This is a genomic window from Pseudarthrobacter sp. ATCC 49987, from assembly GCF_009928425.1.
GTDB lineage: Bacteria > Actinomycetota > Actinomycetes > Actinomycetales > Micrococcaceae > Arthrobacter.
Genome location: NZ_JAABNS010000001.1, coordinates 57672 through 169229 on the forward strand (window position 1 = coordinate 57672; position 111558 = coordinate 169229).

The 111558-nt window shown below is 67.3% G+C and carries 108 protein-coding genes, 2 pseudogenes and 1 riboswitch (2 of these 111 running past the window's edge); of the genes and pseudogenes, 50 read left to right on the forward strand and 60 right to left on the reverse strand.

Annotated features, from left to right (window positions below; genetic code table 11):
- On the reverse strand, positions 1 to 201 hold the beginning of the coding sequence (locus GXK59_RS00255; protein ID WP_160668903.1) for a DUF1206 domain-containing protein. The gene continues 606 nt to the left of window position 1, outside the view; the window shows 201 of its 807 coding nt (coding positions 1-201); the start codon lies at positions 199 to 201; its stop codon lies off the left edge, out of view.
- 128 nt (positions 202 to 329) lie between these two features.
- Complete coding sequence (gene trmB / locus GXK59_RS00260; RefSeq protein WP_160663389.1) at positions 330 to 1253, reverse strand: tRNA (guanosine(46)-N7)-methyltransferase TrmB; 924 nt, start codon at positions 1251 to 1253, stop codon at positions 330 to 332.
- Between the two features lie 96 nt (positions 1254 to 1349).
- Here trmB and GXK59_RS00265 point away from each other — a divergent pair, with 96 nt between their 5' ends.
- Positions 1350 to 2657, forward strand: a complete 1308-nt coding sequence (locus GXK59_RS00265) for an MFS transporter (RefSeq protein WP_237393711.1) — start codon at positions 1350 to 1352, stop codon at positions 2655 to 2657.
- Between the two features lie 21 nt (positions 2658 to 2678).
- Here the strand turns inward: GXK59_RS00265 and lhgO are convergent, their stop codons facing one another.
- The gene (gene lhgO / locus GXK59_RS00270) at positions 2679 to 3884 is read right to left on the reverse strand and encodes an L-2-hydroxyglutarate oxidase (protein ID WP_202129034.1); all 1206 of its coding nucleotides are present in this window, start codon (positions 3882 to 3884) and stop codon (positions 2679 to 2681) included.
- Between the two features lie 198 nt (positions 3885 to 4082).
- Between lhgO and GXK59_RS00275 the strand changes: the two genes are divergently transcribed.
- Positions 4083 to 5522: an MFS transporter gene (locus GXK59_RS00275; protein WP_237393712.1), complete on the forward strand. Its 1440-nt coding sequence runs from the start codon at positions 4083 to 4085 to the stop codon at positions 5520 to 5522.
- 83 nt (positions 5523 to 5605) lie between these two features.
- On the opposite strand, the gene GXK59_RS00280 is transcribed toward GXK59_RS00275, so the two are convergent.
- Positions 5606 to 7087, reverse strand: coding sequence for an amino acid permease (locus GXK59_RS00280; protein WP_160663395.1), 1482 nt, complete (start codon positions 7085 to 7087; stop codon positions 5606 to 5608).
- A 478-nt stretch (positions 7088 to 7565) separates the two neighbouring features.
- A complete protein-coding gene (locus tag GXK59_RS00285) occupies positions 7566 to 8231 on the reverse strand; it encodes an SAM-dependent methyltransferase (protein WP_160663397.1) in 666 nt (221 codons plus the stop codon).
- A 200-nt stretch (positions 8232 to 8431) separates the two neighbouring features.
- Between GXK59_RS00285 and GXK59_RS00290 the strand changes: the two genes are divergently transcribed.
- The 3 genes from GXK59_RS00290 (at position 8432) to GXK59_RS00300 (ending at position 12825) form a co-directional block, all read left to right on the forward strand.
- Positions 8432 to 8746 carry a hypothetical protein gene (locus GXK59_RS00290; protein WP_160663399.1) on the forward strand — a complete coding sequence of 105 codons (315 nt, stop codon included), beginning with the start codon at positions 8432 to 8434 and terminating at the stop codon, positions 8744 to 8746.
- Between the two features lie 207 nt (positions 8747 to 8953).
- Complete coding sequence (locus GXK59_RS00295; protein ID WP_160663401.1) at positions 8954 to 10357, forward strand: glycosyltransferase family 39 protein; 1404 nt, start codon at positions 8954 to 8956, stop codon at positions 10355 to 10357.
- A 569-nt stretch (positions 10358 to 10926) separates the two neighbouring features.
- Entirely contained in the window at positions 10927 to 12825 is a 1899-nt protein-coding gene (locus GXK59_RS00300) for a DEAD/DEAH box helicase (RefSeq protein ID WP_160663403.1), read from the forward strand.
- A 172-nt stretch (positions 12826 to 12997) separates the two neighbouring features.
- Here the strand turns inward: GXK59_RS00300 and GXK59_RS00305 are convergent, their stop codons facing one another.
- The 6 genes from GXK59_RS00305 to GXK59_RS00330 form a co-directional block, all read right to left on the reverse strand.
- A complete protein-coding gene (locus GXK59_RS00305) occupies positions 12998 to 13648 on the reverse strand; it encodes an MBL fold metallo-hydrolase (RefSeq protein ID WP_160663405.1) in 651 nt (216 codons plus the stop codon).
- Positions 13649 to 13669: 21 nt separating this feature from the next.
- Positions 13670 to 14680, reverse strand: coding sequence for an aldo/keto reductase (locus tag GXK59_RS00310; protein WP_237393713.1), 1011 nt, complete (start codon positions 14678 to 14680; stop codon positions 13670 to 13672).
- 134 nt (positions 14681 to 14814) lie between these two features.
- A complete protein-coding gene (locus GXK59_RS00315) occupies positions 14815 to 15219 on the reverse strand; it encodes a DMT family transporter (RefSeq protein WP_160668905.1) in 405 nt (134 codons plus the stop codon).
- Positions 15220 to 15221: 2 nt separating this feature from the next.
- Positions 15222 to 15545 (reverse strand): DMT family transporter, encoded by a 324-nt coding sequence (locus GXK59_RS00320; RefSeq protein WP_160663409.1) that lies wholly within the window; start codon positions 15543 to 15545, stop codon positions 15222 to 15224.
- A 9-nt stretch (positions 15546 to 15554) separates the two neighbouring features.
- A riboswitch (guanidine-III (ykkC-III) riboswitch) is annotated at positions 15555 to 15622 on the reverse strand.
- 158 nt (positions 15623 to 15780) lie between these two features.
- Positions 15781 to 16494 carry a cache domain-containing protein gene (locus GXK59_RS00325; protein ID WP_160663411.1) on the reverse strand — a complete coding sequence of 238 codons (714 nt, stop codon included), beginning with the start codon at positions 16492 to 16494 and terminating at the stop codon, positions 15781 to 15783.
- A gap of 37 nt (positions 16495 to 16531) precedes the next feature.
- Positions 16532 to 17272 (reverse strand): FadR/GntR family transcriptional regulator, encoded by a 741-nt coding sequence (locus tag GXK59_RS00330; protein WP_160663413.1) that lies wholly within the window; start codon positions 17270 to 17272, stop codon positions 16532 to 16534.
- Positions 17273 to 17489: 217 nt separating this feature from the next.
- Here GXK59_RS00330 and GXK59_RS00335 point away from each other — a divergent pair, with 217 nt between their 5' ends.
- Genes GXK59_RS00335 through GXK59_RS00350 form a run of 4 tightly spaced genes read left to right on the forward strand, consistent with a single transcriptional unit; the run spans position 17490 to position 21592 of the window.
- The gene (locus GXK59_RS00335; protein WP_160663414.1) at positions 17490 to 18563 is read left to right on the forward strand and encodes an ABC transporter ATP-binding protein; all 1074 of its coding nucleotides are present in this window, start codon (positions 17490 to 17492) and stop codon (positions 18561 to 18563) included.
- Positions 18564 to 18623: 60 nt separating this feature from the next.
- Positions 18624 to 19811 carry an ABC transporter substrate-binding protein gene (locus GXK59_RS00340; protein ID WP_024365356.1) on the forward strand — a complete coding sequence of 396 codons (1188 nt, stop codon included), beginning with the start codon at positions 18624 to 18626 and terminating at the stop codon, positions 19809 to 19811.
- Positions 19812 to 19866: 55 nt separating this feature from the next.
- Positions 19867 to 20742, forward strand: coding sequence for an ABC transporter permease (locus GXK59_RS00345; RefSeq protein WP_237393714.1), 876 nt, complete (start codon positions 19867 to 19869; stop codon positions 20740 to 20742).
- Between the two features lie 22 nt (positions 20743 to 20764).
- On the forward strand, positions 20765 to 21592 hold the full coding sequence (locus tag GXK59_RS00350; protein WP_160663418.1) for an ABC transporter permease: 828 nt from the start codon (positions 20765 to 20767) through the stop codon (positions 21590 to 21592).
- Here GXK59_RS00350 and GXK59_RS00355 read toward each other — a convergent pair.
- Positions 21589 to 22239: a HutD/Ves family protein gene (locus GXK59_RS00355; RefSeq protein ID WP_160663420.1), complete on the reverse strand. Its 651-nt coding sequence runs from the start codon at positions 22237 to 22239 to the stop codon at positions 21589 to 21591. The genes GXK59_RS00350 and GXK59_RS00355 overlap by 4 nt on opposite strands.
- A 218-nt stretch (positions 22240 to 22457) precedes the next feature.
- On the opposite strand from GXK59_RS00355, the gene GXK59_RS00360 reads away from it, so the two are divergent.
- From GXK59_RS00360 to GXK59_RS00370, 3 genes are all read left to right on the forward strand, one after another.
- A complete protein-coding gene (locus GXK59_RS00360; protein ID WP_160663422.1) occupies positions 22458 to 23069 on the forward strand; it encodes a phosphoribosylanthranilate isomerase in 612 nt (203 codons plus the stop codon).
- 46 nt (positions 23070 to 23115) lie between these two features.
- Positions 23116 to 24153 (forward strand): LLM class flavin-dependent oxidoreductase, encoded by a 1038-nt coding sequence (locus GXK59_RS00365; protein WP_160663424.1) that lies wholly within the window; start codon positions 23116 to 23118, stop codon positions 24151 to 24153.
- A gap of 149 nt (positions 24154 to 24302) precedes the next feature.
- Positions 24303 to 24848 (forward strand): YceI family protein, encoded by a 546-nt coding sequence (locus GXK59_RS00370; protein ID WP_160663426.1) that lies wholly within the window; start codon positions 24303 to 24305, stop codon positions 24846 to 24848.
- Here the strand turns inward: GXK59_RS00370 and GXK59_RS00375 are convergent.
- A complete protein-coding gene (locus tag GXK59_RS00375; protein ID WP_160663428.1) occupies positions 24845 to 25240 on the reverse strand; it encodes a hypothetical protein in 396 nt (131 codons plus the stop codon). The two genes, GXK59_RS00370 and GXK59_RS00375, sit on opposite strands and share 4 nt — an antisense overlap.
- 176 nt (positions 25241 to 25416) lie before the next feature.
- On the opposite strand from GXK59_RS00375, the gene GXK59_RS00380 reads away from it, so the two are divergent.
- Both GXK59_RS00380 and GXK59_RS00385 read left to right on the forward strand, forming a co-directional pair.
- Complete coding sequence (locus GXK59_RS00380; RefSeq protein WP_024365363.1) at positions 25417 to 25830, forward strand: YccF domain-containing protein; 414 nt, start codon at positions 25417 to 25419, stop codon at positions 25828 to 25830.
- 24 nt (positions 25831 to 25854) lie between these two features.
- Positions 25855 to 26367, forward strand: coding sequence for an SRPBCC family protein (locus tag GXK59_RS00385; protein WP_160663430.1), 513 nt, complete (start codon positions 25855 to 25857; stop codon positions 26365 to 26367).
- A gap of 25 nt (positions 26368 to 26392) precedes the next feature.
- On the opposite strand, the gene GXK59_RS00390 is transcribed toward GXK59_RS00385, so the two are convergent.
- The 4 genes and pseudogenes from GXK59_RS00390 to GXK59_RS20535 form a co-directional block, all read right to left on the reverse strand.
- A complete protein-coding gene (locus GXK59_RS00390) occupies positions 26393 to 27262 on the reverse strand; it encodes a DUF4031 domain-containing protein (protein ID WP_160663432.1) in 870 nt (289 codons plus the stop codon).
- 25 nt (positions 27263 to 27287) lie between these two features.
- A complete protein-coding gene (locus GXK59_RS00395) occupies positions 27288 to 28481 on the reverse strand; it encodes an AI-2E family transporter (protein ID WP_160663434.1) in 1194 nt (397 codons plus the stop codon).
- A gap of 90 nt (positions 28482 to 28571) precedes the next feature.
- Positions 28572 to 29261 (reverse strand): BBE domain-containing protein, encoded by a 690-nt coding sequence (locus GXK59_RS00400; RefSeq protein WP_237393715.1) that lies wholly within the window; start codon positions 29259 to 29261, stop codon positions 28572 to 28574.
- Positions 29262 to 29289: 28 nt separating this feature from the next.
- Positions 29290 to 29508 (reverse strand): annotated as a pseudogene (locus GXK59_RS20535) (FAD-binding oxidoreductase); the annotation flags it as partial.
- A 232-nt stretch (positions 29509 to 29740) separates the two neighbouring features.
- Between GXK59_RS20535 and GXK59_RS00405 the strand changes: the two are divergent.
- From GXK59_RS00405 to GXK59_RS00420, 4 genes are read left to right on the forward strand one after another with little or no spacing between them, the layout of a single operon-like run.
- On the forward strand, positions 29741 to 30151 hold the full coding sequence (locus tag GXK59_RS00405; RefSeq protein WP_160663436.1) for a TOBE domain-containing protein: 411 nt from the start codon (positions 29741 to 29743) through the stop codon (positions 30149 to 30151).
- Entirely contained in the window at positions 30148 to 30918 is a 771-nt protein-coding gene (gene modA / locus GXK59_RS00410) for a molybdate ABC transporter substrate-binding protein (RefSeq protein WP_160663438.1), read from the forward strand. Before GXK59_RS00405 ends, modA begins: the two co-directional genes overlap by 4 nt.
- 6 nt (positions 30919 to 30924) lie before the next feature.
- Positions 30925 to 31776 (forward strand): ABC transporter permease, encoded by an 852-nt coding sequence (locus tag GXK59_RS00415; protein ID WP_160663440.1) that lies wholly within the window; start codon positions 30925 to 30927, stop codon positions 31774 to 31776.
- The gene (locus GXK59_RS00420; RefSeq protein WP_160663442.1) at positions 31773 to 32822 is read left to right on the forward strand and encodes a sulfate/molybdate ABC transporter ATP-binding protein; all 1050 of its coding nucleotides are present in this window, start codon (positions 31773 to 31775) and stop codon (positions 32820 to 32822) included. Before GXK59_RS00415 ends, GXK59_RS00420 begins: the two co-directional genes overlap by 4 nt.
- A 177-nt stretch (positions 32823 to 32999) precedes the next feature.
- Here the strand turns inward: GXK59_RS00420 and GXK59_RS00425 are convergent, their stop codons facing one another.
- From GXK59_RS00425 to GXK59_RS00450, 6 genes are all read right to left on the reverse strand, one after another.
- Positions 33000 to 33488: a carboxymuconolactone decarboxylase family protein gene (locus GXK59_RS00425; RefSeq protein WP_160663444.1), complete on the reverse strand. Its 489-nt coding sequence runs from the start codon at positions 33486 to 33488 to the stop codon at positions 33000 to 33002.
- Positions 33489 to 33772: 284 nt separating this feature from the next.
- Positions 33773 to 34762, reverse strand: coding sequence for a glycerate kinase family protein (locus GXK59_RS00430; RefSeq protein ID WP_160663446.1), 990 nt, complete (start codon positions 34760 to 34762; stop codon positions 33773 to 33775).
- 4 nt (positions 34763 to 34766) lie between these two features.
- On the reverse strand, positions 34767 to 35699 hold the full coding sequence (locus tag GXK59_RS00435; protein WP_160663448.1) for a 3-keto-5-aminohexanoate cleavage protein: 933 nt from the start codon (positions 35697 to 35699) through the stop codon (positions 34767 to 34769).
- A 44-nt stretch (positions 35700 to 35743) separates the two neighbouring features.
- Complete coding sequence (locus GXK59_RS00440) at positions 35744 to 36508, reverse strand: SDR family oxidoreductase (RefSeq protein ID WP_160663450.1); 765 nt, start codon at positions 36506 to 36508, stop codon at positions 35744 to 35746.
- 85 nt (positions 36509 to 36593) lie between these two features.
- Positions 36594 to 37841 (reverse strand): MFS transporter, encoded by a 1248-nt coding sequence (locus GXK59_RS00445; RefSeq protein ID WP_237393716.1) that lies wholly within the window; start codon positions 37839 to 37841, stop codon positions 36594 to 36596.
- A 190-nt stretch (positions 37842 to 38031) separates the two neighbouring features.
- Positions 38032 to 39090 (reverse strand): LacI family DNA-binding transcriptional regulator, encoded by a 1059-nt coding sequence (locus GXK59_RS00450; RefSeq protein ID WP_160663452.1) that lies wholly within the window; start codon positions 39088 to 39090, stop codon positions 38032 to 38034.
- Positions 39091 to 39655: 565 nt separating this feature from the next.
- Here GXK59_RS00450 and clpB point away from each other — a divergent pair.
- A complete protein-coding gene (gene clpB, locus GXK59_RS00455; RefSeq protein WP_160663454.1) occupies positions 39656 to 42325 on the forward strand; it encodes an ATP-dependent chaperone ClpB in 2670 nt (889 codons plus the stop codon).
- A 98-nt stretch (positions 42326 to 42423) separates the two neighbouring features.
- Here the strand turns inward: clpB and GXK59_RS00460 are convergent, their stop codons facing one another.
- On the reverse strand, positions 42424 to 42981 hold the full coding sequence (locus GXK59_RS00460) for a septum formation family protein (protein ID WP_160663456.1): 558 nt from the start codon (positions 42979 to 42981) through the stop codon (positions 42424 to 42426).
- Positions 42982 to 43604: 623 nt separating this feature from the next.
- Here GXK59_RS00460 and GXK59_RS00465 point away from each other — a divergent pair.
- Together GXK59_RS00465 and GXK59_RS00470 are read left to right on the forward strand one after the other, a co-directional pair.
- A complete protein-coding gene (locus GXK59_RS00465; protein ID WP_024364970.1) occupies positions 43605 to 43838 on the forward strand; it encodes a DUF3073 domain-containing protein in 234 nt (77 codons plus the stop codon).
- Between the two features lie 230 nt (positions 43839 to 44068).
- A complete protein-coding gene (locus GXK59_RS00470; RefSeq protein WP_160663458.1) occupies positions 44069 to 44851 on the forward strand; it encodes a VOC family protein in 783 nt (260 codons plus the stop codon).
- 81 nt (positions 44852 to 44932) lie between these two features.
- On the opposite strand, the gene purM is transcribed toward GXK59_RS00470, so the two are convergent.
- The 3 genes from purM to GXK59_RS00485 form a co-directional block, all read right to left on the reverse strand.
- Positions 44933 to 46096 (reverse strand): phosphoribosylformylglycinamidine cyclo-ligase, encoded by a 1164-nt coding sequence (gene purM / locus GXK59_RS00475; RefSeq protein WP_160663460.1) that lies wholly within the window; start codon positions 46094 to 46096, stop codon positions 44933 to 44935.
- Entirely contained in the window at positions 46093 to 47775 is a 1683-nt protein-coding gene (gene purF, locus GXK59_RS00480) for an amidophosphoribosyltransferase (RefSeq protein ID WP_160663462.1), read from the reverse strand. Before purF ends, purM begins: the two co-directional genes overlap by 4 nt.
- A gap of 65 nt (positions 47776 to 47840) precedes the next feature.
- Positions 47841 to 48185, reverse strand: a complete 345-nt coding sequence (locus GXK59_RS00485) for a hypothetical protein (RefSeq protein ID WP_160663464.1) — start codon at positions 48183 to 48185, stop codon at positions 47841 to 47843.
- A 98-nt stretch (positions 48186 to 48283) separates the two neighbouring features.
- Between GXK59_RS00485 and GXK59_RS00490 the strand changes: the two genes are divergently transcribed.
- The gene (locus GXK59_RS00490; RefSeq protein WP_160663466.1) at positions 48284 to 49132 is read left to right on the forward strand and encodes a class I SAM-dependent methyltransferase; all 849 of its coding nucleotides are present in this window, start codon (positions 48284 to 48286) and stop codon (positions 49130 to 49132) included.
- A gap of 10 nt (positions 49133 to 49142) precedes the next feature.
- Here the strand turns inward: GXK59_RS00490 and bcp are convergent, their stop codons facing one another.
- The 8 genes from bcp to pucL form a co-directional block, all read right to left on the reverse strand.
- Positions 49143 to 49622 (reverse strand): thioredoxin-dependent thiol peroxidase, encoded by a 480-nt coding sequence (gene bcp, locus GXK59_RS00495; RefSeq protein WP_160663468.1) that lies wholly within the window; start codon positions 49620 to 49622, stop codon positions 49143 to 49145.
- Between the two features lie 84 nt (positions 49623 to 49706).
- The gene (gene allB, locus GXK59_RS00500; protein ID WP_160663470.1) at positions 49707 to 51050 is read right to left on the reverse strand and encodes an allantoinase AllB; all 1344 of its coding nucleotides are present in this window, start codon (positions 51048 to 51050) and stop codon (positions 49707 to 49709) included.
- Positions 51043 to 51834 (reverse strand): hydroxypyruvate isomerase family protein, encoded by a 792-nt coding sequence (locus GXK59_RS00505; protein WP_160663472.1) that lies wholly within the window; start codon positions 51832 to 51834, stop codon positions 51043 to 51045. The genes allB and GXK59_RS00505 overlap by 8 nt, the downstream gene beginning before the upstream one ends.
- 39 nt (positions 51835 to 51873) lie before the next feature.
- Complete coding sequence (locus GXK59_RS00510) at positions 51874 to 52035, reverse strand: glycine zipper domain-containing protein (RefSeq protein WP_160663474.1); 162 nt, start codon at positions 52033 to 52035, stop codon at positions 51874 to 51876.
- 23 nt (positions 52036 to 52058) lie between these two features.
- The gene (locus GXK59_RS00515) at positions 52059 to 52874 is read right to left on the reverse strand and encodes a bifunctional allantoicase/(S)-ureidoglycine aminohydrolase (RefSeq protein WP_160663476.1); all 816 of its coding nucleotides are present in this window, start codon (positions 52872 to 52874) and stop codon (positions 52059 to 52061) included.
- A gap of 36 nt (positions 52875 to 52910) precedes the next feature.
- Positions 52911 to 54197, reverse strand: a complete 1287-nt coding sequence (locus GXK59_RS00520) for a DUF6986 family protein (RefSeq protein ID WP_160663478.1) — start codon at positions 54195 to 54197, stop codon at positions 52911 to 52913.
- 3 nt (positions 54198 to 54200) lie between these two features.
- Positions 54201 to 55799: a malate synthase A gene (gene aceB / locus GXK59_RS00525; RefSeq protein WP_160663480.1), complete on the reverse strand. Its 1599-nt coding sequence runs from the start codon at positions 55797 to 55799 to the stop codon at positions 54201 to 54203.
- Positions 55800 to 55943: 144 nt separating this feature from the next.
- Entirely contained in the window at positions 55944 to 56852 is a 909-nt protein-coding gene (gene pucL, locus GXK59_RS00530; protein WP_160663482.1) for a factor-independent urate hydroxylase, read from the reverse strand.
- Positions 56853 to 57340: 488 nt separating this feature from the next.
- On the opposite strand from pucL, the gene GXK59_RS00535 reads away from it, so the two are divergent.
- From GXK59_RS00535 to GXK59_RS00555, 5 genes are all read left to right on the forward strand, one after another.
- Entirely contained in the window at positions 57341 to 57835 is a 495-nt protein-coding gene (locus GXK59_RS00535) for a nucleoside deaminase (protein ID WP_160663484.1), read from the forward strand.
- A gap of 108 nt (positions 57836 to 57943) precedes the next feature.
- Positions 57944 to 58894 (forward strand): FAD binding domain-containing protein, encoded by a 951-nt coding sequence (locus GXK59_RS00540; protein WP_160663486.1) that lies wholly within the window; start codon positions 57944 to 57946, stop codon positions 58892 to 58894.
- A 2-nt stretch (positions 58895 to 58896) separates the two neighbouring features.
- The gene (locus GXK59_RS00545; protein ID WP_160663488.1) at positions 58897 to 61797 is read left to right on the forward strand and encodes a molybdopterin-dependent oxidoreductase; all 2901 of its coding nucleotides are present in this window, start codon (positions 58897 to 58899) and stop codon (positions 61795 to 61797) included.
- A 7-nt stretch (positions 61798 to 61804) separates the two neighbouring features.
- Positions 61805 to 62788 (forward strand): aldo/keto reductase, encoded by a 984-nt coding sequence (locus GXK59_RS00550; protein WP_160663490.1) that lies wholly within the window; start codon positions 61805 to 61807, stop codon positions 62786 to 62788.
- A 51-nt stretch (positions 62789 to 62839) separates the two neighbouring features.
- A complete protein-coding gene (locus GXK59_RS00555; RefSeq protein ID WP_160663492.1) occupies positions 62840 to 63580 on the forward strand; it encodes a HEAT repeat domain-containing protein in 741 nt (246 codons plus the stop codon).
- A 110-nt stretch (positions 63581 to 63690) separates the two neighbouring features.
- Here GXK59_RS00555 and nboR read toward each other — a convergent pair whose 3' ends face one another.
- The 3 genes from nboR to uraD are packed head-to-tail and all read right to left on the reverse strand — an operon-like array spanning position 63691 to position 65140.
- Positions 63691 to 64299 (reverse strand): nicotine blue oxidoreductase, encoded by a 609-nt coding sequence (gene nboR / locus GXK59_RS00560; protein ID WP_237393717.1) that lies wholly within the window; start codon positions 64297 to 64299, stop codon positions 63691 to 63693.
- 5 nt (positions 64300 to 64304) lie between these two features.
- Entirely contained in the window at positions 64305 to 64646 is a 342-nt protein-coding gene (uraH, locus tag GXK59_RS00565; protein ID WP_160663494.1) for a hydroxyisourate hydrolase, read from the reverse strand.
- Positions 64643 to 65140, reverse strand: a complete 498-nt coding sequence (gene uraD / locus GXK59_RS00570) for a 2-oxo-4-hydroxy-4-carboxy-5-ureidoimidazoline decarboxylase (protein ID WP_160663496.1) — start codon at positions 65138 to 65140, stop codon at positions 64643 to 64645. Before uraD ends, uraH begins: the two co-directional genes overlap by 4 nt.
- A 130-nt stretch (positions 65141 to 65270) precedes the next feature.
- Between uraD and GXK59_RS00575 the strand changes: the two genes are divergently transcribed.
- Complete coding sequence (locus tag GXK59_RS00575) at positions 65271 to 66263, forward strand: serine hydrolase (protein ID WP_237393718.1); 993 nt, start codon at positions 65271 to 65273, stop codon at positions 66261 to 66263.
- A gap of 142 nt (positions 66264 to 66405) precedes the next feature.
- Here the strand turns inward: GXK59_RS00575 and GXK59_RS00580 are convergent, their stop codons facing one another.
- Positions 66406 to 67242 carry an alpha/beta fold hydrolase gene (locus GXK59_RS00580; protein ID WP_160663498.1) on the reverse strand — a complete coding sequence of 279 codons (837 nt, stop codon included), beginning with the start codon at positions 67240 to 67242 and terminating at the stop codon, positions 66406 to 66408.
- A 182-nt stretch (positions 67243 to 67424) separates the two neighbouring features.
- Here GXK59_RS00580 and GXK59_RS20380 point away from each other — a divergent pair, with 182 nt between their 5' ends.
- Positions 67425 to 67592, forward strand: coding sequence for a hypothetical protein (locus GXK59_RS20380; protein ID WP_192815714.1), 168 nt, complete (start codon positions 67425 to 67427; stop codon positions 67590 to 67592).
- An 83-nt stretch (positions 67593 to 67675) separates the two neighbouring features.
- On the opposite strand, the gene GXK59_RS00585 is transcribed toward GXK59_RS20380, so the two are convergent.
- Positions 67676 to 68599, reverse strand: a complete 924-nt coding sequence (locus GXK59_RS00585; protein WP_160663500.1) for a serine hydrolase — start codon at positions 68597 to 68599, stop codon at positions 67676 to 67678.
- Between the two features lie 181 nt (positions 68600 to 68780).
- On the opposite strand from GXK59_RS00585, the gene GXK59_RS00590 reads away from it, so the two are divergent.
- Positions 68781 to 69701 (forward strand): 2-hydroxyacid dehydrogenase, encoded by a 921-nt coding sequence (locus GXK59_RS00590; protein WP_160663502.1) that lies wholly within the window; start codon positions 68781 to 68783, stop codon positions 69699 to 69701.
- 116 nt (positions 69702 to 69817) lie between these two features.
- Here the strand turns inward: GXK59_RS00590 and GXK59_RS00595 are convergent, their stop codons facing one another.
- Positions 69818 to 70255 (reverse strand): VOC family protein, encoded by a 438-nt coding sequence (locus GXK59_RS00595; RefSeq protein ID WP_160663504.1) that lies wholly within the window; start codon positions 70253 to 70255, stop codon positions 69818 to 69820.
- Positions 70256 to 70398: 143 nt separating this feature from the next.
- On the opposite strand from GXK59_RS00595, the gene GXK59_RS00600 reads away from it, so the two are divergent.
- The 8 genes and pseudogenes from GXK59_RS00600 (at position 70399) to GXK59_RS00635 (ending at position 82110) form a co-directional block, all read left to right on the forward strand.
- Positions 70399 to 71385, forward strand: coding sequence for a DUF808 domain-containing protein (locus tag GXK59_RS00600; RefSeq protein ID WP_160663506.1), 987 nt, complete (start codon positions 70399 to 70401; stop codon positions 71383 to 71385).
- Positions 71386 to 71487: 102 nt separating this feature from the next.
- Positions 71488 to 73227: an ABC transporter ATP-binding protein gene (locus GXK59_RS00605; RefSeq protein WP_160663508.1), complete on the forward strand. Its 1740-nt coding sequence runs from the start codon at positions 71488 to 71490 to the stop codon at positions 73225 to 73227.
- Positions 73224 to 75254, forward strand: coding sequence for an ABC transporter ATP-binding protein (locus GXK59_RS00610; RefSeq protein ID WP_160663510.1), 2031 nt, complete (start codon positions 73224 to 73226; stop codon positions 75252 to 75254). The genes GXK59_RS00605 and GXK59_RS00610 overlap by 4 nt, the downstream gene beginning before the upstream one ends.
- A 137-nt stretch (positions 75255 to 75391) precedes the next feature.
- The gene (locus GXK59_RS00615; RefSeq protein ID WP_237393719.1) at positions 75392 to 76600 is read left to right on the forward strand and encodes an MFS transporter; all 1209 of its coding nucleotides are present in this window, start codon (positions 75392 to 75394) and stop codon (positions 76598 to 76600) included.
- A gap of 69 nt (positions 76601 to 76669) precedes the next feature.
- Positions 76670 to 77134: a GNAT family N-acetyltransferase gene (locus GXK59_RS00620; RefSeq protein WP_160668910.1), complete on the forward strand. Its 465-nt coding sequence runs from the start codon at positions 76670 to 76672 to the stop codon at positions 77132 to 77134.
- Positions 77135 to 77261: 127 nt separating this feature from the next.
- Positions 77262 to 77438: a CsbD family protein gene (locus tag GXK59_RS00625; protein WP_144671585.1), complete on the forward strand. Its 177-nt coding sequence runs from the start codon at positions 77262 to 77264 to the stop codon at positions 77436 to 77438.
- A 57-nt stretch (positions 77439 to 77495) separates the two neighbouring features.
- Positions 77496 to 78146, forward strand: a pseudogene (locus GXK59_RS00630) (ATP-binding cassette domain-containing protein); the annotation flags it as partial.
- Positions 78147 to 78567: 421 nt separating this feature from the next.
- Positions 78568 to 82110 carry a tetratricopeptide repeat protein gene (locus GXK59_RS00635; RefSeq protein WP_160663512.1) on the forward strand — a complete coding sequence of 1181 codons (3543 nt, stop codon included), beginning with the start codon at positions 78568 to 78570 and terminating at the stop codon, positions 82108 to 82110.
- A gap of 68 nt (positions 82111 to 82178) precedes the next feature.
- Here GXK59_RS00635 and GXK59_RS00640 read toward each other — a convergent pair whose 3' ends face one another.
- The 3 genes from GXK59_RS00640 to GXK59_RS00650 all read right to left on the reverse strand — a co-directional run bounded on the left by GXK59_RS00640 (position 82179) and on the right by GXK59_RS00650 (position 84098).
- On the reverse strand, positions 82179 to 82505 hold the full coding sequence (locus GXK59_RS00640) for a hypothetical protein (protein WP_160663514.1): 327 nt from the start codon (positions 82503 to 82505) through the stop codon (positions 82179 to 82181).
- A 200-nt stretch (positions 82506 to 82705) separates the two neighbouring features.
- Positions 82706 to 83407, reverse strand: a complete 702-nt coding sequence (locus tag GXK59_RS00645; protein WP_160663516.1) for an SCO1664 family protein — start codon at positions 83405 to 83407, stop codon at positions 82706 to 82708.
- A gap of 25 nt (positions 83408 to 83432) precedes the next feature.
- Positions 83433 to 84098 (reverse strand): MSMEG_4193 family putative phosphomutase, encoded by a 666-nt coding sequence (locus GXK59_RS00650; RefSeq protein WP_160663518.1) that lies wholly within the window; start codon positions 84096 to 84098, stop codon positions 83433 to 83435.
- Positions 84099 to 84190: 92 nt separating this feature from the next.
- Between GXK59_RS00650 and GXK59_RS00655 the strand changes: the two genes are divergently transcribed.
- From GXK59_RS00655 to GXK59_RS00675, 5 genes are all read left to right on the forward strand, one after another.
- On the forward strand, positions 84191 to 85579 hold the full coding sequence (locus GXK59_RS00655) for a sigma 54-interacting transcriptional regulator (protein WP_160663520.1): 1389 nt from the start codon (positions 84191 to 84193) through the stop codon (positions 85577 to 85579).
- Between the two features lie 25 nt (positions 85580 to 85604).
- Positions 85605 to 87608: a vWA domain-containing protein gene (locus GXK59_RS00660; RefSeq protein WP_160663522.1), complete on the forward strand. Its 2004-nt coding sequence runs from the start codon at positions 85605 to 85607 to the stop codon at positions 87606 to 87608.
- 9 nt (positions 87609 to 87617) lie between these two features.
- Positions 87618 to 87956, forward strand: coding sequence for a hypothetical protein (locus GXK59_RS00665; RefSeq protein ID WP_160663524.1), 339 nt, complete (start codon positions 87618 to 87620; stop codon positions 87954 to 87956).
- 122 nt (positions 87957 to 88078) lie between these two features.
- A complete protein-coding gene (locus GXK59_RS00670; RefSeq protein ID WP_160663526.1) occupies positions 88079 to 88402 on the forward strand; it encodes a YciI family protein in 324 nt (107 codons plus the stop codon).
- The gene (locus GXK59_RS00675; RefSeq protein WP_160663528.1) at positions 88399 to 89628 is read left to right on the forward strand and encodes an RNA polymerase sigma factor; all 1230 of its coding nucleotides are present in this window, start codon (positions 88399 to 88401) and stop codon (positions 89626 to 89628) included. The genes GXK59_RS00670 and GXK59_RS00675 overlap by 4 nt, the downstream gene beginning before the upstream one ends.
- 25 nt (positions 89629 to 89653) lie before the next feature.
- On the opposite strand, the gene GXK59_RS00680 is transcribed toward GXK59_RS00675, so the two are convergent.
- Positions 89654 to 90226: an MOSC domain-containing protein gene (locus tag GXK59_RS00680; RefSeq protein ID WP_160663530.1), complete on the reverse strand. Its 573-nt coding sequence runs from the start codon at positions 90224 to 90226 to the stop codon at positions 89654 to 89656.
- A 70-nt stretch (positions 90227 to 90296) separates the two neighbouring features.
- Complete coding sequence (locus GXK59_RS00685; protein WP_160663532.1) at positions 90297 to 91028, reverse strand: SDR family NAD(P)-dependent oxidoreductase; 732 nt, start codon at positions 91026 to 91028, stop codon at positions 90297 to 90299.
- Between the two features lie 38 nt (positions 91029 to 91066).
- Between GXK59_RS00685 and GXK59_RS00690 the strand changes: the two genes are divergently transcribed.
- Complete coding sequence (locus GXK59_RS00690) at positions 91067 to 91555, forward strand: GNAT family N-acetyltransferase (RefSeq protein ID WP_160663534.1); 489 nt, start codon at positions 91067 to 91069, stop codon at positions 91553 to 91555.
- Between the two features lie 196 nt (positions 91556 to 91751).
- On the opposite strand, the gene GXK59_RS00695 is transcribed toward GXK59_RS00690, so the two are convergent.
- From GXK59_RS00695 to GXK59_RS00715, 5 genes are all read right to left on the reverse strand, one after another.
- A complete protein-coding gene (locus GXK59_RS00695; RefSeq protein WP_160663536.1) occupies positions 91752 to 93194 on the reverse strand; it encodes an SLC13 family permease in 1443 nt (480 codons plus the stop codon).
- A gap of 152 nt (positions 93195 to 93346) precedes the next feature.
- Positions 93347 to 94465, reverse strand: coding sequence for an ABC transporter substrate-binding protein (locus GXK59_RS00700; protein ID WP_160663538.1), 1119 nt, complete (start codon positions 94463 to 94465; stop codon positions 93347 to 93349).
- Entirely contained in the window at positions 94462 to 96141 is a 1680-nt protein-coding gene (locus GXK59_RS00705) for an ABC transporter permease (protein WP_160663540.1), read from the reverse strand. Before GXK59_RS00705 ends, GXK59_RS00700 begins: the two co-directional genes overlap by 4 nt.
- A gap of 128 nt (positions 96142 to 96269) precedes the next feature.
- Entirely contained in the window at positions 96270 to 97355 is a 1086-nt protein-coding gene (locus GXK59_RS00710; protein ID WP_160663542.1) for an ABC transporter ATP-binding protein, read from the reverse strand.
- Positions 97356 to 97391: 36 nt separating this feature from the next.
- Positions 97392 to 98534: a PrpF domain-containing protein gene (locus GXK59_RS00715; protein WP_160663544.1), complete on the reverse strand. Its 1143-nt coding sequence runs from the start codon at positions 98532 to 98534 to the stop codon at positions 97392 to 97394.
- Between the two features lie 141 nt (positions 98535 to 98675).
- Here GXK59_RS00715 and GXK59_RS00720 point away from each other — a divergent pair, with 141 nt between their 5' ends.
- Positions 98676 to 99629, forward strand: coding sequence for a LysR family transcriptional regulator (locus GXK59_RS00720; protein ID WP_160663546.1), 954 nt, complete (start codon positions 98676 to 98678; stop codon positions 99627 to 99629).
- A 219-nt stretch (positions 99630 to 99848) separates the two neighbouring features.
- Positions 99849 to 100607, forward strand: a complete 759-nt coding sequence (locus GXK59_RS00725; protein ID WP_160663548.1) for a VOC family protein — start codon at positions 99849 to 99851, stop codon at positions 100605 to 100607.
- A gap of 46 nt (positions 100608 to 100653) precedes the next feature.
- Here GXK59_RS00725 and GXK59_RS00730 read toward each other — a convergent pair whose 3' ends face one another.
- From GXK59_RS00730 to GXK59_RS00765, 8 genes are all read right to left on the reverse strand, one after another.
- Complete coding sequence (locus GXK59_RS00730; RefSeq protein ID WP_160663549.1) at positions 100654 to 100914, reverse strand: hypothetical protein; 261 nt, start codon at positions 100912 to 100914, stop codon at positions 100654 to 100656.
- Between the two features lie 213 nt (positions 100915 to 101127).
- Positions 101128 to 101457 (reverse strand): hypothetical protein, encoded by a 330-nt coding sequence (locus GXK59_RS00735; RefSeq protein ID WP_160663551.1) that lies wholly within the window; start codon positions 101455 to 101457, stop codon positions 101128 to 101130.
- 109 nt (positions 101458 to 101566) lie between these two features.
- Positions 101567 to 102460, reverse strand: a complete 894-nt coding sequence (locus GXK59_RS00740; RefSeq protein ID WP_160663553.1) for an alpha/beta fold hydrolase — start codon at positions 102458 to 102460, stop codon at positions 101567 to 101569.
- 34 nt (positions 102461 to 102494) lie between these two features.
- Positions 102495 to 103523, reverse strand: coding sequence for a cytochrome b/b6 domain-containing protein (locus GXK59_RS20540; RefSeq protein WP_237393720.1), 1029 nt, complete (start codon positions 103521 to 103523; stop codon positions 102495 to 102497).
- 626 nt (positions 103524 to 104149) lie between these two features.
- A complete protein-coding gene (locus tag GXK59_RS00750) occupies positions 104150 to 105136 on the reverse strand; it encodes an electron transfer flavoprotein subunit alpha/FixB family protein (protein WP_160663557.1) in 987 nt (328 codons plus the stop codon).
- Positions 105137 to 105147: 11 nt separating this feature from the next.
- On the reverse strand, positions 105148 to 105924 hold the full coding sequence (locus tag GXK59_RS00755; protein WP_160663559.1) for an electron transfer flavoprotein subunit beta/FixA family protein: 777 nt from the start codon (positions 105922 to 105924) through the stop codon (positions 105148 to 105150).
- A gap of 208 nt (positions 105925 to 106132) precedes the next feature.
- Positions 106133 to 106474: a YciI family protein gene (locus GXK59_RS00760; RefSeq protein WP_160663561.1), complete on the reverse strand. Its 342-nt coding sequence runs from the start codon at positions 106472 to 106474 to the stop codon at positions 106133 to 106135.
- A gap of 101 nt (positions 106475 to 106575) precedes the next feature.
- Positions 106576 to 106851: a hypothetical protein gene (locus GXK59_RS00765; protein WP_160663563.1), complete on the reverse strand. Its 276-nt coding sequence runs from the start codon at positions 106849 to 106851 to the stop codon at positions 106576 to 106578.
- A 24-nt stretch (positions 106852 to 106875) separates the two neighbouring features.
- On the opposite strand from GXK59_RS00765, the gene GXK59_RS00770 reads away from it, so the two are divergent.
- Positions 106876 to 107619, forward strand: a complete 744-nt coding sequence (locus GXK59_RS00770) for a GntR family transcriptional regulator (protein ID WP_160663565.1) — start codon at positions 106876 to 106878, stop codon at positions 107617 to 107619.
- A 42-nt stretch (positions 107620 to 107661) separates the two neighbouring features.
- Here the strand turns inward: GXK59_RS00770 and GXK59_RS00775 are convergent, their stop codons facing one another.
- Complete coding sequence (locus GXK59_RS00775) at positions 107662 to 108246, reverse strand: histidine phosphatase family protein (protein WP_160663567.1); 585 nt, start codon at positions 108244 to 108246, stop codon at positions 107662 to 107664.
- A 347-nt stretch (positions 108247 to 108593) separates the two neighbouring features.
- Between GXK59_RS00775 and GXK59_RS00780 the strand changes: the two genes are divergently transcribed.
- From GXK59_RS00780 to GXK59_RS00790, 3 genes are all read left to right on the forward strand, one after another.
- Positions 108594 to 109424, forward strand: a complete 831-nt coding sequence (locus tag GXK59_RS00780) for a C2 family cysteine protease (RefSeq protein ID WP_160663569.1) — start codon at positions 108594 to 108596, stop codon at positions 109422 to 109424.
- Positions 109425 to 109647: 223 nt separating this feature from the next.
- A complete protein-coding gene (locus GXK59_RS00785) occupies positions 109648 to 110589 on the forward strand; it encodes an alkaline phosphatase family protein (RefSeq protein ID WP_237393721.1) in 942 nt (313 codons plus the stop codon).
- 18 nt (positions 110590 to 110607) lie between these two features.
- Positions 110608 to 111558: the 5' portion of an alkaline phosphatase family protein gene (locus GXK59_RS00790; RefSeq protein WP_160668911.1), read on the forward strand. The gene runs 723 nt beyond the window's last position; only the first 951 of its 1674 coding nucleotides appear in the window; it begins with the start codon at positions 110608 to 110610; its stop codon lies off the right edge, out of view.

Genomic DNA, 111558 nt, shown 5'->3' on the forward strand with positions numbered 1-111558 from the left:
CAGTGGACCGGCCGGCTGGCTCCCAAGCTGCTCCACTGCACCACTGACGTCAGCCTCGCCTTCGCCGCCCATGGCGAGCCGGATCGCGACGAGTCCGATGAGGAAGTGCAGGATGCCGCTCACGGCAAAACCGGCGCGGGCCACCAGCTCCAGCGGGCGGGAATTGGTGATGTCTTCGGCCGCGTCGGCGGCGTCCTTCAGTTCTCTCTTGATGGCGGTCCCTCAACTGGCTCGGTGGTTCTGCCGGACGTGAGTTCCGCCCGGTTCATGCATCTTCGGTAATCGTGCCACGCGGAGGCCGCCGGGAACAGCACGGTCGAGTGACCGGCCTAGCGGCGCAGGTAGCTGAGGTCGAAGATGAGCCGGCCCGCCTCGTGCGCCTTGTTCTCGAAACTCGTCAGGATCCGGCCGTCGAACCGCGGGGCCCAGCCGCCTGTCTCATCGATGCCCTCGTTGGGTCCGGTGTGTTCCGTGCTCACGGGTGCGCGGCCCTCCTTGACGGGGGCCCCGCCCACGAGGGACTCGACGCCGGATTCCCACACTTGGGTGAGCGGGCTCTCCGCGCCGCTGCGCTCGCCGTCGTGCAGGTTCTCGAAGTCGGGGGAGCCGGCCATGACCTCGCGCACGTGGACGGCGTAGTTGGACCAGTCCGTCGCGATCCGCCAAAGGCCGCCAGGCTTGAGCGCCCGCGCGGCGAGCTCGGCGAACGCCGGCTGGATGAGGCGGCGCTTGTGGTGCCGGGACTTGTGCCACGGGTCCGGGAAGAAGACCCACAGTTCCGTGACGGAAGCCGCTGGCAGCATGGTGGCCAGCACCTCGGGGGCGTTCGCCTCCACAACGCGGACGTTGCTGAGGCCGCGGCTGTTGATTTTGATCAGCGTGTTGGCCAGTCCCGGCGTATAGACCTCCACGGCAAGGAAGTCCTTGTCCGGGTTCTCCTCGGCCGCGTGGCACACGGCATCGCCGAGCCCCGAGCCGATCTCCACGATCAGGGGGGCCTTGCGGCCGAATTCGGCTTCGGCGTCGAAGACGTAGTCCGGGTGTACGGAGGTGTTGGCGATGTGGCGGGGGACGTCGACGGCCCATCGGTCAGAATGTTCCTCCCACGCCACCTGCCGGCGCCCCTGCAGGCGGGTGCCGCGGCGCACAAAGCTGACCGGCCGGCCGCCATAGGTGCCGAAGGAGGCCTGGCTGCCGGGGGTCACCGGGCGCGGTGTCTGCGGCGACTCGGGGGATTCTGGGGATTCACTCATCCCTTCCAGAATAGTGGAGTTCCGGTGTAGGCCCGGGTCGGCAGGATTGGCCGGAAGCGCTCTGTTGACACCGCGGGCGGCACCGAGCCTGCCAGAATGGGGTCCGTGACTGTACCGAAAAGCCCCCAGGACTCCACCGTCAGCGGCCTCAAGACCGGGGACCGTCGGGTCTTGCTGGTGGACGCCGAGATCGACGACGTACCCGCGGCGGACCCCACCCGGGTCGGCAGCCGCCGCACCCTGGCCTACCTGGGCGTGTGCCTGGTCCTGATCGGCCTGAACCTCCGTACTGTCTTCTCCAGCTTCGCCGCGGTACTGCCGGAAGTGACGGCCGACGCCGGGCTGCCGGGCTGGGCCGTCGTCGTCCTGACCACCGTGCCCGTGACGCTGCTGGGGGTCTTCGCCCCGCTGGCTCCCGTTCTGGCCCGCCGCTTCGGGGCCGAGCGGGTGCTGCTGGGCGCCATGGCGGTGCTCACCGCCGGGCTGCTGCTGCGGCCCCTGGAGGCCGGAGCCGCCGGGCACCTTCCCGCTCTGCTGGCCGGGACGGCGGCCTGCGGCGCCGCAATCTCGCTGTGCAACGTGCTGCTGCCCGGCCTGGTGAAGCGTGACTTCCCGCACCGGCTCGGGCTGATGGGCGGCCTCTACACCACGGCGATCTGCGCCTCAGCGGCCCTTGGCGCCGGTTTCACCTACCCCGTCTTCAGCGCGACGGGGGAGTGGACCGCAGCGCTGTGGTTCTGGGCGCTGCCCGCCGGCGTCGTACTTCTGCTGTTCCTGCCGCTGGCCATCAGGCAGCGCCACGGCCGGCACCAGAGCGCGCACGGCGGCGTGAATGTGTGGCGCTCGGCGGTCGCGTGGCAGGTGACCATCTTTATGGTGCTGCAGGCGATGATGTCCTTCAGCGTTTTCGCCTGGCTGGCTCCGATCCTGCGCGAACGCGGGGTGGACGGCGGCACGGCCGGAGTGATCGTCTCCGTCTCGATCGTGCTGCAGATGCTGGGGTCCTTGTTCGCCCCGGCGCTTGCCACCCGGTTCCGGGACCAGCGCGCGATCAACACCGTGGTGGCGCTCATGACCGGTGGCGGCTTCGCACTGAGCATCTTCGGCCCGCTCGAGTTGATCTGGTTGTGGACCGGGCTGCTGGGATTGGGTCAAGGCAGCCTGACCGCCGTCGCGCTCACCATGATCATGGTCCGCACCCGTGACGGCCACACCGCGGCGCACCTGTCAGGCATGATGCAGGGAGTGGGCTATGGGGTGGGCTCCACCGGCACCCTGATGGTCGGCCAACTGCACCAGGCGACGGGGTCCTTCGCGGCGGCGGGTGTGCTGTTCCTCGCCGTCGGATCGCTGGCCGCCGTGTTTGGCTACCGGGCCGGTCGGAGCCGCTTCATCGGCGGTTGACGAGATTAGTGGGGCAACGGCTCAGGAACGCCGGCGCTGGAGGTATTGCTCGACGAGGTAGTCCGCGATGGCCAGGCACGAGGTGGCCGCGGGCGACGGGGCATTCCGCAGCAGCGTCACCGGCCCCACCTGGTCCACGGCGAAGTCGTCCAGCAGCGCCCCGTCGCGCCCCCAGGCCTGGGCCCGCACCCCGGAAGCCGTTTTCGCCGTCAGATCCGACATGGTGAGTTCCGGAATGAACCGCCGCGCCTTGCGGTAGTAGAGCGACTTCACGAGGGAGGCGCTGATCTCATCCACACCCATCCGCCAGTGTTTTTTCGCCAGCGGACCTGCCCCCGGCCACCGCAGGGATTCCCAGGTGTCCTTCGCCGAGGCGGAGAGCCAGCCGTAGCCCTCCCGGGCGAGCGCCGGGACGGCGTTGGGACCCACATGCACGCCGTCGTACACGCCGCGGGTGAAGTGCACGCCGAGGAAGGGGAACCGCGGGTCGGGCACCGGGTAGATCATCCCCTGCACCAGGTGGTTCCGTTCCGGGTTGAGCGACCAGTATTCGCCCCGGAAGGGGAGGATTTTCGGCGAGGGGTCGGCGCCCACCAGGCGGGCAACGACGTCGGACTGCAGGCCGGCGCAGGCGATCACACGGTCGAAGCGGTGCTCCGAGCCGGGTGTGCTGACCCGCACGGTGGCGCCCTCGACCTCCATTGTCACCACTTCCCGTCCGAGCAGAACGGTGCCGCCGGCCGTGCGGACGTCCTGCGCCATCGCCTCGGTAATCGCCGCGAAATCGACGACGGCGGTGTGCGGCGAATGGACCGCGGCCACGCCGGCGACGTGCGGTTCGAGCTCGTGCAGCCGCGCGACGTCGTTGATCCGGGCGAGGCCAGGCACACCGTTCGCCCGGGACCGCTTTTCGATTTCGGCCAGGGCAGGAAGCTCGGACGCGTCGACGGCCACCACCAGCTTGCCGACTTCCCGGTAGGGGAGATTCTTCTGCAGGCAGTAGTCCCGCAGGGCGGTCCGTCCCGCGGTGCACAACTGAGCTTTCAGCGATCCCGCAGCGTAGTAGAGGCCGGCGTGCACGACGCCCGAGTTGTGGCCGGTCTGGTGCGAGGCCAGCCGGTCCTCCTTCTCGAAGACGGTGACCTCGCCCAGGCCGCGCTGCACAATGGCGCGTGCCAGCGCGATGCCCACGATCCCGCCACCAATGATTCCAATGCGTTCACTCACGTCAGGGGGTCCTTTTCGCCGCGGTCTTCCCGCGAGTATAGAACCCCGCCGATGCCCGGGGGCTGCGTCCCGCCGCCTGCTGTGGCATGCTTCCCCTTTAGCCAACATCCCGGATCCGCCAGGAACCGCCGCCCGGTCCCTGCTATCGACGTCGGTGGGGTCTCGCGGTCCGTCCATCACTATCGATCAGGCCGCCACTTGCCCCGCACCGCCCCCGCTCCGAGCCTGGAATCAGCCGGCATCTTCCACCGGGATTACCTGCTGGTCACCCTGGGCGCCTGTGCTCTCGTGTTCCTGGTCGCCTTCGAATCGCTCGCGGTCACCACCATCATGCCGCTGGTCAGCCGCGAGTTGGAGGGGGCATCCCTCTACGCCCTGGCGTTCGCCGGACCGCTCGCCACGGGCGTCATCGGGATGGTGGCCGCCGGCAACTGGTCCGACCGGCGCGGCCCCGTGGGGCCGCTGTATGCATCCGTGGCCATGTTTGTGCTGGGCCTGCTCATCGCCGGGACGTCCGTGACCATGCCCGCTCTCGTGGCCGGCCGGCTGGTCCAGGGCCTGGGCGGCGGCGCCATGACAGTGGCACTGTACGTGGTGATCGCCCGGGTCTATCCGCCCGCGCTGCATCCGAAGATCTTCGCCGCGTTTTCCGCAGCCTGGGTGATTCCCTCGCTGGTGGGCCCCTTCGCTGCCGGCATTGTGGCGCAGCTGGCCAGCTGGCACTGGGTGTTCCTTGGGGTGGTGGGGCTGGTGGTGCCGGCCCTGCTGATGATCGTGCCGGCCCTGCGCGGGTTGCGCGGCACGCCCGACGGCGGAACCCCGGCTGGTGCCGCACCGGGGGACATGCCCACTCCTGCTCCGCGGAAGTCCGCGGGCTCCGGCAGGCTGGCGTGGGCCGCCCTCGCGGCGCTCGCCGTGCTCGGCCTCAACCTGTCCTCCCGGCTACCGGTGGCCGGCGGAATGGTGGCCGTGGCGGCGGTCGTTATAGCCCTCATCGCCGTCCGCCCGCTGGTGCCGCGGGGAACCCTGACCGCCCGCCGCGGCCTCCCGAGCGTCATTCTCACCCGCGGGCTGGCCTCGGCCGCCTTCTTCGGCGCCGAGGTCTACCTCCCGTACCTGCTGGTGGAGCGCTACGTTTTCTCACCCACTCTCGCCGGGCTGACCCTGACCGGCGGCGCCGTCGCCTGGGCCGTGGGCTCCGCGGTCCAGGGCCGGCTCGGGTCGCGCCTGGATCACCGCCGAGCGGTTCAAATCGGTGCGGCCCTCGTGCTCGGCGCCGTCGCCCTGGTGCTGGTGACCACGGTCCTCAGCTGGCCGGCCGCCGTCGTAATCACCGCATGGGTGTTCGCCGGCGGCGGCATGGGGCTGATGTATGCGCGGCTGAGCGTGATGACCCTGGCCCTGTCCAGCAAGGAAGACGAGGGCTTCAACAGTTCGGCGATGTCCATTTCCGACTCGCTCGGCGGGGCGCTGTCCCTCGCCACAACGGGCATCATTTTTGCCGCGTTCCCGACGACTGCGGCGTCCTTCGGCGGGGTCTTCGCCCTGACTACGGTGATCGGCGTCGCGGCGGTTGTGGTCGCCCCGCGGGTGGCCGGACGCCCGTCGGGCCGGTCCGCCGCCGCTGCCGCCCGATAAGACAAACGAGCTCCGGCCGGTGGATCCGGACGGAGCTCGTTTGTACAGGACACCCTCCCGGGTTTCCGGGAGACGGGAGGTGCCTAGCCCGCTGCCGGTACCTCCTCGGCGCGGCGGACGGCCTTCCATTCCGCAATCCGGGCCTGCTGCAGCGGCGACTGGCGGTTGAAGTACCAGGCGCCGCCGAGGAACAGGAACCAGGCCGGGGTCACCAGCAGGGCCAGCCGCGTGTCGTCGGCCTGGCCGAGTGCCACCAGCATGAAGCCAAAGAAGGCGAGCACGACGTAGGGCATGAAGCCTGAGCCCGGCATCTTGAACTTCGACGCGGCGTGCAGGGCGGGCCTGCGGCGGCGGAACACGATGTAGCTGATGAGGATCATCGACCAGACGAACATGGTCAGCACGGACGCCACTGAGGTGACGATGGTGAAGGCGCCGATGACGGAGTCGCCGGCGTAGAGCAGGACCAGCCCGGCCAGCAGGAAGATGCAGGAGAACAGCAGCGCGTTCTGCGGGACCTTGCGGGGGCTCAGCTTCCCGAAGGCCTTCGGGGCGTTGCCGTCCTGGGCGAGGCCGTAGACCATGCGGGAGGTGGAGTAAATGCCGGAGTTGGCACTGGAGGCGGCGGAGGTCAGCACCACCAGGTTGATGACCACCGCGGCGATGCCCAGCCCGGCGAGTGTGAACATGCCGATGAACGGGCTGCTGGTCGGGTCGATGCTGTGCCAGGGGTTGACGGCCATGATGACCACCAGGGCGCCAACGTAGAAGAGCAGGACGCGGACGGGGATGGAGTTGATGGCGCGTGGCAGGTTCTTCTCGGGATCCTTCGTTTCAGCGGCTGCCGTGCCGACAAGCTCGATGCCGGCGAAAGCGAAGATGGCGATCTGGAAGCCGAGGACGAAGCCAAACATGCCGTGCGGGAACATGCCGCCGTCGTTCCAGAGGTTGGACAGGCTGGCCACCGCACCGTTGGGGGAGGTGAAGTGGGTGGCGATCATGACGATGCCGGTGATGATGAGGGCGAGGATGGCCACCACCTTGATGATGGCGAACCAGAATTCCGCTTCGCCGAACGCCTTGACGCTGGGGAGGTTCAGCACAATCAGCACCACCGGCGTGATCAGGGCCGGGACCCACAGCGGTGTGCCGGGTGCCAGCTTGTCCACGTATCCGGCGATCGCGACGATGTCGGCCACACCGGTCACCACCCAGAAGAACCAGTAGGACCAGCCCGTGAAGAAGCCGGCCCAGGGGCCCAGGAGGTCGCCGGCGAAGTCGCTGAAGGACTTGTAGTTCAGGTTGGAGAGCAGGATCTCGCCCATGGCCCTCATGACGAAGAACAGCATGGAGCCGATGATCATGTAGACGAAAATGACGGACGGCCCGGCCAGGGAAATGGTTTTGCCGGAACCCATGAACAGGCCGGTTCCGATGGCGCCGCCGATGGCCAGCAGCTGGATGTGGCGGTTGCCGAGGGCGCGGGCGAGATGCGGTTCCTGCCCGTGGCTGCTGGGGGACTCTGGTGCAAGGGTCGGGGCAGCCGTGGTGGTGCGTTCAGACATGAGGCTTCTTCCTTGTTACAGGCGGGCCATGGCGGAGGGCATTCCGCGGGAGGCCCGCACGGGTCCATCGGGAGTGTGATGGAGGTAACACTTTGTCGTGTGGATTAAGCGTAGGGGCGGGTTTCGGGGGCCGCCGCGGCGCTGCAGCACGCCGGGCCGGCGCCGTCGGGGGTCGTCCGGAGGCTCGCCGGGGGTGCTGAAGGAGGGTCGTGCCAGGCAGGAGGAAGGCCCGCTCCGCCGCGACGACGGGAATTTTCGCCACCGGTCCCGGCCGGCCGCTGCCAGCCCTGCCCGGGCCGCGCGATTGCCCGCCCCGCAGCCTCACGGTCGACATTTGTCGAGAAATCTTGCCTCAGCTGTCGCCCCGTGTCCCCTGTCACCTCTGGGGGTGCCCGGCCCGGAAACTCTCGAGGTCGCCGCTAAGGTGCGGGATCGCCGGGGGTTTCTTCGGGCTGCCGGCCCGCTGCCGGCGCCGGACTCAGTGCGCGGTGAGGCGGGTGGCGCGCAGCACGGCGTCCGTCAGGGCGGCGGCCTCGCCGTCGGGCCCGGTGGCGCTCCGGTGCCGGGTGTCGACGACGTCGAGCCGCCACTCAGGCTCCTCAATGCCCAGCTCGGCGGCCAGCTGTTCGGCCGTGTAGAACCTCTCCGCCGCGTGATTGTGATGCTGGCCCCACGGCGGCAGCCCGTCGGGGTGGTGGCCGACAATCAGCAGCGTTCCTCCGGTCCGCACCGCTGCGGCCGCCAACTGCAGGGCCTGCTGCCATGGCATCACGGTGGAATGCAGGAACTGGGCCGTGACCAGATCGAAGAGTTCCCCGGGCACCCAGGTGGCGAGATCCTGCCGCACCCACGTGATGTTCCCGCCCTGGCCCCGTTCCTGTGCGTGCGCTTCGGCCCGTTCCAATGCGACGGCGGAGACGTCGACGGCGGTCACTTTCCAGCCGCGGCTGGCGAGCCAGATGGCGTCCGCGCCCTCGCCGCAGCCCAGGTCCAGGGCCGTCCCGGGAGGCAGGGGGGCGGCCTCGGCGATCAGCTGCGGATTCGGCTCGCCGCTCCAGACCCTGGCCCGGCTGCGGTACTTTTCGTCCCAGATGTGGGCTGCGCTGGCGTTGCTGTTGGGCTCGGGGTGGTCGTGCGCTGTCATCGTTGTCCTCGCCGGTCGTGGGGTCCTCTCCCACATCATGGCAGGGGAAGGCAGCCGGGGACACAGGTGGATTGAGTCGGCGGAAATTTGACACACGAAGATCACGGCACGGAAACGCCCCCGAAACCTCGGTGGTGGAGTCTGGATCCGGAGAGCGGAATGACACTGGGGTGAATCCGGATCCGGGGAAGGATCAGGCCATGACTGCAGAAGATGCGCGGCAGGTTCAATCGTGTGAGGAGCTGTCGGTGGGGGATCAGATCGAGGCATGGCATAACGGCAAACTCTTCCACCGGGGCGAGGTGATCCGGACCGTCGCGGCCACGGACCTGTTCTGGATCCTGGATGACCGGACCGGAACCCGGCGGCTGATCGACACCCAGGCGCTGCTCATCCTGCGCGCGGAGGCCCCGAGCGGTTCGGCAGCGACGCACGGTTCGGCGCCGCTGGCTGCGGAGCCCGGGCGGCCGGCGTCGCACGTCCCGCTGTTCCAGGCACCCAGCCTGGTGCGCTGACGGGAGACCTGGCCACGGTAGCGAATCCGGCGGGGCCCGGCGCCGTGATCATCCCGGCAACGAAGCAACCACGCTGCCGGCGGCCGTCCGTGCTCCCGTCTGCAAAGTTTCTTCCTTAGCCCGTGCCATTTCCTTGCATTGGGTTTGTCCAGCACGCAATACTTGGCCAGACTGTTGCATGCCGCCCAACTTACGAAGGCTGGACCCATGGTTAGACGACTCATTTCCGGTGCGGCTGGCCAAGCTCTCACAGTTGGACTTGTCTCCTTCGTCCTGGCGCTGATAGGAATCGGCGGCTCTGACATCGGGGGTGATGAGGCTGTCAGTTGGTGGTCCTCTCAGCTGGAATGGACGTCACTGGCCCGGGTCCTGGGCCATCAGGACATGAACTTCGGTCCGTACTATGCGTTTCAACATGTGTGGACGCTGGTCTCGACCGATGTCTGGTGGATGCGCCTGCCTTCGGCGACCGGTGCCGCGGTGGCTGCCGCGGGGACGGCCGGGCTGGCCCGCTATCTCTTCAACGCCAAGGCTGGATGGCTGGCGGGGTTGCTTCTGGTCGTCTCCCTTTCCTGGGTTGCTTTCGCCCAGGAAATCCGTCCGTATTCGTGGGCCTTGGCGCTCGCCACGCTTGCTACCTGGGCTTTTGTGAGGCTCTGTGACCGGCCGGCCGGCCGGCTGACGGCTGTCTACCTCCTCCTCATGTTGTTGCTCCCGCTGGCGCACCTTTTTGCCGGCATGGTCGCAGGAGTCCATCTGCTCTACGCGCTCTCGCGCAGGGAATTCCGGTTGGCCGGCCTGGCGGCACTGGGCGTCCTGCCGAGCCTTGCTGTTGCAGTCATCGTTTCCGCACAGGTCAAGCAGGTTGCACAACTGGGCGTGCCGACGCCGCTGGCCGCTGTCCGCGAGTGGGTCGGACTGAACAGCGCGTGGTGGTATGTGCCGGTGGCACTACTTGCCGCGGCGTCGCTACTCCTGCATCGCCGACTGTCTGTTGGAACGGGGCGCAGCCGGGCTGATGTCATCCTTTTCGCAAGCTGGTGGATATTGCCGCCCTTGCTCCTGTGGGTCGCGACGGCGCTAATCACCCCTGTCTATGCGGCGCGTTACCTGCTGTGGACCTTGCCGGCCATCGTCATCCCGGCAGCAGGCCTATTGTCCGGGCTTATGGTCCGCGCGACGGGCCGCGTGGCCGTGGCGGTCGTGGTGTCCGGGCTGATTGTTGCCATGATTCCGGCTCAGGTCCAAGTGCGCAGTGGGTCCGGCCATTTCTGGGAACCTCAGTCGCTGGCAAACACCATCAAGTCAATGCGCGGTCCTTCCGACGCTTTGGTGGCACCTGACTACGGCGTGCGCTTCCCGGTTATGTACTATCTCCAGGACGTGGGCCTCCCTGAGCCTCTGGTGACGGTCCCGGCGCAGGAGGTCGGTACCTTCGATCCGAAAGTTGTCGCTGTCCAGAACGAGCCAGCACAGCTTGCTTCGTTTTCCCGGGTGTGGCTCCTGTCCAGGCCCGGGGAAATCCACAGGCTGCCTTCCGGTTTCTGCGCACAGGAATCGTGGACGTCTCGGTTCAACGTTGCAGCGCTCACCCTCGCTAACCGCTGCTGAAACTGCCGTCTGCCGGCTCAATCCCGCGCTACCCCCGCGCCGCTTCGCTGCACCTCCGGCTATCGCGGTAACGAACCCGGCGGGGGTCAGTGCCGCCGGGTCTTCTCCCCGGAAATCGGTGGGCACAGACCCGCATCCCGCCGTCCTCATCCCGAACCCTCCCGTCCAGGCTCCTGCGGCCAGGCTCCTCCGGGGCGGATCGGCGGTCCGTAGGACTCCGGCCCGGAGCCGTCGACGGGCGCGCAGGGGTGTGTACCGGGCCCCGGCCCCGCCGGATGATAGACTAAGGGAACTTGATGTGCAGTGATGCCCACTTTGGTCTTGAATGATCGGTCCGGTTCATCAACCGGTTCCCCTGCTGGATTCCTTCCGGATTCCGTTCAGGGAGTGGGATTTTTTCATGTGAGAGGCACATCCTGCGTCGATGAACGCGTTCTATTTGGTCCTGGCCGCCGGCTATTCCAGCAGCTGGCCGGTTGATCACCTGACTTTTCTTCGGCGAACCCCTGAGCCAACCGGCGCCGGGGGCCGATATCCGCACGGATACCGCCTGAAAGACCTTGAAACTTATGACTACTTTTGCTGCCCTTGGCACGCCCAAGGCCCTCGCTGACACCCTCACCGCACAGGGGATCGTGGAACCGTTCCCCATCCAGGTCAAGACCCTGCCTGACACCCTGGCCGGACGCGACGTCCTGGGCCGCGGCCGCACCGGCTCCGGCAAGACCATTGCCTTCGCCATCCCGCTTGTAGCACGACTCGCTGAGCGGGAAGCCAAGCATTTCCGCAAGCCCGGCCGCCCGATGGGCCTGGTCCTCGCGCCGACCCGTGAGCTGGCCACCCAGCTGAACGCGACCATCGAGCCGATGGCCACGGCCATGGGCCTGAACACGACCGTGATCTATGGCGGCATTTCCCAGGCCCGCCAGGAAAAGGCGCTGCGCGCCGGCGTCGACATCGTCATCGCCTGCCCGGGCCGCCTTGAGGACCTGATCCGCCAGCGCGTCCTGACCCTCGAAGGTGTCGAGATCACCGTCCTGGACGAGGCCGACCACATGGCCGACCTCGGCTTCCTCCCCGTGGTCAAGAAGCTCATGGACATGACCCCCAGCCAGGGCCAGCGCATGCTGTTCTCCGCCACCCTGGACAACGGCGTGGACAAGATCGTCCAGCGTTACCTGTCCAACCCGCTGACCCACGCTGTGGACGAATCACAGGCCGCGGTCACCACGATGGAGCACCACGTGCTCGTCGTCAACGACCAGACCGTCAAGAAGCAGCTGATCGTTGAGCTCGCTTCGGGTGCCGGCCGCCGGGTGCTCTTCCTGCGCACCAAGCACCACGCCCGCAAGCTTGCCAAGACCCTGACGGACGCCGGCATCCCCGCCGTCGACCTTCACGGCAACCTCTCGCAGAACGCCCGTGACCGCAACCTGGCCGAGTTCTCCTCCGGCGAGGTCCGCGTCCTGGTCGCGACCGACGTCGCCGCCCGCGGCGTCCACGTCGACGACGTCGAGCTGGTCATCCACGTGGATCCGCCCACGGAGCACAAGGCTTACCTGCACCGCTCGGGCCGCACCGCCCGCGCCGGTTCCGACGGCACCGTGGTCACGCTGACCCTGCCGGAGCAGCAGTCCGACGTCAAGAAGCTCATGAAGGCTGCCGGCGTCGACGTCAACTTCGAGCGCGTCACTGCCAACTCACCGCTGGTTGCCAAACTGGTGGGCGAAATGGCCGACAAGATCGATCCGCGCACCCGCGCCGCACTGCTGGCCGCCAAGTCCAACCAGGGCGGCGGCAGCTCCACCGGTGCCAACGCCGAGCGCAAGCGCGCCCGCCGCACCACCCAGGCTGCACCCACCGCGGGTGGCCGGGGCGGCCGTGGCGGACGTGGACGCGTCGGAGCTGAAGCTCCCCGCACCGATCTTCCCCGCGCCGAGCGCCGTGCTGTGGCCTACGAAGGCCAGGCGGCCGCGCGCAACGCCGCAGACCGCGTCATCGAGCGCAACGAGGACCGGCAGGATGCCGAGCGCGCCGAGCGCCGCAGCGTCCGCGCACGCTCAACCTCGTATGGCACTCACCGCAACGATGTTCCGGCTGCAGGCGGCCGCGCCTCGGCCGGCCGTGGTTCAGACGGACGCGCCTCAGAAGGGCGCAGCGACGCCCGGGGCGCTTCGGCTCCCCGCAGCGGCGCACCCCGCACCGGTGGCGCACCCCGTACGGGTGGCGCAACCGGTGGCCAGCGCGGCGGTCGCCCGGCAACGGGCCAGCGTGCAGCTGCCGGTGCCAAGACCGGCGGCGCCAAGACCGGCGCGAACTCGGCGGTGTGGTCCTCCAACACCGGCGGCACCTCGGGCGGATCCTACGCAGGCGGCGGCAATGGCCGCTCCAGCGAAGGCCGGCCGGCACGCAGTGGCGGCCCCCGCCGCGCGTCCGCACCGGCGTCGAACGAACGCCGCAGCCGCTAAGCCTTCGGGTTCTCGCTACGCAAAATAGCTCGCGCTACGCGAAGGGCCGGTCGCTACGGGTATACCCGCAGCGACCGGCCTTGGGCGCAGCGTAAGGCAGGAAGCGCAGCGCGAATCGCAAACTGCAGCGCAAAGCAGGAAGCGCAGCGCGAATCGCAAACCGCAGCGCCGGTTACCAGCCGCGGGCGCGCCACTCCTCAAGGTGCGGGCGTTCCGCGCCAAGGGTGGTCGGCTTCCCGTGGCCCGGGTGCACCACGGTGTCGTCCGGATATACCTCGAACAGCCGCTCGCTGACATCGCTGAGCAGCTGGGCGAACCGTTCGGGATCCTTCTGGGTGTTGCCCACGCCGCCGGGGAACAGCGAGTCCCCCGAGAAGATGTGCGCCGGGCCTTCAGGGTCCTGGTACACCAGCGCGATCGAGCCGGGGGTATGGCCGCGCAGGTGTACCGCCGTCACATCGAAGCCGTCGAAGTTGCCGACGTCCCCGTGATCCAGCAGCAAATCCACCGGCACGGGCAGCTCGGGGGCGTCATCCGTCCCGGCTGCCGTCTGCACCCCGGTGGCCGCCACCAGGGCCGGCAGCGCACGGACGTGGTCCCAGTGCTGGTGGGTGGTGGCAACCAGCGCCAGCTTCGGCGTCGCGGAGGTATCCGCGGCGGCGTCGGCAAGCAGCCCCTGGATGGCGGCCAGATCATCGGCCGCATCGATCAGGAGCTGCGCGCCGGAGGCCTTGGCCGTGAGCAGATACACGTTGTTGTCCATCTCGCTGACCGAAATCCGGCGGATGGTGATGTCACGTAACGAGTGAATGAGCGAGTCCATGGGCTTCAGTCTACGGATCCGCTATTCACGGCCCTGGGACACCCAGTTGGGGTTGGCAGAGCGGGAGCCGACTACCGCGTCCGCAGCGGCGTTGAGTTTCGACAGTTGCGCTGCGGTGAAGTCGAGTGCCAGCGCGCCAAGGTTTTCGTCGATCCGGTCCGCACGGCGGGTGCCGGGGATGGGGACCACGGGCAGTCCCAGCTTGCGGCCCTGCGCGAACAGCCAGGCCAGAGCCACCTGGGCAGGAGTTGCAGCCTGCCCGGCAGTAGACAGTTCAGCCGCGACTCCCTGCACAGCGGCGACCACGCCCTGGTTGGCGTCCATCGCCGCCTCGGCGAAACGCGGGATGTTGCGGCGGAAGTCGTTGCTGCCCAGCGTCGACGCGTCCACGGTGCCGGTGAGGAATCCCCGGCCCAGCGGCGAATACGGCACAAATCCCACCCCGAGCTCGGCCGCGGCTGGAACAACGTTGCGTTCCACATCGCGGCTCCAGATGGACCACTCGCTCTGGACTGCGGCGATCGGGTGGATGCTGCTGGCTTCACGCAGCTCCTCGGCCGTCACCTCAGACAGGCCAAGGTGCCGCACCTTGCCGGCCTGCACAAGCTCTGCCATGGCCTCCACGGTTTCCAGTATCGGAACGCGGAGGTCACGGCGGTGCATGTAGTACAGGTCGATGGTGTCGGTGCCCAGCCGCTGCAGGCTGCGGTCCACGGCCTGCCGCACATAAGCGGCGTCGCCGCGGATATCGGAGTAGCCGCTGGCCGGGCTGCCCACGAGCCCGAACTTGGTGGCCAGCTGCACTTCGCCGCGGCGTTCCTTGAGCAGCTGGGCAATCAATTCCTCGTTGCTGCCCCCGCCGTAGATGTCCGCCGTGTCGATGAAGCTGACGCCGGCATCCACCGCGTGGTGCAGCGTCCGCAGGGCCTCGGCCGGATCCACTTCCCCGTATACCGGGGTCAGGGCCATGCCGCCGAACCCCAGGGGGCTGACCGCGAGGCCGTCGCCGAGTTGGACTGTTGCTGCCGTCATCTGGGTCTCCATTCGTTGTTTCCTACCCGCAACCCGTGTCCGCTCCGGTGTATTCCAACGCTCCCGCCCAGTTGCTGCCAGCGGACAGGCCTGAGCCACGGCGTGTCGCCCCGGATTACCCCTCGGGGCACGCATTAACTGGGCGGGAGCGTCCGGGATGCCGCGGGTTCACCGGCCGGCAGCAGCTTTAGCCCGGCCGCGCAGCCCACAATGCCGGCGATCAACAGCAGTTTCAGGGGGCTGGCAGGTTCGACGCCGGTCGCCATCGCCCAGCCGACCGTCAGAGCCGCGCCGATCCCCACCCAGACGGCGTAGGCGGTGCCGAGCGGAATGCTCTTCACGGCCAGGCCCAGCCCCACCATGCTCAGGGACGCGGTCAGCGCGAACACGAGCGTGGGCAGCGGCCGGGTGAAGCCATCGGACAGCCCCAGGGCCGTGGCCCAGACCGCCTCCAGCACGGCGGAGACAAGCAGGATGAGCCATGCCAGCGTGGTTGCGGGCGCCTTCGCTGCTAATTTTGGCGTGCGGTTCGCTGCCATGCTCATGCCACCAGCTTCAGGCCGGCCACACAGGCCACGATCCCGCCAAGCAGCAGGATCCGTCCGGCGGTCGCGGGCTCAACCTTGGTGATCATGGCGTAGGCGGAGGTCAGCACCACGCCCACGCCCACCCAGACGGCGTAGGCGGTACCGGTCGGGATGGACTGCATGGCGACAGCGAGGCCGCCCGTACTCGCCAGTACGGAGACGAGGAAGACGGCTGCCGGCGCAATCCGGCGGCGGCCCGTGGCCTGCGAGGTCCGGTGCAGGGCGGCGGCCCACACGGCCTCCAGCGACCCGGACACGATGAGAATTAACCACGACATGACTGCTCCTGTGGCCAGTCTTGTCGCGTGCCGGGTACTGAACCGTCGTCCGGAGGCCGCGAAGAAGGCGGCCTTCATCCCAGCCTAGCAACGCCCCCGCAGGGAGGCGAACCTCCGCCGTGGGGTAGGCGGCGCACCACCCACCCGCCGCCTACCCACCATCGACTGCTCCGTAACGGCCGTTTTGAGGGTTCATAAGGGCAGTTACGGAGCAGTCGATGAGGGTTCGGCGGGGTCAGAGCGCCTCAGCCCCGCTCCAGATCCGGAACTTCCGGCCCACGGGAAACACGCTGCAGCCCTCCTCGGCGGCAGCGAGGTCTCCTGCGGCGATGTCCGGCGCCGCTGAAACGATGGCGCGGCCGTCGGCGTTAACCAGCGTGGCCCGGTCCCCGATCCGGCGCAGGGTCGGCAGGGCACCGCGCTCCAGCCGTTGCACGGTGACGTCCATCCCCACAATCCCGGAAACGGGGCCGTCCGCGCGGCAGAAGACCGGGTGCGTGAAGGTCAGGACGTATTCGTCGGTGCACAGGAAATCCACATACGGCCCGGTCACGTGGGCCTGTCCGGTGTCCACCGGGACGCGGAACCACTCGGATTTCACGTAGCGGCTGATGGAGTTGGGGCTGAAGTTCGCGAGGGCGTCCACATGCTCCAGCTCCTCACCCTGCCACCAAGCGATGTAGCTGCGTTCCGGCCTGAGCAGCCCGGCGTTGGCAAGGAAGCCTGCGCCGGCTATGTATCCGCCGGGAGTCCGGACCAGTTCTTCGACCGCCGGCCGGATGAGCTTGTCCACGGCGGTGCCGGTGACCTTGGTGGAGAGGGCCGCCAGGGCGGTGCCCGTTTCCGCCGCCCACGCCGCGAGCCTGTGCTCGATGCCGGTGATAGCGGCGTCGAGGTCCGCGGCTGCTTGCACGGTGGAGGTGTCCGGGGAAGCGGTGGCTTTAATCATCGGGGTCGCTGCCTTAGCTCGAAGGAACAGGGAATACTCAGTAGAGCTTGGACTGCTCGTTCAGCAGCCAGTCCGTCGTGGCGGCGACCAGCGCCTTCACTGCCGCTTCGGCGGCGGCCGGTTGGTGGGCCTCGACGGCGGCCGCGACGTCCTCGAGGAGTCCGGCGGTCGTCAGCCGGTAGCCGGAGTCGGCGCAGGGCAGCAGGGTGAGGGTGCCGAGGTCTGCCTGCAGGCGGATCAGCTCCCGCGCCAGCCGGGCCGAGCGGGCGATGGCGGCCACCTCAAGCAGGAACTCGGAGAGGGCCAGCCGCCAGTGCAACGGGTCCGCTTCCGCCGTCAGGATGAAGGACCGCAAGGTGGCCATGTCCGCGGCATCTGACCGCCGGGCCGCGACGCTGGCGCAGGCCGCGGCGATGGTCTGGTAGTGCAGCCCCAGGTCGCTGATCTGGAGCCTGGTCAGCTCCCGCAGCTGGTCCAGGGCGCGTTCCCGGGACGGCAGGACGTCGTCGGCGATGAAGCTGCCGCCGCTGCGGCCCCGGGCCGTGCGGATGATGCCCGACGTCCGCAGCTGCGACAGGGCCTCGCGGGCCGTCACCGCGGAGACGCCCAGCGCGGCGGCGAGCTCCGTCTCGTTGGGCAGCCGCTGCCCGCTCGTGAGCAGCCCGGTTTCCACTGCCTGTTCGATCCGGCCGCACACCTCGTCCACCAGGCCGCGGGACTTGATCGGCGTGAACACGGCCGCCAGGCTCCGGGAGGCGCCCTGCGGTGTCAGCAGCATCGGGCCTCCTGTCACTTTCCGGTGTCGATCCAGCATCCGGGGGAGGGCGCGGAGGGCTGCCCGCGCCCGGTAGCAGCCATCCTAATCCGGGCTTCTGCAGGGGTCTATACACAAAACCTATGGAGTAATAGTATTTGGCCCAGCAGCCTGTTGTGGCGCGGATCACACCCTGCTGTGTCGCATCTAAGACGATCCGGCAACGGAGTTAGGCGCACCCATGACCGAGACGCTCGCGGCCGGCCGGCCGACGGAAAAGGACGCGGTTCCGGCGATCCGCCTGCGCAAACTCACCAAGGTCTTCGGGGACACCGTCGCCGTCAACGCCGTGGACCTCGACATCCGCCAGGGCGAATTCTTCTCCATGCTTGGCCCGTCAGGATCCGGGAAAACCACGGTCCTGCGCCTGATCGCGGGCTTCGAGCTGCCCACCTCGGGAAGCGTCGAACTGGAGGGCAAGGACGTCACCGGCATGGCGCCGTTCGAACGTGACCTCAACACCGTCTTCCAGGACTATGCACTGTTCCCGCACATGTCCCTCATCGACAACGTTGCGTACGGGCTACGCGTGCGGGGGATGCCCCGGAAGGAACGCCACGAGCGGGCCCGCGAAGCACTGGAACGCGTGCAGCTGGGAAAGTTTGTCGGCCGCAAACCGGCCCAGCTCTCCGGCGGCCAGCGCCAGCGGGTGGCCCTGGCCCGGGCGCTGGTGGTGCAGCCCAAGGTCCTGCTGCTGGACGAGCCACTCGGCGCGCTGGACCTCAAGCTCCGGCAGCAGATGCAGGTGGAACTGAAGGAACTGCAGCGCTCGCTCGGCATCACCTTCATCTTCGTCACCCACGACCAGGAGGAAGCCCTGACCATGAGCGACCGGATCGGCGTGTTCAACAACGGCAGCCTGGAACAGATCGGCACCGCGCACGAGATCTACGAGCGCCCCGGCGGCGCGTTTGTGGCCAACTTCGTCGGGACCTCCAACATCTTCGACGCCGTCCACACCCAGAAGCTCTACGGCCGCGCGGAGCAGGTCTGCATCCGGCCCGAACGGCTGCGCCTGTCCTGGACGGCGGCCCCGGAACCGCGCGCCGGCGTCACCTCCTGCCCCGGAACCGTCACCTCGCTCGTCTACGTGGGGCACGCCACCCAGGTGCGGGTACAGCTCGACGACGGTCCCGCCGTCGTCGTCCTGGCGCCGGAGTCGCTTCCCGGCGGCGACGCGGAACTGCTGGACCGGCGCGTCACGGTGAGCTGGGACGACGACGCCGCCGTCTGGCTGCCGTCGCACGGTTCCTGAAACGCACGTTCGCGTACAAAGACTGGATCTGATTCACCCCTGCAACGAAAGGTAAGGATCATGGCATCAAGGAACAGGGCCTCCCTCGTAGTCGGGGTGGCCGCGGCGGCAGCCCTCGCACTGGCGGGCTGCGGCACCACCGGCGGGGGATCGGCCACGCCGTCCGCGCAGCCGGTCAAGTCCGAAATCGGCCCGGGCGAAGGGCAGCTCTCCATCCTCGCCTGGCCCGGCTACGTCGAGGACGGAAGCAACGACCCCGCCGTCGACTGGGTGACCCCCTTCGAAACCGAGACCAAATGCAAGGTCAGCTTCAAGCCCTTTGGCACCTCGGACGAAGCCGTGACCTTGATGCGCACCGGCCAGTATGACGTCGTTTCGGCCTCCGGCGACGCCTCCCTGCGGCTGATTGCCGGCAACAACGTGGAGCCCGTCAACATGAGCCTGCTGAAAAACTACGCCGACGTGTACCCCTTCCTGAAGGACAAGGCCTGGAATACGGTGGACGGCAAGAACTACGGGATGCCGCACGGCTGGGGCGCCAATCTGCTGATGTACTCCGTGGATGCCGTCACCCCGGCACCCACTTCCTGGGGCGCCGTGTTCGACGACGCCGCCAAGCACAGCGGCAAGGTCACGGCCTACGATTCGCCGATCTACATTGCCGACGCCGCCGTGTATCTGATGGCCCACAAGCCGGAGCTTGGCATCAAGAACCCCTATGCGCTGGACAAGGACCAGCTCGCCGCCTCGGTTAACCTGTTGAAAGAGCAGCGCAAGCACATCGGCGAGTACTGGAGCGACGTCGTCAAGGAGGTCCAGGCCTTCGCCAGCGGCAGCACGGTGGTCGGCACCACCTGGCAGGTGGGCGCGAACATCGCCGTCGCGGACGGGGCCAACGTGAAGACCCTGCTCCCCGAAGAGGGCGCCACGGGCTGGTCGGACACCTGGATGATCAATTCGGAGTCCAAGAACAAGAACTGCGCCTACATGTGGCTCGACTACATCGCCAGCCCCAAGGCCAATGCTGCCGTGGCGGAGTACTTCGGCGAATCGCCGGCCAACCCCAAGGCCTGCGACCTCACCGCGGACAAGTCGCACTGCGAGACCTACCATTCCGGTGATGAGGCCTACGCGAAGCAGATCTGGTACTGGACTACGCCGGTGGCCGGATGCCTGGACGGCCGCAAGGACGTCAAGTGCACGGATTACTCGGAGTGGACGAAGGCCTGGACCGAAATTAAGGGCTGAGATGGCGCTCCGGACGCAGCACCCGGCCCCAGGGCCACCCCCGGCCGCTTCCACCGTGCCCCGGCCCAAAGCCAACAAGGTCTCGGCGCTGCTTCACCGCTCGCCCAGGCTGCGGCTGGCGGGGCTCATCACTGCCCCCGCCGGCTGGCTGGTGCTCGTCTACATTGCCGCCCTGGCGGCGCTGCTGATCACCGCGTTCTGGACCGTGGACACCTTCACCGGGAAGGTCTCCACGGACTGGACCACCGAAAACGTGGTGACGGTCCTGACTGACCCGGTCTACCAGCGGATCACCCTGCGGACGCTGTGGATCGCGATCGCGGTGACCCTGATCGACCTGGTCCTCGCGCTGCCCATGGCGTTCTTCATCGCCAAGGTGGCCAGTGCCCGGTGGCAGAAGCTGCTGGTCGTGGCCGTCCTCATGCCGTTGTGGGCGAGCTACCTGGTCAAGGCGTACGCGTGGCGGAACGTGCTCGCCGACGGCGGGCTGCTGGAGTGGTTGGGGGCGCCGATCGGGCTGGAGTCCCCGGGATACGGCGAAACGGCCGTGATCCTGACGCTGTCCTACATCTGGCTGCCGTTTATGATCCTGCCGATCTACGCAGGGTTCGACCGGGTCCCCGATTCGCTGCTGGAAGCCTCCAGCGACCTGGGCGCGAAGCCCCTGACCACCGTGCGCCTGGTGGTGTTCCCGCTGCTGGTCCCCTCCATCATTGCCGGGACGATCTTCACGTTCTCGCTCTCACTCGGGGACTACATCACCGCCCAGATCGTTGGGGGCACCACCCAGATGCTCGGCACCGTGGTCTACGCGAACGTCGGAGCCGCGAACAACCTGCCGTTCGCCGCCGCCGTCTCGCTGGTCCCGATCGCGATCATCACGCTCTATCTCTTCATCGTCCGCCGCACCGGCGCACTCAACAGCCTGTGAACCCCGGACAGTCAGGAGCACCATGAGACTTTCCCGAAGCGCCAAAGCCATCCTCGGCGTCGTCACCGCACTGGTGTTCCTCTTCATCTATACGCCGCTGCTGCTGGTCGTAGTCAACTCCTTCAACGCGGACCGGACCTTCGGCTGGCCACCGCGGGGGCTGACCCTGGAGTGGTGGGCGCGGGCGCTCGACTCCACCGGCGTCCGCGAGGCCCTGGTGTCCTCGCTCTGGGTGGCGGCGGTCTCGACGATCATTTCGCTGGCGCTGGGGACGCTCCTGGCGCTGGCACTGCTGCGCTACCAATTCTTCGGCCGGGACGTCATCAGCCTGCTCGTGATCCTGCCGATCGCGCTGCCCGGGATCGTCACCGGCATCGCCCTGAACAACATGTTCACCACCATCCTGGGTGTTTCGCTGAGCCTGTGGACGGTCGTGATCGCGCACGCCACCTTCTGCATGGTGACGGTCTTCAACAACGTCATTGCCCGGCTGCGCCGGATGCAGGGCGGTCTGGAGGAGGCCTCCGCCGATCTGGGGGCCGGCGTGTTCACCACGTTCCGGCTGGTCACGTTCCCGCAGCTCCGCTCGGCGCTGCTGGCCGGCGGCCTGCTGGCCTTCGCCCTCAGTTTCGATGAGATCATCGTGACCACATTCACTATCGGCGCCGGGGACACCACCCTGCCGATCTGGATCCTGCAGAACCTCTTCCGGCCCAACCAGGCCCCGGTGGTCAACGTGGTGGCCGTCGTCCTGATCGTCGTCTCGATTGTGCCGATCTGGCTCGCGCAGCGGCTGTCGGAGGACTCGGTGGGGATCGGCGCGGCGCGAGTGAAGGCTAAGGAGGGCTAGTCCGCGACGGGGTCGATCGACACGACGGCCAGGAAGCCGCGGCCCAGGATCTCGGGGGAGGCAGTGTCGGAACCGACGACGGCGTCATAGCGGTCCAGCGCCTGCGGCTCGGCGCCAGGCCCGGCGCTTGGCCCGCCGCTTGGCCTGGCGCCGGCGGCGCCCCCGGGGCTGACCGCCGCCTGGCCCTGCAGCAGGATCCCTAGCTGGTCCTCGAACACGGGGTGCGCCCGCTTCTTCGAGAGTTCGATGATGGAGGTGTAGCCCTTAAACGCTCCGCGGCGGGTGATGACATTCAGGTCGCGGATGTCGCCCGTCGGCAGTGCCCCGGCCGCGGCAGCGTCGCCGGAGAACCGGAACGGGCGGTACTTCTCCACCGGGTGCTCGGCGCCGTCGACGCTCAGCAGTAACAGCTCGCCTTCAACCACGGTGAGCACGCGGTCCATGCCGGGAAACGCCGAAAACTCGCCCGCTTTGGACATCTCGGCGATGCTCACCCGCCAGTCCCAGCCGCTCGCCGAAGCGGTGCTGTCCGTACTGGTGCCGTCCTGACGGGCGGTTGCCGCGGGATGGCTGGCCACTTCGCGGGTCACCCCGCCGCCGTTGCGCCAGGGTTGGGCTTTCAGCTCGGCATAGCGGATGATCTCCATCCCTCCACCCTATCCGCCGGCCGGGAACCTAGTCGCGGGGCCGCGCCCCTGCCCATAGCGCCGAGGTCCGACTTCGCGCCGAGGTCCGACTTGGCGCCCATGTTCCGGACAAACATGGGCGCCAAATCTCACCTCGGGGGCAGGTGAGGCGCCGGGGTACCACTGTCCTTGCTAACGTCGGAGGCAGAAAACACAGGAACAACTGCAAAAGGAGCCGAATGTTCGTCAAGGTATGCGGGCTCAGCACACCGGAGTCGGTCCGGACCGCCGCGGAGTCCGGGGCGGACGCCGTCGGCTTTGTCCTGACCCGCAGCCCCCGCGAAGTGACTCCCGCGCAGGCCCGGGGACTCCTGGCCCACGTCCCGGCCTGGCTCCCCGCCGTCGGGGTCTTCCGGCACGAAGCCGCGGCGGACGCCGTCGCCGTGGCCCGCGACGCCGGGCTGGAATGGGTCCAGCTCCACGGCGACCGCACCCAGGAAGACGTGCGCACCGTGCACGACGCCGGACTGAAGCTGATCCGGGCCGTCACCATGTCCGCCGCACCCGGGGCGTTCGCGGACTGGGGCGAGGACCTGCTCCTGATCGACGCCGCCGTCCCCGGCTCCGGCGAGGCCTGGGACTACGCCTCGGTCCGCGCCAAGGGGCTGGACGGGCGCAACTGGCTCCTGGCCGGCGGGCTGGATCCGGCCAACGTCGCCGGTGCGGCCTCCGAGGCAGGCGCCTGGGGTGTGGACGTCTCCTCCGGCGTCGAATCCTCCCGCGGGGTGAAGGACCTGGCCAAAATCCGGGACTTCGTGACGGCGGCCAAGTCCCCGGCAACCAAGCCCTGAGCGCGGCCGCAGGAATGCCGCCGGACCGCACCGTGTTGCCCCTGACATGAAGCGCATCGGATTTTTGTCCTTTGGACACTGGGGGCCCGGGGAGGGCTCCCGCACCCGGACCGCCCGCGACGCCCTGCTGCAGGGCATCGAACTGGCCGTCGCCGCCGAGGAGCTCGGCGTGGACGGCGCGTACTTCCGCGTGCACCACTTTGCCCGGCAGCAGGCCTCCCCGTTCCCGCTGCTGGCCGCCGTCGCCGCCCGGACCAGCCGGATCGAAACGGGGACCGGCGTGATCGACATGCGCTACGAGAACCCGCTGTACATGGCCGAGGAAGCGGCCGCGACGGACCTGATCAGCGGCGGGCGGCTGCAGCTGGGGATCAGCCGCGGTTCACCCGAACCCGCCCGCGACGGCGCCGCGGCCTTTGGCCATGTGCCCGCTGACGGCGAGACCGATGCGGACATGGCCCGGAGGCACACGGCGGTGTTCCGCCGCGCCATATCGGGTGCCGGGATGGCGGAGGCCGAGCCGCGCTACGCCGGCGGCGGATCCGGGATGCTGCCCGTCCAGCCCCATTCCGCTGGCCTCGGCCGGCGGATCTGGTGGGGCGCCGGGTCGCGCGCTACCGCCGTCTGGACCGCGGAGCAGGGCATGAACCTGATGAGCTCCACGCTGCTCACCGAGGACACTGGGGTGCCGTTCGACCAGCTCCAGGCCGAACAGATCAGCATGTTCCGCCAGGCTTGGGCCGACGCCGGCCATCAACACGAGCCGCGCGTATCGGTCAGCCGCAGCGTCCTGCCGATCGTCGACGATGAGGACCGGCGGTACTTCGGCCTCAGCGCCCTGCGGGAAAAGCGCGACCAGGTCGGCGTGATCGACGGCCTGGTGGCCCGCTTCGGACGGAGCTACGTCGGCGCCCCCGACGCCATTGCCGGGGAGCTCGCCGCCGACGCCGCCGTCCAGGCCGCCGACACCCTGCTGCTCACCGTCCCCAACCAGCTCGGCGTGGACTTCAACGCCAAGCTGCTGGGCACCGTCGTCCGGCACATCGCACCGGCGATCGGCTGGGCGCCGCAGCCGGCGGCCTAACCCCGGGGGTTGTAGCCATCGCGCGGTGCGTAGCCGGCCGGGTTCCGAAAGAGGCTAGCCGCGCCGCGGCGGCGTGGCTAGCATGGCTCCTTGGGGGAGTACCCCGATGACCCGGCGGGCCCGGCCCGCCACCCGCGAAGGAGATCGTTGTGACACTGCCCCAAGGTTTGACCCCCGGCGTCTGGACACTGGACATGTCCCACAGCGAAGTCGGCTTCAGCGTCCGCCATGCCGGCATCAGCAAGGTCCGGGGCCGCTTCAATGAAGCCGCGGCGGAGGCGCGTGTCGGCGACTCCCTCGCGGACGCCAGCCTGCATGCCAGCATCAAAACGGCCAGCTTTGACTCCGGCGACGCCAACCGGGACGCGCACGTCCGCGGCGCTGACTTCTTCGACGTCGAAAAGTACCCGGAGATGACCTTCCGTGCCACCGGGATCAGGGGCGACGGCGAGGACTACGTCCTGACCGGCGACCTCACCATCCGCGACGTCACCAAGCCGGTGGACCTGGAAGTCGAGTTCACCGGCATCGCGGTGGACCCGTTCGGCGCCACCCGCGCGGGGTTCAGCGCGGAGACGGACATCAGCCGCAAGGAATTCGGCCTGACCTGGAACGCCGCGCTCGAGGCCGGCGGGCTGCTGGTCAGCGACAAGGTCAAGATCAGTGTCGAAGCGGCCATGGTGAAGCAGGCCTAGAAGAGCAGCAGCACGAAGCCGCCGACCGTCGACAGGATCCCCACCCCGGTGAGGATCCAGCCAAGAGTCCAGGCCGCATTATCGTGCTTTGGCGGGGTAACCCCCCATCGCGACGGGTGGCACACGTCGTAGAAGAGCTCGACGTCGGTGCCCACCACCAGGCCGCCCGACTCGGCCGCCGGCAGCAGGGACCGGTGGTCGGCGTCGTGGTGGTCCGTCCAGCTGTAGCCGGTGAACCCGCCGGCGCTGATCACCTTGCCGGTGGTCCCGGCCCACTGGCACCGGCGCCGCCGGGCGATCCAGCCCCACACCAGCAGCGGCAGGCCCAGAACGAAACCCACCCACGTCATGACTTCGAGAATGGGGCCGAGCAGGTCCCCGATAGTTGTCATCTGCGTCTCCCAGCGATCAGGGCAAGCTTCAGGAGTGCAGGCATGGTCCAAGTATTATGCCCTTCCGTGCGTTCGCAAAGCTATGCGCTGTCCGTCCGGGTCACCGGACGAATTTCAGGAATTGTTCAGGGTGAACCCCTAGGCCGGATCGGTCTCCGGCGGGGGAGAATGGTCCCATGAAGACACTGCTTAATATCATCTGGCTGCTCTTTGGCGGACTCTGGCTCGCGCTCGGCTACTTCGTGGCCGGGATCATCTGCTGTCTGCTGGTCGTCACCATCCCGTGGGGGCTCGCGTCGTTCCGGATCGCGAACTATGCGCTGTGGCCCTTCGGGCGCACCGTGGTGGACCGCCCGGGCGGCACGGGCGTGTTCGCGCTGCTGGGAAACGTCATCTGGCTGCTCGTTGCCGGCATCTGGATCGCGATCGGCCACGTGGTCACCGCGTTCGCGATGGCCATCACCATCGTCGGCATCCCGCTGGCCATCGCCAACCTCAAGCTCATCCCGGTCTCGCTCATGCCGCTCGGCAAACAGATCGTCCCGAGTGACAAGCCCTTTGTGACGACCTACAACAAGTCCTACCGCTAGCCCGTCTTAGAGGAGGAGTCCGAAATGTCCGAGGACGTCACCGCCGTTCCAGCCCCGTCCGGCCAGGGAGAAACCCCCACTCCGCCCGAAGACCTCATGCTGGTCATTACGCGCGAATTCCAGGCACCCATTACCCGGGTGTGGTCCGCCCTGACGGACCCCGACCAGGCCCCGGCGTGGTGGGGGCCCCGCGGTTTCCACACTCCCCGGGAAAGCATCGACGCGGACCTGGAAATCGGCGGCCTCTACCGGGCCTGCATGGTCCAGGACAGCACCGGCAAGGAACACTGGTGGAGCGGCGTCCACACGGACATCGAACCGCCCAACCTCTTCGTCTTCACCCATGCCTGGGACAAACCGGACGGCACCCGGGGCTTCGAGACCGAGGTGACCTTCCAGCTGGAAGCGATCGACGGCGGCACCCGGATGACGTTCTTCCAGGGCCCCTTCGACACGATCGACAACCGCGACGGCCAGGGCGTCGGCTGGCGCGAGTCCTTCGACCGCCTCGCCGACCACCTCCGCCGGGGCGCCTGACTTTCTGTGGACTGAGGCGTCCCGCTTATCCGAGCTCGCCCTGCAGGTTCCGCCGCGCCGCCTCCAGCCAGAGGTCCCGGCCCCGCGGGGTGTGGAAGAGCGGGTCCAGCTGCAGGAGCTGGCGGACGACGGCGGCGCGCCCGGCGGCGAAGTCGTCGTCGCCGATGTGCGCAAAATCCTGCCGGACGGCGGCCAGATACCGGGAGTAGGCTGCCGGTTCGCCGCCCAGCACGGAGAGGTCGGCGTCGCTGAGCAACGCGGCGGCCCCGTCGCCCGGCACCGGCCGGTGGTCGGCCGTCATCCGCACCAGGCGGGCCACCTCGTCCACCTCGGCCGCGGGGAGGCCGGCATGGGCCAGCCGGTCCTCGGCGAGCCGGGCCGACTCTTCCTCGTCCTGGCCCGCGATCCCGCGGTAGACGGCGTCGTGGAACCAGGCGGCGAGCAGCACGGTGCGGGGCGGGTCGGCAGGTCCGGTGAGGAGGTCCAGGGCCTCCAGGACCGCCAGCAGATGGGTGCGGCCGTGGTACTTCCGGTGCTCCTCGCCCCAGCGGTCCAGCAGGTCCAGGAAGAGTGCGTCGTGGCCCGGGAGGACGTCGTTCCAGCGGGTCAGCAGGGGGAGCTTGAGTGAACTGCTGCGCCGCCGGGCCGGGATCCGCAGCCCGCTGGCGATCAGTTTGCGGACCAGGATCCGGCCCTCCACCGGGACGGCCCCGGCCGCCACGAGGGTACTGTACCGGGCTTCGGCGACGTCGTAGTGGTCGCCGTCGAACGCTCTATCCGGGATGCCGGCCGCCGCCGCGAAGGCGTGCAGCTCCGCCAGCGAGGTGTCCGAGATCAGGTGCGAGAAGTGAGTTCCATGCGCCGGCCAGAGCGGGGGATCAAGGTAGATGGCCATGCAGGAAGTCTAATCCGGCGGCGCATCAGCCCTGGCTGGCGTCAACGGCCGCGGTGTCGGACTGCTCTTCCTTCCAGGTCCGTGCACGCTGTGGCTTGGAGCGCACCCCTTCGCCCCTTTCGTTCAACCGGGTCTCATGCTCGGCCTCCGCGATGGCCTCCGGGGTGATGTCATCCCCGGAGTTCCAGGCCTTGATCGCGGCCCAGCCCACCGCCACGAGGGGAACGGCCAGGATCGCACCGATGATGCCGGCGAGGATGGTGCCAGCGGTGAGGGCCAGCAGGATGACGAGGGCATGCACGTTGAGCGCCTGGCCCATCACCACCGGCTGCAGGAAGTTGCCCTCCAGCTGGTTGACGACGATCACGACGATGATGACGATCAGGGCCGCGAACGGGCCGTTGGCGACAAGGGCGACAAGCGCGGCGAGGATGCCGGCCAGGGTGGCGCCGATCAGTGGGATGAAGGCTCCGATGAAGGTCAGTGCGGCGAGCGGCAGTGCGAGCGGAACGCCCATGACAACCAGCGCGAGGCCGATGAAAAACGCGTCCACCAGGGCCACGATGGAGGTTCCGCGCACGTAGCCGCCGAGCACGTTGAGGCTTCGCTCCCCCGCGCGGCGTGCCTTCACCAGGTTCCTGCCTTTGAACGCCCGCAGCACAAAGGCCCAGATGCTCTCGCCGTCCTTCAGGAAGAAGAACAGGATCACCGCCATCAGGAGGGCGCCGGTGATGAAGTTGCCGGCCGCGCTGAGCCCGGAGATGGCGCCCGCGCCAACGGTGCTGCTGGTGGCGAAGTCAACGACGGCGTCGCGCGCCTGCTGGATCTGCTGGTCATCGACGGGGATGGGGCCCGTGCGGATGAAGGCGTAGACCCGGTCGAAGCCCTCCGTGGCCTTGCTGGCCAGCTGGTCGGCCTGACTCATGACGGCGAAGACGATTCCGGTGATGACCGCACCGAACGCGAGCAGGAGCACGAGGAAGGACACTGTGGTGGCGGCGGTGCTGGGCCAGCCCCGGCGGCGCAGCCAGTGGACGAAGGGTGCGATCGCGGCGGCGAGGATGAGGGCCAGCAGTGCGGGAATCACCACGAGGCGCACCTGGATCAGGGCGTAGACCACCACCACTGACAGGACCAGCAGCAGGAGGACCTGAGCGGTCCTGATGCTGGCGCGGCCCAGGCTGTCGCCCCAGGGTGTTGTCTTTTCCGGACTGCCCATGCTGTGTTTCTCTCCCACTGTCGGATGGTCATGCTACTTACCAACCGTCTCACAGCCGGAGGGTGCAAGCCCGGGGGACTGGCCCGGTTATCAGGAAGCGGCGGGCCGGATATTCTGGTTGCCGCGGAACGTGTTCTCCGGATCGAAGTCCCGTTTCACCCGGGCCAGCCGGTTGTAGTTCTCCTCGCCGAAGGCCGCCCGGACCCGGTCCTGGCCTTCGTCGCCGACGAAGTTCAGCCAGACGCCGCCCGTGGCATAGGGGGAGATGTCCTGGCGGAACTTTTTCACCCAGGCCTTCGCCACCTGGCCGCCTTCCGGTGTTTCCTCCAGCCCGAACGGGTGCGAGACCCACTTGGCGTTGCGGTTCTGCAAAGGTGTCTGGGCGGCCGCCGGCCCCGCCACCGCCCCGCCCCAGCTGGCAACCAGAAGTTGGGAGTGGGGGCCCGGCAGGTTCTGCGCTGACTCCACGAGCACGTCCAGGGCGGGGTCCGGCAACTCGTCGTGATAGTCGGCGCTCCAGTAGTTGTACAGGTTTGGCGGGTCGTCGATCATGCACTGGAAATCGGCATAGTTCATTTCGCTGACGAGATCCACGGCCGGGCCCAGGTCCCGGAACGGCGCAGCGTGTTCCGCAGCGTCGTCGGGGTCTCCCGCGTGGAGATACGCGAGCCCCACTGCTTGTTTCCCCACCATCCCGGCTGGAACGAACGGCTCGGGCGGTGCCGTCAGGAAGACCAGGGCGGTGCCCACGGCATGCGAGGCCGTGTTCCTGCGTGGCACGGTCGAACTCGCCCCACGTCACGCCGACTCCCACCGTCACGGTCTTGTTGTCCCGGTCCACCGAGATTGACTTCATTGGCCGGACGTCAACTACCAAACCATCGTCATTGGTCGACATACCGGCAACGGAATGCCCGCCCGCGCGGACGGCAACGGCCAGGCTGTTGTCCTTGGCATGCTGCAGGGCCTCGGCCACCTCGCCCGGGTCCGCACATTGGGCGATGACGGCCGGGCGCCGGTCGATCATCGCGTTGAAAAGTTTGCGTGTTTCGTCGCAGTCCGGGTTCTCCGGCCTGACCCATTTGATGGCGCTGCTCCTTGGGCGACCGAGGCTCCACCCCTCGCAAAGATTTTAGGTCCAATGGCGGCGACCAAGCTACGGGAATCGGTATGGAGAAGCTGCCGGGTGGGCTTCTGCGGTTTCGAGTTTGCGCCCAAATACCAGCTCCAGATCCGTAGATGCGGGTTAGAGTGTCCCTATGCCTAATATTCGCGTTTCCGAGGCGGCCCGGCTGCTGGGCGTCAGTGATGACACCATCCGGCGCTGGACCGAGAACGGAAGCCTGACCCCGCACAAGGACGACGCCGGGCGCCTCGCCGTGGACGGGCTGGAACTCGCGCGGCTCGCCCGGGAGCAGGCCCAGCTTCCCGATGACCCGGCCAGGGCGGGCAGCTCGGCCCGCAACCGTTTCGTCGGCCTCGTCACCGCGATCACCGCCGACACCGTCATGGCCCAGGTGGAACTGCAGTGCGGGCCGTTCCGGGTGGTGTCCCTGATGAGCAGCGAGGCCGTGCGGGACCTCGGCCTGGAGCTCGGCTCGGTCGCCACCGCCGTCGTCAAGGCCACGACGGTGATCATTGAGACCCCCAAAGGCAAGGGCGTCATATGATCCCCGCGTTCAGGGCGGCCGCCCTGCTGGCGGCGGGAATCGTTGCCGCCGGTCTGGCGGGCTGCGCCGCGCCTGCCGGAAACGGCGGCGCCGGCAAGACCCTCACCGTCTTCGCCGCGGCGTCCCTCAAGGCACCCTTCACGGCGCTCGCCGAGCAGTTCGAGACCAGGAACCCGGGAACCACGGTGACGCTCAGCTTCGCCGGGTCCTCCGATTTGGCCACCCAGATCAGCCAGGGCGCACCGGTGGACGTGTTTGCCTCCGCCGACACCAGGAACATGGCCAAGCTCTCCGACGCCGCGCTTGTGGAAGGATCGTCCCGGGACTTCGCCACCAACGTGCTGACCATCGCCGTGCCCCGGGCCAATCCGGCGTCGATCGGCTCTTTCGCCGACCTCGCCGGGCCCGGGGTGAAGGTTGTGATGTGCGCCGCCCAGGTTCCCTGCGGCGCCGCCGCGACGACGGTCGAGAAGGAAACCGGCATCACCCTGACGCCGGTGAGTGAGGAATCGTCTGTCACCGATGTCCTGGGCAAAGTCATTTCGGGAGAGGCCGACGCCGGGCTGGTCTACGTCACGGACGTCCGGACAGCCGGGGGCAAGGTGAAGGAAGTCCCGTTCGCCGAGGCGGCCAAGGCCGTCAACACCTACCCGATCGCCGCGGTACGGACGGCCAGGAACAAGGACCTGGCGGCCGCCTTCATTGCAACGGTCACGGGCCCCGAGGGCCAGAAACTCCTCAGTGCCGCCGGCTTCGGAACCCCGTAGCGCCGCATGAGACGCCGACGGGACAGCGCCTACACCGGGATCCCACGCTGGGTCATGGCCATCGCCGCCGCCGGGGCGCTGTTTGTGCTGCTGCCGCTCGCGGCCATGGTTGCCCGGGTCAACTGGCCACAGTTCATCCCCCTGGTCACCTCCGAATCGTCCCTCACGGCCCTGGGCCTGAGCCTCCGCACCGCCGCCGCGAGCACAGTCCTGTGCGTGCTCTTCGGGGTGCCGCTGGCGCTGGTGCTGGCCCGCGGCGACTTCCCGGGCCAGCGGCTGCTGCGTTCGTTCGTCCTGCTGCCGCTCGTCCTTCCCCCGGTCGTGGGTGGCATCGCGCTGCTCTACGCCTTCGGCCGCCAGGGCCTCCTGGGCCGGAGCCTCGAAATCGCCGGCATCCAGATCGCGTTCTCGACGACGGCGGTGGTCCTCGCCCAGACGTTCGTGGCCCTGCCGTTCCTCGTGGTCAGCCTCGAAGGCGCCCTCCGTTCGGCCGGAAGCCGCTACGAGGCCGTCGCCGCAACCCTCGGCGCGCGCCCCACCACCGTGCTGCGCCGCGTCACCCTGCCGCTGGTCCTGCCGGGGCTCGCCTCCGGGGCCGTGCTGTCCTTCGCCAGGAGCCTGGGTGAATTCGGCGCCACGCTCACGTTCGCCGGGAGCCTGCAGGGAGTCACCCGCACGCTTCCGCTGGAAATCTACCTGCAGCGCGAGACCGACGCCGACTCCGCCGTCGCGCTGTCCCTGCTGCTGGTCGTGGTGGCGGTCGTCGTCGTCGGGCTCTCCTACCGCGGCCCGGGGCCTGCCGGGTCCGGCAGCAAGGCGGCCATCGGTGCGGGCACACCGGGGCAGGTCTCGGCATGACGTTCACGCTCGACGCCGCCGTCGCCGCCCGCCGCTTTGAGGTCTCGCTGAGCCTGGCGCCGGGCGAGACCGTTGCCGTGCTCGGCCCGAACGGGGCCGGAAAATCCACCCTGCTCGGTGTGATCGCGGGGCTGCTCCGCCCGGACACCGGCCGGGCCGAGGTGAACGGCCGGGTGCTGTTCGACCTTGCCGGGGAAGTGCACACCTGGACTCCGCCGCACCGCCGCGGAACCGCCCTGCTGTCCCAAGACCCCCTGCTGTTTCCGCACCTGAGCGCGCTCGAGAACGTGGCCTTCGGGCCCCGGAGCGCGGGGGTACCCAAGCGTGAGGCCCGGGAGACCGCCCGGCGCTGGCTGGCCGAGGTCGATGCCGCCGACCTCGCCGACCGGCGGCCGGGGGACATGTCCGGCGGTCAGGCGCAGCGCGTGGCGGCGGCACGGGCCCTGGCCGTGAATCCGGAGGTACTGCTGCTGGACGAGCCCCTGTCCGCCCTGGACATCCATGCGGCTCCGCTGCTGCGGCGGCTGCTCAAGCGGGTGCTGGCCGGGCGGCGTGCCATCATCGTCACCCACGACGTCCTGGATGCCTACATGCTCGCGGACCGGGTGATCGTGATGGAGGAGGGCCGGATCACCGAGGACGGCCCCACCCGTGAGGTCCTCCGGCGGCCGCGCAGCCGCTTCGCCGCGGGGCTGGCCGGGCTGAACCTCGTCTCGGGAACCGTGACGTCCGCCGGGATCCGGACGGCCGAGGGCCTGGAGCTTGTCGGTCAGCACGACGCGCCGCTGGTTGCCGGGCAGGCCGGCGTGGCTGCGTTCCCGCCGTCGGCCGTGTCAGTGTTCCTGAGCGAGGCGCACGGCAGTCCGCGGAACTCGTTCCGCGTCACAGTCACGGACCTTGAGCCGCACGGCGACCAGATCCGGGTTCGCGCCGGCGAGCTGTCCGCGGACGTGACCCCGGCCGCCTCCGCGGACCTGGGTCTCGCGCCGGGCCTGGGCGTCTACTTCGTGGTCAAGGCTGCGGCGGTGTCGATCTACCCGGCGTGACGGCGTCAAAAAGGTATCCGGCCATTCCCGCGGCGCCAATTTTTCCATGACGCGCGAAAGGGCTGGCGCACCGGGTATTCCCCTGTCGGTAGCGTTCGAGCGCGTCACGGACGCGAAACCGCGTCGCAGGTAGGAATGCGCGTCACGGACGCGAAGCCGCGTACCGGGCCGGGCAGGCTAGCCGCGGTCCTTGCGGACCGGGTGCTGGCTGACGATCGAGACCCGGTTGAACGCGTTCATGGTGATCACCAGCCAGCTGACGGCGGAGAACTCCCCGTCCGTGAGGTGTTTCCTGGCGGCGGCGCCCTCGTGCTCGCGGGCGGTGGCGTCCGAGATGTTGGTGATGGCCTCGGCCAGGGTCAGGGCAGCGCGTTCCTTCTCGGTGAAGAGGCCGGTGTCCCGCCAGGCCGGGAGGACGGCAAGGCGCTGGGCGGATTCACCGTTCTTTACGGCGTCGCCCACGTGCAGGTCCAGGCAGTACGCGCAGCCGTTGATCTGCGAGATGCGGACATTCAGCAGCTCGATCAAGGTCCGGTCAATGCCGGCCTCTTCCGCGGCCTCCTTGGCTTTCAGGCCGAGTCCGTTCAGGGCCCGCCACGCGGCCGGGTGCTCCTTGTCCAGGAAGACGGATCGGGTGGTGTGCTGCGTAGGCGCTGTCTCATCCATGGTCAAAAGACTACCCACGAGAAACACCAGAACAACTACGTGATAATTTTGTCACATGTGTGACAAGATGCAGATATAGCGAAATACCCTGCAGGAGCGGTTCCTTCGACCGCTCCACGGAGTTGGTCCGCCGACATCGGACCAGCCCCCATCATTCGACGGTCGGCTCCTTGGGGGAGCCGACCGTCGAGATGGTTTAACGGGTTGGCGGGCCCGCCAGGGAGGACATGCCCAGTCCTGGGCCTCGCGACTGGGCATGTTGGGACTATGTCCAGTGTCCGCGGCTAGTGGAGGGCATGTCCCGTGGGACGGACCAGGCTGGCCCCGGCGGCCACCAGCGCGGCCGCGTCGCTGGCCACAATGACGTCGTCGAAGTTGCCGCCGTAGTCTCCCAGGTCGGAGCCAACGGAGCCGACGACGGCGTGAATGCGCGTCGTGCCGCACCGGGCGAGAATTGCCGCAATGATCTTTCCCTGGCCGGTTTGCGAATCCAAGCGACCCTCTCCGACCACGACGGCGCTGCAGGCGGCGAGGTGCAGGTCGAAGTCGAGGAGATCCAGCACGTAGTCCGCGCCGGAGACCAGCGCCGCCCCGTAGCGGGCCCACAGGCCGCCGGAGAATCCCCCGGCGGCTCCGGTCCGGTCGACGGTGCGCGGGTCGCGGCCATGTTCGCGGCGGAAGGTCTCGGCCAGCCGCTCCAGTCGGGCGGTGAGCATTTCCACGGTGGCGGGGTCAGCGCCTTTCTGCGGTCCGAAGACGCGCGCGGCATCGCCGAACCGGGTGGTGACGTCGCTCAGCACGACCACCTCCGCGCCGCGCAGTCCGCCGAGTTCCTCGATCGCAGCGATGGCGCCGGCGCCGCCGTCGGTTGTGGCAGAACCACCGGACGCCACAAGGAGCCGGGATGCCCCCAGCCGGGCGGCCTCCGCCATCAGCACGCCGGTGCCGTAGGTGCTGGCCGTCACCGGGTCCCTCTCCCCGCGGGAGGGGAGATTGAGCCCGCTGGCCACGGCAAGCTCGACGACGGCTGTCCCGTCGGCCGTCAGGCCGATCTCCGCTGTCAGAGCGTCACCCCACGGGCCGACGGTGCTGACCCGGACCGGCCGGGCGTCGAGGCCCCGGACCAGCACGCCGAAGGTTCCCTCTCCGCCGTCGGCCACCGGCAGCTCGATCGCATTGCCTCCGGCGGAGCGGATCCCGGCCGAAATGTGCCGGGAAACCTCGACGGCGGTGAAGGTCCCCTTGAAGCTGTCCGGGGCAACCAGGATGTTCATCGGTTCAGAAACCGACCTTGTCGCGGCCCTTGAGCTGCAGCATTTCCCGGGCCTCGTCCGGGGTGGCGATCTCGAAGTTGAGGGCCTCAAGGATGGTGCGGATCCGGGAGACCTGCTGGGCGTTGGAGGTTGCCAGCTGTCCCGGTCCAATCCAGAGCGAGTCCTCGAGGCCGACCCTGACGTGGGAGCCCATGGCTGTACCAATCGTGGCCAGCGGCATCTGGTTTTTCCCGGCGCCCAGGATCGACCAGGCGTAATCCTCGCCGAGGAGCCGGTCCGCGGTGCGGCGCATGTGCATGAGGTCCTCCGGGTGGGCGCCGATCCCGCCGAGCAGGCCGAAGACCGACTGCACGAACAACGGTCCCTTGGCGAGGCCGCGGGCGTGGAAGTGCGCGAGATTGTTCAGGTGCGAGATGTCATAGCACTCGAATTCGAAGCGTGTGCCGTTTTCGTTGCCAATGCCCAGAATGGTCTCGATGTCCTGGAATGTGTTCTTGAAGACGAGGTCGCGGCTCTTTTCGAGTCCTTCCCGCTCCCACTCGTGGCCGAACTCAGTGAAGCGGTCGAGCATCGGGTAGAGGCCGAAGTTCATGGACCCCATGTTGAGGGACGCCAGCTCGGGCTTGAACAGGGCCGCGGGCTGCATGCGCTCTTCCACGGTCATGTGCGGGGAGCCGCCGGTGGTGATGTTGATGACGGCATCGGTGTTGCGCTTGAGCTTGTCCAGGATAGGAGCGAAGTGCTCCGGGTCCTGTGAGGGCCGCCCGTCCCGGGGATCGCGGGCGTGGATGTGCACGATCGCGGCGCCCGCCTCGGCGGCGCCGATGGCGGCGTCGGCGATCTCATCGGGGGAGACGGGCAGGTACTTGGACATGGACGGGGTGTGGATGGCGCCTGTGACGGCGCTGGTGATGATGACTTTGCGAGCAGCAGCCATGTGAAGTCTCCTAAATTGAGTCGAAATTCTTCCGGTGGGCTGGATCAGTAGAGTTTCTCGGTGTTGCCGTCAACAGCCAGGGCCTGGCCGTTGACGTTGCGGGCCATGTCGCTGGCGGCGAAGGCGGCCATGTTGGCGATGTCCTCCGCTTCGATCAGCCGTCCCAGTGAGGACTGGTTGTGGTAGAGCTCGGCGACCTGGTCCTGAGGCAGGCCCAGCATCTGTGCCTTGGCCGCGATGACCGTGTCGATCCGGGGGCCGTTGACCGCACCGGGGCAGATCGCGTTGACGCGGATCCGGTCTGGGCCGAGTTCGATCGCGAGGGTCTTGGTGAGCCCGACGACGGCCCATTTCGATGCCGAATAAGCGCTGCGCCCGGCCATGCCCAGCCGGCCTGCCGCTGAGGAGAGGTTGACGATCGAGGCGTCCACGCCCTGCCGGAGCATGGGCAGGGCGTGCTTGATGCAGAAGAACTGGCCATGGATGTTGACGTCGAAGGTCGCCTTCCACGCGGCCGTGTCCAGCGATTCGAGGGGCCCGGTGGGCCCGGCGATGCCGGCATTGTTGACCAGGATGTCCAGGCCGCCGAGCTCTGTCTGGACGACGGCCATGAGGGCCCGGACCTGTTCCTCGTCGGAGACGTCGCTGACGGCGGCGGCGAGGCCGTTGACGCGGGCCTTCTCGACGGCGTCCGGGTCGATGTCCGTGACGAAGACGGCGGCGCCGAGCTCCTGGAACTTGGTGGCGATTGCCAGGCCGATGCCGTTGGCTCCGGCGGTGACCAGCACTCGTTTTGAGCTGAAATCCATGAACGTTTCCTTGCGTTGGGGTGGACCGTTTCTGCTGGCGCACGCCAGCAGAAAAGTCGGTTCGAGTGTCTGGCGGGAACTGTTTTTAGTGGGCAGCGGGGGCGAGCTGGGGCTTTTCCGTGCCCCGCTTGAGCATCAGCGAGAGCAGGGCGCCGATGATGCACATGCCCACGATGAACCAGAGCCCGGAGAGCTTGGAACCGGTGGCGTCCTGCATGAGTCCCATGACGTACGGGCCGAGGAATCCGCCGCAGAGGCCGATGGTGTTGACGAAGGCGATGCCGCCGGCGAGGGCAGCTCCGGTGAGCCGGGTGGCAGGGTAGGTGAACAGGATCGGCTGCAGGGCGAAGAAGTTGAAGGCGGCGAGGCAGAAGCCGATCATGCCAAGCACTGGACCGCCGACGGCGCCGAGGGCGAAGCCGGAGACGATGCCGATCATGGTTCCCGTGACCAACAGGCGGGAGCGCCGGCCGTCGGTGGCGAACCGGGGAACCAGCAGGGCGCCGGCGGCGGAGAAGATCCACGGAATGGCCGTCAGCAGGCCGATCTGCAGCGGGTTGAGTTTGCCGTAGGTGCCGATGATGGAGGGTAGGAAGTATGACAGGGCGTAGACGGCGATCTGGTGCGTGAAGTAAATGCCGACCACCAGGAGGATCTGCTTGTCCTTGAGGATGTCGCGGAGGCGGTGGTTGCCGGACGCTTCGGCGCCCGCCTTTTCTTCAGCGGCAATGCGGGCTTCGAGGTCGGTGGCTTCCTCAGCAGTGAGGAACGTTGCCTGGGTTGGCCGGTCCGGGAGTTTCTTCCAGACAACGTAGGCGAGGAGGCAGGCGGGGAGTCCTTCGATGATGAACATCCACTGCCAGCCGTGCAGGCCGCCGAGGCCGTCCAGGGTGAGCAGCAGCCCGCCGAGGGGTGCTCCGACAATGTTGGCGATCGATACGCCGAGGAGGAACATGCCGTTGGCTTTCGCCCGGTCCTTGACCACGAACCACTGCGTCAGGAAGTACATAACCCCGGGGAAGAGCCCGGCCTCGGCCACGCCAAGGAGCATCCGCATGATGTAGAACGACCATTCGCCCTGCACGAAGGCCATGCAGGCGGAGATGATGCCCCAGGTGATCATGATCCGCATGATCCAGAAGCGGGCGCCTACCTTGTGCATGATCAGGTTGGACGGGATTTCCGAGAGGGCATAGGTCAGGAAGAACAACCCGGCTCCAATGCCGAAGGCGGTGGCGGAGATGCCCAGGTCGATCTCCAGCCGGTCCTTGGCCATGCCGATGTTGGTGCGGTCCAGGAAAGCCATGATGTAGGCGCCGATGAGGAGTGGCATGACTCTGCGGAGGATTACACCGTTAATTTCCTTTGGTGTGCGCATCTTCGTTGGTGCGGATACAACTGACATGGGTCTTCGTCCTTGAATAGGTGGTCAGGGTAGGTGGTCAGGAACAGCGGGCAGCCAGGAGGTCGGGCAGCCGGGAGGAGCCAGGGTGGCTGGCGGGACGTGTGGTGAAGGGGCGGGGCTATCGGCCGGTCGGCGTGCAGCCGCAGGTCCGCCCGATATGCAGGCGGTGCAGGCACACCTTCGAGGTGTACGTGCCGGAGGGCGCTTCGATGCGTTTGAGCAGCATGGCAAAGGCTTCGTGGGCCATTTCCTGCTGCGGCTGGACAATGCTGGTCAGGTTGATGAGTCCGGAACGGCTGTGGGGCAGGCCGTCGCAGCCGGCGACGGCCACGTCCTCGGGAATGCGAAGTCCCCGGGCCAGGGCGTATTCCATGACTCCAATGGCCAGTTCATCGCTCCCGCACACAACGGCCTGCGGCGGTGTCCCTGCGGAGAACAGGCGCTCGGCGGCCAGCCGGCCGCCCTCGTTGTTGACGCGTGTGCTGATCTTTCGGTCTCCGCTGATGGTTATGCCCGCAGCGGCGGCGGTGCGGACGAAAGCCTGTTCGCGGGCCAACGAAGCGGTAGAGAACCGCGGGCCGATCACTGTTGCGATTTCGGAAAAACCGTGGCTGAGCATGTGCTGCATCAGCATCGTTGCCGCGGCGTCGTCGTCGATCCCAACAAAATCGGAGTCCAGGAAGTCGGCGCGCCGTGAGAGGCAGACATAGGGAATCCGGGCTGACCTCAGGGTCCGGAGCGCGGTGGCATCGTCCCGGAGGGACGCGGCCAGGATGATGCCGTCCACATTGCGGTGCGCGAGGGTCGCGGTGACCTGGGCCAGTACGTCCGGATCGTCCTGGGTGGTAGCGACGAAGACCTCGTAGCCGGACTCGGCTGCGGCCGAAATGACGCCCTGCGCCCAGCGTGGAAACATGGGGTTGATGATGTTCGGCAGGATCAGGCCGATTACCCGGGTCCGCTGCACGTCGGTGGACTGCGAGGACTTACGGGGCCTGAAGCCCAACTCGGTTGCCACGTGGTTAATGTGGCGGCGGGTTTCCAGCGAGACGCCGCCCTTGCCGTTGAGAACGTAGGACACCGTCGCCGGGGAAACGCCAGCGGCGCGGGCAACGGCGGCGGCAGACACCGGCGGGATGCGCCGGTCTGCAACGACGTTGGTGGTGTGTTCCTGCATATCCGGCCTCCCTCCGAGTCGTTCGCGGCCCTTGTGACCTCAGTTACATTAGGGAGCCGCTCGAGTGTTAAGCAACGTTAAGTGATTTTCCAGCCATCGCGAGCCCGCGCGTGACCCGCCGCCCCGCCGGGCACATGTCCAGTCGTGCGGTTCAATCCGCGGGGACATGCCCAGTCCTGAGCCTGGCGAGTGGGCATATTAGGACAATGTCCAGTGGCCCGCGCGGACGGAGGGTATGCGCACTCGTGCCGGGCAGTCCTTGGGGGCATGTCCAGTCCAGGGCCAGCCGGCAGCCTGCGCTCGCGGAGGACATGCCCATTCTTGGCGCCCAATCCGCGGGGACATGCCCAGTCCTGAGCCTGGCGAGTGAGCATATCGGGATTATGTCCAGTAGTTCATGCGGCCGGAGGGCATGTCCCCCGGGGACGGGCCAGATGCCCCGGGAGGACTCCGGCCCTAGACAGCCGTTTCGCTGTGGGCAAACATGGAGGCAAAGGGACCCAATGCAAAGTTGAGCGGAGTAGACTCAACTTTAATATCAGCATGTTCCCGGAAGGAGCTCTCTTTGGACGCCAAATTCACCACCAAGAGCCAGGAGGCTCTTGCGGCAGCCGCCATGAACGCCTCGACGGCGGGTAACCCCCAGCTCGAACCCGCCCACCTGCTCAAGGCGCTGATGGACCAGCGCGAGGGTGTCGCCGTCGCACTCCTTCGCGCCACCGGCACGGACCCGGATTCCGTCAGCGTCCAGGCCAGCTCCGCCATCAAGGCGCTGCCGTCCACGTCCGGCAGCTCGGTGCAGCAGCCACAGCTGTCCCGCACGGCCCTGCAGGCGATCAAGAATGCCCAGAACGAGGCCGAGCGGCTCGGCGATTCCTTCGTCTCCACCGAGCACCTGCTGCTGGGGCTCGCGTCCGGAAGCGACGCCGTCGGGAAGCTGATGCGCGACGCCGGAGCCTCCCACGAGGCCCTCCTCGCCGCCCTGCCGGGCGTCCGCGGCGACCGCAAAGTGGACAACGCCGACCCCGAAAACAGCTTCCAGGCACTGGAGAAGTACGGCACCGACCTCACCGCGATTGCCCGCTCCGGCAAGCTGGACCCCGTGATCGGCCGCGACGCCGAGATCCGCCGCATCATCCAGGTGCTGAGCCGCCGGACCAAGAACAACCCCGTCATCATCGGCGAGCCCGGCGTCGGCAAGACCGCCGTCGTCGAAGGACTCGCCCAGCGGATCGTCGCCGGGGACGTCCCCGAAAGCCTGCGCGGCAAGACCCTGATCGCCCTGGACCTCGCCTCCATGGTGGCCGGCGCCAAGTACCGCGGCGAATTCGAGGAGAGGCTCAAGGCCGTCCTGGAGGAAATCAAGGGTTCCGAAGGCCAGATCGTCACCTTCATCGACGAGATCCACACCGTGGTCGGCGCCGGCGCGTCCGGGGACAGCTCCATGGACGCCGGCAACATGCTCAAGCCCATGCTGGCCCGCGGCGAGCTCCGGCTGATCGGTGCCACCACCCTGGACGAGTACCGGGAGAACATCGAGAAGGACCCCGCCCTGGAACGCCGCTTCCAGCAGGTCTTCGTCGGGGAGCCGAGCGTCGAGGACACCATCGGCATCCTGCGCGGACTCAAGGAACGCTACGAGGCGCACCACAAGGTGGCCATCGCCGACTCCGCCCTCGTCGCCGCCGCCACGCTCTCCAACCGCTACATCTCCGGCCGGCAGCTGCCGGACAAGGCGATCGACCTCGTGGACGAGGCCGCCTCCCGGCTGCGCATGGAGATCGACTCCGCCCCGGAGGAGATCGACCAGCTGCGCCGCTCCGTGGACCGCCTGACCATGGAGGAACTGGCCCTGGCCAACGAGACCGATCCCGCGTCCGTGGAGCGGCTTGCCGCCATCCGGGCCGACATGGCCGACAAAAAAGAGGAGCTGGCCGGGCTCAACGCCCGCTGGGAGGCAGAGAAAGCCGGCCTGAACCGCGTCGGCGACCTCAAGGCCAGGATCGACGAACTGCGTTCCGCCGCCGAGAAATTCCAGCGCGAAGGCGACCTCGAGGCCGCCTCCCGGATCCTGTACGGAGAACTTCCCGCCCTGGAGCGGGAACTCAATGAAGCCGCCGAAGCGGAGTCGGCCCGCGTGGCCGGCGGCGGGGCCAAACAGGACCTCATGGTGGCCGAAGAGGTCACCGCCGACGACATCGCTGAGGTGATTTCCGCCTGGACCGGCATCCCCGCCGGACGTATGCTGCAGGGCGAGAGCCAGAAACTGCTCGAGATGGAGCATGTGCTGGGCGAGCGGCTGATCGGCCAGTCCAAGGCCGTCACCGCGGTGTCCGACGCCGTCCGCCGCGCCCGGGCGGGGATCAGCGACCCCAACCGGCCCACCGGCTCCTTCCTGTTCCTCGGCCCCACCGGCGTCGGCAAGACCGAGCTGGCGAAGGCCCTGGCCGACTTCCTCTTCGACGACGAACGCGCCATGGTGCGGATCGACATGTCCGAATACTCGGAGAAGCACTCCGTGGCCCGCCTTGTCGGGGCGCCTCCCGGCTACGTGGGCTACGAGGAGGGCGGCCAGCTGACCGAGGCTGTCCGCCGCCGTCCGTACTCCGTGCTCCTGCTGGATGAGGTGGAGAAGGCCCACCCCGAGGTGTTCGACATCCTGCTGCAGGTACTCGACGACGGCCGCCTCACCGACGGCCAGGGCCGCACCGTGGACTTCCGCAACGTGATCCTGGTCCTGACCTCCAACCTGGGCAGCCAGTTCCTGGTCGACCCCACCCTGGACGCGAACGCCAAGCGCGAGGCCGTGATGGCCACCGTGCATGCCTCCTTCAAGCCCGAGTTCCTGAACCGGCTCGACGAGGTGGTGCTGTTCGACCCGCTGAGCGTCGAGGAGCTGTCCCGGATCGTGGAGCTGCAGGTCAAGGAGCTGGGCGAACGCCTCAAGGGCCGCCGGCTCAACCTCGAAGTGACGGAGGGGGCCCGCGCCTGGCTCGCGGTGACCGGCTTCGACCCGGCCTACGGCGCCCGGCCGCTGCGCCGCCTCGTGCAGCGTGAAATCGGCGACCGGCTGGCCAAGGCCATCCTGGCCGGCGAGATCACCGACGGCGACACCGTGCTGGTGGACACCGCCCCGGACCTCACGGAGCTCACCATGGGCGGCGCCCAGGCGTCTGAACGGCCCGACGGCGGCGCCTCCACCGGCAGCGGACTCTCCGTCAGCCGCAAGGAGTAGCAGCCCCGCGGCCTCAGGCACGAGCCTTAGACAAGAACTGCCAGCCGGACCTGGTTCCGGCTGGCAGTTCTTGTGGGGCTGAACCGCTCGGGCGACCCCTAGGGAATCAGCGATTCCATGATGACGTTTCCGGTGTCCGCGGTGACATAGCAGTCGACGCGGCGGTCGCCGTTGTCCCAGCTCGTGGAGCTTGGGTACGCGAGCTTGTAGCCCAGCACATAGGCGGACTGCTTCTCGGTCAGGGGCGCGGCCTTGCAAGCGTCCAGGGCCTTCTGCTTGAGCGGGTCCCGGCCCGGGTAGGAGTCCCCGTCGGCGTAATGCTCGATTGCGACCAGCTGGGCCGAGTGGCCGGTGGTGCAGTCGACCACCGTGGACGTGGGCGCTTCCGGGTCGAAATCCCTGAAGCAGTCGCCGAGCCGGAAGTCGAGCGGGCCCACCCCTTCCAGCGGAAGGGGCCCCCGGCTGGCGGTCGCGGACGACGTCGCAGAGGTGGCGGGGGAGGTGCCCGCCGCGGGCTGCTTGGCGCTGCCGCCCAGCGAGCTCAGCCACCAGATCAGCAGACCCAGGACGACGACGGCGGCCACCGCGGCGCCGATCCGCGCCGGAGCCTGGCGGCGGACCCAGCCGCCCAGTTGGGTTGCTTTTTCCGCAGCCATTTTGCCGGCTCCCGCGAGTGCGGCGCCGGCTGCCCCCGCGGCGTCCTGGGTACCCCGGCGGCGGCGTGAGCCGGGCCGCCCGGCGTCGGACCGGATGACCGGCGGGACTGACGGGCGGACGGGCGGCGGCGCAACCGGCGTCGTCGGCGGCGCCACAGGCGGACCAACGGGCGGCGGCGCAACCGGCGTCGCGGACGTTGGCGGCGTCGACGGTTTCGGGGGAACGGACGGTCCGGCAGGCGGGACAGCTGGGGCTGACCGGTCGCCGGGCCCACCGGCAGGGCGAACACCAGGCGTGCCGGCGTCGCCGGGCCTTTCGTTCTCTTCGGTCACTGAGAATTCACCACTTCCGTGCGTCTTTGCCGGGGCTGGACGCCCGGCGGAGGGGCCCGTTTCCGGGAACCCACTACGGAACTCTATCTAAGATGCCGGGCGGCCCGCGTGCCGCCGGGGGACTGTCCGGGGTCGGGATGCGGGCAACACTGTCCACGGCGGCCGTCCCGGGGAGCAGTTACCGCTGAAAGCATGTAATCTAGGTGTACGACAAATTGACCAAACATTCCGGGGCCTCACTAACGCCAATGGTGACCACCTCCGGTCCGAGTACAAAAGGGGGTCACGCCATGGGGCGCGGCCGTCAAAAGGCAAAAGCTACCAAGCAGGCTCGGGATATTAAGTACTATTCCCCGAACACTGACTACACTGCGCTTCAGCGTGAGCTCAAGAGCTCCGAGGTTCGTGCACCGAGTCGGTTTTCGAATGAGCCTGTTGAGCCGGATTATTCGGCCTATGTGGACAAGTACGCGGACGATGTGGAAGAGGACGACGACGAGGTAGATTCCCGTCGGATAGGTTAGTCGACACTTCTTTCCGGCATGCCCTTCCGTTAGCGGATTGCCGACCACATGATTTCAGGCCCGCCGGCCGCTCCCAGTACGGGGGTGGACGGCGGGTTTTCTGCTGCCCGGATACTGGCCCGGCCCGTCCGCCAGCACGTGCCGCGAAGTTGTCCCGGCCGGGCCCTCAAGCTAGGTTGAAACTGCCGGTTCCACCCGGCCCTCCCCTCGAAAGTTACGGAAGGATTGCCATGACCATTCGCACCGAGTTCACCGAGGGCGAGGTCTGCTGGACGGACCTTCAGACCAGTGATGTCGCGGCGGCCAAGGCGTTCTATGCCGCGGTCTTCGGCTGGCGGTACGAGGACCGGCCCACCCCGGACGGTCGCAGCTACGCACAGGCCTTCCTGGGCGGGGACCTGGTCACCGTGATCGCGCCGCAGAACCCGCAGCAGCAGGCCGCCGGCGCGCCCGGGCAATGGAACGTGTACTTCGCATCCTCCGACGCCGGGGAGCTCGCAGCCGACCTGGTGCACGCCGGCGGAACCCTCGAGTTCGGTCCCGAGGCGGTGGGCGGCACCGGCGTGATGGTCTTCTTCGCCCCGCCCGGGGGAGGGACCACCGGCGCCTGGCAGGCCGGAAGCCACTTCGGCGCGGCCCGCAGCGGGGAACCCGGTGCCCTGGCGTGGGCCGAACTGCTCACGCCCGAGCCGCAGTCCGCCGTCGGATTCTTCCAGCAGCTCTTCGGGCACGACGTGACCGAATACCCGCAGGACGACGGCGGCCGGTACACCACGCTTGTGGTGGACGGCGCGGAGGTGGCCGGGATCGCCGCGGTCCCGGCGGACGCCGAGGGCACCCTCAAGCCGGGATGGCAGGTGTACTTCGGGGTGTCCAGCGTCGCCGACGCAGTCGCAGCGGCCGTGGCTGCCGGCGGCACGGTCCTGATCGAACCGGACGAGCTCGAGGACGCCGGCACCATCGCCACCCTCGAGGATCCGCAGGGCGGTGTGTTCAGCGTGCTGGAGGTCTAGGCCGGCTTAAACACAGATCGAGTGCTCCACAAGTGCCGTTTTGAAGCTTCAAAAAGGCACTTGTGGAGCACTCGATGAGGGTTAGGCGTAGGCGTTGACCAGCCGGACGGCGCCGCCGTCGACACCCTTGGCGCCCTGCACGTAATCCGGGCCGGTCTTGACCACCGAGTCGGAGTTTTCCTCCACAGTGCCCATGACCCAGGCCGGCAGTCCGCGTTCATTGAGGCGGTTCACGGCGGCGTCAGCGGCTTCGGGGGAGACGATCGCCACCATGCCCACGCCCAGGTTCAGCGTGCGCTCCAGGTCGGCCAGCGGGACGTTGCCCAGCTCGGCCACGAGCCGGAAAATCGCCGGGAGCTGCCAAGTGGCGCGGTCCACGGTGGCCAGCAGGCCCTGCGGCAGGACCCGGGCCAAGTTTGCGGCGAGGCCGCCGCCGGTGACGTGGCTGAAGCCGTGGACGCCGTGGGCGGAGTTCACCGGAAAGGTCCGGGCCAGGTCCAGGCAGTCGGCCGCGTAGACGCGGGTCGGTTCGAGGAGTTCCTCGCCCAGCGTGCGGCTGAACTCGGAGACGTGGCGGTCCAGGGCCCAGCCGGCGTGGTTGATGACGCGGCGGACCAGGGAGTAGCCGTTGGAGTGCAGCCCGGAGGAGGCCATGCCGATCACGACGTCGCCGGCGCGGACACGGTCCGGGCCCAGGAGGTCGGCGGCTTCGACAACACCGGTGGCGGCACCGGCGACGTCGTACTCGTGCTCGCCCAGCAGCCCCGGGTGCTCGGCGGTTTCGCCGCCCACCAGAGCGGTGCCGGCAACGGAGCAGGCGGCAGCGATGCCGCGCACGATGTCCGCGATGCGTTCCGGGACCACCTTGCCGCAGGCGATGTAGTCGGTCATGTACAGCGGTTCGGCGCCGACCACCACAATGTCATCGACCACCATGCCGACGAGGTCGAAGCCGATGGTGTCGTGGATGTCCATGGCCTGCGCGATCGCGACCTTGGTGCCGACGCCGTCGGTGGAGGTCGCCAGCAGCGGGCGCTTGTAGGTGAGCAGCTTCGAGACGTCGTACAGGCCGGCGAAGCCGCCGACGCCGCCAACCACCGAGGAGTTGTGGGTCGCCTTGATGGCGTCCTTCATGAGTTCTACGGCGCGGTCGCCCGCTTCGACGTCGACGCCGGCGGAGGCGTAGGTGATGCCGACGGCGTTCTGGGCGGCGTTCATGTCAGCGGCCGGGGAGGCGGGAGTCATACGGGCTCTTTCTTGTCGGCAGCAATGGAACGATCAATGCGATCGTCAGCGGTGAGCAATTCTTCGTATTCGGCGTCCGGGCCCGGATCGCAGCCGGTGGCGCCGACTTTTTCGGCCGGATCGTCGTCAGCGCTGATGCCCGCGGCGGCCTCGGCGGCAGTCTGCGTCGCTGCGGCACCAAGGGCGGCGTCTCCGGCCGCGGGATGGCTGCCGAGATCCGTGCGTTCCAGCAGGTTCTTGCCGAGCTTGTCCGCTCCCGGGAGCTCGATCGGGTACTTGCCGGTGAAGCAGGCGGTGCACAGCCGTTCGCGCGGCTGCTGGGTGGCGCCGATCATGCCGTCCTCGGAGATGTAGGCCAGCGAATCGGCGCCGATGGCCTGGGTGATCTCCTCGACGGTGGTGCCGTTCGCGATCAGCTCTGCGCGGGAGGCGAAGTCGATCCCGTAGAAGCACGGCCACTTGACTGGCGGGGAGGAAATCTTGATATGCACGGACTTGGCGCCGGCTTCGCGGAGCATCCGGACGATCGCGCGCTGGGTGTTGCCGCGGACGATCGAGTCATCCACCACCACCACGCGCTTGCCGCGGATCACGGACTCAAGGGCGTTGAGCTTGAGCCGGATGCCGAGCTGGCGGAGGGTCTGGGAGGGCTGGATGAACGTCCGGCCCACGTAGGCGTTCTTGACGAAGCCGTGTGCGAAGGGGATGCCGGATTCCTCGGCGTAGCCCACGGCCGCGGGGGTGCCGGACTCCGGCACCGGGATGACGATGTCCGCTTCCTGGGTGTTTTCGCGGGCCAGCTGGCGGCCCATTTCCACGCGGGACTCGTACACGGAGCGGCCCGCAATGGAGGCGTCCGGACGGGCGAGGTAGACGTATTCGAAGACGCAGCCGGCCGGCGTCGCTTCGGCGAAGCGCTGGGAGCGGACGCCGTCCTCGTCGATCGCGATGAACTCGCCGGGCTCGATTTCGCGGATGAAGCTGGCGCCGACGGTGGCGAGGGCGGACTGCTCGGAGGCGACCACCCAGCCGCGCTCCAGCCGGCCCAGGCACAGCGGACGGATTCCATACGTGTCGCGGGCCGCGTAGAGGGTGCCTTCATCCATGAAGACAAAGCAGAAGCCGCCCTTGATTTTGGGCAGCAGTTCCATGGCGGTCTGTTCGAGCGACTTGCCCTCTTCGCCCTCCAGCAGGGCGGTGACGAGGGCGGTGTCCGAGGTGTTGCCCTGCTTCATTTCGCCGGTGAGCTGGCCGCCGTTGCGGTCCACGATCATGGCTTTGAGATCGGCGGTGTTGGTCAGGTTGCCGTTGTGGGCCAGGGCCACCGTGCCGGTCGCGGTCGCGCCCAGGGTGGGCTGCGCGTTGGCCCAGTGGCTCGCGCCGGTAGTGGAATAGCGGCAGTGGCCGACGGCCAGGTGCCCGGTCAGGGTGTTGAGCGTCGTCTCGTCGAAGACCTGGGAGACGAGTCCCATGTCCTTGTAGACGTTGATCCGCTTGCCGTCGCTGGTGGCTATACCAGCCGACTCCTGACCGCGGTGCTGCAGTGCATACAGCCCGTAATAGGTGAGTTTTGCAACCTCTTCACCGGGAGCCCAGACCCCGAAGACGCCACATGCGTCCTGAGGGCCTTTTTCGCCAGAGAGAAGGTCATGAGAAAGTTTTCCATCGCCGCGTGCCACTGGTCGATTATCTCACGTTGTGCGCTAGGACTTTCCCGGCGGCCGGTTTATGACCTGCGGCCCGCTCAGGCCCCCGGCTGATCCTCAGGATCGGGCACCGAATCGGGAACGGATTCGACCACGGCGCGCCTGGCCCGGCGGACGCTCAGGCGGTCCAGGATGAGCGCGGCGAGGCCGCCCAGGATGACGCCGCCCGCGCCGCACAGGATCATAAAGAAACCGAACACGGCACCGGCGTCGTAGCTTTCATCGCCCGGGAGGCCGTAGGCGAGGAACGCCGCCACGGCAAAGCCCAGGAGCCCGCCCAGGACCAGGAACGGCACGTACTTCGGCGCCCGGCGCACGGTGACCTGGCGCCGTTCGGGGACGTGCTGCTCGCCTGCGGTGCCGGAGTTTTCGGGGGTAGACATGCCGTTAAGCCTACTGCCCCGGCAGCCATTGCTACCGCCGGGGCGGCGGGAGCACACTAGGGGTTGGGGGAGGGCACGGAACAGCCAAGGGGAGCGCCATGTCAGCCTCAGCGGAGCGGATCAGGGACCAGCAACGCAGCACCTGGGATGAATTCTCCGCAGGCTGGCGAAAATGGGACGCCGAAGTGCTTGGCTGGCACGCCCCCTTCGGCGACGCCGTCATCCAGGAGGCACGGCTCCGCCCGGACTCCGCCGTCCTTGACGTTGCATCCGGCACGGGCGAACCGGGCCTCACGGCGGCAGCACTCGTGCCGCGCGGCAGCGTCGTCCTGCTGGACCTCTCCGAGGGGATGCTGCGGGTTGCATCGGAAAAGGCGGCAGCCCGCGGGCTGGCGAACGTGCGCACCGCCGTCGGCGACGCCGCCGCCCTGCCCTTCGGCGACAGCAGCTTCGACGCGGTCCTCTGCCGCTTCGGTCTGATGTTCTTCCCCGGAGTGTCCGCCGCGGTGGACGAAATGGTGCGTGTCGCCAAGCCGGGTGCGCGGATCAGCTCCGCCGTCTGGGGCCGGGCCGCAGAGAACCCGTGGGCCACACTGATCCTCGGCACCATCGCCCGCCATACCGAACTGCCGGTGCCGTCGACGGGCGCACCCGGGCTGTTCCGCTGCGCTGCGCCGGGGTTTATGGCCCGGGTCTTCACCGAGGCGGGACTGGTCGATGTCAGCGAGCGGAAAGTCAGCACGGACCTGGTCCAGGCGTCGCCGGACCTCTACTGGGAGTTCATGACCGAGATCGCAACCACCGTGGGGGTGGGGCTGGCGAGGGCCGACCGGGAATCCCGCGAGTTGATCCGCTCCGACGTCTTCCAACTGCTGGTCCGTTACGAACACGACGGCGCCATCAGGCTCCGTTCAACGGCCACCATCGTGGCAGGGACTCGGCCCTAACGCCGCTGTCCTACACGCCCAGCTCTTCCTTCAGCGCGGCGACGTGGCCCTGCGCCTTGACCTGGTACCGCGCCAGTTTCACCTTGCCTTCGGGGTCCAGGACCACCGTGGAGCGGACGATCCCTTCGGTGACTTCGCCGTTGACCAGCTTCTCGCCCCAGGCGCCGTAGGCCAGCGCCACGGCGTGGTCTTCATCGGCGAGCAGCGGGAAAGTCAGCGCGAAGTCGCCGGTGAAGTGCGCCAGCGACTCGGGGGCGTCGGGGGAGATGCCCAGCACCTCGTAGCCGGAACCCTGCAGGGAGGCCAGGTTGTCGCGGAAATCGCAGGCCTCGGTGGTGCAGCCCGGGGTGGCGGCCTGCGGGTAGAAGTACACAATGACGTTCTTGCCGCGGTAGTCGGCCAGCGAGACCTTGTGTCCCGCGGCGTCCGGAAGCGTGAATTCCGGGGCGGGGGTTCCGGGCTGGAGCTTGATGGTCGGGTTGGGGCTCATGGGGATCCTTCGGGGTCTGTTGACTGGAAATGCGTTGTTCCGTGGCACAACCACCGGACCCGACCCGGTATTCCGGGGGAGCCGTCAGATAACGCCGCGGCGGAGCAGTTTTCCGCCGGGCGTACGTCCGTCGATCTCGTGTCCGCGCAGGAAGGTTCGGCGGACGACGCCGGAGAGTGCCTTGCCGTCGTACGGGGTGATGGGGTTCTTGTGCTTCAGCTTTGAGACGTCCACCACGAAGGCCTCCTCGGGCGCGAAGATGGAGAAGTCCGCGTCGTAGCCCGGGGCGAGCTGGCCCTTGGTGCTCAACCGGGCCAGTTCGGCGGGCTTGCGGGCCATCCAGGACACCACCTGCTCCAGCGCGATGCCGCGGTGCCGCGCCTCCGTCCAGATCAGGGACAACCCCAGCTGGAGTGAGGAGACCCCGCCCCAGGCCACCGCGAAGTCGCCGTTTTCCAGGTCCTTGAGGTCCAGTGTGCTGGGCGAGTGGTCCGAGACGATGCAGTCGATGGTGCCGTCCTGGAGGCCCTTCCACAGCAGTTCCCGGTTGGAAGCCTCGCGGATGGGCGGGCAGCACTTGTAGGCGGTGGCCCCGTTGGGGATTTCCTCGGCCGTGAGGGTCAGGTAATGCGGGCACGTCTCCACCGTGAGGTGGACGCCGTCGCGCTTGGCGCTGGCGATCATGGGCAGGGCGTCCGACGACGAGAGGTGCAGGATGTGGGCACGGGCGCCGGTCCAGCGGGCGCGTTCGATCACCTCGGCAATGGCCTTGTTCTCGGCCCCGCGGGGACGGGACGCGAGGAACGTCGCGTACAGGTCACCGCCCGGGTGCGGGGCGCGCTCGATCGCATGCGGGTCCTCGGCGTGCACGATCATCAGGGCATCGAAGGACTTCAGCTCGGCCAGGTCCTCTTCCAGCTCCTCGGCGTCCAGCTGGGGGAACTCGTCCACGCCCGAGTGCAGCAGGAAACACTTGAAGCCGAAGACGCCCTCGTCGTGCAGCGGCCGGAGGTCCGCGGTGTTGCCGGGGACGGCCCCGCCCCAGAACCCGACGTCCACAAACGCCTGGTCCCCGGCGACCTCGCGTTTGAGTTTGAGGGCTTCCACCGTGGTGGTGGGCGGGATGCTGTTGAGCGGCATGTCGATGATGGTGGTCACGCCGCCGGCCGCCGCGGCGCGGGTTGCGGAGGCAAAGCCCTCCCACTCGGTGCGGCCGGGTTCGTTGACGTGGACGTGGGTGTCCACGAGCCCGGGAAGCAGGGTTTCGTCGTCCGCGAGGTCGATGACCTCGGCGCCGGAGAGCCCGTTGCCGAGCGGCTCGATGGCCACGATCCTGCCGCCACGCACCCCCACTTCCCGCGGCCCGATCCCTGCCGTGGTGAGGACGCGCCGGCCGCGGATGACGAGATCGAAGGACTCTTCAGGCATTCAGGCTCTCCCAGTCGAAGGCGGTTGCCAACGGTTCCTTGTATTCGAGGCTGATGTAGCCCTCGTAGCCGAGCTGGCGGCTGCGGGCGATCCAATCGCCGAGGGGCAGCTCACCGGTTCCGGGAGCCCCGCGGCCGGGGCTGTCGGCGATCTGGATGTGGCCGAAGTCTTTGGCGTGCCGTTCGATAACGGCGGCGACGTCGTCACCGTTGACCGAGAGGTGGTAGAAATCGGCGAGGAGCTGGATGTTCTCCGCGCCGGTTTCCTCCTGCACGCGGGAGATGACCCGGAGGGCGTCGTCGGCCGTGAGGAGCGGGTAGCGCGGGGCGCCGCTGACCGGTTCGAGCAGCACGGTGCCGCCGATGCGGGCCACGGCAGCGGCCGCAGCCGTGAGGTTGGCGGTTGCCAGCTCGTCCTGGGCCTCCGGGGTGATCCCGTCCTGCCGGTTCCCGTAGAGGGCGTTGAACGAGGTGCAGCCGAGCCGCCCGCCGATGCCGGCCACCACGTCGATGTTGTCCCTGAACTCGGAGGAGCGGCCCTGCCAGGACACCAGGCCCCGGTCCCCGGCCGGCATGTCGCCGGCGTTGAAGTTCAGGCCGGCCAGCTGGACGCCCGCGTCGGTGATGGCCTGCTCGAAGCGGGCGAGCTCGGCATCGCCGGGGACGGAGGTTGCGAACGGCCACCAGAACTCGACGGCGTCAAAGCCGGCGGCTTTCGCCGCGGCAGGCCGCTCGAGGAGGGGCAGTTCGGTCAGCAGGATGGAGCAGTTCACGGAATACGTCATGGTGGGTTCTTTCCGGTGCGGACGTGGCTGGACCAAGGACTACCCCTTCTTGGGGTCCTTGCGGGCCGCCAGGCCCACCAGCGCCCCGACACCCAGTCCGATCAGGAAGCCGGTGAACGGCTTGTCGGCCGTGGCCACGCCGATGGCGAAGCCGAGGGCCGCGCCAACCAGCATTCCGATCCACAGCGATTCGTACTTCACCCCCTCAGGCTAGCAAGCTGCGCCTACGTCAGCCGGATCTGCCGGTTGACGTCCTTGTAGAGCAGGTAGCGGAACGGGCCCGGCCCGCCCGCGTAGCAGGCCTGCGGGCAGAAGGCGCGGAGCCACATGAAGTCGCCGGCCTCGACTTCCACCCAGTCGTCGTTGAGCCGGTAGACGGCCTTGCCCTCGAGGACAAAGAGCCCGTGTTCCATCACGTGGGTCTCGGCGAAGGGGATGGACCCGCCGGGCTGGAACGTGACGATGTTGACGTGCATGTCGTGCGCCAGATCGTCCGGGTCCACGAATCGGGTGGTCACCCAGGCACCGGCGGTTCCCGGCATCGGGGACGGCGCCACGTCCTGGTCCCGGGTGACAAAGGATTTGGCCGTGTACCCCTCCAGCGGCTCATAAGCCTTGCGGATCCACTGGAAACTCGCAGCCTCCGCTGCGCCGTCGTTGGACACTTTCCAGTCCGAGCCCGCCGCGAGGTAGGCGTAGCCGCCGGCGTCCAGGTGGTGGATCCCGCCGTCGAGCGTCAGGGTCAGTTCGCCCTTGGTGAGGAAAATGACGCCCTCGACGCCGGACTCCGCCTCGGGCTTGTCGCTTCCGCCGCCCGGTGCCACTTCCACGATCAGCTGCGAGAAGGTCGTGGCGAAGCCGGCGATGGGCCGGGCAATGATCCATGCGCGGGTCCTGGTCCAGCCGGGCAGGTTGGACGTGACGATGTCGCGCAGCACGCCCTTGGGGATGACCGTGTAGGCCTCTTTGACCACGGCGCGGTCGGTGAGGAGCTGGGTCTGCGGCGGCAGGCCGCCTTCGGGTGAAAAATAGTTGCTCACGGGTGGACTCCTTTGTTTAAAGGCCAGTGAAAAAGGTCAGTGGGTGCGGGAGGCTGCAGGCGGTGCCAGCCGGGGGTGTGCCAGGGCCGTCAGCTGCGGGAGCCCGACGCCGGTCAGTGCACGGACTTCCTCCGCGCCGGCGGCACCGCACTGGATGCCGCGGAGCACGAAGGCCGCCAGTGCCCTGGCCGTGGCGGGTTCGTCCATGACGCCGCCCTCGGTGCGCTCCACATAGTTGCGCAGCCGCGCGGCGGCGGCCGGAAGTCCCTGCCGGTAGAACGCGTAGGTGGCGGCAAAGCGGCTCGGCAGCTGCGCCGGGTGCAGGTCCCAGCCCTGGTAGTAGCCGCGTTCCAGCGAGCGGCGGACCAGTCGGCCATGGAGCCGCCAGGCGTCCTGCACGCCGTCGCCGACGGGGATGACGTTGGTGGAACCGTCGGAGAGCCGGATGCCGGTACCGGCGACGGCCAGCTGCATGACCTCTTTGGCGTAATCCGCCACCGGGTGTTCCATCGATTGGTATTCGGCGGGGATCTGCAGGGATGCCGAGTAGTCGTAGGTGCCGTAGTGCAGGGCGCTGATCCGGCCCGGAACGGCGTGCGGCAGCTGCGCCACCGGGGAGGTGCCGTCCGGGCCCAGGATCAGCTGCGGCGTTTCCACTTGGACCTCGAACCGCAGGCGGCCGGCGGGCAGGAAGTGGATGTCCTCCAGCCGGGACACGGCATAGTCCATCGCCTGGACCTGCGCCACGGTGGTGACCTTGGGCAGGGTGAGGACCAGCCCGTCCGGGAGCTCCCCGGCCGCGGCCAGGCCGGAGACAAAGAGGTCCAGGGTGCGCAGCCCGCGGGTACGGGTGTTCGCCTCAAAACACTTGAACCGGATCCCGATGAACGGCGGGGCGCTCCCGTCCGCCACCGCAGCGGCGACGGCGTCCGCCGCCGCGACGGCGTCGGCGTCTTCGGCGTCGTCACCCCGGTCCCCGTAGCCGTCCTCGAAGTCCAGCCGAAGGTCCTCGATGGGCTCGCTTCCCAGCTTCGCGGCCACGCGGGAGGCGACGGCGGCGGCCAGGGCCGGGTCCTGGCCGAGCAGGGCGCCAAGCTGCTCCAGCCCGCCGTGGGCTTCGGCCACAGCCAGCGCCTGGGCGCCCCAGTCGGCGGCGGTGGTAGGAGTGAAGCGGTCGGCCGGGACATAGACCGTGTGGACCGGCTGCCGGGAGCCGTCGTCGCCGGGATAGTTCCGTTCCAGGAGCAGGTCCGTCGCCGCCAGCAGGGCATCGATCCTGCTCAGGTCGGCGCCGGAGAAGGACCCGGAGGGAGATAGGGTCACGGATTAGCCCAGCAGCTCGTAAGCCGGAGTGGTGAGGAAGTCCGTGTAGTCCTCGGAGAGGCACAGGTCGCCGATGAGCTTGCTGGCCGGCAGGTAGTGCTTCGCGAACGCGTCCTCGCCCACCTCGCCGCGGAGCTTCGCGATTTCCTCGGCCAGGATCCCGGACACCAGCTCACGGGTCACGGTCCGGCCGGTGTCGGCGAGGACCACCTGGTTGCGGATCTGCTGCCAGACCTGCGAGCGGGAGATCTCCGCCGTCGCGGCGTCCTCCATCAGGTTGTGGATGGCGACGGCGCCGTTGCCCGAGATCCACACCGCGGTGTAGGCGATGGCGACGTAGACGTTCAGGCGCAAACCCGCTTCGGTGACGGTCCCGCCGGCGGAGGCGATGTCCAGGAGCTGGTCCGCGGTGACGGACACTTCCGGGCGCTGCTTGTCCAGCTGGTTCGGCCGCTCGCCGAGGACGGCGTCAAAGACGTCGCGGCAGACCGGCACCAGGTCCGGGTGGGCCACCCAGGAACCGTCAAAGCCGTCGTTCGCCTCGCGGGTTTTGTCCGCGCGCACCTTCCCGAAGGCCTGGGCTGTCACCTCGGGCTCGCGGCGGTTGGGAATGACGGCCGCCATGCCGCCCATGGCGAAGGCTCCGCGGTGGTGGCAGGTTTTGACCAGCAGTTCGGTGTAGGCGCGCATAAACGGTGCGGTCATGGCGACGGTGGCGCGGTCCGGCAGCACAAAGCGCCGGCCGGCGTCGCGGAAATACTTGATGATGCTGAACAGGTAGTCCCAGCGTCCGGCGTTCAGTCCGGAGGCGTGGTCGCGGAGCTCGTAGAGGATCTCGTCCATTTCGAACGCCGCGGGAATGGTTTCGATCAGGACGGTGGCGCGGATGGTGCCTTGCGGAATACCGAGGTAGTCCTGCGCAAAAACGAAGATCTGGTTCCAGAGGCGGGCCTCGAGGTGGCTCTCCATTTTGGGCAAATAGTAGTACGGGCCCTGCCCGTTCTCCAGCAACTGCCTGGCGGTGTGGAAGAAGTGCAGGCCGAAGTCCACCAGGGCGCCCACGGCGGGTTCGCCGCCGATCAGCAGGTGGCGCTCGCTCATGTGCCAGCCGCGCGGGCGCGCCACAACGACGGCCAGCGGGGCGTCGGTCCGGAGCGTGTATTCCTTCCCTTCCGGGGACGTGTAGGCCAGGGTGCCGGCCGCGGCGTCGCGGAGGTTCAGGATCGATTCGATCACGTTGGGCCAGGTCGGGGTGCTGGCGTCCTCGAGGTCGGCGAGCCAGACTTTAGCCCCGGAGTTCAGTGCATTGATCGCCATCTTCGCCGGTGCGGCCGGGCCCGTCATTTCCACGCGGCGGTCCTGCAGGGCTACGGGGGCCGCGGCAACTCTCCACTCGCCCTCGCGGATATCGCGGGTCCCCGGCAGGAAATCGAGCCGGCCGGTGCGGGCCGCCTCCTCGCGTTTGACGGCGCGGGCCTTGAGCAGGTCCCCGCGGGTGGCGGCGAAACGCAGGTGCAGTTCCTCGATGAAGGCCAGGGCCTCGGGGGTGAGGATCTCCTCCGCACGGTCAACGGGGGTGGCGGCTGAAATGGTGAGAGCCATTGTGGTCCTTCCTGGTCGGTGAATCAGGCAGTGCATCAGGCGGCGGGAATGCTGCAGCCGCGATGCGGGTCGGCCATGGCGAACACACTAGCGTCCCGGGGCTAGATTCCGGCCGCCCTCCGCCGGTCACGGCTGAGCCCGTCCCTAGCAGAACCCGGCAATGCCGGACCAGGCGGCGTCGGCCGGCACCGTGTCGTCGCGCTGCACGGTTGCCTCGATCAGGCCGTACGGGCGGTCGGCCGCAAAGAAGACCTCGTTGGGGTTGTCGAGGCCAAACGGTGAGAGGTCCACCAGGAAGTGGTGCTTGTTGGGCATCGAGAACCTGATTTCGTCGATCCCGCTGTGAGCCTCGAGGACCTTGGCGCCCATGTCGAACAGGGTCTGCTGCAGGGCGTGCGAGTACTTTTCGGTGAAGCCTTCCAGCAGCAGGGCCTTGACGTCCTCGTAGCCCTTGTTGAAATCGAGGGCGCTGAAATCCGTGCCGGTCTTGTACCGCCAGCGGGCGGAAACCTCGGTGGCTAGGATCCGGTCTGTGGTCTCCGGCAGGGTGGTGTACCTGTCCCGCGGGTAACCCACAAAACCGGACTGCGTGGATTTGAGGACGGTGAGGTCTGTGAGGCCCGACAGCAGGTGCTGGTCTGCGCCGTCGCGGACCAGGACCGCGGTGCGCACCTCCTGGCCGTTGCGCACGAAGGAGTGGTCGTGGGCCGCGCCGTGGGCCTGGATCCGGTCCCAGCGGTACGACTCGGCTTCCCAGCGGCCGCCGTTCACCCAGCCGAAGCCTGAGGTGAAGTGCTCGCCGAGCCGGAGAAGGAACGCCTCCGGGGAGCCGATGCCGTCGCGGGCGAAGGCGTAGATGGTGTTCTTCTGCGTATCCGTAGCCACTACGTGGCTGTTGTCGCCTTCAAGGTGTGCCGCGGCGAAGTCTCCGCGGAGTTGCGAGGTGACGTTGAGGTCTTCAATCTCGTGGCGTTCCGTGTCGCGGCTGATCTTGACGACACGGACTTCGGCCTTGCCGTACTGGTTCTGACCAAGGACGATCTTGTTTGTCATGGTGGGGTTCCCAACTTCCGGTAGGTGGAATCAAAATCCCAGATAGAAATTTCGGCCGCATTTCGCGTTCGTTTCCGCCGCCGCCGTCCCACAAAAATGAGCCGACGCCAGTTGACGCCAGCTCATTACAACCCTGCCTGCTGCTCCCAGGTTACGTGACCTGCGCCACGAGATATCCCCAAGGCTAACCCGGACGGGCGGCGGTGTACATGACACGCTGGATGATCCGGCACCTCCGAAAAGGGCGCAGTGACGGGACAGAAACATGGATTTCACCTCGCCAAAAACTACCTCCGCCGCTCTGTGGCGGAGTCCCGGTTCCGCTGCTAGTCTCGCTGGTGTCAAAGGCGGGCACCCGGGACCCGGGAGGCTATCTACCAGGCGCAACTTAACCTTCAACGCACACGCTGAAGCCTGGTAACCGACGCAGTTGGCTGATTACGTTCCGCCACGGGGTACCGGCTTCCACAGCAAAAGGGAGTCGCATCATGACTGTCACCGTCACGGACCAGGCGTATCTCGCCCGGTCCATCGAGCTGGCCACGGCCAACGTCATGAACAGCGGAGGACCGTTCGGGGCCGTCATCGTCACGGCGGACGGTCAATCGTTCGACGGCGTCAACCGCGTCACCGCCACCAACGATCCCACCGCCCACGCCGAGGTCACGGCCATCCGCCGGGCCTGCACCGAACTTGGCCGGTTCGAGCTCAGCGGCGCCACGCTCTACACCAGCTGCGAACCGTGCCCCATGCGCCTGGCCTCCGCCCTCTGGGCCCGCGTGGACCGGGTGGTTTTCGCCGCCGACCGCCACGACGCAGCCTCTGTCGGTTTCGACGACGCCGTGTTCTACGAGTACTTCGAGAACAACCAGCCCGAGGCTCTCCTGCCCGTGCGCAAGCTGGTGCTGGACGGTCCGGCGGCGCCGCCCGTGCTGCAGCCTTTCACCACCTGGAACAACCTGCAGACCCGGATCGACTACTAGGATCCGGCGCACCCGGCCGGGGCGGTGCTTCCCCCGGCCAAGGTTCCGAACGAGAATGTGCACACCACCGCCGCACGGGCGCCACACCCCGCAGCACCAGGAGACGCCATGGACATAAACACCATCGAGGCCGTGGTCCGCACCGCGGATCCGGCCGACTGGCAGCCCGGGGACGCCTGGCTGGCCGGCGGCACCGTGCTGTTCTCCTATGGGAGCTACGCATTCGGCAAGGAACCGCTCCGGCGGCTCCTGGACCTCGGCTCCACCGGCTGGCCTGCCGTCACCGTGTCCGAAGCCGGGATCGAACTCGCGGCCACCTGCACCGTCGCAGAGCTCTATGCGCTGCCCGCGAGTGAAGCCGGCCGGTCCCGCGCGGCGGCGTGGCCCGCGCTGGAGCTGATCCGGCCGTGCTGCGATTCGTTCGTGGCGTCGTTCAAGGTCTGGAACATGTCCACCGTGGGCGGCAACCTCTGCACGTCCCTGCCTGCCGGACCCGTGATCTCGCTCTGCGCGGCACTGGACGGCGTGGCCACGGTGCTCGGCAAAGGCGGCGCCAGCCGCACCGTCCCGGTGGCGGAGTTCGTCACGGGGGACGGGCGCAACTGCCTGGCCCCCGGCGAGCTGCTGCGCAGCGTCCAGCTGCCGGCGTCTGCCCTGGCCTCCCGGGTGGCGTTCCGCCGGCTGTCACTGAGCAACCTGGGCCGTTCCGGGGCACTGCTGATCGGACGGCTCGACGCCGGCGGCGGACTGGTCCTCACCGTCACCGCCGCGACCAAACGCCCCGTGCAGCTGCGCCTCGGCTCCGGCAGCGGCAGCGGCACTGGAACCGGTACGGTAGCCGAACTGTCCGCCGCGCTCGACGCCGCAATCCCGGACGGGCTCTACCACGACGACGTCCACGGCCTGCCCGCCTGGCGCAAGGACATGACCTACCGGCTCGCCGCGGAAATCCGCGCCGAACTGGCGTCCCCGGCAGGCACTGTACCGGCACGCGTTTCCGGCGACTTCTGGCCGCCGCGTCCCACACCGCAGGCTCCGGCACGGCAGGAAGGGGCCTGAGTATGGCCATCGAGATCAACGGCGCAATTAGGATCAACGGCGCAATTTGGATCAACGGCACAATTTGGATCAACGGCGCTCCGGCGCAGGCCGTACCGCGGCCGGGGCAGTGCCTGCGGACGTTCCTGCGGGAGCAGGGTAACTTCGGCGTGAAGAAAGGGTGCGACGGCGGGGACTGCGGTGCCTGCACCGTCCACGTCGACGGCGTTCCCGTGCACAGCTGCATCTACCCCGCGGTCCGCGCCGAAGGCCGGGCCGTCACCACCGTGGAGGGCCTCGCCGGCACCGGACCCGGTGCCGCCCTGCATCCGATGCAGCAGCAGTTCATGGAACGTCAGGGCTTCCAGTGCGGTTTCTGCACCGCGGGCGTGGTGATGACGGCGGCCACCTTCGACGACGAGCAGAAAGCCGACCTGCCGCGGAACCTCAAGGGGAACCTGTGCCGCTGCACCGGCTACCGGGCCATCGCCGACGCCGTTTGCGGCGAGGCCGCGCACGGCGAATCCAGGCACCCGGACCCCTCGGGGCCGGGGCCCGGGACCGCCGGTGAGGGCCAGCCCGATCCGCGCCCCGGCCAGCTCGGCGACGACGTCCGGGCGCCCGCCAGCCAGGCGATCGTCACCGGCACGGCGCGCTTCACGCTCGACGTGCCCGCGGCGGAGCTCTCCGGGCTCCTGCACGTGAAGCTCCTGCGCTCGCCTCACGCCCACGCCCGCGTGCTGTCCATCGACGCCACCGAGGCCCTGCGGATCCCTGGCGTGGAGGCGGTCTTCACCCACGAGGACGCGCCCGCGCAGCTGTTTTCCACGGCGCAGCATGAGCTCTACACCGACGATCCGGACGACACGCGCGTACTGGACGACGTCGTCCGGTTCGTCGGGCAGCGGATCGCCGCCGTCGTCGCCGATACCGTCGCCGCGGCGGAAGCCGGCGTCCGGGCGCTGAAAGTCCAGTACCAGGTGCTGGAAGCGGTGTTCACCCCGCAGGAGGCGATGCGCCCCGGGGCCCCGCTGGTCCACGGCGCCAAGGATGCCCAAACGGCCCGCATCTGCCGGCCGGAACAGAACGTCGTGGCCGGGCTGCACTCCGAACTGGGCGACGTCGCGGCGGCCTTCGCCACCGCGGACTTCATCCACGAGCAGACGTACCGGACGCAGCGGGTGGCGCACACCGCGCTGGAGACCCACGCCGCCATCGCCTCGGTCGACGCCGACGGCCGGCTGCAGGTCCGCACCTCCAGCCAGGTGCCGTTCCTGGTCCGGCGCACCCTGGGCCGGCTCTTCGGCCTGCCGGAGGCGCGGATCAGGGTGGTCGCGGGACGCGTGGGTGGCGGCTTCGGCGGCAAGCAGGAAGTCCTCACCGAGGACATCGTGGCCCTCGCGGCGCTGAAACTCCGGCGCCCGGTGCAGCTCGAGTTCACCCGCACCGAGCAGTTCACGGCGGCCACCGTCCGGCATCCGTTCACCGTCCACCTCAAGGCCGCCGCCAGCAATGACGGCAGGCTGACGGCCCTGCAGCTGGAGGTCCTGACCAACGCCGGCGCCTACGGCAACCATTCCGTGGGCGTGATGTTCCACGGCTGCGGCGAATCCCTGGGCGTGTACAACTGCGCCAACAAGAAAGTGGACGCGCACGCCGTCTACACCAACACCGTGCCCTCCGGCGCCTTCCGCGGCTATGGGCTGAGTCAGATGATCTTCGCGATCGAGTCCGCCATTGACGAGCTCGCCACCGGAATCGGCATGGACCCGATGGAGTTCCGCCGCCGCAACATGGTCCGCGAGGGCGACGACATGCTCTCCACCCGCCCCGACCCGCAGGAGGACGTCCTCTATGGCAGCTACGGGCTGGACCAGTGCACGCAGCTGGTGCAGGACGCCCTGGCGCGGGGCCGGGAACGCTACGCCGCCGCCGGGCTCGGGGACCTCGGCCCGGACTGGGTCACGGGGGAGGGGACGGCGCTGTCCATGATCGACACCGTCCCGCCGCGGGGCCACTTCGCGCATGCCAAAATCCGGGTCCTGCCCGGCGGCAGCTACCAGGTGGACGTGGGAACCGCGGAGTTCGGCAACGGCACCACCACCGTGCACGCCCAGCTCGCCGCCACCGCCCTGTCCACCACCGCAGACCGGATCACGGTCCGGCAGTCGGACACGGACCTCGTGGACCACGATTCCGGCGCCTTCGGCTCGGCCGGGACCGTGGTGGCCGGCAAGGCGACCCTGGCCGCGGCCGAGGACCTGGCCGTGCGGATCCGCGCCTTCGCCGCCGGAATCCACCAGGTCCAGGCCTCCGGCTGCGTGCTGCAGGCTGACGCCGTCGTCTGCGGGGGAGCCCGGGTTCCGCTGGCGGAACTGCACGACGGCGCCGCGGCGGCCGGCGTCGACCTCTCCGGCGAGGGGCATTGGGCCGGGACCCCGCGGTCGGTGGCGTTCAACGTCCACGGTTTCCGGGTGGCGGTCCACACCGGGACGGGGGAACTGCGGATCCTGCAAAGCGTCCAGGCCGCCGACGCCGGTGTGGTGGTCAATCCGAGGCAGTGCCGCGGGCAGATCGAGGGCGGCATCGCGCAGGCGCTGGGCGCTGCGCTGTATGAGGAGGTCAGGGTGGACGACGCCGGACGGGTCACCACGGACATCCTCCGGCAGTACCACATCCCGACCTTCGCGGACGTGCCGCGCAGCGAGGTGTACTTCGCCGACACGTCCGACAAGCTGGGCCCGCTGGGTGCGAAGTCCATGAGCGAGAGCCCGTTCAATCCGGTGGCGCCGGCGCTGGCCAACGCCATCCGGAACGCCACGGGGGTCCGGTTCGCGGAGCTGCCCATCGCCCGGGACAAGATCTACCTCGGCCTGAAGGAAGCTGGCCTGGCCCAGCCATTGGCGGGCGCCAACGGCCTATAGTCGGATGATGGAACAGCGAATCTTGGGCAAGACCGGACGGAACGTCTCCATCGTTGGACTGGGGACCTGGCAGCTGGGCGCGGACTGGGGCAACGTGGACCCCGCGCAGGCGCAGGCCATCCTGGCCGCCTCCGTGGAAGCCGGTGTCACATTCTTCGACACCGCGGACGTTTATGGCGACGGCCGCAGCGAGCAGGCTATCGGAGCCTTCCTTGCGAACAACCCGGGCCTGGAGATCACGGTCGCCACGAAGATGGGCCGCCGGGTGGAGCAGCGGCCGGAGCACTACAACCTCGCCAATTTCCGCGAGTGGACGGACCGGTCCCGGCGCAACCTGGGCGCCGAGCAGCTGGACCTGGTCCAGCTGCACTGCCCGCCCACCGCCGTGTACAGCAACGCCGAGGTCTACGACGCGCTGGACACCCTCGTGGCCGAGGGGGCCATCCGGAACTACGGCGTCAGCGTGGAGCGGACCGACGAAGCCTTCGAAGCCTTGCGGCACGCCGGCACGGCCACCGTGCAGATCATCCTCAACGCTTTCCGGCTCAAGCCGCTGGACGAGGTGCTGCCCGCGGCGGAGGCTGCCGGCGTCGGCATCATCGCCCGCGTGCCGCTCGCCTCGGGGCTGCTCTCGGGCAAGTACACCGCGGACACGTCCTTCGCGGCGGACGACCACCGGAACTACAACCGCACCGGCTCGGCGTTCGATGTCGGGGAGACCTTCTCCGGCGTGGACTTCGGGCAGGGCCTCAAAGCGGTGGCAGAGTTCGAGGAACTGGTGCCCGACGGCGTCAGCACCGCCCAGGCGGCCATCGCCTGGATCGCGGCGCAGGACGGCGTCAGCACGGTGATCCCCGGCGCGCGGAACGTGGACCAGGCCCGCGCCAACGCCGAAGCGGCGTCGGTCAGCGGCATTGACGCAACGTTCGACGTCGGCGTCCACGAAATCTATGACCGCTACTTCCGCGAAACGATCCACCCGCGCTGGTAGGGCGCACGATTCTCCGCGGTAGGGCGCACGTCGGCAGCGAGGAGTTCACTGGTGGGCAAACGATCGGACTACAGGGCGGCCCTGGCGTCGTTCCCACCTGAGCAGTGGGCGGCTTACCTGAACGCCGAATCCGGCCTTCCCGGTCCCCGGGGGAACATCGAACTTGCCGAGGCGTTTGCCGATGTGGCCGACCCCGAATTGATACGACTGTGCGCGTCGAGCCAGGACGAATACCTGGCGACGTGCGGCGCCGTCGGCTTTGGCCGCCTGCTGGCCGACGGCGAGCCGCACGCCGCGGAGACTCTCAGGGCGCTGGCGGCCGATCCGCGCTGGCGCGTGCGCGAGGGCGTCGCAATGGCCCTGCAGAGGCTCGGCGACGCTGATATGCCGGGGTTGTGGGCCGTGGCCGAAGAGTGGGTGGATGGTCCGCCGCTGGTGCAGCGCGCCATCGCGGCGGGTATCTGTGAACCCCGCCTGCTGGGCGCGCCGGGCGACGCCGTCCGGGCCCTGGACGTCCTGGACCGGATCACGGTGTCAGTCAGTGGCATGGAAGGTCAGTCACGGCGCACCGACGAGTTCCGTGTGCTGCGGCAGGGGCTCGGTTACTGCTGGAGTGTTGCCATTGCGGGCGCGCCGTCGGAGGGCTTTGGGCGCCTGGAACGGTGGGCGGCCAGCGACGACAAGGATGTGCGCTGGATCGTGCGGGAGAACCTCAAGAAGGCGCGGCTGGCCAGGGCTGATCCGGCAGCTGCAGAACGCGTGGCCGAAGTACTGAATCGCGCCGGTCCATGACCGCAACGCGAGGTCAGATCCGGCCCATGGAGGCGTCTTAATGGGCCGGTATCTGACTCCGCGTCGGGGTTGGTGGCAGTGTTCGGTTTGGGGCCCGGCTGCGCTTGACCCTAGTCGAGCAGGGGCAGCTGGTCCGGCGCATCGAGGTCCTCGCCGCTGGAGAGGTCGCTGCAGTCCACGAGGTCGACCAGCTCCGGGTGGGCCTGCAGGAAGAAGCGTGCCCCGGCGTCGCCCGTGGCAGAGTCCGCGGCCTCAGCACGCAGGGTGGCATCCAGCAGCAGCGGATGCCCGCGCCGGAGTGTGCCGTCGGGCCCCCGGTAGCCGGCGGCCGTCACCCGGCCCGGTTGGTGGGACGCCAGCAGCCGCGCGACCGTCTCAGCCGTCAGTCCGGGCTGGTCCACCAGCGCCATGAGCACATGGTCCTCCGGGGCTGCCGCGGCAACTCCCAGCCGGAACGAGCCGCCCATCCCTGTGTCCCAGTCCGGGTTGTCGATGACGTGGTGCCGGCTGAGGTCGGTGCCGGCGCGGACCATTGCTGCGCCCGCACCAAGGACCACCACCACTTCCCGGCAGCCGCCCGCGAGCAGCACGTCGGCGAGCACTTCAACGAGCGTGCGGCCGCGGAACGGGAGCAGGGCCTTGGGCCCGCGCCCCAGCCGTATCCCGGCGCCGGCGGCAAGGAGCACCGCCGTCGTGCGTGGTGCCCCGATGTCGCTCACTGGCTTCAGCTGCCCCGGTAGGTGGAGTACGCGAACGGGCTCAGCAGGAGCGGCACATGGTAGTGCGCCTCCGACTCCACCACGCCGAACGTGATAGCCACCTCCGGGAAGAACGATTCGGTGCCGCTGGCGGCGAAGTACTCTCCCGTATCGAAGGCCAGGCGGTAGGTTCCCGAGGGCAGCCGGTCCGGGCCCAGCTGTTTGACGCGTCCGTCGGCGTCCGTGGCGCCCTCGGCGATCCGGACCCAGCGTTCGCCGTCGAGCATCTGGAGGGTGACCGGGACACCGGCCGCGGGTTTGCCGGAGCCGGTGTCGAGCACGTGGGTGGTGATGTGGGAAACGCTCATCTGCCCATCAGTCCTTCGAGTCTGAGCACCACGATCTCCCGCAGCTGCTGGCCAATTATTGCCTGTTCTTCCTCGGGGGTGTGGGCGAGCCGGGTGGTCAGGGCGGCCAGGATCTCCTCGCGGCTGCGGCCGGCTGCACGGATCAGGAACACCTGGCCGAACTTCTCCTCGTAGGCGCGGTTGCCGTCCGCCAGGGCCTCCGTGACGGCCGCGTCAGCCGCGCCGAGTCCGGCCTGTTCCGACCGGGAAAGCCTGGCCTCCGTGCTGTCTCCCTGGGCCCGCTCGCCGATCCGAGGGTGGCGGGCGAGCGCTGCCTCGATTTCCGACGGCGTGAACGGGTCGGCTGCGGCGCGGCCCGCCGCCAGGAGTGCTTCGACGTCGGAGTACGGCCGCGCGTCGGCGAGCCCGTCGATCCAGCGCTGGATGTCCAGGCAGGGGCGCAGGGCATCGGCCGCCTCCGTGCGGCTGGCCGCGTTGAACTGGTCAAGATGCATGAGGCAGGTCCTCGTGTTCGATGCTGGCATTCACGGTTTAGGCCCACGTTAGTCCGGGAACCTTCCTGATGTGTGCGGTGACAGCTGATTCAAAGGTTTTGCATAGGTCGCGTGGCTAGCGTGGGCGACTATGGAAGAGCCCACGCCACAGCGGCTTGGTCGCCGCCGCGGCGGCGCACGCGGGAGGCTGCGCTCCCGGGCGTTCCGGCGCACCCGGGCACTCGTGATGGCGGCGTGCGCGGCAATTCTGGCGGTGGCGCTGGGCGCCGGCGTCCACTCCGCCGCGCAGGCCCGTTCGACGGCGGTTGTCCAGTCCGGGAATGTGACCAACAGCCAAGCGTCAGTCCCGGCATCGGCCGCGTCGACCGCGTCACCGGCCGCCACGCCCGCCGTTTCACCCACCACACCGGCCGCGGGGGCCATCGACGCGGAGCTGGACGCCAAAATCAACGGCATCATCGACGCCAACAGTGACTACCAGATCGGCGTCGCGCTCCTCGATCTGTCGGAGGGTGCGGAGGTCGCCGAAGCTGTGCACGAATACGGTGTGGATGCGGCCTTCGTCGCCGCAAGCACGGCCAAGGTCCTGGCCGCCGAGGCGTACTACCACCTGGTCGAAACCGGGGAGGCCTCGCTCGGCGATCCACTGGGGGCCTACACCGCGGAGTTCCAGCTGCGGGCGATGATCCAGCAGAGCGACAACGACTCCTGGTCGCTGATCATGGACGCGGTGGGCCACGAGGAGCTGACGGACTACGCGGCCTCGATGGGGGTGGACTACAGCCCCGAAAGCAACACACTCACCCCGGCGGACATGGCCCACATTCTGGCCGGCCTCTACTCCGGAACGCTGCTGGAACCTGCGGACACCGAACAGCTCCTGGCCTACATGCAGGACACCAACTACGAAACGCTCATCCCGGCCGCTGCTCCCGCCGGCATCACCGTCTTCCATAAGTACGGCCTGCTGGGCGGGGAGCTGCACGACGCCGGGATCCTCACCCAGGGCGGCAAGGCCTATGCCCTGGTGGTCTACACCAAGGGTGCCGGCCTCGGCAGCGTCCCGGAGCGGACCGAAGTCATCCACCAGGTGACCGAGGCCGTCACTGACGCCTTGTTCTAGGGGTCGGTGTCCGGCTTTCCTCAGCCGTCCGGGGGCACTTTGCCGGGGTCCAGCGTCGAAATGGACGACGCCGGCCCGGCGTTTCGTGTCAAAGTGCCCCCGGACGGCCGCGCGGCTCAGCCCCGGACGGCCGCGGGTGGCCCTACTTCGCCAGGAACCCCAGCAGCGCCTCGTTGACCTCGGCGGCGTGGGTCCAGAGCATGCCGTGCGGGGCGCCCTCGATCTCCACGTACTCGGCACTGGGCAGGGCCTTGGCGAACCGCCGGCCCGTGACGTCGATCGGGAGGATGTTGTCCGCAGTGCCGTGCACGATCAGCGTGGGGACGTCGATCTTGGGGATGTCGGCACGGAAGTCGGTCAGCCAGGGGGGCTGCGCGGCTGCCGAGGCGGTGGGGCCGCCCGCGGTCGCGAGGTTCCAGCCGGCCCGCATGACTTCCTCGCTGAGTCGGGGTGTGCCGAGGAAGGTATCGCTGTTGTAGAAGTTCTTGAAGAACTCGGTGAAGAAGGCGTAGCGATCGGTGGTCACAGCCTCCAGCAGGCCGTCGAACGCGGACTGCGGGACGCCGTCGGGGTTGTCGTCGGTCTGCAGCAGGTAGGGTTCCAGCGAGCCGAGGAACACGGCCTTCGCCACCCGGGCCGAGCCGTAGGTGCCGAGGTACCGGCCCACTTCGCCGGTTCCCATCGAGAAGCCCACCAGCACGGCGTCGTTCAGGTCCAGGGTGGTGAGCAGGGTATCGAGGTCGGCGGCGAAGGTGTCGTAGTCGTAGCCGTCGGTGGGCTTGCTGGACTGGCCGAATCCGCGGCGGTCATAGGTGATGACGCGGTAGCCGGCGCCGAGCAGGGCCGTGGTCTGCTTCTCCCAGGACGATCCGTCCAGCGGATAGCCGTGGATCAGGACCACCGGCTGCCCGCTGCCGTGGTCCTCGTAGTAGAGCTCGATGTCGGTGCTGTTCTCGGTTCCAACCTTGATGTAAGCCATGTCAGCAGTCCTCTCGGTACGGTTCGGAAGTCAGTGCGTGCGCGGCCCGGCGCTGGTGCCAAAGCGCTGGTGCCACTGTACGGAACCAACGCCGTCCGGCGGCAGGGTGTTCCCGGGATTTCCGCCTGGCATACCCCAGGGGGTATAGTGGACGGCAAGGACCTACCAAAAAGGAGAACCAGATGTGCCGACAGGTTGCATGCAAGAAGTGCGGTAAGACCACCTGGGCTGGCTGCGGCCAGCACGTTGATCAGGTCATGCGGGGCGTCAAGAGCGCCGACCGCTGCAAGGGTCACGAGGGTGAAGTCAGCACCAAGACCGGCTTCTTCGCCAAGCTCTTCGGCCGCTAAGCCCGGTTCTCCGGCATCCAGGGCCCCCGTCGCACACAGTGCGGCGGGGGCCCTGCCCGTTAACGAGCCCCCCGTTACCAGCCCTACCCCAGCAGCGCCCGCACCACCACGTCCGTCAGTTCGTGGAACACGGCCAGGCGCTCCTCGCTCTCGAGGTCCTCGCCCCACGTGTAGATGGTGAGCGCGTAGGAGCGCTCGCCGGACGTCAGGAGGGCCGCGTCGTGGACATAGCCCTCCACCTCGCCATACTTGTGCTGCACCGTGATGTCCGGGCCGACGGCGGCTGTAATCAGCCGTTCGTTGTTGGTCTGCTGCATGTAGCCCAGCAGTTCCTGCGTGTGCTCGGCGTTCAGCAGCTTCCCGGTGGAGAGCTGCTTGAGCAGCGCCGCCATCTCGGCCGGGGTCAGCAGGTTCTGTTCCGGGTCGTAGCTGATCCCGATCGACGCGGCGTACTCGATCAGCTTGGGGTAGCCGATGTCCTGCATCAGCAGCAGCCAGGAGTCGTCGCTGCTCGTGTTGACCATCGCCTGGAGCTGGAACGCGGCGTCGTAGCTGCCCAGCGGCACGTCGAGCGACTTCTCGCCGGTTTCCACCAGATGGTAGTAGGCGGCCGCGGTGATGATCTTGGCGGTGCTCGCGGCCACAAACTCGGACCCGTCGCCGTAGCTGCGCGGCTCCCCGCCGCGGGTGTCCTGGACGACGACGCCGATCCGGTAGCCGGAGTTCTCGGCCAGGATCCGCCGGATCTCGGCGTCGAGGTCGACGGCGGCCCGCGGGGCCTGCGGCGCCGCCGCGGCGGCCGGTTTCTGCCACTGCTCGTCCGGGCCGGCCAGGAAGTCCGTCCGGGGGACCGGACCGGTGCGGACGACGGCGAAGGTCACCACGCCCAGCAGCACCAGCACCGTCGCCGCCCAGAGCAGGAGCAACTTGCCCCGGGCGTTGAGGGACTTGGCGGCCGGGCGGGATGGTCCCGAGGTGTTCATGTGGTGCAGGACCTTCCAGGTCAAAAGGGTGGGGGTTCCTGCAATCTATGCCGGGCGGAGGGGCATGTCCACGCCCCGCGCGGGGCGGCCCGAAGGTGAGGGCAAACTCCCAGCTGGGACCGCCGCGGACAGCCGCCGGCCCGTTGTCCCACCACCGGCGGCGCCCTCACCAGGAACCCGTGCCCGCCGCATTAGGCTGGCAGGTATGCCGAAGAAGATTACCGTCAGCCTGCCGGACGCGACCCTGCGGGAGTACCTCCAGCCCCACCCGGACGTCACTGTCCTCGAGTGGGACCTGTCCGGGGAACCGCCCCAGCCGCACATCGACATCGTGGTCCCGCCCTACATGGGCGGCCCGCAGGTCCTGCGCGGCCTGGAAGCGGCGGAAACCGGGCTCGTGCAAAGCCAGTCGATCGGGTACGACGGCGTCGCGGAGTTCCTGCCGGCCGGCCGGGTGTTCGCCAATGCCGCCGGCGTCCACGAAACCTCCACCGCGGAACTGGCCCTCGCCCTGATCCTGGCCAGCCAGCGCGAGCTCCCGCGGTTGCTGCAGAACCAGCGGGAGGGCCGCTGGGAGAGCCGGTCCACCGCCAGCCTGGCCGACCGCCGCGTGCTGATCGTCGGCTACGGCGGCGTCGGCAAAGCGATCGAGGACCGGCTGTTGGCCTTCGAAACCACGGTGACCCGGGTGGCCAGCAAGGCGCGGACGGACGAGCGCGGCCACGTCCACGGCATTGACGAGCTGCACAGCCTGCTGCCGGAGCACGACATCGTGATCGTGGGGGTTCCGCTCAGCGACGCCACCCGCCACCTCATTGACGACGCCTTCCTCTCCGCCATGCCCGACGGCGCCCTGCTGGTCAACGTGGCCCGTGGACCGGTCGCGGACACCGAGGCCCTGGTCCGGCACACCGCCGCCGGCCGGATCCGCGCCGCGCTGGACGTCACCGATCCCGAGCCGCTGCCGCAGGACCACCCGCTGTGGGGGATCCCCGGCGTCATCATCAGCCCGCATGTGGGCGGGGCGAGCTCGGCCATGCGCCCGCGGATGGGCCGGCTCGTCCAGCGGCAGATCGAACTCATGATGGCGGGTGAACCGCCGGCGAACGTGGTTCTGGGCGGCTAAGTCAGCGGGGGCGAGGACGCAGAACTCGTTGCAGGTTTAACATTCGTCACGCCGGTCCCCTCGGGTCCACCACGCAAGCTACACCGGACCGGCGACCGGGCACACCGGCCAGGCCCTCAGTTTTTCTTCAGTTCCTCGGCGAGCATCACAAGGATGCCGCTGGGACCGCGGAGGTATGTGAGTTTGTAGATGTCTTTGTAGGTCGCCACGCCGCGAAGCGGATGGCAGCCGTGCCTCGCGGCTATTTCCAGTGCTTCGCCGATGTTAGGGACTGAGAACGCGACCCGGTGCATGCCGATGTCGTTGGGACGGGTGGGCGCCGTCTCGATCGCCTCGGGGTAGATGTACTCAAAGAGTTCGAGGCGGCCGTGACCGTCCGGCGTTTCGAGCATGGCAATGTTGGCGTGATTGCCGTCAAGCCCGACGGCGGTGTCGGTCCATTCGCCGCTGACGGTGTCGCGGCCGACGACCGCCAGGCCGAGGTCGGTGAAGAAGGCGATAGCCTCCTCCAGGTCTCGCACGGCGATGCCGACGTTCTCAAGTCTGATGTCCATGCTCCTCACGCTACCGAGACGGCCCGGCCCAGATCCAGCGTCGACGGGCTGCCCGCCACATATAATTCGAGCATGCCAATCCCGCGCCTTGACCGAAGCAACCTCGTCCAGCCGTCCGCCCTCAAACAGTACGGAAGCGGGCTGTGAGCGGCGGTCTCGTCGCCCTGCTGGACGACATCGCAGCCCTGGCCAAGATTGCGGCCGCCTCGGTGGACGACGTCGCAGCCGGAGCGGCCAAGGCGGGGGCCAAGGCCGCGGGCGTGGTCATTGACGACGCCGCCGTCACCCCGCAGTACGTGTCCGGCACGGACCCGTCCCGCGAACTGCCGATGATCAAGCGGATCTTCTGGGGCTCGCTCCGGAACAAGCTGTTGATCATCCTGCCGGCGCTGCTGCTCATCAGCGCCTTCATCCCGGGTGTCATTCCGTTCATTCTCATGGCGGGCGGCACCTACCTCTGCTACGAGGGTGCCGAGAAGGTTTGGCACAAGCTCCGCGGCCACCACGAAGCCGACGAAGACACTCCAGCGGTCGACCGGGGTCCGGAGGCGGAGGCCAAGGTCACCAAGGGCGCCATCACCACCGACTTCATCCTCTCCTGCGAGATCATGGTCATCGCGATGAACGAGGTGGCGGCCGAATCCCTGTGGGTTCGGGCCTCCATCCTGGTCGCAGTGGCGATCGCGATCACGGCGGCCGTGTACGGCGCCGTCGCGCTCATCGTCAAGATGGACGACATCGGCCTGCACCTGACCACCAAGGACTCCGCGGGCTCCCAGCGCTTCGGCGAGCTGCTCGTCCGGGGCATGCCTGCGGTCCTGACCACGATCACCGTTATCGGGACGGTCGCCATGCTGTGGGTCGGCGGCCACATCATGCTGCAGGGCGCCCATGACCTCGGCTGGCACCTGCCGTACGACCTGGTCCACCTCCTCGAGGCCCCCTTTGCCGGGATCCCGGTGGTAGGCGGCTTCCTGGCCTGGCTTGTCAACACCCTGTGCTCGGCCGTCCTTGGTCTCGCCTGGGGCCTCGTCGTCATGGCCATCCTTCACCCGCTGCTCAACGCGCTGCCATTCGGCAAGAAGGAAGGCGGGCACGAGGAGGGCGACGTCCGCGCCGCCGCCGACTGAGACCTGCCCCGATCCGCCCTGAGAGGAACCCAGCCCACTCCCGGGATCCGGACGTAAACTAACCTTCGGATCACTCTGCGTGACACGTGGCTTGGAGTACGGATGCTCTGGAAACTGCTCGTCGAATACCTGAGGCCGCAGCGGCGGCTGCTGCTCGCCGTCGTCGTCTTCCAGCTGGCGGCGTCCATCGCCTCGCTGTACCTGCCCACTCTGAACGCGGACATCATCGACCAGGGTGTGGCGCGCGGGGACACCGACTACATCATGCGCACCGGCGGCGAGATGCTCATGATCACGCTGCTGCAGATCGCCTGCACCATCGCCGCAGTCTACTTCGGCGCGAAGGCCGCGATGGCGCTGGGCCGGGACGTGCGCGGGGCGATCTTCACCCGGGTCGCTGAGTTCTCCGAGCAGGAAGTGACCCGGTTCGGCGCGCCGAGCCTGATCACCCGGTCCACCAACGACGTCCAGCAGGTCCAGCAGCTGGTGCTGATGTCCGCCACGCTGATGGTCACCGCGCCCATGCTGAGCATCGGCGGCGTCATCATGGCCGTCCGGCAGGACGTGCAGCTGTCCTGGCTGATCGCCGTCAGCGTGCCGGTGCTGCTCATCGCTGTGGGGCTGATCGTCACGCGGATGGTGCCGCTGTTCCGGCTCATGCAGACCCGGATCGACACGGTCAACCGGGTGCTGCGCGAACAGCTCACCGGCATCCGCGTGGTCCGCGCCTTCGTCCGCGAGGACATCGAGACCGCCCGCTTCGGCCGCGCCAACGAGGACGTCACGGACACCGCACTGCGTGCCGGCCGGCTGATGGCGCTCGCATTCCCCACCGTGATGCTGGTGCTGAACGTCTCGTCCGTGGCGGTGATCTGGTTCGGGGCGTTCCGGATCGAGGACGGTTCCATGCAGGTTGGCACCATGATTGCGTTCCTGAGCTACCTCATGCAGATCCTGATGTCCGTCATGATGGCCACCTTCATGGCGATCATGATCCCGCGCGCCGCCGTCTCCGGGGACCGGATCGGTGCGGTGCTGGGCACCGAATCGAGCGTCCGGCCGCCCGAGCACCCGGTCAGCCTCTCCGGCCGCACCGCCCGCGGCGAACTGGAAATGCGCGACGTCGGATTCGCCTACCCGGGTGCCGAGGCGCCGGTCCTCTCGGACGTGAGCTTCACCGCCCGCGCCGGGCAGACGACGGCGATCATCGGGTCGACCGGTTCGGGCAAGACCACCCTGGTGAACCTGATGCCGCGGCTGTTCGACGCCACCTCCGGCTCGGTGCGGATCGACGGCGTGGACGTGCGCGAGCTGCACCCGGACCTGCTCTGGGGGCACATCGGCCTGGTCCCGCAGAAGCCTTATCTGTTCTCGGGCACTGTGCGCAGCAACCTGCTCTACGGCAAACCCGACGCCACCGAGGACGAACTCTGGCGGGCGCTGGCCATCGCGCAGGCGGAGGATTTCGTCCGCGGGATGGAGGGCGGGCTGGACGCGCCGATCTCGCAGGGCGGTACCAACGTCTCCGGCGGGCAGCGGCAGCGGATCGCGATAGCCCGGGCGCTGGTGAAACGGCCCGAGCTCTACATCTTTGACGACTCGTTCTCCTCGCTGGACACCGCAACGGATGCCCGGCTGCGGCAGGCGCTCAGGCAGCACACCGCCGGCGCCACCCTGGTGATCATCGCCCAGCGGGTGTCCAGCATCGTGGACGCGGACCAGATCCTAGTGCTCGACGACGGCAGGATCGTCGCGCACGGAACGCACGAGGAGCTGCTGGAGACCTCGGAGACGTACCAGGAGATCGTGAATTCCCAGCTCGCGGCGGAGGAGGCGGTATGAGCAAGGTCGAGTCCCAGACGCCCGGAACCGGTGCTGGCGCCGGAGCTTCCGGCAGCGCTGGCGCCGGCGAGGAGGCCCCTCTCCGCATTCCCCGACCGCGCGGCGGACCCGGCCACGGCGGCCCCTTCGCCGGGATGAACATCCCGGCCGAGAAGGCAATGAACTTCGGCCCCTCGGCCAAACGGCTGCTGGGCGAACTCCGCCCCGAACGGCTCTGGCTGACGCTGGTACTGCTCCTCGCCGTCGTAAGCGTGACGTTCTCCGTGATCGGTCCGCGGCTGCTGGGCGAGGGCACCAACCTGATCTTCGCCGGCGTCGTGTCCAAGCAGCTGCCTGCCGGGGTGAGCCAGTCCCAGCTGATCGCGCAGCTGCGGGCTGCAGGGGAGAACCAGAAGGCGGACATGCTTAGCGCCATGTCGCTGACGCCCGGCACCGGGATCGACTTCGCCGCGCTGTCCTCCGTGCTGCTGTGGGCGTTGGCCCTGTACGTGCTGGCCTCGGGCTTTATGTGGATCCAGGCGTACATCCTCAACGGCGTCGTGCAGCGCACCGTGTACCGGCTGCGCGAGCGGATCGAGGCGAAGATCAACCGGCTGCCGCTGCGCTACTTCGACACCGTGCAGCGCGGCGAGCTGCTCAGCCGGGTGACCAACGACGTCGACAACATTTCCCAGAGCCTGCAGCAGTCCATCAGCCAGGCGGTGACCTCGGTGCTGACCGTGGTGGGGGTGCTGGTGATGATGGTCATCCTCTCGCCGACGCTGGCCATCATCGCCCTTGTGACCATTCCGCTGACCTTGGTGACCACCACGGTGATCGCCAAGCGCTCGCAGAAGCTGTTCGTGGCGCAGTGGAAGAACACCGGCGAGCTGAACGGCCAGATCGAGGAGACCTACACCGGGCATGCGCTGGTGAAGGTCTTCGGCCGGCAGCGCGAGGTGGAGGAGCGGTTCCGGCAGAAGAACGTGGAGCTGTACCAGGCCAGCTTCGGCGCGCAGTTCATTTCCGGGCTGATCATGCCGGCCATGACGTTTATCGGGAACCTGGTCTATGTCGGGATCGCCGTGGTGGGCGGGCTGCAGGTGGCCTCCGGCGCGATGCAGCTGGGCGACGTGCAGGCGTTCATCCAGTATTCGCGGCAGTTCACCCAGCCGCTGGCCCAGCTGGGCTCGATGGCAAACCTGCTGCAGTCCGGGGTGGCAAGCGCCGAGCGGGTGTTCGAGCTGCTGGACACCGAGGAGCAGTCGGCCGATCCGGTGCCGTCTCAGGCGCCCGACGGCGGGCGGGGCCGGCTGGTGTTCGAGGACGTGTCCTTCGCGTATTCGCCGGACAAGCCGCTGATTTCATCTTTGAGTTTGGTCGCGGAGCCGGGGCAGACGGTGGCGATTGTGGGCCCGACCGGGGCGGGGAAGACCACGCTGGTGAACCTGATGATGCGCTTCTACGAGCTCGACGCCGGCCGGATCACGCTGGACGGCGTGGACGTCGCCGCGATGTCCCGGCACGAGCTGCGCTCGCGGATGGGCATGGTGCTGCAGGACACCTGGCTGTTCGGCGGCACCATCCGGGACAACATCGCCTACGGCCGGCCGTCGGCGACCGAGGCGGAGATCCTGGAGGCGGCGAAGGCGACCTACGTGGACCGGTTCGTCCGGTCCCTGCCGCATGGCTACGACACCGTACTCGACGACGAGGGTGCCAATGTCTCGGCGGGGGAGAAGCAGCTGCTGACGATTGCCCGGGCGTTCCTGGCCCGGCCGTCGGTGCTGATTCTGGACGAGGCAACCAGCTCGGTGGATACCCGCACCGAGGTGCTGGTGCAAAAAGCGATGAGCGCGCTGCGGTCCGACCGGACGTCGTTTGTCATTGCCCACCGGCTTTCCACCATCCGCGACGCCGACCTCATCCTGGTGATGGAGGCCGGGCAGATCGTAGAGCAGGGGACGCATGCTTCACTTCTCGAGGCCGGCGGGGCGTATGCCCGGCTGTACGCGGCGCAGTTCGCGGCTCCTGTGGCGGAGGTCTAAGGGTGCAAGGGCAGGCAAGCGGCTCGGCATAAGGTGAGGTGTCGGCAAATTGAAATGCCTCGTCAGCTTTATCTGACAAAGGCGGAATCGTAAGAGGCGCGAGTGCGCTCCTCACCTCTCGAAGGATGGAAGAACGCATGATGCCCGCTGCCACCCGGAACGCGCCGGACCGCACTGCCAGATTCGGCTTCGCTTTCATCGGCGTTCTGCTCATCGCAGTTAACCTTCGGGTGTCCTTCGTCAGCGTGGGACCGGTGCTCGGGAACATCAGCAGCGACCTTGAGTTGTCCAGTGCCGCAGCAGGGTTCCTCACGGGCCTTCCGCTCATTGCTTTCGCAGTCTTCTCCCCGCTGGCACCCGGCTTCGCTTTCCGTCTGGGTCTCGACAGGGCACTCTGGATGTCCCTGCTGATCCTCGCCTCGGGCATCGTGCTTCGTTCCTTACCCTTGCCCGGCGTTATCTGGGCGGGAACCGCGCTGATCGGCTTGGCTATCGCGTTTCTCAATGTGCTGGTGCCCTCCCTCGTAAAGCGGGACTTTCCGCTGCGGGTCAGCCAAGTCACCGGAGGCTACACCGCAACGCAGGCCGCCTTCGCCGCCATCGGGGCAGCCGTCGTCGTTCCCGTGGCACAAACGTCCCCGGCGGGATGGCGGCTTGCCCTTGGAATCTGGGTCGGACTGGCTCTCATCGCCATGGCGGTGCTCCTGCCGTGGCTGCGCCGGCAGAGGTTAGGCACCGCGCACGCCACCAGGCCGGAGGTTTCCTTCCGGTCGCCCTGGACCTCAGCCTTGGGCTGGCAGGTGACGATCTTTATGGGGCTGCAATCGATCGCCTTCTACGTCCTGATGGCATGGTTGCCCACCATCGAACAAAGCCAGGGGGTTCCCGCCACTACTGCGGGAGTCCATCTGTCCGTATTCCTGCTCATCAGCGTCTTCGCCAGCCTTGCCACAGGGGGAATCCTGCACCGCGGTTCGGACCAGCGGCTTGTATCCTTCACGAGCGGCGGGCTCACGTTCGTGACGTTTCTCGGGCTGGCACTAGCGCCGGACCTCATATTGCTTTGGGTCATTCTTGGGGCAATCGGTTGCGGAAGCCTCATTGTCATCGCGCTGTCGCTGTTCAGCCTCCGCACCGTGAATTACCCGCAGGCAGCGTCGTTGTCCGGGATGGCGCAATCTGTCGGCTACGGTCTCGCCGCGGTGGGGCCGGTAATGTTCGGTGGTCTTCGCGACGTGAGCGGGGGCTGGACGCTTCCGCTCCTCGTCACCGCGGGCATCATGGCGGTTCTCGCCGTGATGGGTCTGCTCGTTGGACGTGACCGGGTGATCAGCGGTTCAACGTGATCCGCTCTTTAGCCAGGCGTTCAGGAGGTCAGGGTGGACACCGCTTCGCCCAGTGCTCAAGATGAGGTCATGACCTCTGGCGGTTCTGCGCGTCGGGCGACGACGGCCGATGCCGCCGTCGTTGCGCAGTTACTTCATGATTTCAACACTGAGTTCTCGACGCCGACTCCGGACGTTCGCGAGCTTCAATCGCGGTTGACCCAGCTCCTGGCGGGAGACGACGTCGTGGTCCTGCTGATCGGCGAGCCGGCGAGCGGTGTTGCTGTGCTGAGTTTCCGTCCCAACGTCTGGTATCGAGGGCCGGTCGCGATCCTCGACGAACTCTACGTCCGTCCAGAGCTGCGTGGTCACCGGCTCGGCAGCGCGCTCCTGGACGCGGCACTCGACCTGGTACGCGACCGGGGCGGTGCGCTCGTTGAGATCAACGTCGATGGCGAGGACACAGATGCGCGCCGCTTCTATGAAGCACGTGGGTTCACCAACACCGAACCCAACCAGACAGACCCAATGCTGTACTACTATCGAGAGCTCTGAAACGGGCACCTTGTGCACGTCCGTAACGGCGCTGCGGGGTTGAGGATGGCCGTCGCGCCGGGCGGCGGATAGCATGAATTTGTGATCCCTCGGCAGCCCGCCGGGCAGTTCTCCAAGGAGGAAAACCATGGGTCTGGGTGACAAGATCCGGAATGCGGCGACAAAGCTGACCGGCAGGGCCAAAGAAGCAACAGGCAAGGCAACGGGGGACGACCGCCTCAAGAACGAAGGCAGGGGCGACCAGGTCAAGGCGGACCTGAAGCAGGCGGCCGAAAAGGTGAAGGACGCTTTCAAGAAGCACTGACGACCGGCAGTGCCGGGACCTAGCCCCGCCGGCCGGGTTCCTCGCTGGCCGTCGAGTGTGGGGATCGCCGTGGTGGGCGGGCTGCAGGTGGCCGCCGGGGCGATGCAGCTGGGTGATGTGCAGGCGTTCATCCAGTACTCGCGGCAGTTCACCCAGCCGCTGGCCCAGCTGGGCTCGATGGCGAACCTGCTGCAGTCCGGGGTGGCGTCGGCCGAGCGGGTGTTCGAGCTGCTGGATGAGGAGGAGCAGTCGGCGGATCCTATCCCGTCGGCGGCTCCTAACGGCGGGCGCGGGCGGCTGGTGTTCGAGAACGTCTCGTTCTCCTATTCGCCGGACAAGCCGCTGATCACTGACCTGGACCTGGTGGCGGAGCCGGGGCAGACGGTGGCGATCGTCGGCCCCACAGGGGCGGGGAAGACCACGCTGGTGAACCTGATGATGCGCTTCTACGAGCTCGACGCCGGGCGGATCACGCTCGACGGCGTGGACGTCACCGCGATGACCCGCGACTGGCTGCGCTCGCGGATGGGCATGGTGCTGCAGGACACGTGGCTGTTCGGCGGGACCATCCGCGACGCCGACCTCATCCTGGTGATGGAATCCGGCCAGATCGCGGAGCAGGGGACACACGCTTCATTGTTGGAGGCGGGCGGAGCGTACGCGGCGCTGTACGCGGCGCAGCTCGCTGCGCCGGTGGCGGAGGTTTAGGGATTCGCCCCGCTGGGCGGCAAGGCGGGAATCACGAATAGACGGTCCATGATGCGACAGTACGGGCCACCTCATCGAACAGAGGTTACATAGTATCCGCTATCGGCCCGCAACCATGAGTCACCTCCTCCGAAGTGACCGATCTCGTCACTGTCGGAAAGGCTAGTCTCCTCCGCGGGTTGGCTCTTGAGCCCATGTCTTCCTGATGGCCCGCATCTTCATAAGGCGATCCTCGTCGTAGCCAGTCAATTTCCAGTCGGTTGCACGGTGCCTCTCGCATGTGCCGCGCCTATGCCGCCGCAGCACCTGTCAGCTCAGGAGGGGATTGTCCTAGGTGGGATATAGGCTCGCCATTGCACCGTCTAATAGACCGCCGTTGAGTTGCGGCGCAAGGGTGGACACTTTCGCAACTGGAGGGCACATGGCTGCTGAGTGGGCAGTAGGCGTAGCGGCCAAGGTCGCCGGCCCCATGATGGGAAAACTGACTATGGCGGCGTGGCAACGTATTGCGCTTTCATGGCTGGTCGCCTGGCGTGCACGGAGGAAAGCTAAGGAACTGCGGCTTCCAGCTCCTGCGTACTGGGAATTCCGTCGGTATCTGGGTGCAGGCGAGCCCCTTTCCGCGTTTAGAAGCGCGGACCCGGAGCGAATTGAGGCCCTGGGGCGAAGTCTGCGGAAGCAGACATTTGGTGCCGCGTGGGCACGACTTACTGACATCCAGGCAAAGCAGTTCGTTGACCTGCTCCTTTCCGCCTACACACACGGACTTTCGACGAACGAAGCCCTTGAGATCCAAAGCGCAACGACCCGTGCCGAGATCAAAGCTGCCCATGTATCTCCAATATCCGCATTTGAAGCAGACCTTCGCTTCATTGCACCTGTGCGGGCGAAGCAAGCAAAAGCCCTGGCGGACAGCTGGCCAGCAGTGCACAGGTTCGTCCGCGAGTTCGTGGCAACGCAGGATCCAAAGACGGCCCTAGTGGACTGGAAACAGCACCGTCCTGCATGGTTCGGCCAGACGAGCGCCGCAGCCCTGATGTGGATGGCGGATCTCGCATCGGATTACGGGTTGAACGACGAAGCTATCGCGCTCATCGACGAAGGGCTAGAACAAGGCGCCACACCTGCAGACTATTGGAGGGTCCGCCGCGACCTCCTGGAAGGCACGTCATCACCCGATGCCCAACGGGCAATGATGAAGCGGCACGAAGGACACCCACTTGCCGACTCAATATCAGCCGCAATCGACCAGTCACCACGGCGCGCCCTTGAAATCCTGGACACGTGGGACACGCCGGACGCGCCCGAACGCGCACTGAAGGCCTCGATCCGCTGTCAGTTACTGGCCGCTAACGATGACATCGAAGGCGCAGTCCGACTTGCACGCGAGGCCCTTCAGGAAGACCAGCTAACCGGGCCGGCCCAATTGGCCGCGGAATACCTCCTGCAACGAGGTTCAATCCGAGACTCTGCCCTTCACTTCGGTGACCTTGAAGCAAGCCTTGAGTTAGCCCTGGCCGTTCGCAACGCCATACGCACTTGGAGAGGGCCGTCCTATCGCGCCGTGGCCACAGCCATGCAAGCAGCACAAGCCCTCGGAAACAGCCGGAAAGCATGGAGTATGTCCCAGCTCCCGCCGACAGGTGAAGCTACAGACCAAGAAGCCAAAAACCCTGAAGTCCGCAAGCTGGCCATCGTTATGGCGGCGGACACCAGACCAGACGAAGAGGTCCGCGGCCTCCTGGCAGAAACCGGAGACTACTCGTTGACCCGGTTGGAAGCCGAAGCATTGATGGCTGAACACCATAAGGATAGAAAAACGGCACTGGGCCTGTGGCTGAAGGCAGGCGACCAGGCCACCACAGCAAACGAACAATTCCGGATCGGATTCCAGATCGCCATGCACGGTGCCGTGCCCCCGCGTATGGAAGCACTGTCAGCCGACCACCGTGAAATCGTTAGTGATTTGAAGCTGGTCGCCGCCGCTTTCAGTGAAGTGCCCGGCCAGTTCGAGGCGTTGCGGACCAGAGCGAGGAAACAGCGCACGCTTGCTTTCGCTCTCTACAGATATTTCGAACTACGATCCGAATTCGAACAGGCAGCGAAGGCGGCTGCCAATGCCGCAAAACAATGGTCAGACGCAGAGCTGTGGCATATCGCCTCCAACGCGTACCTGCGAGCTGGTGACCGCAAAGCCGCACTGACCAGCGCCCGCAGTGCCCTCCAAGTGGCGCAGCCAAGTTGGGGCAAGCATGAGGCCGTCTATGCCAACCTAATCGAGCTTCTTTCGGCAGACGGCCGCTGGGGCGAGGCAGCCGACGCCGCAGCGGACTTGATGACCCGTGATCCTAGCAACCCGGCAGCTGTGTGGGCGCTCGTTGAATGCCAAGTCCGGTTAGGACAGCTTGATGACGCGTGGAAGACATATGCCGAGTTCGGAGGTAGGCCATCGCCGCGCAATGAACGGGAAGCTGTATTGCGCATCCAACTGTGGAGGCGGTACCAGCTGGCTGACGGAGCCCTCCACGAGCTTCTCGAAGTACTAGATGCTTTCAACAACAGCAAACAAGTCCGTGCCGTCGCGACGATGGCAATGTTGTTTCAGACCGCAGAATTACCGGAACCGGTCGCTGAACAGATAAGGATTCGCCTCGAGGAGTTGCTGCCAAGTCTCGAGGATGTCTTCATACCGCAGAAGATTGACCTTGAGAATCCACTGGAAGCGTTGAACGGCCTCGTTGCTCAGCTGCCGGATACCTCTGACGTGGACCGGCAGGTGGAGGAAGGGAAGCTCCCCTTTGGTGTAGCTGCCTCCGTGCACCACTCCAGTTACGTTGAGCTTCTTGCCAGCCGCACGGGCATCGTCTTCGCCGGGGATGCCACAACGTTCGAGGATGAAGTGGCTGCAGCCCGTGTGGCACGGGACAGCGATGCCGTGGTTGACGTCACCGCTCTTTTGACGCTCGATCTCTTTGACACTGAACTGGGCGATCAATTACTGGGATATTTTGGAGGAAACGCCGTACCTCTAGAACAGTTCCTTGACACCATCCAAGCGGTCGAGAAGTTGTCCCAACGTTCAACTATGTCCATAGGGAAGTCCCGCGAGGGGACAGCGCAGGTCCACCAGATTTCCGAGCGGGAAGCTGAGCAGCGATTCGAGCGTGCAAAGCACGTACACGCACGCTTTCAAAATGTAAGGACCCAGGAACGGTCAGCGGACACCAATATCCCGAGGCTTCAAGCCGAAGAGGAAGTCTTCGTCTGGCTCACGGCTCTCGACCTCGCCTTGGATGAGCCACCAAGACCTCTGTGGTGTGACGATGTGAAGGTCCGACAGCTGGCCGTTGCCATGGGGGCTGCTGCTTTTGGAACATCAGCCTTGGTTGAGGCGATGCGGCTTGATCAGATCCTGAGTGACGACCTGGCAACGGCGCTCCAGGCGATCCTCATTAGCCGTCACTATGTTGGCGCCCCCTTTCGCCGTGACTGGCTGGAAGCTGCCGCGGACCTCGATGGATGGCGGGCCGGCGGCTGCGCCAGTTTCATTATGTGGGCGCCCGCGACAGCCAACCCGGAAAGCCAGGTCAAGTTCGCGATGGAAGGGCTACGGCGCTCGTCCGATGAACCTGACTCGGTAAAAAGATGGGTCGAGGCAACTTCCCGATGGCTCATCCGTATCGGCGACAAGGAGGCCTACTCAAACTTGGTGTTGTATCTTCAAAGACTTCTCGCTCAGCCCTGGATAACGTCCGCCCAACTACCATTTGTTCTAGCAGGAATCAGAGCCGCGACAAGCTCCGCCGAGGTCGCCGATCCATTCGAAGCAGCACTGACAAGTCATTACCAAGACCTCGCCGAGAAGGCCGGGCCAGCTCTCGCGGCACGATACGTACGAGGGTTTGTCCATCTGACAAACGCGGACGACCGCTCCATGACAAACCGAATCATTTTGACTAGTTGATGCCAGCGGCCCAGGCCGTGATTCGGCGTTGGAACCTTACCGTGCTTTCGGGGGAGTGCTGTTGTGGGTCAGGCCGCCCTTGTAGCCATGACTCCCAAGGGCGCAGCAACGTCGGGGGCGAGGATGCTGAGCCTGTAGTCGGACTGGAGCGGATCGACATGGGCAGGCAAATGGTGGGACCGCGAGCAGGTCCGGAGTTCTTCCAACGCGTCGGGCTCGATCCGGGCCCGGGTCATATCGAGCTCGAGGGTCATGCCCGCGGTGAGCGAGTTGGCGCGCTTCATCACGTCGTACAGGCCGCGGACGCTTTTGGAAGTCACGTGGCCCTGGGCGGCAACTCGGGCATTGGCGCAGTCGAGGTCCACCCGGACCAGTACTTGAAGCTTGTCTGTCACGAAATTTCTCCGCTCTAAGTCGGGCGCCACGACGCTGTGGCACCCCGGACAACCATAGACGTAATGTGATGCACGCAACAGACATGCCGGGGCCGGCCTCTTGCCTCGCCCTAGGCCGCGGGAGGGCCGACGCGGAGCAACAAAAAGTTGCCTCAGGCAACCAGCTTTACATAAGATCCGATATCGGTTGTCGTGGGCCCTTACACCAGCGGCCACGGGTAACGCATACCGGTGCGGTCACCAGGGAGAACGCCTGCGTGCAGCAGGCGCTGGACGCGGTGCTGCAGAGAGGCGACCTCGTCGTCGTCGAGGAGTTCGGCAACGTCGGGAGGCGCGGCCTCTGCAAGCGGCGCGATGTCCTCCAGCAGGGCATCGGGGATGGGGTCACCGGCGAAGTCCCAGATCACCGTGCGCAGCTTGAAAGCGGCCGAGAAGCACAGGCCGTGGTCGATGCCCCAGATACGGCCGTCGTCGCCGCGTAGCACGTGGCCGCTCTTGCGGTCCGTGTTGTTGGCGATGTAATCGAACAGCGCGATCCGGGCCAGCTCGGCGTGGGTCTCGGGGGCGTCCTCGAACAGGGTGAAGTAGTGCTGCTGGAAGTCGCAGTCGATGAACCACTGCAGCGACCCGACGCCCAGGGGAGCGTCCTCCCGGATCACCGTGGGCGGGACGAAACCCCAGCCCAGCGCTTCGCTCAGGAGGTGGGCGGCGCGTTCGCGCTTGTAGAGGCCGGGCTCGAAGTCGGACAGCGGACGCTCGCCAGCCTCCGGCTTGTAGACCGCGCACCCCTCGTCCTCGCCGCAGGTGACTTGGGCGAGGAATGTCTGATTGCTGCTGCGCGGGATGAGGCCCAGCAGCTCGATGCTGCCCTCGGTCAGCAGGGTCAGCTCCCGGCTGGGCACGATCCCTCCCGCTTCAGAAACACGGTCATGATGCCCTCAGCCCACTCAGCGGTTCCGACGTCGAATTCACCATGTGCACAGCGGGGTCCTGGCCCGCCACAAACGAGATGGCAGACACCGAGCCCGGGCTGATGACGATGCGCTGGAACAGGTCCAAGGGCGTGCCCAGGGCATGGGCGACGGCGGCCTTGATCGGATCGGCGTGGGAGAAGCACACCACCACCCCGCCGGCGTGGGCCGCGCACAGCGCCTCAAGTGCTCCGACGATCCGGCCCTGCATTTCCGGAAAGCTCTCGCCGTCCGGGAAGCGGAAGGCGGACGGGCTGTGCTGCACGGTCTGCCACTCGGGCAGGGCCGCCAGGTCGGCGATCGCTACGCCGGTCCACTCGCCGAAATCGCACTCCAGCAGCCCGTCGTCGTGCTTCACCGACAGTCCGGTGCGGGCCGCCGTCGGCTCCGCAGTTTCGCACGCGCGCTCTAGTGGGGAGGAATAGAGGGCATCGACCGGCAGACCGGAGAGCCGTTCAGAAACCCGTTCCGCCTGGGCGCGGCCCCGGTCGGAAAGGTGCAGTCCGGGCGCCCTGCCCGGCAGCACCATGCCCGTCGTCGGCGTCTGGCCGTGGCGCACCAGCAGCAGGAGCGTTCCCTGCCGTGGGGGCTCTGCCGAAGGTTCAGGCGTTGCTGCGGTCATCAAGATTCAGCGTAAGCCGGGCAACAGCCTAAAGCGCATGAATCTCAAGAAATCCCTCGATTCCCTGCCGGGTGCAGGTCTACGGTGGAGGAGTGAGTGATCGCCCCGAAATCTTCACTGTTGGTGAACTGCGTGCCTCCGGCCGCCTTCACAAGGACCTGCGCCGCGAAATCCGCGACAACCTGCTCGCCGCGCTCGCCGCCGGCCGCGACCCCTGGCCCGGGATGTACGGCTTCAGCCGCACCGTCCTGCCCCAGCTCGAACGCGCCCTGCTCGCCGGGCACGACGTCGTCCTGCTCGGCGAACGCGGGCAGGGCAAGACCCGGCTGCTGCGCACCCTGGCCGGGCTGCTGGACGAGTGGTCGCCGGTGATCGAGGACTCGGAACTGAACGAACACCCCTACGAACCCCTCACCGAGCACTCCCGCGCCCGCGCCCTCACCGAGGGGGACCGGCTGCGGGTGGCGTGGCGGCACCGCTCCGAACGCTATGTCGAGAAGCTCGCGACGCCGGACACCTCCGTCGCGGACCTGATCGGCGACGTCGACCCGATGCGGGTGGCCGAGGGCCGCCGCCTGGGAGATCCGGAAACCATCCACTACGGCCTGGTCCCGCGCTCCAACCGCGGCATCATCGCCATCAACGAACTCCCCGACCTCGCCGAGCGGATCCAGGTTTCCATGCTCAACGTGATGGAGGAACGCGACATACAGATCCGCGGCTACGTGCTGCGGCTGCCGCTGGACGTCCTGGTGGTCGCGTCCGCCAACCCGGAGGACTACACGAACCGGGGCCGGATCATCACGCCGCTGCGGGACCGCTTCGGCGCCGAGATCCGCACCCACTACCCGATCGAGCTCGACGACGAGGTGGCCGTCATCCGGCAGGAGGGGCACCTGGTGGCCGGCGTCCCGCCCGTCATCCTCGAGATCCTGGCCCGCTACACCCGGGCACTGCGGCAGTCGCCGGCGATCAACCAGACCTCCGGGGTGTCCGCGCGGTTCGCCATCGCGGGCGCCGAAACCGTCGCCGCGGCGGCCCTGCGCCGCGCCAGCGTGCGCGGCGAGGAGGAGGCCGTCGCCCGGATCATCGACCTGGACGCCGCCGTGGAAGTCCTCGCCGGGAAGATCGAGTTCGAATCCGGCGAGGAAGGCCGGGAACAGGACATCCTGGACCACCTCCTGCGCATGGCCACCGCCGAGGCCGTGCGGGCGCACTTCCACGGACTCGACATGGGCGACCTCGTCGCCGCCCTGGACGGCCACACCACGGTGACCACCGGGGAGCTGGTCACCGCGCGGGAGTTCCTGGACAACCTCCCGTCGCTCAACGGATCAAGCCTCTACGACGACATCGGTGCGCGCCTGGGCGCGGAAAACGACGGACAGCGCGCAGCCGCCGTCGAACTGGCGCTGGAAGGCCTCTACCTCGCCCGGCGGATCTCCAAGGATTCCGACGACGAGGCGACGGTTTACGGTTAGGCGCCGTTACGGCTAAGGAGGGTCCATGACCGCTCACCACTGGTCCCGGTACAGCCGCTACGCGGGCGGGCCGGATCCGCTCGCCCCGCCGGTGGATCTGGCGGAGGCGCTGGACGCCGTCGCCGAGGACGTGATGGCCGGCTACTCGCCCCGGCACGCCCTGCAGGAATACCTGCGCCGCGGCGGCCGGAACCTGGAAGGGCTGGACGATCTTGCCGGGCGGGTCCAGCAGCGGCGCAAGGACCTGCTGGGCCAGCACAAGCTGGACGGAACCCTCAACGGGGTCCAGAAACTGCTGGAGACCGCGGTGCTGGAGGAACGCAAACAGCTGGCCCGCGACGTCCGGATGGACGACACGGACCGCGCGTTCCGGGAGATGCAGCTGCAGAACCTGCCCAACTCCACGGCGGCGGCGGTCAACGAGCTCGCCGCCTACGACTGGCAGTCCAGCACCGCCCGGGAAGCCTACGAGCGGATCAGGGACCTCCTGGGCCGCGAGATCCTGGACCAGCGGTTCGCCGGGATGAAGCAGGCCCTCGAGGGCGCCACCGAGGAGGACCGCGCGGCCGTGGCCGAGATGCTGCAGGACCTCAACGAACTGCTCGACAAACACCGGCGCGGCGAGGACACGGACGCGGACTTCCAGGAGTTCATGGCCAAGCACGGGCAGTTCTTCCCGGAGAACCCGCAGTCCGTCGCGGAGCTGGTGGACGCGCTCGCCCAGCGCGCGGCCGCCGCCCAGCGGCTGCTGCAGTCCATGTCCGCCGAGCAGCGCGAGGAGCTGATGCGGCTCTCCGCCCAGGCGTTCGGCTCGCCCGAGCTTATGGCACAGCTGGGCCAACTCGATGCCAACCTGCAGGCACTGCGCCCCGGCGAGGACTGGTCCGGCTCGGAACGCTTCGAGGGTGAGGAGGGTCTTGGGCTGGGCGACGGCACCGGCGTGCTGCAGGACCTCGCCGAACTGGACGAGCTCGCCGAACAGCTCTCCCAGTCCTACAACGGCTCCCGCCTGGACGACCTGGACCTGGACGCCCTCGCCCGCCAGCTTGGACAGGACGCGGCCGTGTCGGCCCGCACGTTGGCGGAGATCGAGCGGGCCATGCACGACGGCGGTTTCCTGCAGCGCGGGGCCGACGGCGACCTGAAGCTCTCCCCGCAGGCCATGCGGCGGCTCGGCCGGTCGCTGCTGCGCGACACCGCCAAGCAACTCTCCGGCCGGCAGGGGCGCCGGGACACGCGCGTTGCCGGGGCGGCGGGGGAGCAGACCGGCTCCAGCCGGCCGTGGGAGTTCGGCGACGCCGAGCCCTGGGACGTCACCCGGACCATCACCAACGCGATCCGCCGCACCATCGCCGACGGCGGGGATCCGCGCCACGGACTGCGGCTGGCCATGGATGACATCGAGGTGACCGAGACGGAGGCGCGCACGCAGGCCGCCGTCGCCCTGCTGGTGGATGTGTCCTTTTCAATGGCCGCCGAGGGACGCTGGGTGTCCATGAAACGTACCGCACTCGCCGTGCACCACCTTGTTTCCACCCGGTTCCGCGGCGACCGGCTGCAGCTGATCACGTTCGGCCGCTACGCGCAGTCCATGGACATCGGCGAGCTCACGGCCCTGCCGGCCCTGCGGGAGCAGGGCACCAACCTGCACCACGGGCTGCTCCTGGCCGGCCGGTTCTTCCGCCAGCACCCGTCGATGCAGCCCGTCCTCCTGGTGGTGACCGACGGCGAACCCACCGCGCACCTGCTGGCCGACGGCGAGTCGTGGTTCGCGTATCCGCCGGACCCGGAGACCATCCGCGTCACGGTGGCCGAGCTGGACCGTCTGGGCCGTGCCGGGACGCAGGCCACGTTCTTCCGGCTGGGCGATGACCCGGGCCTGGAACGGTTCGTCCAGCGGATGGCCCGCCGGATCGACGGCCGCGTTGTTGCACCAGAGGCAGGGGATCTGGGAGCCGCCGTCGTCGGCGAGTACCTCCGGGCCCACTTCCGCGGCCGCCCCTACGACGACGCCGACTGGGCGCAATAGATGGAGCCCATGGATTGTCTGGTCATCTACGTCCCCACCGAAGCTGCGCACGCCGTCCGGCACGCCATGGGTGACGCCGGAGCGGGCAGGCTGGGCAACTACTCGCATTGTTCCTTCAGCGTCGAGGGCACCGGTCGCTTCACGCCACTGCCTGGCGCGAACCCGGCCATCGGCGCCGTCGGTTCGCCCGAGGAGGTCCCGGAAACCCGTATCGAGGCGATTTACCCGCGCTCCCGGCGCAACGCCGTCGTCAGTGCGGCACTGACCGCGCACCCGTACGAGACGCCGGCGTTCATGACCTTCCCGGTCGACGTCGGCCTGCCGGACGGAACGGGCCCTGTGGCCTAGCGGCTGCTCATCTGACCGAACGGTAAATCCGCACGTTTTCTGTCGGATCGGGCAGAGTTGTTCGTAGTAAGGGTGAACGGCCGTCCGCGAGGGGCGCCCCAAACCGCAGGAGCTGATTCGAGATGCAGTTTTTGCTTTCCGTGATTCACGACCAGCCCGACCTCGCCCCGTCGGACGAGATGGCTGCCATCGACGAGTTCAACGATCGTCTCCAGGCCGACGGCCACTGGGTCTTCGCCGGCGGCCTCGGATTTCCCAACACGGCCACTGTCATCGACAACCGGGACGGGGCCGCGGTAGTCACCGACGGTCCCTTTGTGGAGTCGAAGGAGTACCTCGCCGGCTTCTGGATCATTGAGGCCCCGGACCTCGACGTGGCGCTCAAGCTCGCCGCCGACGGGTCGAAGGCCTGCAACCGGAAGGTCGAGGTACGGCCGTTCCTATGAACGGGTCTGACGCCGGGGGAGCGATCATCCAGGCCTACCGCGAGGACTGGGCCCGGCTGGTCGCCGCCCTGACCCGCCGTTTCGGTGACCTCGACCTCGCAGAGGAGGCGGCGGCCGAGGCGTTCGCGGTTGCCGTTGAGCGGTGGCCGTCCGACGGCGTCCCCGCCAACCCCGGCGCCTGGCTGACCACCACGGCCAAGCGCAAGGCCATCGACCGGCTCCGGCGCGAGAACAAACGCGACAGCAAACACCAGGAGGCTGAGTTGGTGTTCGACGACCATCCGCCCGAGCCGTTCGGCGCCGTCGATGACGACCGGCTCCGGCTGATCTTCACGTGCTGCCACCCGGCCCTCGCGCTGCAGACCCGCGTAGCCCTGACTCTGCGCATGGTCGGCGGGCTGACCGTGCCGGAGATCGCTCGGGCCTTCCTGGTGCAGGAGAGCACCATGGGGCAGCGGATCACGCGTGCGAAGGCCAAGATCAAGGCTGCCCGCATCCCGTATCGGGTGCCGTCCGCGGAGGATCTGCCGGGACGAGTTTCCGGCGTGCTCGCCGTACTCTACCTGATCTTCAATGAGGGCTATCTGGCGACAGGCCCCGGCACCGAGCCCGTTCGCTCAGACCTGACCGCCGAGGCGATCCGGCTCACCCGACTGGTCCGCGCCCTCATGCCGGTCGACGGCGAGGTGGCCGGGCTGCTGGCCCTGATGCTCCTTACCGAGGCCCGTCGCGCCGCCCGGATCTCGGCAAGCGGCGAGCTCGTTACCCTTGACGAGCAGGACCGGGGAACCTGGGATACGGCCCTGATTGCCGAAGGCCATCGCCTGGTGCGTGAGCGTCTGGCTTCCGGGATGGATCCGGGTCCGTACCAGATCCTCGCCGCCATCAACGCCGTGCACACCTCTGCCCGCGACATCCGCGACACCGACTGGTCACAGGTCGTCGCGCTCTACGACCAGCTGGTCAACCTCGACCCGTCGCCGATAGTCGCGCTCAACCGGGCTATCGCGGTAGGCGAGCTTGACGGGCCGGAGGTGGCACTGGCCGCCGTCGACCGGCTCGAACACGACTTGGCCGGATATCATGCCTACCATGCCACCCGCGCCGAGCTGCTGCGGAGGTTGGGCCGCAGCGCGGAGTCGCGTTTGGCTTACGGCCAAGCCATTGAACTGGCGGGTAACTCCGCCGAGGCCGCCACCCTGAAACGCCGCCTCGACCAGTTGTAGCAGCCCCCGGGTGATTCGCGGCGGGCTACGGCAACCGCGAAGGACGCAATAGGGTCGCGTCGCCCGCGCGATCAGGATCCAGCGGCACGGGGCTGATCAGCACTGCCGGTCCGCGGTGCAGTACGCCGTCGGAAAGCACCTGGCACCGCATGCCGCCCCGCCCGCGCATGGCTTTGTGGGCGCCCGGGCCGAGCATCTCATCCATCCAGGCGCACGGATGGGCGGGCCGGCCGGCCTTGAACCGCACAGGCTCCCCGCCGGACTCCAGAGAGAATTCGTGACCGAGCAGTGGTGCAAGGTGGGCCCCGCGGATATGTACGTTGCGGCGCGTCAGCAGCGGGTCCAAGGGCGCTGTTCCCAGCTCGGCGGCGATGGCTTCGAGCGCCTCAACGGCGAATACTGTGACGGCGGCATCCATGTGCGCGGCCTTGCCGAAAAACCGGTCGCCGACGATTCCCTTGCCAGCCACCAGTTTCACCTGCTCGGCATCTGTGGTGGGAACGTCGGCTGCGCCCTCGCGGGCGCGGCCGAAGTAGGCGTGCGCCGGCGACACCAGCAGGTGCAGGATCTCCACGTCGTACCGGTAGCTGGCCGTCATGCCACCAAACTATCGTTTCCGCGGGTCCGACGGCGGGAAGCTCCCGCCGTCGTCGTCGTGCGCCGAAGGATTAAGTCAGGCGCACGCCCGTGGCCCGGGCCAGAGAGTCGACAAGCTCGCTTTGCAGCTGCTGGTCGTAGACGGCGGGGTGTGCTTTCCGCCGGTGTTGATGGTGCCAATAGCCCCCGCTCGTCAGCGCCTCCGGGTCCTCGCTTGTGGCGAGCCACTCCTGGGTGAGGTGCCCCAGCCGCAGGTCGTCCGGGGCACCGGGGCCACCCATCCTGGTGGGCACCCAGCCCGGGTCGACGGCGTTGCTGAGAACTTCCGGCCATAGCCGGGCGACGAATGCGGCAAGGGCGGTGACGTAAAGCTTGCTGTCCGAGTAGGACACGCCCGGTCCCTGTCCGCCCCAATCGATGCCGGAGAGGGCGGCGTGGCCGCCGCGGTGCATGCCGCTGCTGAGATAGATCAGCCGGCGCGGGCGGCGGATGAGGGCAGTGAGGACGTAGGGGGCGATGACGTTGACCTGCAGGATATGCGGTCCGTTGAACACGCCCGCGTTGTGGACCACCGCGTCCAGGGGGCCGTCGTGATTGACCTGGTCGGCAACGTCACGCGTTTGCTCGAGATCGGACAGGTCCCCGACCACGCCCGTGGCGCCGCGGTCCAGGAGGTCCCGAACGGCCGCGAGGCGGTCCGCATTGCGTGCGTGCACAACGACGTGATGACCGCTGTCGAGGAGGGATTCTGCGGTGGCCCGTCCGAGTCCGTCAGTTGATCCCGTGATGAAGATGCGGCCCATTACGTCCCCCCTTAATGGCTGGCTGGAATACTGGGGAAATGACTCTCGCTGAACTTAATCTCCCGGGCGGTCCTTTCACTCTACGCATAGCCGAAGCGTCCGACGTCGGACCGGTCCTTGGACTTCTGGCGGACGACCAACTCCGGGCCGGCGTCGACTCGGCAGCGATCGAGGACCGGGACCCCTACGATCGTGCCTTTCAGACCATCGACGCCGACCCTGCCCAGTTGCTGGTCGCTGTCGTCACGACGGCACATGAGGTTGTGGCGACCATGCAGCTGACATTCATCCCCGGGCTCGCCCGGGGCGGTGCGACAAGACTGCAGATTGAAGCGGTGCGCGTTCGGTCGGATCTGCGGGGCAACGGCCTCGGAGGCGCCATGATCGCGTGGGCGATCAACGAAGGTCGCCGGCGGGGTGCGCAGCTGATACAGCTCACGTCCGACGGGTCCAGGGCCGCCGCGCACCGGTTCTATGAACGTCTCGGTTTCGAAGCATCGCATGTGGGCTTCAAGCTCTTGCTTTGAGGGTCAACCTCGAAGCACCTAGTCGAACAGGCTCGCCGCGGCCTGCGCGAACGCTTCCGGGTTCTCCCGATAAAGGTTCTCGCCCTGGCACTGGAGCCAGTGGCAGGCCGGGCCAAACCGGGAACTGACCGGTAATCATGAGCCCGACTTGATCGATGTCGATATCGGGCTCTGAGTCGTGCCGGGCCGGTGCCGATTAAATGATGCCGGTGGGTACCAGCAGAACCCAGGCAAGCGCCGGGGCAACAAGCACCACTCCGCCCGCGTAGGCCATCAGCTGGCGGTAGACGCGCTGCCGGTCGTTCGCGCGGGCGTTGGCAACCACTAGCGCGCCGTCGGTGGAGAAGGGGGAGACGTCCACGACGGTGGCAGCGATGGCCAGCGCCGCGACCGTTCCGGAGGCGCTCAGTGAGCTGGTGGCCAGCAGCGGACCCGCCAGAGGGATGAACGCAGTCAGCAACGCCGTGGAGGAGGCGAAGGCTGAGCCAATGCCAATCACGTAACAGAGGACAAGCGCGACCAGCAGCGGGGCACCCAGGGCTAGGGCCTGCTCGGCGAGGGTGTCGATGACGCCGACGTGCTGAAGCAGGGAGACGTAGGTGATCATTCCCGCCACCAGCAGCACCGTGGACCAGGAGACGCCGCCGATGAACGTTTGGTGTTCTTTGATGTTAACCAGCGCCAGCAGGAGTCCGGCCGAGAGGGCCACAAAGCCGATCGGCAGGTGGAAGCCTAGGGTGCACACGAGCATCACCGCGATCAGCACCAGCGTGAGGATCTGCTGGCCGCGAGGACGGATGGTCCGGGCGGTGTCGAGATCGGCATGCTGGCCGCCTTCGCCGTCGCGCAGCTTCCCCAGGAGGGCGAACAGAACGATGGTCAGTACGGAGAGGATGAGATTGAGGGCGAAGCTGGCAGCGAAGAGCGCGCCCTGAGAGATGGGAAACCCGCTTTCCAGCGCGATGTCGTGCACCAGCACGCCGGCCACGGAGAGCGGAGAAAAGCCGCCGGCGTGGGCTCCGTTGATGATGAACGCGCCCATCAGTACGGGGTGGATGCGGGACTCGTAGGCGAATCCAATGGCCGCCGGTGCCAGCAGTGCGACGGCGGCAGGGGAGAAGGTGCCCAGTGCGGTGAGCGCGGCAGCGAGCAGGAAGAACACCCAGGGCAGCAGCATCGTTTTGCCCCTTACGAGGCGCGCGCAGGTCTGCACGATGATGTCGATGGTCCCATTCCTCTGGGCCATGCTGAAGAAGTAGGTGACTCCGATGATCGTTAGAACGATGCTGGCCGGGAAGTCCTTAAGGATTTCCTTGTCGGTCATGCCGAGCATGAAGTAGCCGACGCCGAAGGATGCGACCAGCCCCATTACACCGATGTTCAGCGGCCATTTCGTGGCGACGATGAACATTACGACGAGGATGACGAGCGGGATGATCTGGGTAGGGGTCAAGGTCGGCTCCGGTCTCGTGGTGGCCGCCGGGTTGAAGATGTCACCCCCCAGCAGAAGCGCGACCAGTCCTAGGATCGCAAAACTGGCCACCGTCATCAGTAGGATACGGCGACGGGTAAGACGCTTGGGGCCTTCGTCCGGTGTTTCGCCCACTGGGGCAGTGGTGCGGTGCGCAGTTTTAGTCATGGTGGTCTCCTCAGAGAGTAGCTCCTGTGAGGGAGGCCGCGGCGGCGCTGCCGGAGGCCTCGGGAGGTGGATGAAACAGCGGGACGGCCGTCGTTGCGATGAGTCGGCGATCCGGGTGATCGCCTTGGCCGCCCCGCTGCAGTCTGCGGTGTTCAGCCGATGTAGCCGAAGATCCGATTCCAGGTGGCCTGGTCTTCCTTTCCGTGAAGGGCTAGATCCTCGGGAGTTCCGCGATGGGGAAGCCCTGTGTTCATGGCCGGCAGCTGGACGTCCATCACCGTGGGAGCCGGGGCGGTCGAGTCAGCCGGGTATTCGCCTATCTGGGAGAAGACGCTGGCTCCTCGTTTGCTGAGGTTCCAGTTCATGAACAGCTGGGCTGCGGCTGGGTGCTGGGCGGTGGGGGTCATGCCCAGGAAGTAGTCGTAGAGCGCGAATCCTTCCGTGGGGACTACGAACTTCACTGGCGCGTTATTGTTTGCTGCAATGTTGACGCTGCTGACCACGGCCGTGGCTACCTGGATTTCCCCGCGGGACAGGCTTTCCTGCTGTGCGCCGGAGGAATCGAAGATTCGTGGCTGCTGAGCTGCATACCCCTTGAGGTAGTCCTCGCCGAGGGCACCGAGTTGGAAGCGCACCAGGGATGCTGAGCTGCCGCCGGCGCCGACCTGGGTCGTGCCGATTTTTCCTTTCCATTTCGGATCCAGCAGGTCCTGCCAGGACTTTGGGGCGTCGGCCTCGCTGACCAGGGCCGTGTTGTAGGCGAAAGTGAAGGCCGGGTCGAAGACACGGTAGAACTTCCCGCCGTCGTACTTCACTGTGTCGTCCAACTGGTCGAAGTTGGGCACCTTGTGTGGCGTGAAGGCGCCGGCTTTGTTCATGGCTGAGACCGAGGAGTACTCGGAGGTTCGGATGACGTCGGCCCCCAGCTTGTTGGCGCCCTGTTCGCTGAGCACGCGCTCCAGCAGACGGTTGGGTACCAGCCGGACCAGGTTCACTTTGATACCGGTGTCCTGGGTGAAGGCTTTGATGACTTCTTTCTCGCTGTTTTCCACGTAGCCGCTGTAGAGGTTGATGGACCCCTCGGCTTTGGCCTTTGCGAACAGCTCGCTGTCTGCCACGGTCTGGCCGTTGACCACGAGTTCAGAGGTGGTGGAGAGGGATTCGGCCTTGTTGACCAGGGTGATGGTCTTGGGGGCGCTGCAGGCGCCGGCGGTTACCGCTAGTGCGGCGGCGGCCAGCAGCGACGTCGTTGTCTTGAGGATGTTTTTCATCGTGCTTCTCCATTGGTTGCGCGGGCGCCAAAGGCCTTCGCGAGGACGACCAGGGCCAGGATGACCAGGATGTAGAGCAGGCTCGTCGATGCCGCGGAGCGCAGCGCGCCGTTGTCGTAGTTGTCAAAGACCACAATCGCCAGTAGCCGGGTGTTGGAGGTAAAAAGGAACAAGGCCGCGGACAGTTCCCGCATCGCCAGCATCAGCAGCAGCAGGACCGTCGACATAACGCCTGTCTTCATCAGCGGCAGCGTCACATAGGACACCGCACGCGCCCTGCTGGAGCCAAGAAGCACTGCGCTGTCTTCGAGGTCCTTGTCCACCTGCAGGATGCTTGCTGACATGCCCCGGTAGCCCTGGGGAAGGTAGATCGCGATGAAGGCGATGATCAGCACCACGATGGTTCCGTACACGGGAAGCGGCAACACCAGCCACGTCCAGAGCAAGCCCAGACCCATGACGATCGCCGGGATGGCGAGGGGGAGCATTGCCACGAACTCCAAGCTCTTCCGGCCCGGGGTTTTGGTCCTGTACACGATGTAGCTGAGGTAGAACGCCAGCGCGGCACCCAGAACTGCTACGCAGACGGCCACCATGACGCTGTTCCGTGCCGCGTCCAGGAATGTGGCGGACTGCATTGTCTGAAAGAGCGACCAGAAGGAGAGCGCGTCTTCGCCGAAAAGCTGGCCCAGGTTCGAAACGTACGGCGAGGACTGCAGGGAGGCCAGGAGGAGAGCCACCACCGGCAACACGATTGCCAGGGCGAAGTAAACCAATGCGAAGGCCAGGCCCACGCCACGGAGCTTGCCGATGTCCATCATGCGGGGCTTCATGCCCTTGCCGGAAACAGTGGTGAAGTTCCTTTTCATCACCATGCGCTGCTGGATTGCGGTGACCGCGATCAGGACGACGGTCAGGACGACGGCGACCGCTGCGGCTTCGTTGCCTCGTGCCGGTGCGGAGTTCATCAGTCGGTAAATGAAGGTAGGGAGTGTCTCAATCTGACCGGGAGTGCCGATCATCTGGGCGACTGGAAAGTTTTCCATGGTCAGGGCAAAGATCAGTACGCCGGAGCCGAGAATCGCTGGTGTGACGAGAGGGAAGGTGACGGTGCTCAGGATTTTACCGAGAGAGCCGCCGTGGACGCTGGCGGCTTCCTCGAGATCAGGGTTCATGAGGGTCATGGCGCCGTGGATCAGCAGGAACGCATACGGTGCGTAGTACAAGGCCAGCACGAGAATCAGCCCGGGCATCGTGTAGACATTGAAGAGGTTGCCCAAGCCGATGCCACGGGTGAGCAAGTTCAGGTAACCCGTGGCGGGTCCGGCCAGGAGTGACCAGGCGAGTGCGCCCACCAGCGAGGGCAGGAACATCGGTGCGATGCCGATGAAGTAGATGACGGCCTTGCCCCAGATGTTGGTCCTGGCCGCTAGGAATGCCAGGGTTCCACCGATGAACATGGCCAACACCGAAGAGGATGTTGCCACCACCAAGGAATTTGTCAGTGCGGTTACCGACTGGTGGGAGGAGAGGATCTTGAAGTTCTCCAGCGTCAGGCCGCCGAGTCCGATCGAACCTGGTCGGGGCGTGGAGCTGCTGAATGCAGAGATCAGGATCAGGGCCACGGGCATGAGGATCAAGATGGCCAGCAGGGCCAGCATCAGCCACGTGGGCATGGACTTCCTGAACTGGTGGCCAAGTTGGCCGCCCATCCGGCGTCGGGGCCGCGGACTGAGCATCTCACGGGGCGGCAGGCCCGGCCGCTGATCTGACTGCTTGCGAAGGTCTGTAGTGGCGGCGGACATCAGGCCACCTCAGCGGGGAGAATCTGGACGTCGGAGGGGCTCGCTGTCACCCAGACCCTGTTGCCTTTACCGGCTGGCGGGCCGTCACGGCGGGAAACGAGGGCCTCGATGGCGGGGCCGCCGTCCAACTCGATCAGGTAGCGGACGTTCGAACCCTGGTAGCTGGCCACCGAGACCTCGCCGGCCCAGTTGTTGGAGTCAGCGTCTGGCCGCTGGGCAGAGACGATGACGTCCTCCGGGCGGATGCAGGCCTTGATGGCTTCACCGTCCAGCGTGTAGTCGGCTGTGGACAGTTCGAGCCTGTGCTCCGCCATTTTGTAGGTTCCGGGGTGGCCGTCCTTAAGCACCGGGAAGATATTGGTGACCCCCAGAAAGTCCGCGATGGAGGCGCTGGCCGGGTTTTCGTAGATCTCACCGGGGCTTCCGACCTGGGCGAGCTTTCCGTTCTGCATGAGTGCGATCCGGTCTGCGAGGGCCAGGGCTTCACCCTGGTCGTGGGTGACGTAGACGCAGGTCAGGTTGAGCTTCTGCTGCAGTGCGCGGAGTTCGATCCGCAGGCGGTCCCGGAGCCTGGCGTCAAGATTGGAGAGGGGCTCGTCCAGCAGCAGGACGCTGGGGCGCATTACGAGACTTCGGGCCAGGGCCACCCGCTGCATCTGGCCGCCGGAGAGGAGGCTGGCGCCACGTTTCTGGAACCCGTCCAAACCCACCAGGTGGAGTGCCTCGTCGACGCGCTCCGTGATTTCCTTCTTACCCAGTTTCTTCATTTGGAGCGGAAAGGCAACATTCTCGAAGATGGTTCGGTGCGGCCAGACGGCGTACGACTGAAAAACCATGCCCACGTTGCGTTTGTGGGAAGGAACATTGATGTTCCTTTCGCTGTCGAACACCACCTGGTCCCCGATTGTGATTCTGCCGCGGACAGGAGTTTCCAGTCCGGCGATGCATCGCATGGTGCTGGTCTTGCCGCAGCCAGACTTACCCAGCAGCACCAGCGAGTGCCCGTCCTCGATTTCGGCATTGACGCCTTTGACTGCGTAGGTATCGCCGTATTTCAGGTCGATATTCTCCAAAGTAACTTTCATCGTCCGACTCCTTTGTCTAGGTCTATTTGTGCGCAGTTAGGCGCTGGCCCGCACAGCGGCGGTTGCGCGGGTAAAGATGATGGATTCGCTGATGACGCGGGCGGCTCTTTCGAGTCCGATCCGGGCAGGGCGCCCGAACGGATCGACCGTGGCGACGGTGGCGATGATGCCGGCGGCAGTGCCGATCCGGAGATGGGTAACGGCGTCGGGAGGTGTCTGAATCGCCCCGCCGGCCAGGGCGGCGTTAACTACCGTTCCTGCGGTGATGGCAGCGGTGGCGACGCCGACGGCGGACGTCAGCCCGATGGCCGGGTGCGGGGCGTGCATGGACAGCGTCCGGATCGAGACGTCATAGGCCGCGCCGCTGATGTGCTGGCCCCCTGTCGTGATGAAGTCGGTGGCGGGGCCAACAATTGCCACCTTGGGTACTGCATGGTCAACCGGTGAGCCGGGGGCCCGGAGACCCATGCGCACGGCGGCAGCGCTTCGGATTTCGGTGAGCACGGGCACGAAATCCGAGAGTTCGGCCAGGCTCTCGGCTCCGGTGAGGCCCAGGCTTGCGGCCGCCACCAGAACCATCGGCGCGCCGGCGTCGATCATGGAGACCAGATAATTCCGGCCGTCTACGGAAAGCTCTTCGCGTGCGTGCCTGGTGGGCAGCGCAGAACCGGTGCTGCCGCCGGCCGGGTCGAGGAAGGCGAGCGTGACGGGGACCCCTGTGGCCAGGGTGCCAGGGACTTGCGCGTCGCCAAAGGCCGGCAGCTTCCCGTCCGGGGTGGTGACGTCTGCTTCGAGCCGTGTGCCGGTGTTCAGGTTGCGCATCCGGACGAGGGTGGTTCCCGGTGTCGCGCGCACAAAACCGTGACTCACCGCGTAGAGGGCAATGGCCGTCGCGCAGTTTCCGCAGTTGCTGCCCCACTCGACTCGGCCGTCGCCGATGCCGACCTGCGCGAAGAGGTAGTCAACATCAACGTCGTCATCGGAGGCGGCCGAGACGACGGCCGCTTTGGAGGTCGTGGACGTGGCCCCGCCGACGCCGTCGATCTGCCGGGGGTCCGCCGCGTTGAAAGTATCTATCAGGAGCGCCTCGATCTGGTCCCTCGACGCCGGGACATCCTGGCCGTCGAACAGCCAGCATTTGCTGGTTCCACCCCTGACCAGGGTTGCTGGGATTCTCAATGGATTCTCGATTCGAAAGTAGTCGTTGTCCGGGCCGCCACGGCGCCTGTGTGGCCTCGGTCATACCTACTTTCGGCTCTGGCAGCGTTGAGCACAATGTTCGTTTTCTATGAGTGGCTTAACTTGAACTACACTCTTCTTATGGAGCTTGATGTACGCCGACTCTTCCTGCTGGCAGAAATCGCCGAGTATGGATCCCTGACCGCGGCCGCCGAGGCGATGATGTACACGACGTCCGCGGTCTCCCAGCAAATGCGACGGCTCGAGGCGGAGGCTGGGCAGACTCTCTTCGAGAGACATGCCCGTGGAGTGGTTTTAACGGACGCGGGGGCGGCCCTTGTAGCCAGAGCCCGGTCCATCCGGCGTGAGTTGGCGGGCGCCCAGTCCGACCTTGATGCACTGAGCGGGCTGCGAGCCGGGAGCCTGCGGATCGGGTCTTTCCCCACGGCCTCCGCTTCCCTGCTGCCGTTGGTCTTGACCCAGTTCGCCCGGGCGCACCCCGCCGTTTCGGTGTCGGTCAAGAGTGCGCTGAGGGACCCCCTGCGCGAGCTGCTGCTGATGCGCGAGGTGGAGCTGGCACTCCTTTGGGAGTACGACTGGAGTCCATTTACCGACGAGGAAATCGACACCGAAAGACTCGTGGACGATCCCACCGTCCTTGTGGTGGCAGGGAGCAGTGACGTCGGGCGCAGCGGACCGGTGGACCTCAGCTCGCTCGCAGCTGCCCGCTGGATCATCCGCGCGGACGGGCACCCCGTGGCGGACGTGCTGACCAGAAGCTGCCACGCGGCAGGGTTCGCGCCGGACATCTCCTATGACGCCCATGACTATCAGGAAGCGCAGGCAATGGTGGCGGCAGGGCTCGGCGTGGCACTCGCCCCGCGGCTGTCGCTCACAAATTTGCGCGACGACGTCCGGCTCGTCCCGCTCGATCCCCGGATTCCCGTCCCTGTCCGCCGTATCCTGCTCGGACAGCTCAAGGGGCGGAAGTCGACGCCAGCCATGCTCGGCTTCCAGCAAACCCTGCGGGAGGCTGCCAAGGCCATGCCACAGACCTTCGGCCGCCCGGGCCAGCTCGGCTCGGTCAACATCTGAATTCAGATTGCGGTTGCGGCAGCCCGGTATGGAAACTGGGCTTGACGATGTTCTCGGGGCCGTCGGCCCCCGGCTTCGGGCCTGCAGCCCATCACCCATGCCGGCATGACTGCTGTTCCTCTCACGGGTCCGAAGCGCGTTGTTCGCTCTTGTCCGAAGGTGCCGGCGTGGGCAACAATGTTCCGGCCGGATCCAGCCAGGTCGAGAGGGATTTCTTCTATGACAGCGCGAGACACGTCCTCAGTCGGTGCGCCGTGCTGGGTCGACACCTGGCAGCCCGATCCCCGGGCGGCCAAAGATTTCTACGGTCAGCTCTTCGGTTGGAGTTTCGACGACCCGGCCCCGATGCCGTCCGGTCTCGACGGCGACTACTACACCGCGCGCCTTCACGGGCAGTTGGTGGCCGGCATCGGGCAGGCACCGCCGCTGTCGCCTCCGGGCTGGATCACTCACGTCCGTGTCGCCGGCCTCGGGGAATCCTTGGCCCGCGCCGAGCGGGCAGGAGGCAGGCGCCTCCGGCCGTCTGATCCCGGGCCCGATGACCGCTTTGCAGTGCTCGCCGATCCTGCCGGCGTCCCCTTCAGCCTGCGGCAGGCGGGTCAGAACGACGGCGTCGAACTGGCCAATGAGCCGAACAGCTGGGCCATGAGCTCGCTGCACACCCCGGATGTTGGACAGGCCCAGGCGTTTTACGGGGCAATGTTCGATTGGGAGCTCAAATCATTGCCGGACGTTCCGTTCTCGCTGTGGCTGCGCTCCGGCCGGGTCGTGGCGGCAGTGACGGCCACCGCTGGCGTCGAGGTCCCGCCGCATTGGAGCGTTAACTTCGCCGTCGGCGATGCCGATGCCACCGCCGAGCATGCTGTTGCTCTCGGCGGTGGAATTCTCATGGCGCCCGTGGACACTCCGGGATTTCGAAGCGCCGTGATCAGCGACCCTCAAGGGGGTGTCGTCGCGGTCAGCGCAACCACCGGCTGACACGGACTTCCAGCTTTCGTTGGCTGGGCGTCGCGCCCGGAGGCGCCTAGGGCTCGACGAGCGTCAGGATTGTTTCCGGACGGACGCCGTCGAATTTCATCGCTTCGGCTGCCGCTTCGGACTCCATGATCCGCTGGAACGTTTCCATGTCGGGGACTTGGGCGATCAGGCCTACTCGGTGGCTCTTTGCCGGGTCGATGAAAGTTCGAACCGTGATGCCCAGCGGCCCGAATACTTCCTCCCTTTTTGGTGAGCTGAGCCAGTGCTCAACGTCGTCGACTTCGTGGAAGATCATTAGTGTTGGCATCGTTGCCTCCGCTTTCTGGGGTTTTGCCAGGAGCCGGGCTGGTCAAGGGGCCGCGTCGGGACATCCTGATCACGCTGAACGTACCACGGCCCCGAATGCAGCGGTAGCGGGAAAAATTGACAGTTCGGCCCTCGCGAATCGGCCATCCGAGGACGACGGCCGCACTCGGACCGGATCACGTCAAAACGAGCGCAACGTTTCCCGTCGGCGCCTTCATTCCTGGGCGCTGAGGTTCCAGTGGACTCGGATGGCCTCAGCAACTGGGCCAGCGGTGACGTCCACCCGGAAAGCAACGGGCGCGGTCCCTGTCTCCTCGATGACCGAGTCACGGTAAACGCGGCCGCATGAGGGACACAAGGTGTAGAGATCCTCATCCGCAGGCCATTTCGCGAGCCCGGCGGGAACCGGGCCGTTGTCGCCGATGTAGACGGGGACGCCGTGTGAGTTGGCCTGAATCAACCCGTCCTTGCTAACGGTGTTGCCGCATACGCAGGTGATGGTGGTGACATCGTGATCGGTTACATCGGCGGTTTCAGTGTCCATGATGACCTTCCCGGCGCTGGAAGAGACGTTCTGGTACCAGCTTATGCCTGCCGGTCCATGTCATCACCAACATCGCGGCAGGACCCCAAACTCCAACGGCGGCAGGCAATCACTCGAACAAACTCACCACGGCCTGCGCGAACGCGTCCGGGTTCTCCTGCGGAACGTTGTGTCCAATACCAGGAAGGACGCGTTGGCTGTAGGGGCCGGTGAAATAGTCTCTGCTGGCGATCGCCGCAGGGCCGCCGACGCCGTCGTCCCCGCTTTCGAGCACTACCGTCGGAACGGTGATGCGCGGCTCCCGGGCGATCAGGTCCTCGAACCGCTGGTACCGGGGGTCGCCGTCGACTAGTCCGTAACGGTGGCGGTAGGAGTGGATGACGACGTCGACGAAGTCCGGGTTGTGCAGGCTCTGGGCGCTGGCGGGAAACGCCTGGGGTGCGCCAGCCCAGGTGGGCGACCAGGTCCGCCAGAGCAGCCCGCACAGTTCGTCACGGTTTTGGTCCAACCCGCGGCGGCCCCGCTCCGAGTGGAAGTAGTACTGATACCAGTAGCTTCGCTCCCATTCCGGGTCCACAGGTTCCCCGGATCGCGCGAGGTTGTGCATGTTGTAGCCGCCGACGGTGACGAGCCCGGCAACGCGTCCGGGGTCCAGGGCCGCCACGATGCACGCCGCCCGGCCGCCCCAGTCGTAGCCCGCAACGACTGCTTTTTCGATGTTGAGGGCATCCATGAAGTCGATGAGATCCTGCCCGAGGGCGGCTTGTTGTCCTGAACGGACCGTCGTGGGATCCAGGAAGGGGGGAGGACCGAAGCCGCGGAGGTAGGGCGCGAGCACGTAGGCGTCCTGGCCCGCGACGATAGGAGCGACGTCGTCGAAGGCCCGGACGTCGTACGGGAACCCGTGCAGGAGGATGACCGGGGTCCCGCCCGGATCGCCCGCGGACTCGTATCCGATGTCCAGGACGGGAGTCTGGATGCGGCCGAAGGATGTGAAGCTCATACTGACGGGGTCCTCCCTGTTCAGGCTGTGGAACCTAGCGGCTGCTCACCTGGCCGAACAGCTTTGCGATGGGTGCGAGCAGGATCGGGCGGGCGGCGTACCACCCGGCCGCTGTGATGGCGATGGCGGCCGCGAAGAGCCAGAACCCGACCCAGTTCACCATGTCGGTGCCACCGAACATGTGGTTCAGGTTGCGAAGCGCACCGGTCGCGAACACCAGGAACACGTGGATGAGGATGAACAGCACGAAAAACAGCATCGTCGGGAAGTGGATCGCGCGTGCGACCTCCACCGGGTAGATCCTGTTCAGCGACTTCGCGTTCTTCGGCCAGAACTCGCTCATGCGAACACCTGTAATCGCTGCGAGCGGGGCCGCGATGAACACCACGAGGAAATACATGAGCTGCTGCAGGCTGTTGTAGTTCACCCAGCCGTTCTCCACGGGCCAGTCCAGTGTCATGTACTGCAGAAGCGCGGAGAGCGCGTTCGGGAACACTTCCCAGCTGGTCGGGACGATTCGCATCCAGTGGCCGGACGCAACCAGCAGCACCACAAAGACGAGTCCGTTGACCAGCCAAATGGCGTCGAGCGACTGGTGCAGCCACAGGTTGATGCTGATTTTCTTGCCGCCGCGCTTGGGCGTCCAGAACGCCGGCGGCTTCTGTTGGGTGCGCACCTGGTAGCCGGAGCGAATGATGAGCACTATCAGGAAGATGTTCAGGAAATGGCTCCACTGCGCCCACCAAGGGAAGCCCGGCTCTGCGGTCTCGGGCAGGTGATATTCGCCGGGGTACCTCTCGAGGAACTCCGGTACGCCCGGCAGCGTCGTCACACCGCGCGCGGCGAGCACAAGAATGGCTGCGGCGGCCACGGCGCCGACGGCGATGAGCAGGACGCGCTTGATCCACTGGGCCAGGGTGCGCGCACCGTAGAGCTTGGCCTCGGCCTTTGGCTTCACGGCTTTTTCAGCAGCGGCGGGCTGTGCCACCGATGCCGGGGTGGCCGTGACCGCAGGTGGGCTCGCTGGCGCGGCCGGCTCTGCCTCGGCAACGGTCTCCACCACGCTGGCAGCCGGAGCGGTGGCCTCGGCAATGTGTTCGGGTTCTGCCTGCACTGCAGGGGCAGGAAGAACCAAGGCGGCAGCAACCGCCGGCGCGAGTCCAGCGGGCGGCCACGGTTCGCCGTCGGGAACGCGGGGAAGTCCGCGACGAAGCGGGGTGGTTCCCGCCGTCGGCGTGGCGGGTGTGGTGGCAGGAGGAGTTGCAGGCGACGGCGCTGCCGTCGCTGCTTGCTCAACGGCATCTGCAGCAGCTGCGGCCGGCGCGGGCGTGGCGACTGCGACTGGAACCGCGGGGAGAGCCGGCACCGATACAGAAACCTCGCCCGCTGGCGGCCAAGGCTCGCCGCCCGGCACGCGCGGCAGGCCACGGCGAAGCCGCCGCACCTCCGGAGTGCCAGCGTTCGCCGCAGGGACCGGAGCGGGCGCCGCCGTCGCACCTGGTGCAGTTTCCCGAGGCGCAGCGGGCGCGGCGGGGGCGGCGGGGACCGATCCCGGCCTGGGGACAGACTCCGACCGGGCTTCCGCAGCAGCCGCGGTAATGCCTGCGGGCGCCTGGCCTGCTGGAGGCCAGGGGTCACCACCTTCGACGCGCGGCAGGCCCCGCCGGATGGACCGAGACAGAGGTGCCATCACAGATTCTTCCGGGCCTCAAGGGCGCTGATCAGCTGGGGTACAACCTTGAAGAGGTCACCGACCACACCAAAGTCGGCGATCTCGAAGATCGGCGCGTCCCCATCCTTGTTGATGGCGACGATCGTTTTCGCGGTCTGCATGCCGGCCCGGTGCTGGATCGCGCCGGAAATGCCCAGCGCAATGTACAGCTGTGAGGACACGGAAACCCCGGTCTGGCCGACCTGATGCGACTGCGGGATGTAGCCTGCATCCACCGCGGCGCGCGAAGCACCAATGGCAGCACCGAGGGTATCGGCGAGCTGGCCCACGAGGGCGAACTGTTCCTCCGAGCCGAGGCCGCGGCCGCCCGCCACAACCTTCGCGGCACCACGCAGCTCCGGCCGCGAGGTGGCGACAACTGCCTCGTCGAACGAGTCGATCCGCGCGGCCGGCTTCTCCGAGGGCGTCACTGCCAAGGTCTCCGACGCTTCCGGCTGAGCCGCAGCACGCGCGTCAATGGAGCCTTGGCGAACCGTGATTACCGGCGCCCCAAACGTGGATGTTGACGTCACATCGTAGGCGCCGCCGTAGACGGAGTGGTGCGCCACGACGCCCTCGTCATCACGTGAGACACCGACCGCGTCGACGGAAACTGCCGCACGCGAACGGGCGGCGTAACGGCCGGCAACGTCGCGCCCATTCAGGGAATGCGATATCAGGATCGCGTCCGGCCGAACCTGCTCCGCAGCGGCGGCAAGCGCGTCAACGCTTGGCACGCCGAGCGCGGACGGGTCCGGAGCCTCTGCGATCAGTATGCGCGCGGCACCAAGGGCCGCGGCCTCCGCAGCGGCGGCGCTCCCGGCACCGGGTGAGGCGAGTACCAAGGCAATGGGCGTGCCAACTGTAGCGGCAGCGCCGAACAGCCCGGCCGCAGCCTTTTCGAGTTCACCGGAAGCAGAGGCTTCCACGACGACCAGGATTGCGTCACGAGGGAAATCAGTCATGTTGTTACGCCCTAAGCCAGTCGGTTTTCAATGAGGAAGTCAGCGAGCTTCTCGCCGGCGTCACCCTCGTCAATGATCTTGACGCCGGCAGCACGCGGGGGCCTCTCGGCAACGGTCAGCATGATCGATCGCGCCGTGTCCGGGTTGTCGGCCGTGATCCCGAGGTCTGCGAGCGTAAGCGTCTCAAGCGGCTTCTTCTTCGCGGCCATAATGCCTTTGAAGTTCGGGAAGCGCGGACCGGGAAGTGCCTCGGTAATGGAAATCACCGCGGGCAGGGTCGCTGATACCTTCTGCACGCCGGATTCAACGCCCCTGGTGCCGGACACGCCGCCGTCGCTGATCTCCACGGAGCTGAGGCCGGTAGCCAGCGGCACGTCCAGCAGTTCTGCAAGCATCGCGGGAATCATGCCGCCGGATCCATCGGTGGAGACGTTGCCGGTGATGACAAGGTCAAACTCAACGCGGCGGATCGCTGCTGCCAGGGTCTCAGCGGTGAGTCCAAGATCCGCACCCCGGAGCGCCTCGTCGGAGATGTGCGTGGCGCTGCCCGCGCCCATCGCAAGCCCCTTGCGTATTGTTGCCGTGGCACCCTCGGGAGCGAGGGACAGGACTGCGACCTCTGTGCCCGCGTTGGCGTCGGCGTACGTCAGTGCCAGTTCCAAGGCCCGCTCGCCGATCTCATCGATGACTGTCTCGCTGGCTTCCCGGTCGGCGAGGCCTGTTTCGAGGTTCAGTTTTCGGTCCCCGTAGGTGTCGGGGACCTCCTTGACTAGGACGATAATCTTCATCGATGACTCTTCCTGTGGCGGGCGTGCCTCCATAAGGGAGACACGTCGGATCTCCATTGAGTCTACAAAGGGTGGCCACTCCTGGCTGACACAGCCCGTGTCGTGACTTATCAGCGTGGCCGGCGTCGTCTTGGGGCATATCGCCCTGCGCCAGATAACGACCATCGGTGAAAGGCGGTCGCTGGTTGGCCGGTCACCCAGCCGGGACTCAGCTGGCGGGGTCGTATTGGAAGGCGCGCACTTCCTGCGCGCAACGGCAGGCGACCGCGATTTTCGCGGCCCACTCCAGGGCCGCCTCGTACGAGGGCAGCTCCAGCACCGAGTAGCCACCTTCGAGCTGCGCCGTCTGCGGGTAGGTGCCCTGGCGCACGGTCCCATCGCCGTCGACCATGACGGGCGGGATGCTCTCATCGATGCCGCCGCCGAACACCCAGACGTTAGCGTCCTTCGCCTCCTGAACGACCGCGTGCGCCGCATCCGAAACGGCCTGCAGGTCTTCGTCAGGGAAGACCATGGCGGCACTCGGAAACGAGATCAGATACTTGGTCACCGCGTCGACTCCTTCTTCGCAGCACGGGGGATCGCATTCATCCTCGCCGATGCCATTGCGCCGCGCAAGATCCCGGCGGTCCCGCGGATGCCGCTACCCGCTCACGGACGACGGCGGGAGGCCCCGCCGTCGTCCTTCACCTTCGCCATCGGCCCTCTCACTACCGCAGCGACAGGCCCGTTGTGTTTGGCGCGCCGATCAAGGGCCCGGGCCGGGACGTCGGCGTCGCTCTCCATCAGCCCGCACTGTTCCCTTGGCGGACCGTGCTGAATAACGTCATGCTCAGCGCCGAAGGGCTGGGTCTGCCCAGGGCGGCCGCGCGCGGCGCCAAAGCCTGATTGGCTGATGTTGGCGGCGGTCCAGGGACGCAATGTCATAAAGAAGGGCTAATGTAAATGCTTATGACTTCTGCGACCCTCGATCGCGCGTCCGGGGTCCCCCTGTACCGCCAGATCAAAAAGATCCTGATCGACGAGATGCGTGCAGGGGCGGGCACCGATGGCCTCGCGATGACGGAGGAAGCGCTCATCACGCGCTTCCACGTCAGCTGTGCGCCCGTCCGACAGGCGGTGAAGGAGCTCGTTGACGAGGGGTACGTGTACCGGGAGCGGGCCAAAGGAACGTTCCCGGTGCAGGGATTGAACGTGCAACGACCGGCGACGCTGCAGCTCGGCGGCCTCATGGGCTACCTGCGGGAGCAAGGACTATCGCCCGAGGCCACGGTGCATGGGGTGGGCCGCGTGGTTCCACCTGCCGAAGTGCGGGAGAGATTAGGCCTGGGCCCGGAGGAAAAGGTCCTCACCTTCACACGCGTCATCACGGTGAAGGATGAAAAGCTCGTCAGCTCGCGGCTCTACCTGTGCAGCCCGCCCGATTTCGAACCCACCAGCCGCGAGCTTGAGGACGCGGGCTCCGCGTTTGAGCTGCTCGAACGAACTTACGGCATCGACCTCACCCGCTCGGAGCACCACGTGTGGGCGTCCGGGGCGAAAGGCGAAGACGCCTCAGCCCTGGGACTGCGCGAGGGGGAGCCGATCCTTGTCGTGGAGACCGTCTTCCTCTCCCGCGAAGGCCGCCCGGGCGGCTGGCGCCGCGCCATCCATCGCGCCGACGAGTTCAAGTACGTCTTCGCGTCCAACCGATAGCCGGCGTGGTTGACCGTCCCGCTATAGCCGGCGCCGTGCAGCTCAGCCCGGAACTCCGGCGGCGACGCGCTCGCCGTTGAAGTATTCGAGCTCCCAGCCGACAACGGGATGGTGGTGGGCCAGGTTGAGCGCCGCATTGTCGATGCTTTGCAGGGTGCGGCCGATGGCACGGCTGAGGCTCACACGGATAAGCGAGCCGTGGGCGACCACCAGGACACGGCAGCCGCGGAATTCCTCGGCGAGGGCTTCCAGCGCGGCCAACCCGCGCCGGGCTGCCCCGTCCTCGCTTTCTGCGCCCCGGAAACCGTCGGGGATGCGCAGCGCGTCCAGTTCAGGGCCGGCCTGCAGGCCCTCGGCGGGTCCGAAGCTGCGCTCGGTGAGTTCCGGGACGCGGCGGGCCGCGCCGAGTCCCAGCCCTGCGGCAATCAGGTCGGCGGTCTCCGCGGCACGGCTCAGCGGGGACGACACGATCGCGTCCCATGCATAACCGGAGAGGACGGCGACGGCGTCGCGCGCCTGGCCGCGGCCGACGTCGTTCAGGGGAATGTCGGTGGATCCCTGCAGCCGGCGCTGGGCGTTCCAGTCCGTCTGGCCATGGCGGACAAGGGCGAACGTCGTAGGGGTCATGCGTTCCATTCTCCCCTGAATCCCTGAATCCCTGAATCCCGGAGCCGTGGCCCGGGACGTGGGCGCCCATGTCATTGCTGTGACTTCTCCGGATTTTGCCTGTGAATCGTCCGGCCGTCCTTGCGGGAGTCCGGTTGCCTGGGACAAGCTGTTGGTGACGTGGTGAATTGCTCAGGCAGGCTGGGCGGCGAGGGTGCCGTCGGGACGTGCCACGGCAATGCCGCCGCCCAGGCAGGAGCCCGCAGAATGGGAGGGCGCTCAATATGAAACGGACATTGTCCAGGCAGGCTAAATACCGCACAATAGGCATCTGCTCATTGATTACGTTGCTGGTAATTGTCGGAATTATGTCCCTTTTCAATTCGCCGGCGACCTTCCTGCCAGCTCCGAACGCTCCATCGGCTGCGGGAGGGCCTGTGCCTGCGGTGAGCAGTCCCGCGGCGAAGGGTGCCGACTTCCAGAACGTCCCGAACCAGGTACTCTTTGCCCTTGATGGCGCAGGCAAACCGAACATTTCCGGAAACCTCACGAACATCAGGCAAGGCGGCACAGGGGATTGCTACTTTCTCGCGGCCTTGATGACTGTCGCGGCCCGGACGCCGGACACCATAGCCAACATGGTTCACGATAATGGCAACGGAACGTACACCGTTTCATTTCACAGCAGGTACGACGGGGTACCCGATCCGGTGCAGGTGACGGTCAACGGTGATCTTCCGTACCGCCGCGGCAAACCAATAGGAAACGGCGTCGAAAACATCGGCGGCAAGAATGTTTCCTGGGCGGCGATTATTGAGAAAGGGTGGGCTGCCGCGAACCGTAACGGCTATCAGGGCATCGAAGGCACCGACCTCAGCAATGACCAGGACCACGATGTGCACAATGGCCTCTACGCCATCACCGGCAAGGTGGGAGTCGACCGCAACCCGGGTGGACCCATGACGGGGGTGAGCTTCGATCAGGTTCAGAAGGATTTCACAAATGGCCTCGTCACGCTCGGAACCTCCAATTCCCGCGGCAAGCTGGTATCCAACCACTCCTACGCGTTGCTGGGAGTGAACTCCGCCGACCAGACCCTGGTGCTCGGGAACCCGGAGGGCGGCCAATCCACGCTCACATTTTCGGCTTTCCGATCCTCGAACATCAACCAGTACATCGCTATACCGACCTACCCTTGAGAACCACAAGGCCCGGACGGCTGGCAGGGAGTGCCGCCGCCCGGCAGTCAGGAGCAGTCCCTTGTACTTCCAGGCGGGGTTGAGTAGCACCGAGTCCGGAAAGCGGCCGTCCAGGTGGCGAGTGTCCGGGACATTTCTTATTCTGACAATGCTTCTGGCCACCACCGCGGCCTGCCAGCCCGGACAGGCCCCGTCCCGGTCAGGCACCCCCGGGCATGTGTTTGTGATCAACCTCGAGAACAAGGGATACGACCGGGTGTGGGACACCGGGTCCGCCGCCCCCTATCTCGCCGGGTCCCTACGGTCTCAGGGGGTGCTGCTCACGGACTATTACGGCATCGCCCATAACTCATTGCCGAACTACCTGGCCCAGATCTCCGGTCAACCGCCCAACGACAGCACCCGACGGGACTGTCATACCTACACGCCCTTTACGTCCTCGGGCACCGATTCGCAGGGCCGGCTTCTGGGAGACGGGTGCGTCTTCCCGGCGGATGTTCCCACTCTGGCCGGCCAGCTGGTGTCCGCGGGCAAGTCCTGGCGAGGCTATATGGAAGACATGCCGTCGCCCTGCCAGCACCCGGGCCTCGACGCCGTGGATGGGCACGTGAAGGCCGCCCCCGGGGAGCAGTACGCCACCCGCCATAACCCCTTTGTCTATTTCCAATCCGTCACCTCATCGCCCGACTGCAGCCAGAACGTCGTCAACTTTTCGGCGCTACAGCAGGACCTGAAATCAGTGGACACCACACCGAACCTTTCCTATATCACTCCGAACCTCTGCCACGACGGGCACGACAGCCCTTGCGTTGACGGGAGTCCCGGCGGGATGGGGGCCGCCGACAAGTGGCTCAGCGAGGAGGTGCCGGCGATTCTGGCGTCGCCGGCGTTTCACCGGGACGGGATGCTTGTGGTTACCTTCGACGAGGCCGACGGCGGCGCGGTCGGCCCCGCCGCAGGCGTCACGGGGGGAGCGGCCGGGGGGAAGGTCGGCACCCTGGTCATCTCACCCTTCACGGCGGCCGGTACAACCTCAGACCGGCCGTACAACCACTACAGCCTGCTGGCCAGCATCGAGGATTTCTTCTCCCTCTCACGCCTCGCCGGCGCCGGCGAACCGGGCGTGAACGCCTTTGGCACGGACGTCTATCGGGCTGGACCGTAAGGTACGGACGTGTCGGTCATGCGCGCAAAGAAGGGAAACGCCAGTACCCGGCCCGCCGCCGGCGCCTCACCACCGGCAAAAGCCGCACGACGCCGTCGCACCATTGCCGCCGCCATGTCAGTCCTCGTCCTCCTGCTGTTCGCCGTGGTTCCGTCCGGTCAGGGGCCGTCCGCGGCGCCCGCGCAGGGCATTTCGAAGATCAAGCACGTGGTGATCATCATGCAGGAGAACCGCTCGTTTGACAGCTACTTCGGGACCTTCCCCGGGGCTGACGGGATCGCGATGCAGAACGGGGTGCCAACGGCGTGCCTTCCGGATCCGGGACACAACGGCTGCGCCAGGCCGTTCCACAATTCCGCCGACAGCAACGCCGGGGGTCCGCACAGCCATGCTGACGAGGTTGCGGACGCCGACAACGGTGCCATGGATGGTTTTGTTGCCCAGGCCGAAAAGGGCCTCGCCGGCTGCAAACCGGCGGACACTAACTGTCACTACGGCTCGAAACAGACCGACGTGATGGGTTACCACGACGGACGTGACCTGCCCAACTACTGGGCCTACGCAAATAACTTCACCCTCCAGGACCACATGTTCGCGGCTGCAGCGTCCTGGAGCCTGCCGGCCCACCTGTACCTGGTCTCGGAATGGTCAGCCAAATGTGCCAGGGCGGGCGACCCCTCGTCCTGTGTCAACGCCCTGCAGAATCCCGCCGCAGGTCCGGACCCGGAGATGATCCGCGGCACCCTGATCGGCAAATGCCAGGCAGGCCTCGATCTCCGGCCGTGCCGGGACGCCCTGGAAGCCGCGGGTATCAGCCCGGATCTCGCCGCGGACATTGACCGGCTCATCAGCGCCAGCTGCAAACCCACCGATTCCTATCCCACGTGCCAGGCCGCCGTTGACGCCGCCCCGGTCCCGGAGGACCTGAAAAAGAAACTCACCGTGGCCGCCAAGAAACTTGAACTGCCC

Coding starts and splice junctions, on each gene's coding strand:
- trmB (WP_160663389.1), bottom strand. CDS start 1,253: ATGAGTGAATCCCCAGAATCCCCCGAGTCGCCGCAGACACCGCGCCCG.
- GXK59_RS00265 (WP_237393711.1), top strand. CDS start 1,350: ATGGGGTCCGTGACTGTACCGAAAAGCCCCCAGGACTCCACCGTCAGC.
- GXK59_RS00280 (WP_160663395.1), bottom strand. CDS start 7,087: ATGTCTGAACGCACCACCACGGCTGCCCCGACCCTTGCACCAGAGTCC.
- GXK59_RS00285 (WP_160663397.1), bottom strand. CDS start 8,231: ATGACAGCGCACGACCACCCCGAGCCCAACAGCAACGCCAGCGCAGCC.
- GXK59_RS00290 (WP_160663399.1), top strand. CDS start 8,432: ATGACTGCAGAAGATGCGCGGCAGGTTCAATCGTGTGAGGAGCTGTCG.
- GXK59_RS00295 (WP_160663401.1), top strand. CDS start 8,954: ATGGTTAGACGACTCATTTCCGGTGCGGCTGGCCAAGCTCTCACAGTT.
- GXK59_RS00300 (WP_160663403.1), top strand. CDS start 10,927: ATGACTACTTTTGCTGCCCTTGGCACGCCCAAGGCCCTCGCTGACACC.
- GXK59_RS00305 (WP_160663405.1), bottom strand. CDS start 13,648: ATGGACTCGCTCATTCACTCGTTACGTGACATCACCATCCGCCGGATT.
- GXK59_RS00310 (WP_237393713.1), bottom strand. CDS start 14,680: ATGACGGCAGCAACAGTCCAACTCGGCGACGGCCTCGCGGTCAGCCCC.
- GXK59_RS00315 (WP_160668905.1), bottom strand. CDS start 15,219: ATGGCAGCGAACCGCACGCCAAAATTAGCAGCGAAGGCGCCCGCAACC.
- GXK59_RS00320 (WP_160663409.1), bottom strand. CDS start 15,545: ATGTCGTGGTTAATTCTCATCGTGTCCGGGTCGCTGGAGGCCGTGTGG.
- GXK59_RS00325 (WP_160663411.1), bottom strand. CDS start 16,494: ATGATTAAAGCCACCGCTTCCCCGGACACCTCCACCGTGCAAGCAGCC.
- GXK59_RS00330 (WP_160663413.1), bottom strand. CDS start 17,272: ATGCTGCTGACACCGCAGGGCGCCTCCCGGAGCCTGGCGGCCGTGTTC.
- GXK59_RS00335 (WP_160663414.1), top strand. CDS start 17,490: ATGACCGAGACGCTCGCGGCCGGCCGGCCGACGGAAAAGGACGCGGTT.
- GXK59_RS00340 (WP_024365356.1), top strand. CDS start 18,624: ATGGCATCAAGGAACAGGGCCTCCCTCGTAGTCGGGGTGGCCGCGGCG.
- GXK59_RS00350 (WP_160663418.1), top strand. CDS start 20,765: ATGAGACTTTCCCGAAGCGCCAAAGCCATCCTCGGCGTCGTCACCGCA.
- GXK59_RS00355 (WP_160663420.1), bottom strand. CDS start 22,239: ATGGAGATCATCCGCTATGCCGAGCTGAAAGCCCAACCCTGGCGCAAC.
- GXK59_RS00360 (WP_160663422.1), top strand. CDS start 22,458: ATGTTCGTCAAGGTATGCGGGCTCAGCACACCGGAGTCGGTCCGGACC.
- GXK59_RS00365 (WP_160663424.1), top strand. CDS start 23,116: ATGAAGCGCATCGGATTTTTGTCCTTTGGACACTGGGGGCCCGGGGAG.
- GXK59_RS00375 (WP_160663428.1), bottom strand. CDS start 25,240: ATGACAACTATCGGGGACCTGCTCGGCCCCATTCTCGAAGTCATGACG.
- GXK59_RS00380 (WP_024365363.1), top strand. CDS start 25,417: ATGAAGACACTGCTTAATATCATCTGGCTGCTCTTTGGCGGACTCTGG.
- GXK59_RS00385 (WP_160663430.1), top strand. CDS start 25,855: ATGTCCGAGGACGTCACCGCCGTTCCAGCCCCGTCCGGCCAGGGAGAA.
- GXK59_RS00390 (WP_160663432.1), bottom strand. CDS start 27,262: ATGGCCATCTACCTTGATCCCCCGCTCTGGCCGGCGCATGGAACTCAC.
- GXK59_RS00395 (WP_160663434.1), bottom strand. CDS start 28,481: ATGGGCAGTCCGGAAAAGACAACACCCTGGGGCGACAGCCTGGGCCGC.
- GXK59_RS00405 (WP_160663436.1), top strand. CDS start 29,741: ATGCCTAATATTCGCGTTTCCGAGGCGGCCCGGCTGCTGGGCGTCAGT.
- modA (WP_160663438.1), top strand. CDS start 30,148: ATGATCCCCGCGTTCAGGGCGGCCGCCCTGCTGGCGGCGGGAATCGTT.
- GXK59_RS00415 (WP_160663440.1), top strand. CDS start 30,925: ATGAGACGCCGACGGGACAGCGCCTACACCGGGATCCCACGCTGGGTC.
- GXK59_RS00420 (WP_160663442.1), top strand. CDS start 31,773: ATGACGTTCACGCTCGACGCCGCCGTCGCCGCCCGCCGCTTTGAGGTC.
- GXK59_RS00425 (WP_160663444.1), bottom strand. CDS start 33,488: ATGGATGAGACAGCGCCTACGCAGCACACCACCCGATCCGTCTTCCTG.
- GXK59_RS00430 (WP_160663446.1), bottom strand. CDS start 34,762: ATGAACATCCTGGTTGCCCCGGACAGCTTCAAGGGGACCTTCACCGCC.
- GXK59_RS00435 (WP_160663448.1), bottom strand. CDS start 35,699: ATGGCTGCTGCTCGCAAAGTCATCATCACCAGCGCCGTCACAGGCGCC.
- GXK59_RS00440 (WP_160663450.1), bottom strand. CDS start 36,508: ATGGATTTCAGCTCAAAACGAGTGCTGGTCACCGCCGGAGCCAACGGC.
- GXK59_RS00445 (WP_237393716.1), bottom strand. CDS start 37,841: ATGCCACTCCTCATCGGCGCCTACATCATGGCTTTCCTGGACCGCACC.
- GXK59_RS00450 (WP_160663452.1), bottom strand. CDS start 39,090: ATGCAGGAACACACCACCAACGTCGTTGCAGACCGGCGCATCCCGCCG.
- GXK59_RS00460 (WP_160663456.1), bottom strand. CDS start 42,981: ATGGCTGCGGAAAAAGCAACCCAACTGGGCGGCTGGGTCCGCCGCCAG.
- GXK59_RS00465 (WP_024364970.1), top strand. CDS start 43,605: ATGGGGCGCGGCCGTCAAAAGGCAAAAGCTACCAAGCAGGCTCGGGAT.
- GXK59_RS00470 (WP_160663458.1), top strand. CDS start 44,069: ATGACCATTCGCACCGAGTTCACCGAGGGCGAGGTCTGCTGGACGGAC.
- purM (WP_160663460.1), bottom strand. CDS start 46,096: ATGACTCCCGCCTCCCCGGCCGCTGACATGAACGCCGCCCAGAACGCC.
- GXK59_RS00485 (WP_160663464.1), bottom strand. CDS start 48,185: ATGTCTACCCCCGAAAACTCCGGCACCGCAGGCGAGCAGCACGTCCCC.
- GXK59_RS00490 (WP_160663466.1), top strand. CDS start 48,284: ATGTCAGCCTCAGCGGAGCGGATCAGGGACCAGCAACGCAGCACCTGG.
- bcp (WP_160663468.1), bottom strand. CDS start 49,622: ATGAGCCCCAACCCGACCATCAAGCTCCAGCCCGGAACCCCCGCCCCG.
- allB (WP_160663470.1), bottom strand. CDS start 51,050: ATGCCTGAAGAGTCCTTCGATCTCGTCATCCGCGGCCGGCGCGTCCTC.
- GXK59_RS00505 (WP_160663472.1), bottom strand. CDS start 51,834: ATGACGTATTCCGTGAACTGCTCCATCCTGCTGACCGAACTGCCCCTC.
- aceB (WP_160663480.1), bottom strand. CDS start 55,799: ATGGCTCTCACCATTTCAGCCGCCACCCCCGTTGACCGTGCGGAGGAG.
- pucL (WP_160663482.1), bottom strand. CDS start 56,852: ATGACAAACAAGATCGTCCTTGGTCAGAACCAGTACGGCAAGGCCGAA.
- GXK59_RS00535 (WP_160663484.1), top strand. CDS start 57,341: ATGACTGTCACCGTCACGGACCAGGCGTATCTCGCCCGGTCCATCGAG.
- GXK59_RS00540 (WP_160663486.1), top strand. CDS start 57,944: ATGGACATAAACACCATCGAGGCCGTGGTCCGCACCGCGGATCCGGCC.
- GXK59_RS00545 (WP_160663488.1), top strand. CDS start 58,897: ATGGCCATCGAGATCAACGGCGCAATTAGGATCAACGGCGCAATTTGG.
- GXK59_RS00550 (WP_160663490.1), top strand. CDS start 61,805: ATGGAACAGCGAATCTTGGGCAAGACCGGACGGAACGTCTCCATCGTT.
- uraH (WP_160663494.1), bottom strand. CDS start 64,646: ATGAGCGTTTCCCACATCACCACCCACGTGCTCGACACCGGCTCCGGC.
- uraD (WP_160663496.1), bottom strand. CDS start 65,140: ATGCATCTTGACCAGTTCAACGCGGCCAGCCGCACGGAGGCGGCCGAT.
- GXK59_RS00575 (WP_237393718.1), top strand. CDS start 65,271: ATGGAAGAGCCCACGCCACAGCGGCTTGGTCGCCGCCGCGGCGGCGCA.
- GXK59_RS00580 (WP_160663498.1), bottom strand. CDS start 67,242: ATGGCTTACATCAAGGTTGGAACCGAGAACAGCACCGACATCGAGCTC.
- GXK59_RS20380 (WP_192815714.1), top strand. CDS start 67,425: ATGTGCCGACAGGTTGCATGCAAGAAGTGCGGTAAGACCACCTGGGCT.
- GXK59_RS00590 (WP_160663502.1), top strand. CDS start 68,781: ATGCCGAAGAAGATTACCGTCAGCCTGCCGGACGCGACCCTGCGGGAG.
- GXK59_RS00595 (WP_160663504.1), bottom strand. CDS start 70,255: ATGGACATCAGACTTGAGAACGTCGGCATCGCCGTGCGAGACCTGGAG.
- GXK59_RS00605 (WP_160663508.1), top strand. CDS start 71,488: ATGCTCTGGAAACTGCTCGTCGAATACCTGAGGCCGCAGCGGCGGCTG.
- GXK59_RS00610 (WP_160663510.1), top strand. CDS start 73,224: ATGAGCAAGGTCGAGTCCCAGACGCCCGGAACCGGTGCTGGCGCCGGA.
- GXK59_RS00615 (WP_237393719.1), top strand. CDS start 75,392: ATGATGCCCGCTGCCACCCGGAACGCGCCGGACCGCACTGCCAGATTC.
- GXK59_RS00620 (WP_160668910.1), top strand. CDS start 76,670: ATGACCTCTGGCGGTTCTGCGCGTCGGGCGACGACGGCCGATGCCGCC.
- GXK59_RS00625 (WP_144671585.1), top strand. CDS start 77,262: ATGGGTCTGGGTGACAAGATCCGGAATGCGGCGACAAAGCTGACCGGC.
- GXK59_RS00635 (WP_160663512.1), top strand. CDS start 78,568: ATGGCTGCTGAGTGGGCAGTAGGCGTAGCGGCCAAGGTCGCCGGCCCC.
- GXK59_RS00650 (WP_160663518.1), bottom strand. CDS start 84,098: ATGACCGCAGCAACGCCTGAACCTTCGGCAGAGCCCCCACGGCAGGGA.
- GXK59_RS00660 (WP_160663522.1), top strand. CDS start 85,605: ATGACCGCTCACCACTGGTCCCGGTACAGCCGCTACGCGGGCGGGCCG.
- GXK59_RS00665 (WP_160663524.1), top strand. CDS start 87,618: ATGGATTGTCTGGTCATCTACGTCCCCACCGAAGCTGCGCACGCCGTC.
- GXK59_RS00670 (WP_160663526.1), top strand. CDS start 88,079: ATGCAGTTTTTGCTTTCCGTGATTCACGACCAGCCCGACCTCGCCCCG.
- GXK59_RS00675 (WP_160663528.1), top strand. CDS start 88,399: ATGAACGGGTCTGACGCCGGGGGAGCGATCATCCAGGCCTACCGCGAG.
- GXK59_RS00680 (WP_160663530.1), bottom strand. CDS start 90,226: ATGACGGCCAGCTACCGGTACGACGTGGAGATCCTGCACCTGCTGGTG.
- GXK59_RS00685 (WP_160663532.1), bottom strand. CDS start 91,028: ATGGGCCGCATCTTCATCACGGGATCAACTGACGGACTCGGACGGGCC.
- GXK59_RS00690 (WP_160663534.1), top strand. CDS start 91,067: ATGACTCTCGCTGAACTTAATCTCCCGGGCGGTCCTTTCACTCTACGC.
- GXK59_RS00695 (WP_160663536.1), bottom strand. CDS start 93,194: ATGACTAAAACTGCGCACCGCACCACTGCCCCAGTGGGCGAAACACCG.
- GXK59_RS00700 (WP_160663538.1), bottom strand. CDS start 94,465: ATGAAAAACATCCTCAAGACAACGACGTCGCTGCTGGCCGCCGCCGCA.
- GXK59_RS00705 (WP_160663540.1), bottom strand. CDS start 96,141: ATGCCCACGTGGCTGATGCTGGCCCTGCTGGCCATCTTGATCCTCATG.
- GXK59_RS00710 (WP_160663542.1), bottom strand. CDS start 97,355: ATGAAAGTTACTTTGGAGAATATCGACCTGAAATACGGCGATACCTAC.
- GXK59_RS00720 (WP_160663546.1), top strand. CDS start 98,676: ATGGAGCTTGATGTACGCCGACTCTTCCTGCTGGCAGAAATCGCCGAG.
- GXK59_RS00725 (WP_160663548.1), top strand. CDS start 99,849: ATGACAGCGCGAGACACGTCCTCAGTCGGTGCGCCGTGCTGGGTCGAC.
- GXK59_RS00730 (WP_160663549.1), bottom strand. CDS start 100,914: ATGCCAACACTAATGATCTTCCACGAAGTCGACGACGTTGAGCACTGG.
- GXK59_RS00735 (WP_160663551.1), bottom strand. CDS start 101,457: ATGGACACTGAAACCGCCGATGTAACCGATCACGATGTCACCACCATC.
- GXK59_RS00740 (WP_160663553.1), bottom strand. CDS start 102,460: ATGAGCTTCACATCCTTCGGCCGCATCCAGACTCCCGTCCTGGACATC.
- GXK59_RS00750 (WP_160663557.1), bottom strand. CDS start 105,136: ATGACTGATTTCCCTCGTGACGCAATCCTGGTCGTCGTGGAAGCCTCT.
- GXK59_RS00755 (WP_160663559.1), bottom strand. CDS start 105,924: ATGAAGATTATCGTCCTAGTCAAGGAGGTCCCCGACACCTACGGGGAC.
- GXK59_RS00765 (WP_160663563.1), bottom strand. CDS start 106,851: ATGACATTGCGTCCCTGGACCGCCGCCAACATCAGCCAATCAGGCTTT.
- GXK59_RS00770 (WP_160663565.1), top strand. CDS start 106,876: ATGACTTCTGCGACCCTCGATCGCGCGTCCGGGGTCCCCCTGTACCGC.
- GXK59_RS00775 (WP_160663567.1), bottom strand. CDS start 108,246: ATGACCCCTACGACGTTCGCCCTTGTCCGCCATGGCCAGACGGACTGG.
- GXK59_RS00780 (WP_160663569.1), top strand. CDS start 108,594: ATGTCCCTTTTCAATTCGCCGGCGACCTTCCTGCCAGCTCCGAACGCT.